Origin of the sequence: Brevundimonas variabilis (assembly GCF_014199945.1) — a bacterium.
GTDB lineage: Bacteria > Pseudomonadota > Alphaproteobacteria > Caulobacterales > Caulobacteraceae > Brevundimonas > Brevundimonas variabilis.
In genome coordinates this window covers 394,264-504,880 of record NZ_JACHOR010000003.1, presented here as the reverse complement: position 1 = coordinate 504,880, position 110,617 = coordinate 394,264, and the positions used below count along the sequence as shown (strand labels likewise).

Genomic DNA, 110,617 nt, shown 5'->3' with positions numbered 1-110,617 from the left:
GTTGATCGCGAGTCCGCACAGACCATCCGTTCGGCCCTGACCCGGTCACGTCTGCTGGAACTCCAGGGCCAGCTTACGGCGCAGCAGGCCGTGATCGCCCTGTCTCATGCATCGCTGTATGTCGGCTCCGACTCTGTCTGGACGCAGTTGTCCGTGGCATCCGGTGTGCCCACCATCGGGGTCTATGGACCTTCGGACGAGACGCGGGTCGGCCCCTGGCAAGGGGTTTCTGTCCGGGGGCCGCGCACAATGGCCGAATACCGCCGGATTGACCCGAAACTGAACCAGGCCATCGAACACATGATGGACCTGCCGGCGGAACGCGTCATAAAGGCCGCCAATCGCCTGCTGACGGCCGGTCGGGTGTCGAGCTGACGTCACCGGCGATGCCCGGGCTTGACCGGTCTGGCCTGCCGCCCCCAAACACAGAGACGAGGAGGCCGTCATGCCTGACACCTATGATCTGATCATCCGGGGCGGCGAGGTCGCCAATCACGCCGGGCGCGGTTTGGCCGATGTTGGCATCCGTGAGGGGCGCATCGCCCGCATTGGCGACCTGTCAAAGGCTTCCGCCGGGCAGGATGTGGACGCCGCCGGACTGACCGTGTTGCCAGGGGTCATCGACACCCAAGTCCATTTCCGCGAACCGGGACTGGAGTGGAAGGAAGACCTGGAAACCGGGTCCCGCGCGGCAGCGCTGGGCGGGGTCGTCGCCGTGTTCGAGATGCCGAACACCAATCCGAACACGACCGACCCGGCGACGCTAGAGGACAAGCTGGCCCGCGCGCGCGACCGGATGTGGACCGATCACGCCTTCTATATCGGCGGAACCCACGGCAATGCCGCGTTCCTGGGCGAGCTTGAGCGGTTGCCGGGCTGCTGCGGGGTCAAGGTCTTCATGGGGGCTTCCACCGGCGACCTGCTGATCGCCGACGACGATGGTGTCCGCGAAGTTCTGCGAAACGTGAACCGTCGCGCGACCTTCCACTCGGAAGACGAATATCGCCTGGCCGAGCGCCGCGATCTGGCCCGGCCGGGTGACTGGACCAGCCATACAGACGTCCGCGACGCCGAAAGCGCGATCCTTTCCACGCGTCGTCTGGTCCGCCTTGCCAGGGAGGTCGGTCGTCGCATCCATGTGCTGCATGTCTCGACCGCCGAGGAGATCACCTTCCTTGCCGACCACAAGGACGTGGCGACGGTCGAGGTGACACCGCAGCACCTGACGCTGGACGGCGACGAGGCCTATGTGCGGCTCAAGGGCTATGCCCAGATGAACCCGCCGATCCGCAATGCCCCGCACATCGCAGGACTCTGGCACGGGATCGCCCAGGGGGTCGTCGACGTGCTGGGGTCGGACCACGCGCCCCATACCATCGAGGAGAAATCGAAGCCTTATCCTGCCTCTCCGTCCGGCATGCCGGGGGTTCAGACCCTGGTGCCGGTCATGCTGACCCATGTCGCCAATGGACGGCTGTCGCTGGAGCGGTTCATCGACCTGACCTCGGCCGGGGCGCAGCGCATCTTCAACATCGCGGGCAAGGGGCGGATCGCCGAAGGCTACGATGCCGATCTGACCCTGGTCGATCTGAAGGCGAAGCGTGTCATCCGCCATGCCGACATGGCCAGCCGCTGCGGCTGGACCCCGTTCGACGGGTTCGAGGCGACAGGCTGGCCCATGATGACGATCGTGCGCGGCCGCGTCGTGATGTCCGACGGCGAGTTGATCGGAGCCGCGCATGGCCAGCCGGTGCGTTTTCAGGAGACCCTGGAGTTCGCATGACATCCACCCCTGAAACCTTGCTGGGCCAGGCGGTCGGGCACAAGGCCGCCGGACGCTGGGCCGAGGCTGCGGCAGCCTACAGTGACTTGCTGACCCTCATGCCCGACATGCCGGACACCTGGTTCAATCTGGGCCTCATGCAGCGTCGGGCCGGACGGCCCCAAGCCGCGCTCGAGGCCTACCGGCAGGCTCTGGAGCGCGGCGTGCTGGGTCCTGAAGAGGCGCATCTGAACCGGGCCGTGATCTTTTCCGACGACCTCGGCGACAGTGAAGCCGCTCTCGCCGAGCTGACCCGAGCCCTGGCCATTGCGCCCTATGACCTGGCGGCCCTGCTGAATCTCGGCAATCTGCGCGAGGACCGGGGCGAACGGGAGCAGGCCCGGACGGCCTATCGCCGCGCGCTTGAAGTGGCTCCGGGGCATCCCCTGGCCCTGTCGCGCCTGGCCAATGCCACGGTTTTCGAGAGCATCGACGACCCCCTGATCGACGCCCTTCGTCAGGGAATTGCCAGACCAGGAGCCGACGCTGCAGATCGTGCGGAACTGGGCTTTGCACTGACCCGGGCGCTCGATTCCGTGGGCGAGCACGAAGCGGCGTTTGCGGCAGCGATTGCCGCCAATGCCGACAGTCGAGCCTTCAGCGGCGCGACCTACGACCCCGCCGCTCATGACGCCCGGGTCGATCGGACCATGGCGGCCTTCAACAGGCCGTTGAAGACCGGCGATCGCAGCGACCCGGAGCCATCGGCACCGATCTTCATCCTCGGCCTGTTCCGCTCTGGATCGACCCTTGTCGAGCGGATCCTCGCGGCACACCCCCGGGTGACCTCGGGCGGCGAACTGGCGTTGATGCCGCGCCTCGTGCAGACGATCGGCGACGATCCCGCCACAGTCGCCGAGGCCTCGCCAGAGACCGTATCAGGCTGGCGCAAGACCTATCTGGATGCGCTTGCGACTGCCCGGCCCGGTGCGGCTCTGGTGACGGACAAACGCCCGGACAATTTCCTGCACATCGGACTGATCAAGGCGATGTTCCCCGATGCGCGCATCATCCACACGAACCGGGACCCGATGGATGTCGGCCTGTCGAACCTGTTCCTGCATCTGGACGGGTCGATGGCCTATGCCGGAGATCTGGCCGACACCGGCCACTGGATCAGGGCGCACGACCGGCTGATGGCGCACTGGAAGTCCGTTTATCCCGACGACATCCTGACGGTCGACTATGACGTCCTGGTCCGTGCACCCCGCCAGGCGATCGAGCAGGTCCTGGCCTTCTGCGGCCTGGAGTGGGACGACGCCTGCCTCGATTTCCACAAGGCCGGAGGGGCGGTCCGCACGGCCAGCGTCTGGCAGGTGCGTGAGCCTCTGTATCAACGATCCTCCGGTCGCTGGCGCGCCTACAAGCAGCACCTCGGCCCTCTGCGAGCGGCGCTCGACGCGGCATGACGCCGCCTGTCGTCATTCTGGACCGGCCGCAGATGGCCGAGAACATCGGCGCGGTGGCGCGGGTCATGGCCAATTTCGGCCTGACGGAACTTCGTCTGGTCAGCCCGCGCGATGGCTGGCCGCAGGAGCGGGCCTGGGCAATGGCGTCGGGGGCGGACTGGGTGCTGGATGGCGTTCAGGTCTTCGACAGCGTCGCTGCCGCCATGGCCGACCTCAACACCCTGTTCGCCACGACGGCTCGCCCGCGTGAGACGCGTCAGCCGGTTCGCACACCGCGCGAAGCGGCCCGCGCGCTGTATGACGACACGGGATCGCGACTGAAAGTCGGCCTGCTGTTCGGAGCCGAGCGGGCGGGACTCGAGACCTCCGACATCGCCTTGTGTCAGGGGATCGTCACCATCCCGATCGATCCGCGCCACCAGAGCCTGAACCTGGCCCAGGCGGTCGCCATCAATGCCTATGAATGGCGGACCCTGATCCTCGATGCGCCGCCACCCAATTTCCGGGAGGCCGAGCCGCCCGCCAGCGGCGCGCTTCAACTCGGAATGTATGAACACCTCGAGCGCGAGCTGGACGCCGCCGGCTTCTTCCACCCGCCGGAGAAATTCCGCTCCATGAGCCAGAACCTGCGGGTCATGCTGGGGCGCAGCGGCTTCACGACGCAGGAGGTCGCGACATTCCGGGGGGTGATCACGGCCCTGTCGAAGGGGAGGGGACGGGTTCTGGAACGGCTGGCTAAGGCGCAGAAAACAGACGGCTGAGTGTGACCGGATCTTTCGTCATTCCGGGCGAAGCGCAGCGAAGACCCGGAATCCAGCGGTGCCAAAGGCGACTGTCTCTGGCAATGTATTCGACGTCGGTTTCCTCAACAGTCTCGCGCTCTCGCGCGCCACTGGATTCCGGGTCTTGGGCGCATGCGCGCCTTCGCCCGGAATGACGAAAGATGGAGATTGTCTGGTTCGAGCCGATCGATGACGAGATTTGTGCTTGCGCCAACACAGACGGTTTCGGCTTGCGTAATCGAACGCTAGAACTGCCTAAGACCAACGAAAGCCCTCGATCATGAAAACCCGCGCCGCCGTCGCCTTTGAAGCCAAACGCCTTCTCGAGATCGTCGAGGTCGATCTGGAAGGTCCCCGCGCTGGCGAGGTGCTGATCGAGATCAAGGCGACCGGCATCTGTCACACGGACGCCTACACACTGGACGGCCTGGACTCGGAGGGCATCTTCCCCTCGATCCTGGGACACGAGGGGGCAGGGGTTGTCGTCGAGGTCGGGCCCGGCGTGACCAGCGTCGCGGTCGGCGACCATGTGATCCCGCTCTACACGCCGGAATGTCGCCAGTGTAAGTCCTGCCTCAGCCGCAAGACCAATCTGTGCACCGCGATCCGCGCCACCCAGGGCAAGGGGCTGATGCCCGACGGGACCAGCCGTTTCAGCTACAAGGGTCAGGCCATCGCCCACTATATGGGCTGTTCGACCTTCTCCAACTTCACCGTCCTGCCCGAGATCGCCCTGGCCAAGATTCGCAAGGACGCACCTTTCGAGAGTGCCTGTTACGTCGGCTGTGGCGTGACGACGGGTGTCGGCGCGGTGGTCAATACGGCCAAGGTCGAACCGGGCGCCAACGCCGTGGTCTTCGGTCTGGGCGGGATCGGACTGAACGTCATCCAGGGGCTGAAGATGGTCGGGGCCGACATGATCGTTGGCGTCGACCTGAACCCCGCCAAGGAGGAGTGGGGCCGTCGCTTCGGCATGACCCATTTCGTCAATCCGAAGGACGTATCGGACGTCGTCGCCCATCTGGTTGAGATCACCGGCGGGGGTGCCGACTATACCTTCGACTGCACCGGCAACACGACCGTAATGCGCCAGGCACTGGAGGCCTGCCACCGGGGCTGGGGCGAGAGCATCGTGATTGGCGTGGCCGAGGCCGGCAAGGAAATCTCCACCCGACCGTTCCAGCTGGTCACCGGCCGGGTCTGGAAGGGGTCGGCCTTTGGCGGCGCGCGCGGTCGTACCGATACGCCGCGTATTGTTGACTGGTACATGGACGGCAAGATCGAAATCGACCCCATGATTACCCACACCCTGCCGCTGGAACGCATCAACGAGGCCTTCGACCTGATGCATGCGGGCGAGAGCATTCGCAGCGTGGTGGTGTTCTAGGCTTGCAGTCGACGAAGTTCGTTGCTTAAAAAGACGCACAAATCAGGAAGGGCTCATCCATGTTCACCCATGTCACCGTCGGCGCCAATGACGTCGAGGCTTCACGTGCCTTCTATGACGCCGCACTTGGTGCCCTCGGGATCGACCCCGGTCAGGGACCGGATGCCAAGGGCCGTTACTGGTGGCGGACGCCGCGCGGGGCCTTTGCCGTCGGCAAGCCGATCGATGGCGAAGATGCCTGTCATGCCAACGGCGGCACCATCGGTTTCGCGGCGACCAAGCCCGAGATGATCCAGGCCTTCCATGATGCCGGCGTGGCGCATGGTGGCAAGGCGATCGAGGACCCTCCCGGCGAACGGGTCGGCGCGTTCGGCACGCTGAACCTCGCCTATCTGCGCGATCCCTCGGGCAACAAGATCTGCGCCATGTACCGGGTGGGGTAACAAGAGAGTTCGGGGAGCTCCCGGGCTTGTGGATTCTGACGCCGGAGATGCTTTGACCTTCAAGACCACCAAGACCCACGCCGTCCACGGCGGCACCCTGCGCTACCTGACGCACGACAGCACAGCGACGGGCACGCCCATGACCCTGTCGGTCTACATGCCGCCGGGGGAAGGGCCCTTTCCCGTGCTGATCTGGCTGTCGGGCCTGACCTGCACCGAGGACAATTTCACCACCAAGGCCGGGGCTTACTCGGCGGCCGCCGAGCACGGCGTCATCATCGTCGCTCCCGATACCTCACCGCGCGGAGAGGGCGTTGCCGACGACCCGGCCTATGATCTGGGGCAGGGGGCCGGCTTCTATGTCGATGCGACCCAGGAGCCCTGGGTCCCGCATTTCCGGATGGAAACCTACGTCACCGGCGAACTGATCGCCCTGATCGACGCGGAGTTCCCGACGACAGGCACCCGGTCAATCAGTGGCCATTCGATGGGCGGGCATGGCGCGCTGACGCTGGCCCTGCGGCACCCGGACCTGTTCCGCTCGGTCTCGGCCTTCGCCCCGATCGCCTCTCCCACCCGGTGCGCCTGGGGGGAAAAGGCTTTCACAGCCTATCTCGGCGACAACCGGTCCCTGTGGGCCGGGCATGATGCAGCCTTGCTCATCGAAAGCGGCGCGGCGCGGGGTCGCTTCGACGAGATCCTGATCGATCAGGGCGACGCCGACAGTTTTCTGACGGATCAACTGAAACCTGAGCTGCTGCAGGCAGCGGCAGATGCCGTTGGCCAGGGGCTCACGATCCGGATGCAGCCGGGCTATGACCATTCCTACTTCTTCATGGCCAGTTTCATGGCCGACCACGTCGCCTTCCATGCTGCGCGACTGAAAGACTGACCCGATGACGACGACCCCCGACCACGAGCCGATGTTCGCCGCCCTGTGCACCGAACTGGGCATCTGCCTGCATGCCAAGGGGCAGGCGAAGGTCGCAGCGGCCTTGCCGAACGGGCTGGACGCGGCGGTCAAGGCGGTGTTCGAGGCCGAGGGGATCGATCTCCTGAATGCGACCGGCGATCTGAAACGCCAGGTTCGCGATTGTCTGAAAAGCAATCTTCCGGCCTGACGTTCGGGCCGCTGAGACGGCGAGAAATGTGACTCCACAGCTCGCCGGGATCACTTCGGTCTTGCCAGAGATCGACCGGCGTCGTTCAAGCGGAGCGGGGGACGCGGTGCCGACCCGGGGAAAAGATCGAAACTCATGTTCAGCCTGCTGAATCTCCAGAGCCTGCTCGGTGTTCTTGCCGTCATTGCTGCCTGCTGGGCCCTGTCGGAGAACCGGCGGGCCTTTCCCTGGAAGCTGGCGCTGGGGGCGGTCGCGGTACAGGCGCTGCTGGTCCTCGCGCTGTTCGCCATACCGGGGTCTCAGGCCCTGCTGGCCGCCATCACCGGAGCGGTCGATGCGCTCAACGTCGCGACACAGAGGGGCACCCAGTTCGTGTTCGGCTATCTGGCGGGCGGCGATCAGCCCTATGTGGTCGGCAATGAGGGCGCCCTGTTCACCTTCGCCTTCAACGTGCTCCCGCTCATCCTCGTGATCTCGGCCCTTTCGGCCCTGCTGTGGCACTGGAAGGTGCTGAAATGGATCACGCTGGGCTTCGGCTTTCTGTTCCAGAAGACGATGGGACTGGGCGGGGCCTCGGCACTCGCCGTTGCGGCCAACATCTTCCTGGGCATGATCGAGAGCCCGATCGTGATCCGGGCCTATCTCGACAAGCTGACACGTTCCGAAATCTTCCTGATGATGGTCGTCGGCCTGGCCACGGTCGCAGGATCAACCATGGTGGCCTATGCCTCCATCCTTTCGGCGGTGCTGCCGAACGCAGCGGGCCATGTGCTGGTGGCCTCGATCGTTTCGGCCCCGGCCGGCATCCTGCTCGCCCGGATCATCATCCCCGAGACACCCGGACAGGGCGGCGAGACGGCCGACTATGGCTCGGCGCTTAAGTACGACTCGGCGATCGATGCCATCGTCAAGGGCACGGCAGACGGACTGATGGTCGTGCTGAATATCTCGGCCGTCCTGATCGTGTTCGTGGCCCTGGTGGCCCTGGTCAATGTCATGGTGGGCGGCTTCTGGCTGTTTGACGCGCCGGTGACGGTCGAGCGGCTGCTCGGCTGGCTGTTCATGCCGGTGGCCTGGCTCATGGGTGTCGAGTGGTCCGAGGCCGGCCGCGCCGGCTGGTTGCTGGGCGTCAAGCTGACCCTGACGGAGTTCGTCGCCTTCATCGAACTGGGCAAGGTCCCTGTCGCCGAGATGAGCGAGCGCACGCGGATGCTGATGACCTATGCCCTGTGCGGCTTCGCCAATATCGGATCGGTCGGCATCACGGTCACGGGGCTGAGCGTGCTGATCCCAGAACGGCGTGAAGAGGTCCTGGGCATGGTCTGGAAGGCCCTGTTCGCGGGTTTTCTGTCCACCCTGATGACCGCCGCCGTGGTGGGCCTGATGCCCGCCGCCATCTTCGCCTGACCCGGAGCAAGGTTATGAAACTGTATGACAGTCACCGCGCCCCCAACCCGCGCCGGGTGCGCTGGGTCATGGCCGAAAAAGGCATCGAGGATGTCGAGATCATCCAGGTCGACATCATGTCCGGAGAGCACAAGACCCGGGAGTATCGGGATCGCGTCGGTGTGCCCCATGTTCCATCGCTGGAACTGGATGACGGCGCCTGCATCTCGGAGTCAGTCGCGATCTGTCGCTATCTCGAGGCCCTCTATCCCGAACCCAACCTGTTCGGGCACGATCCGAAGGAACAGGCCATCATCGAGATGTGGACGCGGCGGTGCGAGTTCTATCTCGCAAATCCGATCATGCTGAACGTGCGCCATTCGCATCCGGCGCTGGCCGCCCTCGAGGCGGTCCAGGTGCCACAACTGGCCGACTACAACCGGGTCGCGGCCGAGCGGTTCATGAAGACGCTGGACCGACATCTGGCCGAACATGAGTTCATCGCCGCGGACCGGTTCACCATCGCCGATGTGGTCTCGGCCGTTGGTCTGGATTTCGCGAGGCTGATCAAATATCGGCCGCCCGAAGACCTGACGAACCTCGCCCGCTGGTTCGAAGCATGCCGCGCCCGACCTGCGGCGAAGGCCGGCGTCTGACCGGACGGTCTCCCGACGGGCTGATCAGGTGCGTGGTGTGAACTTCTTGATGACGCCCGAGAAAGTCATCAGCGTCCGCGTGCCTGTCGTGATCTGGCCGCGCACGAAGATCAGCGACCCGCCGGCGCGGACAACCTCACCCGTGCACTCGACGCGTTCGCCGACATAGGCTCCGTCGATGAAGGTGCTGTCGAGCTGGATCGTCACGCCGTTCTTGCCCTCCATCTCGTTGTAGGCAATCTGGAACATGCCGATGTCGGCAAAGGTCATCAGGCAGCCGCCATGCATCCGGTCGCCCGCGTTCATGTGCTTGGGTTCGGCCCGGAAGGCGCAGCGCATCTTGCCGTCGGGGTCCGGCTTGAAGAAGAAAGGCCCCACGACCTGATCGAAGGTGCCGTGCAGGTCGTAGGTCTGCCAGCCTGAAAACTCGCCATCGGCGACTGTGACTTTGGCTACCATCTGAAAACTCCGCCTTCTTATCGCTCCCGCAATGCAGCATAGTGATCCAATGAGCGACCCCATCGAAACTGCAATCTTCGAAAAACTGTCCGCGATCGACCCGAAGGGCGATAACGGCAAGAGCATCGAACCCGCCGAAGTGGCCAAGGCGCTGCAGCCGGAACAGTGGCAGCGGATGATGCCCAAGGTCCGGGGCATGGCGCTTGGCCTGATGCGTCAGGGCAGGCTGACCATCACCAAGAAGGGCAAGCCGGTTGATCCCAATGCCTTCAAGGGCGTGATCCGCCTGCGCTATCCGACCGCCGACGAAACGGCGGCCGCTCTGGCGGCGCGTCCTCCCGTCGTGACGGATGACGACGACTTCGCCTGAGACCGGTCTCGACAGGGTCCTGGCGGACATCCGGTCGTGCCGGGCCTGTCTCGGCGAGCTGCCGCACACACCGCGGCCGGTAGTCCGCGTGTTTCCGCAGACGCGTCTGCTGATCTGTGGTCAGGCTCCGGGGCGTCGGGTGCATGAGAGCGGCCTGCCATTCACCGACCCGTCCGGCGATCGTCTGCGGGACTGGATGGGCGTGGAGTACGACCGTTTCTATGCCGATCCCAGGATCGGGGTCGCGGCGCAGGCCTTCTGCTATCCGGGAACGGCTCCAAAGGGCGGTGACTATCCGCCCCCCCGCCGGTGTGCGGAGCTCTGGCGGGCACGGCTGCTGGCCGAACTGCCCCGAATGGAATTGACCCTGCTGGTCGGAGGCTATGCCCAGGCCTGGGCGCTGGGAGCGCGCGCCGGCCGGAACATGACCGAGACCGTGCAGGCCTGGCGTGATTTCGCGCCCGACATCCTGCCCATGCCTCACCCGTCCTGGCGGAACACGGCGTGGCTGCGGCGAAATCCGTGGTTCGAGCAAGAGGTCGTGCCTTGGCTGCGCGATCGGGTTCGGAGCATCCTGTCGACATGATGCGGATGCTTCTGATCCTGATGTCGGCGCTGGCGCTGTCCGGGTGCGCAACGCCTTTCGTTCAGCCAGCGATGGCGCCACCGCCCGGCTTTACAGGCCCCCGCATCGAGGACCCTGTCCTGCCCGGGACGCTCGGAGCCTTTATTGTCGATGACTCAGCGCGCCTGCCGTTCCTGCGCTGGGGCCCGGAGGAGGCCGAGGTCGTCATCGCGGCGCTGCACGGCATGAATGACTTCTCCGCCGCGTTTCATCTGGCGGGTCCGGCCTGGGCAGAGCGGGGCATCGCAACCTATGCCTATGACCAGAGAGGCTTTGGCCGCGCACCGGGGAGGGGCCTCTGGGCCGGCGAGGGGAGGATGACGCAGGACCTGCGAACGGTGGTGGACCTGATGCGGGCGCGACACCCGCGGGCCACCCTGGCCGTGGTCGGCGAGAGCATGGGCGGGGCGGTGGCCATTTCTGCCTTCGCTTCGGACAATCCGCCATCCGCCGATCGCGTGATCCTTCTGGCCCCGGCGGTCTGGGGCTGGTCGAGCCAGACCCTGCCGAACCGCTATTCGCTGCGGGTCGCTGCCGGGCTGTTCGGCGATCGCGCGGTCGAGCCTCCCGACTGGGCCGTGCGCGACATCCGCGCCACGGACAACCTCGTCCAGCTGGTGCGCAACGGCGCCGATCCTGCCTTCATCCGGAGCACGCGTTTCGACAGCCTGTCGGGGCTGGTCGATCTCATGGAAAGCGCGACACGCAAATTGGGCCAGACACAGGTTCCTACGCTTCTGATGTACGGGGCCCGCGACGACATCATCGAGACGCGGCCCATGCGTCGCGCCCTGGAACGCGCCGGCGCGTCGAAGTCGCTCCGGACCGCCTGGTATCCGCAGGGATATCATCTGCTGAACCGCGACCTCCAGGCCGCCACCGTCTATCGGGATGTGGAGGCCTGGCTGCGCCAGCCGGACGAACCCCTGCCGTCCGGGGCACCCCCGGTTCTGCCGAATCTGCCGGAATGACCGCTCCTTAACGCCGCCCCTTAACGCAGCGTTTACTACAAAGGCGGCAGTTTCTGCCTAGCGGGCGTGTCTGGACCTCCCGCCAGTATGGGGCGGGAACGCGTGGGCGGCTTTACGGCGGCGTTGCAGAGATTCGGGATCGGACGTCTGGCCGCCGTGCTGGGTATCGCCGCAGGCGTGGCTGCCGTGTTGGTGGCCGTCATGATGCGGGTCGGTCAGGCCCCGGACGCCCTGCTGTACTCCAATCTCGATCTCTCCGAAGCCTCGGAAATCACGGCCTCGCTGGAGCAGTCCGGCATCGAGTATTCGACCCGTGGCGATGGCTCGACCATCATGGTGAACCGGGATCAGGTCGGCGAGGCGCGGCTGATGCTGGCCGGCAAGGGGCTCGTGACCTCCGGCTCGGTCGGCTACGAGATCTTCGACACCCAGTCCGTTCTCGGCCAGACCGAGTTCCAGCAGAACATCAACGAGCAGCGTGCCCTGCAGGGTGAGCTGGCCCGCACCATCATGTCGATGAAGGGCATCAACTCCGCGCGTGTGCAGATCGCCATGCCAAGGCGCGAACTATTCCAGCAGGACGCCGCCGAGCCCACGGCATCGGTGATGGTCGGACTGGGTTCACGCCGCCTGACCGCCGACCAGGTCGACGCAATCCGCAACGTGGTCGCGTCTTCCGTTCCCAACCTGAAGCCGGCCAAGGTGACCGTTGCCGACGAAAGCGGCCAGACGCTCGCCGCCGGTTCCGATGATGCCGGGTTCTCGGCCGCCTCCGCCCAGGAAGCCAAGGGCGCGACAGAAGCCCAGCTCCAGGCACGGATCAAGGAAATCGTGGAAGGCGTCGTCGGCGTCGGCGCGGCCCGCGTCGTCGTGACCGCCGATATCGATCACACACGTTCCACCACCCAGGAGCAGACGTTCGATCCGGATGGTCAGGTGGTTCGGTCGACATCGACCAACGGCTCGGAATCGACCGACAGCTCGGGTCTGCCCAATGGCGGGGCGACCGCCACCAACAATATCCCCGGCGGCGAGGCCCCGGCGACGGGTGCCGGCGGTTCGACCAGCTCGGATACGACCGAGACCACCAACTACGAGATCTCGAACACCTCCACGACCACCATCAAGGAACCGGGCGAGGTCAAGAAGCTGTCGGTCTCGGTCGCCGTCGATGGCAAATGGACGCCGGGCGAGGGCGATGCCGCGCCGACCTATGCGGCCCGCACGCCGGCCGAGATCGAGCAGATCAAGGCCCTGGTGGCGGCGGCCGTTGGCATCGACGAGGCGCGCGGTGACAAGATCGAGGTTCTGAACGTCCCCTTCAATCGCGACGCCGGGATCACGGCGGGCGGGACGGACGCCGGGAATCCGCTGCTGAACTTTACCAAGGACGACCTGATGCGGGGCGTCGAGCTTCTGGTGCTGCTGATCACCGGACTGCTGCTGATCTTCTTCGTCCTGCGTCCCCTGTTGAAAACGGTCTCGACCAGTGGCGTTCCAGCCCTGGCAGGGGGGCCACAGGTTACGGCCCTGCAGACGACGCTGGTCGGCGGAGGCGGTGGCCCCATGGGACAGATCGCGCCGCCCACCGAGATGGACCAGCGGCTCGATATCGCTCGCATCGAGGGGCAGGTGAAGGCGTCTTCGGTGAAGAAGGTCGCGGATTTCGTCGAGAAGCACCCCGATGAATCGACGACCATCCTGCGTGGCTGGGTCCACGAAACCTGATGGCTGCCCGTCCCGCCAATCGATCGGCTTCCGTTGATGACGCCAAGAAGCTGACGGGGCCCGAAAAGGCGGCTGTCATCCTTCTGGCGCTTGGCCCAGAGCACACGCGGCTCTGGCAGGGACTGGACGACGAGGAGATCAAGGAAATCTCCCAGGCCATGGCAGGGCTGGGCACGGTGTCGTCCTCGGTCGTCGAGGAACTCATGGTCGAGTTCGTGTCCGGCATGTCCGGGTCCGGTGCCGTCATGGGGAGTTTCGAGCAGACCCAGCGGCTGCTCTCGTCCTTCATGCCGTCGGATCGCGTCGACAGCCTCATGGAGGAAATCCGTGGGCCTGCGGGTCGCACGATGTGGGACAAGCTCGGCAATGTGAACGAGGCTGTCCTCGCCAACTATCTGAAGAACGAATACCCCCAGACCGTTGCCGTGGTCCTGTCCAAGGTTAAGCCTGACCACGCCGCGCGCGTGCTCACCAGCCTGCCCGAGGATTTTGCGCTCGAGTGTGTGCAGCGCATGCTTCGGATGGAACCGGTGCAGCGCGAGATCCTCGACAAGATCGAACAGACCCTGCGAACCGAGTTCATGTCCAACCTGGCCCGGACGTCGAAACGCGACAGCCATGAGGCCATGGCCGACATCTTCAACTCGTTCGATCGCCAGACCGAAGCGCGCTTCATCGGCGCGCTCGAGGAGCGCAATCGCGAGTCCGCTGAACGCATCCGGGCCCTGATGTTCGTGTTCGAGGACCTGTCCAAGCTGGATCCGGGCGGCGTGCAGACCCTCCTGCGTGCTGTCGAGAAGGACAAGCTGGGTCTGGCGCTGAAGGGGGCGTCGGAATCTCTGCGCGAGATGTTCTTCACGAACATGAGCGAACGCGCGGCCAAGATCATGCGCGAGGACATGGAATCCATGGGTCCGGTGCGTCTGAAGGACGTCGACTCGGCCCAGATGATGATGGTCCAGATTGCCAAGGATCTGGCGGCCAAGGGCGAGATCATGCTGGCGGGTGCCGGCGGTGCCGACGACGAGCTGATCTACTGACATGACCCAGCCCTCCCCCGAAACCTACAAGGCCTTCCACTTCGACACCGAATTCGATGCCGGTGGATCCGTCCTGCGGCCCTCGACCTTTCAGCCCATGAAGCGGTCCTATGCCCCCGCAGAGGTCGAGGCGCTGGTGGCACAGGCCCGTCTGGAAGCCCGCGAGGCGGCGCTGGCCGAGGTCGCAAGCGTGGAGGCGATGGCCGTGGCTGCGATTGGCCAGGCGATTGCGGACGCCGCGCCATCACTGGCGCATGCAGCCCAGATGCATCGCGAACACTCTGCCGAGCTTGCACTGGCTGCGGGTCGTATAATCGCGCTCGCTGCCCTGAACCATTTCCCCGCTGGTCCCCTGCAGGCCGCGCTCGAGGCCCTGGGTCAGGAGATCGACGCATCGCCGCGTCTGGTCATCCGCGCAGCGGGTCTGGATGATGCGGTCCGGACCCGACTCCAGGCCGTCGCCATCGATGCCGGGTTCTCGGGACTGATCGCCTTTCGGGATGATCCGGCCCTGCCGATGGCCGCCTTCCAGCTGGAATGGGCCGACGGCCGCGCGGATTTCGACCCCGCCGAGGCTGCCGTCCGGATGGGCGAGGCGCTCACGGCAGCGCTCGCCGCCGAGGCCGGGCATGCCGAAAATCTCTCACATGGAAGTTCACACTGATGGCCGATGATCTGAGCCTTGAGGAGTTTCCGAGCTCCACTGCCATGACCCTGGGGGACGACGTCGGCGACAAATCGGCGACCGACCTCGCCCCTGTATTCGACGTCCCCGTCAACATATCGGCCGTGCTCGGCAAGGCGCACATGACCGTGGCGCAGCTGCTCAAGCTGAACCGCGGCAGCGTGCTCGAGCTGGATCGCAAGGTCGGCGAGGCCATCGACATCTTCGTGAACAACCGGCTGGTCGCCCGCGGCGAGGTCGTCGTCGTGGAAGACCGGCTGGGCGTGACCATGACGGAAATCATCAAGACAGAGGATCAGGGCGGCTGACCCCGCCCCGATCGCGATTAGAGACTTAACAGGAGAAGACCCATGCGGCTTCTGGTAGTTGGACGGCTTTCGGGCCAGCTGGCGTCGGCAGTGAAGATGGCCATGGCACACGGTGCCAAGGTCAATCATGTCGAACGCATCGACCAGGCGACGGAACAACTGCGTCGCGGGCAGGGTGCCGACCTGCTCATGGTCGACTACAATCTCGATATCGCGGCGCTGATCGCGGCCAACGAGGCGGAGCGGATCTACGTCCCGGTCGTGGCCTGCGGCATCGACAATGACGCCACCAAGGCCGCTGCAGCGATCCGCGCGGGCGCCAAGGAGTTCATTCCGCTCCCGCCGGAGGCCGATCTGATCGCCGCGGTGCTTTCGGCCGTTGCAGACGATGATCGTCCGCTGATCTCGGCCGATCCGTCGATGGCGGCGGTCATCAAGCTGGCCGACCAGGTCGCGCGCTCAGAGGCCTCGATCCTGATCACCGGCGAGAGCGGCGTCGGCAAGGAGGTGATGGCGCGCTATCTGCACAGCCATTCCAAACGGTCCGACCGCGCCTTCATCAGCGTGAACTGCGCCGCCATTCCGGACAATCTGCTGGAGTCCGAACTCTTCGGCCACGAGAAGGGCGCCTTCACCGGCGCTGTCGCCCGGCGCATCGGCAAGTTCGAGGAGGCCGATGGTGGCACCCTGCTCCTGGACGAAATCTCGGAGATGGATGCCCGGCTTCAGGCCAAGCTTTTGCGGGCAATCCAGGAACGCGTGATCGATCGTGTCGGCGGAACCAAGCCGGTACCCGTCAACATCCGGATCATCGCCACATCCAACCGGGATCTGGCACGCGCCGTCTCGGAAGGCACGTTCCGCGAAGACCTGCTCTACCGCCTGAACGTGGTGAACCTGCGACTGCCGGCCCTGCGCGAACGGCCCGGCGACATCAGCGTGCTGGCCGATCATTTCGTGAAGAAATACGCCGCCGCCAATGGCGTGCCGGTGCGGCCGATCGGTGCCGAGGCCAGGCGAGCCCTGATCGCTCATCGCTGGTCCGGCAATGTGCGGGAGCTCGAGAATGCCATGCACCGCGCGGTCCTGCTGGCCATCGGACCGGAAATCGACGTCGAAGCCATCCGGCTGCCTGACGGACAGCCCCTGAATGCGGGCACCTTTGATGCGGGCCAGGCCAATGTCGCTGCGCGCGCCGCCCAGACGGCCGACGCCGTGTCCCGGGCCTATGTCGGCCAGACTGTGGCGCAGATGGAAAAGACGCTGATCCTCGACACCCTGACCCATTGTCTGGGCAACCGGACCCACGCCGCCAACATCCTGGGCATCTCGATCCGGACCCTCCGCAACAAGCTGAACGAATATGCAGACGAGGGCACCCAGATCATCGCGCCGCAAACGGGTATTGCCGCGTCCGGCTACGCAGCCTGAGCATGACCTCGCCGGATCGCAGAAGCATCCTCACCGGCCTCGGCGCAGTGGGCATCGGCCTGTCCGGATGTGCGCGCCAGACCGAGACGGCTCGGTCCACCCCGGTTGCGGCAGAGGGCGGCCGTTCGCTTGACCTCGCTGCTCTGGAAGCCCGTCACGGGGGACGGCTGGGTTTCGCGCTGCGCAACACCGCTACCGGCGAGACCCTCGCCTGGCGGGGGGAAGAACGGTTTGTCTACTGCTCGACCTTCAAGATGTACCTCGCGGCGGCAACCCTTGTCCGGGTGCAGGGAGGCCAGGAGCGCCTCGACCGTGCCATAGCCGTGACGGCGGCGGACATGGTCACACACGCGCCGGTGACCCAGCCCGCGGTCGGACGGACACTGTCGATCGAGGCCCTGATGAAGGGAACGGTCGAGGTCAGCGACAACCCCGCTGCCAACCTCCTGATCCGCGAACTGGGCGGGCTCGCGCAGATGCAGGCCTTCTACCGGAGTCTCGGGGACATGCGCACGCGGGTCGATCGTCTGGAACCCGAGATGAACCGTCTGGACGGCGACAAGGACACGATCGCCCCGGCCCAGTCGGCGCTCAACATCGAGAACCTGTTCGTCGCCGCCAATACACCGCTGACGCCGACGTCGCGCGACCGACTGCTGGACTGGATGACGGCCTCGCCGACCGGCCAGGCACGCATCAAGGCCGGTGTCCCCGAGGGCTGGCGCGTTGCGCACAAGACCGGCACCGGGGGCTATGGTCCAACCAACGACATCGGCCTGATCTATCCGCCCTCGGCTCCGCCCGTCATTGTCGCTGCGTATTTCCACGCGACTGATGCATCCACGGAGGCCCAGCGCGATGCCGTTATCGCGGATGCGACCCGCATGGCACTGTCTGCGATCGGCCTGACCGCGTGACCGATGTTCCCGTCTCGCCCATGATGAAGGACGGCATGGCCCGTCCGACCGGCAAGGACATGCTGGGCTGGGCCCTTCGAGGCGAGGTCGGGATGGCGGTCGGCGTCATCGGCGTCATCCTGCTGCTGATCCTGCCGGTCCCCAAATTCCTGCTCGATCTCCTTCTGGCGATCAGTCTGGTGTCGTCCGTGCTGATCCTGATGACGGCGCTGATGATGAAGCGTCCGCTGGATTTCGCCATCTTCCCGACTGTCCTGCTGGTCTCGACCCTGTTCCGGCTTGGCCTGAACCTGGCCTCGACCCGACTGGTCCTGACGCACGGGCACGAGGGCCACGATTCTGCCGGTCAGGTGATCGCCGCCTTCGGCGAGCTGATGATGGGCGGCAATTTCATCATCGGGGTGATCATCTTTGCGATCATCCTGGTGGTCAATTTCGTCGTCATCACCAAGGGTTCGACCCGTATCGCCGAGGTCAGTGCCCGCTTCACCCTCGACTCCATGCCCGGCAAGCAGATGGCAATCGACGCCGATCTCTCCTCCGGGCTGATCACCGAGGATCAGGCCAAGCTGCGGCGCAAGGAACTGGAGCAGGAATCGACCTTCTTCGGGGCCATGGATGGTGCCTCGAAATTCGTTCGCGGAGACGCGGTCGCCGGGCTGATCATCGTCTTCATCAACGCCATTGGCGGCATCCTGATCGGCGTGATCTCGCACGGACTGCCGATCGGTGAGGCGGCCAACACCTATATCCAGCTGACGATCGGCGACGGTCTGGTGACCCAGGTCCCGGCCATCATCATCTCGATCGCCGCAGGCTTTCTGGTGTCGAAGGCGGGCGTCGAAGGCTCGGCCGACAAGGCCCTGGTGGCCCAGCTGGCGACCAATCCCGTCAGCCTCGGCATGGTCTCGGCCGCCGCCGGCCTGCTGGGCCTGATCCCGGGCATGCCGCTGATCCCGTTCGCAGCCCTGTCGATCGGTGCGGGCTATATGGCGTGGCGTCTGGGTCGCGCAAAGCTCAAGCCACAGCCCACGGAAGCCGAGCTGGCTGCCGCCACGGCCAAGCCCAAGGAGGACGTCGAGGAGCCTATCGGAACGGCGCTGTCCATCGACGAGGTCAAGATCGAGCTGGGCTACAGCCTGCTGACCCTCATCAATGATCTCGAAGGCCGCCGTCTGACCGATCAGATCCGCGCCCTGCGGCGAGCCCTCGCCCAGGAGTTCGGCTTTGTCATGCCGTCCGTGCGCATCCTCGACAACATGCGCCTTCCGACCCAGGGCTATGCGATCCGGATCAAGGAGATGGAGGCCGGCCAGGGCGAGGTTCGTCTGGGGTCGCTGATGGCCATGGACCCCGCAGGCCGTCAGGTGGAGCTTCCGGGAGAGCACACCAAGGAGCCCGCCTTCGGCCTGCCTGCGACCTGGATCGATGAAAGCCTGCGCGAGGAAGCGACCTTCCGGGGCTACACGATCGTCGATCCGTCGACCGTGCTGACGACCCATCTGACCGAGATCCTCAAGGAGAACATGGCCGATCTGCTGACCTATGCGGAGGTGCAGAAGCTGATCAAGGAACTGGGCGAGGAAGAGAAGAAGCTGGTCGACGAGCTGGTGCCGTCGGTCGTCACCGTCACCACCCTTCAGCGCGTCCTGCAGGCCCTGCTGCGCGAGAAGGTCTCGATCCGCGATCTTGCGGCCATCCTCGAAGGTCTGGCCGAGGCTGCGCCGCACACAACGTCGGTGACCAATCTGGTCGAGCACGTCCGCACCCGTCTGGCTCGCCAGCTGTGCTGGCAGTACAAGGGCGATGACGGGGCCCTCCCGATCGTCACCCTGTCCCCGGAATGGGAGGCTGCCTTCGCAGATGCCCTGATCGGCAATGGTGATGACAAGCAGCTGGCCATGGCACCGTCACGGCTTCAGGAATTCATCCGCAATGTCCGGGATGTGTTCGAGCGCGCGGCCATGGCCGGTGAAAGCGCTGTCCTGCTGACAGGGCCGCAGATCCGACCCTATGTGCGGTCCATCATCGAGCGGTTCCGGGGACAGACGGTCGTCATGAGCCAGAACGAAGTCCATCCCCGCGCCAGGCTGCGCACGATCGGCCAGGTGTGACTGGACTCTATCGGGAGCGATTGTGTCAGGCTATGGCTGCATCCGATGTCAGTGCCCGGTAAACCTTCGCTTTCGCTCCGTTCCGTTTCGCAGGTCCTGCGCACGCCAGGTCTTGCCCGATCCATTACGGTTCTGCTGTCCGGGGCGCTTCTCCTTTTGCTGGTTGTGAACGCCAGCACATTTCTGATGATCCAGCGAACCGCCACCCTGAACGAGCAGGTGGACAGCAGCTGGCTGGTCCGGCGGGCGGGGCGGACGCTCCTGATCAGCCTGCAGCAGGCCGAAAGCGCCCAGCGGGGCTTTCTCCTGACAGGTCAGGCCAGCTTTCTGGTCGATTATCAGACCGCCGAGCGCATGGCCTTCACGCGGCTGGATGAACTTGAGGACCGTATCGCCGGCGATACGGTCGGTGAAGCGGCCATTGAGGGCCTCGAAGCGAGTATCCGCGCCAAATTCACCGAAATGAATGCAACGCTGGACGCCTCACGCGCGGGACGCGTCGGTCAGGCCATCACTCGGGTGCGGTCGGGTCGAGGCAAGGCCTTGATGGATGACATCCGTCGGGACATCGACGCGATCGACGAGCTTCAGGGACAGCGCGTCACCAACTATACCAACGCATCCGCGCAGTCGGCGTCGACCACCCTGGCCGTCAACGCCATTGCAGGCCTGCTGATCCTGCTTCTGGCGGGAGTCGTGGCGATGCTGGTGCGTCGCTATTTCCACGACATGACCGAAGCCCGGGCGGTGATCGACCGCACCAATGCCGGCCTTGAGCAAAGAGTAAGGGATCGGACGGCGGCTCTGACGCGGGCCAATGAAGAGGTTCAGCGGTTCGCCTATATCGTCAGCCACGATCTTCGCTCACCGCTCGTCAATGTGATGGGATTCACGTCAGAGCTGGAAGCGGCCGGCCAGACGATCGACCGCCAGATCAGTCGCCTCGAAACCGTCGCGCCCGATCTGATCGAGACCGACGCCGTCACCGCCGTTCGCGAGGAGCTTCCGGAAGCGATCGGCTTCATCCGGGCATCGACGGCCAAGATGGACGGACTGATCAACGCAATCCTGAAACTGTCGCGCGAGGGCCGCCGCAATCTCGTCCCCGAGACGCTCGGCATGACGACCCTGGTGCAGGGCATCGCCGACAGCGTCCGGCATCAGGTTGACGCCACCGAGGGACAGATCGTGGTCGAGCCCCTGCCAGACTTCGAGAGCGACCGTCTGTCGATCGAGCAGATCCTCGGCAACCTGATCGACAACGCGGTCAAATACCTCGACCCGTCGCGTCCCGGTCAGATCGTCATCAGCGGAGAAGCGCTCGCGGGCGGCTGGGTGCGATTCAGCGTGGCCGACAATGGCCGGGGGATTGCTTTGCGGGACCACGAGCGCATCTTCGAACTGTTCCGTCGGGCTGGCCGCCAGGACACGCCGGGCGAGGGCCTTGGCCTTGCCTTTGTCCGAAACAGCGTGCGCCGCCTTGGTGGGTCGATCGAGATCGAGTCCGAACTGGGCAAGGGCTCGACTTTCCATCTGAAATTCCCCACACGCCTGATCCTCGAAAAGACCGGAGACACGCTTTGACCAACAGCAACCCCGTCAAGATCGTGATGGTCGAGGATGATCACGGTCATGCCAAGCTGATCGAGAAGAACATCCGTCGAGCCAATATCTCGAACGAGATCAAGCATTTCGACGCAGGCCAGCCCGCACTCGACTATCTGTTCAGTGCCGAGGTGCTGGCCAATGGTCCGTTGTTGATCCTGCTGGACCTGAACCTGCCCGACATGAGCGGCATCGACATTCTCGCCGAGGTCAAGCGCGATGACCGGCTGAAGCGTGCGCCCGTGGTCGTCCTGACCACGACGGACGACAAGACCGAGATCCAGCGCTGCTACGACCTGGGCTGCAACGTCTACATCACCAAGCCCGTGGACTATGAAAGCTTTGCAGCCGCCATCCGGCAGTTGGGGCTGTTCCTGTCGGTCATGCAGGCTCCGGAAATCGAATGAGCCCGATCCGGCTCCTCTACATTGACGACGACCGGGCCCTGTCGCGCCTGGTGCAGAAGGAGCTTGGCCGCCATGGCTATGCGGTCACCTGTGCGCCCGATGGTGACGCCGGTCTGCAGGCCCTGATCGATGGCGACTACGACGTCTGCGCGCTCGATCACTACATGCCCGGTCGCGACGGGCTGGAGGTGCTGCCTGACATCCTGGCCCTGCCGAGCCCGCCGCCCGTCGTCTACGTCACGGGCACCCAGGACGGGCGGGTTGCCGTGTCGGCCCTCCGTGCCGGGGCTGCAGACTATGTCATCAAGGACGTGTCGGAGGACTTTACAGCCCTGCTGCGCTCCGCCCTGGAGGATGCCCTTCTGAGGCGACGGCTGGAGCGAGAAAACGAACAGGCCCAGGAAGAGGTCCGTCTCGCCCGCGACCGGGCCGAGGCCATGTTGCGCGAGGTCAATCACCGCGTCGGCAATTCGCTGCAGCTGGTCTCGACGTTCATTTCGCTGCAGTTGCGCCAGATTGGCGACGACGGCGCGCGCAACGCCCTGAAGGAGGCTCAGGCCCGGATCGAGGCCGTCGCTCACGTCCATCGCCGACTCTACACCTCCGGTGACATGTCGACCGTCGCCATGGACGAATATCTGGAGGGACTGGTCCATGAACTCACCCAGTCGCTGTGCCCGAGCGAGACCTGCATCTATCTGACGGCAACGCCGATGCGGGTGTCGACGGACCAGGCCGTTTCGCTGGGTGTGGTGGTCACCGAACTGGTCACGAACGCCGTCAAATATGCCTATCCCGGTGGTCCGATGGGGCCGATCCGCGTGATCCTCGCGCCAGGCGGGATCGAGGGGCGCGCCATCCTGACCGTCGAGGACGACGGGCCCGGCATGGGCGATGGCGTGGCGAAGGGAACGGGTCTTGGCGGCAAGATCGTATCCGCCATGGCCAGCGGCCTGCGCTCCGTCGTCGAGATCGATCCGAACCACAAGGGTGTGCGCGCGCGGCTGGCGTTCGACCTCTGATGCGACCCGCCTTGCAGTTCGGACACGCCGATCCGGGTGTGGCCTATGTCGTTCGGCCGGCCACCTTTGGTCTGGTGTTCCGGGACGGCAAGGTCGCCTGCGTGCGGGTGACCCGTGATACGCCTTACCATGACCTGCCGGGCGGAGCCGTCGATGGCGAGGAGACGGAACCGGAAGCGCTGGTTCGTGAGTTTGTCGAGGAAACCGGCATGACGGTCCGGCCGCTGCAGCGTCTGGTCGAGGCCGGGCAATATTTCCGCAAGTCCGACGACAGTCCGGTCAACAACATCGGGGGGATCTGGACGGCCGAGCTGCTGTCGCTCGACCCGTCCACAAAGGTCGAGGATGACCACGAGCTCGTCTGGCTGGACCCTTTGACAGCTCTGTCCAGCCTGCGTCACGACGCTCACGCCTGGGCCCTGACGGTCTGGTTGCGCCGGCGCTGATCACGATCTTGTGGCCGGGAATAGTCTGCGGCAACGGAACCCCACGCATGGGTTGACGGTTTTCTCCCCGACGAGACGCAACCGTGCGTCTCAGTAAACCAGGGAGTTCGTCATGGCTGATCAAGACCAGTTCAAAGGTGCCGCCAAGGAAGTCGGCGGCAACATCAAGGAAGGCCTTGGCAAGCTGACCGGCAACGAGAAGCTTCAGGCCGAGGGCAAGCTGGACCAGGCCGAAGGGGCTGTTCAGAAGAAGGTCGGGGACGTGAAGTCCGACCTCAAGTCCTGATTACGGTTCGCTATCAAGCAACCAGACGCCGTCCGGTTTTCCGGGCGGCGTCTTTCGTTTGAGGCCTGCGATACATCAGTCGCGTCCGAACAGCTGCAGTTTGAGACCTTCACCGGTATCAGACGACCCGCCTGCAGGGCGGCAGGTCTCGACCCAGGAGACCACACCTTTGCCGGTGCGCTGGGGACGGTTTTCACACACGCGCTCCTGGGGGCAAACACGACGGCACGTTCGCGACGCTGGGGCGCACAACTCACTGCAAACCCCGTCGCTGCATTGTCTGTTGGCAGGCACTCGCCCTCCAGTCCGGTCGGCTTCAGCGCAGGGGGGAGGGCGTCGCCCAGGTTGGCGGCCAGTTCGGTACGCACCCGCGCCTGGCAGGCCCCGAGGCTGACGGCCCCGCGCACCAGGGAACTGCATTGCGAACGCTCCCAGGCGAAGGGATCGGCGATAGCCCAGTCGGGCAGGGTTGGGGCTGCTGCCCGGGGCGGTTCGGCATCAGGCCGAAGATCGGGTTGAGGGTCCCAGACGACCCCGCCGGACGTCTGCTGCAATACAAAGGCGACGAGGGCGACGACGAGCATGGCAAACTCCCGGCTGATGCCTTCAGTGTGACATGGATTTGAGCTCGCGTCTGCCGTAGGCCCGACGTCAGCGTGTCAGTGCCCGCATCGCCTTGTCGAGACCGTCCAGCGTCAGGGGATACATCCGCTCGTCCATCACCTCGCGCAGCAGGGAGACGGACGCCGTGTAGCTCCAGTATTTCTCCGCCACCGGGTTCAGCCACACGGACTTGTCCCACTGCAATCGTGCCCGGCGCATCCAGACCGCACCGGCTTCCTCGTTCCAGTGCTCGACCGAACCGCCCGGCATGGTGACCTCATAGGGCGACATGGTCGCGTCCCCGACGAAGATCGCCCGCCAGTCGCCGTTGAAGCGGTTCAGAAGATCCCAGGTCGGGATCCGTTCGGCATGCCGGCGGCGATTGTCCTTCCAGACCCCTTCGTAGAGGCAGTTGTGGAAGTAGTAGAATTCGAGGTTCTTGAACTCGGTCCGGGCGGCGCTGAACAGCTCCTCGCAGAGCTTGATATGCCCATCCATCGACCCGCCGACATCGAGAAACAGCAGGACCTTGATCGTGTTTCGGCGCTCCGGACGCATGCGGATGTCCAGCCAGCCCTGGCGCGCCGTCCCGTCGATTGTGCCATCAATATCCAGCTCCTCGACCGCGCCCTCGCGGGCGAACCGGCGCAGCCGCCGCAGGGCCACCTTGATATTCCGCGTGCCCAGTTCGACCGTGTCGTCCAGATTGCGGTATTCGCGCTTTTCCCAGACCTTGACCGCCCGGCCATGCTTGCCGGGGCCGCCGATGCGCACACCCTCCGGATTGTAGCCGCCGTGGCCGAACGGGCTGGTGCCGCCGGTGCCGATCCATTTGGATCCGCCCTCGTGCCGCTCCTTCTGTTCTTCCATCCGCTGCTTCAGCGTTTCCATCAGCTTTTCGAAGCCGCCCATGGCCTCGATCTCGGCCTTCTCCTCGTCGGTCAGGAATTTGTCGTTCAGCAGCTTCAGCCAGTCCTCGGGCACGTCCAGCGTCGGTGCCTCGCCCGGCCCGAAGGTCTCGATACCCTTGAAGACGGTGCCAAAGACCTGGTCGAACCGGTCGTAGTGTTTCTCGTCCTTGACCAGCACCGCCCGCGACAGGTGATAGAAGTCCTCGATCCGGCCGCCGGCCACGTCCTTGTCCATGGCCTCCATCAGATGGAGCCATTCCTTGGTGGAGACCGGAACCTTGGCCTTCCGCAGGGCGGTGAAAAAGGGCAGGAGCATAGGGGTTCTGTCTAACCTATCCGCGCCGCATGATGAACTCGTCATCCCGCCATCGGCCGACCGGATACTGGTAGGTGCCGACGGTCTCGAAGCCATGCGCCGCGTAGAGCTTCTGTGCCTTGGCATTTCCGCTCCAGACTCCGATCCACAGGGGGCCGTCGCTGTTGGCCTCCATCCAGTCCAGCGCCTCGGCCAGTAGCCGGGTCCCGAGCCCCAGGCCCTGGGCATTGCGGCCGACATAGAGCCGGCGCAGTTCGGTATGACTGGCGCGCGCTTCCGGGTGGGGCAGGGTGTTGGGGCCGGCATTGGCGAACGCCAGCAGCGACCCGTCGTCGCCCTCCGCGACCCACCATGCGGCTCCAGGCTCCTTGAGGCGGGTCGTGGTCGCCTCGGGACTGAAGCTGGCATCCAGAAAGAGGGCCAGGTCATCGGCCGGATAGGGAATGCCGAACCCGGTCACGAAGGTGTCCACGAAGGTCTGGCGGCCGAGGGCCCCCAGGGCGACAGCGTCGTCGGACCGGGCGGGGCGGATCTGGGCTGTGCTCATCTGCGCGGATTACACCCGGTTTTCGACGCCGTCATCCGCGACAAGCGCATTCCGGCCGCCTATCCTGCGGGCATGAGCGTTTCACTGTTCACCCACCCCGACATGATCGAGCACCGCACGGGTGCCGGACACCCCGAACGGCCCGAGCGTCTGGCTGCCGTGATGGCGGCCATAGAGGGGTCTGACCTTCGACTCGATCGTCATGCGGCGACAGAAGCCGCCGTTGCCGATCTGGAACGTGTTCATCCAGCGGACTATGTCGCGCGTATCCTCGACGCTTCACCGGCGACCGGATCGGTGCAGCTGGACGCCGATACCCTGCTGTCGCCGGGCAGCGTCCGGGCCGCACGGCTGGCGGCGGGCGCTGTGATCGATGCGGTCAAGGCTGTGGCTGATGGACGGACCCACCGCGCCTTTGCAGCCGTGCGGCCGCCTGGGCATCATGCGGAGCCGGACCGTGCCATGGGCTTCTGCCTGTTCTCCTCCGTCGCGGTGGCCGCGCGTGTGGCCCAGTCTCTTGGCATGGCCCGAGTCGCTGTGATCGATTTCGATGTCCACCATGGCAACGGCACACAGGCAGCATTCGAGCAAGACGCCAGCCTGTTCCTGGGCTCGATCCATCAGATGCCACTGTATCCGGGTACAGGCGCGGCGGCCGAGACCGGCGTCGGCAATATCGTCAACGTCCCGGTCGCCCCGCATGCCGCGCGCGAAGCCTGGCGTGCGACCTTCGCTGGCGGTCTGATGCCGGCGCTGGACGATTTCGCGCCGGACCTGATCCTGATCTCTGCCGGGTTCGACGCGCATCGCCGCGATCCGCTGGCGCATCAGTCCCTTGAGGCCGAGGATTTTGCCTGGGCAACCCGAGCCGTTCTCGAGGTTGCGCGCCGTCGATGCGGGGGCAAGGTTGTGTCCTCGCTTGAGGGCGGTTACGACCTTGAAGGTCTGGGCCGATCAACGGTCGCACATCTTCATGCCCTGGAGGAGGACTGAGGACGCAAAAGGCGCTGTAATCCACAAGGCCCCTGCGATTCCCTGTTATGCCCTCCACTGTCCTAGATATCGCGAAGACCGCCGTGACCCCATCGGTTGACTCGCACCTGCCGGTCGGCCGACCCGGGTCGATCACCCTTGCGCGCCATGGCGAGCCAGCCCTGTCGCGCAAATGTCTGCTGACGTCAGATCAGTATCGCGAATGGTGGGCGCGCTATGAAGTGGGCGGACTCCTGGCAGGCCAGACACCACCCGCCGATCTTCTGGCCACAGCCGCCGGAGCCGGGGCTATCTATGCTTCGACTCGTCCGCGGGCCCAGGAAACGGCGTCGGCGATCGCCGCTGGACGGGACGTCATGAACGATGCCCTGTTCATCGAGGCCCCCCTTCCGCCACCGCACTTTCCATCCTGGTTCAAGCTGCCGCCAAAGTACTGGGGAGCCGTTGCCCGCTTCTGGTGGCACGCCTTCGATCATCACGACGGACAGGAAAGCCGAGCCGAAGCCGAGGCTCGTGCGGAGAAGGCGGCACAGGTTCTGATTGCCAAGGCCCAGGGGGGGAACGACGTGCTGGTCCTCGCCCATGGCTATTTCAACCACATGGTCGGCCGCCGGCTTCAGGCTGACGGGTGGACCCTGGTTCACAATCAGGGCTTCAGATACTGGTCCCAGCGCCGGTTCGAGAAGCGTTGAGTGCTTCTGTCGGTTGATGCATCACGCGCGTCTCTCTAGGGTCGCGGTCATGACTGATACCGCCCCCGCCATTCCCGTCGACCTCTCGTTCGAAGATGCCCTTGCCCGGCTCGAAACGATCGTCTCCCGGCTGGAATCCGGTCAGGCCCCGCTGGAAGAATCGATCACCCTTTACGAAGAGGGCGCGCGACTGAAATCCCATTGCGAGGCCCGCCTGAAGGCCGCCCAACTCAGGGTCGAGAAGATCGTTGTCGGCTCCGACGGCAGCGCCAGGGGCATCGAGCCCGCCGAGTTCGGTTGACCGTGATGCCGACCACGCCCGTGGCCTTAACCATTCCGTTCGACGACTTCATGAAGGTCGACATCCGCGTCGGACAGGTGGTCAAGGCCGAGGTCTTTCCCGAAGCGCGCAAGCCGGCCTTCAAACTGACGATCGATTTTGGGTCCGAGATCGGTGTGAAGCGTTCATCTGCACAGATCACCCACCACTATTCACTGGCAGAGCTCACGGGTCGCAAGGTGGCTGCGGTCGTCAATTTCGCGCCGCGCCAGATCGGGCCCTTCATCAGCGAGGTCTTGACCTTGGGCTTTCCGGACGCCGAAGGTGAAGTCGTGCTGGTGGGGATCGACAGGGATGCGCCGCTCGGTGGGAGGCTGTTTTGAATCCGTTGCGTGCCGCTAACTCTCCGGAACAGTCGGTAATCGACCGGGTGGCCGAAGTGGCTGACCTTGTCACGGTCGCGCTCGATGAGCTTCTGCCGCGCGCGGATGGTCCGGAGTCCCGCCTGACCGAGGCCATGCGTTATGCTGCCCTGGGGCCGGGCAAGCGTCTCCGGCCCTATTTCGCGATGGAGGCCGCGCGGCTGTTCGATATCGAGGAACGTCCCGTGCTTCGCGCAGCCTGTGCGCTGGAGTGCGTCCATGCCTACAGCCTGGTGCACGACGACCTGCCGTGCATGGATGACGACGACATGCGTCGCGGCCGACCCACACTGCACAAGGCCTATGATGAGGCGACGGCCGTCCTCGCCGGGGATGCCCTTCAGACGGCAGCGTTCGATATCCTCCTGCACCCCGACACCCACGAGGATGCCGAGATCCGCTGCGAGCTCGCCGCCCGCCTGTCGCTGGCCAGCGGCGCGCGGGGCATGGCCGGAGGCCAGATGATCGATCTGCTCGGCGTCCGCGATGATCTGGGTGGCGTAGCCCGGATGCAGCGTCTCAAGACCGGTGCGCTGTTCACCTATGCCTTTGAGATCCCGTTGATCATCGCGAGTGCCCGCGAGGAGCATACGCATGCCCTGCTCAGCTTTGCCCATGACATCGGTCTGGCCTACCAGATCGTTGACGACCTGCTGGATTTTGACGGCGACGAGGACATCCTCGGCAAGGCTGCCCAGAAGGACGCTGCCCAGGGCAAGACCAATTTCGTCACCCTGCTGGGGGTCGATCAGGCGCGGCACAGGGTCGCCCATCTGGCGGATCAGGCCAGAAGCCATCTCGATGTGTTCGGACCGGATGCGGAAAACCTCAAGGCCAGCGTGGACTTTGTGCTAAACCGACGAAACTGAGAGGAAACGTCCGGCGTCAGATCGGACCCAAAAAACAGATCCAAGGTTCACGCGCTTCATGTCTCCTACCCCGCTACTCGATACCGTCCGCATTCCCGCCGATATGCGCCACTTCGATGCTGCGCAGCTGCGTCAGCTGGCCGACGAACTCCGCGCCGAGACGATCGATGCGGTCTCGACCACGGGCGGCCACCTGGGCGCCGGGCTCGGCGTGGTCGAGCTGACCACGGCCCTGCACCACGTCTTCAACACCCCGCAGGACATCCTGATCTGGGACGTCGGTCACCAGTGCTATCCGCACAAGATCCTGACCGGCCGACGCGACCGGATCCGTACGCTGCGCATGGGCGGAGGCCTGTCGGGCTTCACCAAGCGGTCCGAAAGTGAATACGATCCGTTCGGTGCGGCCCACGCCTCGACCTCGATCAGCGCAGCCCTCGGGTTCTGTGCCGCGCGTGACCAGAAGGGCGAGACCAACAAGGTCGTGGCAGTGATCGGCGACGGCTCGATGTCCGCCGGCATGGCGTATGAGGCCATGAACAATGCGGCCGAGACGACCGGCCAGCTCACGGTCATCCTCAACGACAACGACATGTCGATCGCCCCGCCGGTGGGCGGCATGAGCGCCTATCTGGCCAAACAGGTCTCGGGCGGTGCCTACCAGAATTTCCGGCGCTTCGGCAAAAAGGTCGCCGAGCACATGCCGCGCCCGTTCCGCGATGCGGCCCGCAAGGCCGAGGAGTATGCCCGCGGCATGGTTGTCGGCGGCACCTTCTTCGAGGAGCTTGGTTTCTACTACATCGGACCGGTCGACGGGCATGACCTCGACAATCTGGTGCCGATCCTCCGGAACGCCGCTGCCATCACCGATCGCCCGGTGGTCGTTCATGTCGTTACCCAGAAGGGCAAGGGGTACGCCCCAGCCGAGTCCAGCGCCGACAAGCTCCACGCCGTGGTGAAGTTCGATGTCGTCTCCGGCAAGCAGTCCAAGGCCATTTCGAACGCGCCCAGCTACACCAAGGTGTTCGGCACGGAACTGATCAAGCGTGCGAAGGTCGATCCGACCATTGTCGCCATCACGGCGGCCATGCCATCCGGCACGGGTCTGGATCTGTTTGGTCAGGCGTTCCCCGAGCGGACCTATGACGTCGGGATCGCCGAGCAGCACGCGGTAACGTTTGCAGCCGGTCTGGCGGCCGACGGAATGAAGCCGGTCTGCGCCATCTATTCGACCTTCCTTCAGCGTGGCTACGACCAGGTCGTGCATGATGTCGCGATCCAGAAACTGCCTGTCCGCTTCGCCATGGACCGTGCCGGACTGGTCGGCTCGGACGGTGCCACTCACGCCGGTTCGTTCGACATCGGCTACATGGGCGCTCTGCCCGGCATGGTCCTGATGGCGGCCGCCGACGAGGCGGATCTGGCGGCGATGATCGCAACCTCGCTCGAGATCGACGACCGCCCGTCTGCCTTCCGCTATCCGCGGGGCGATGGTGTCGGGGTCGAGATTCCCGAGCTGGCAGCCCCGCTCGAGATCGGGCGCGGCCGTATTGTCCGCGAAGGCACGGCCGTCGCGATCCTCAGCCTGGGGACGCGCCTGCAGGAATCGCTGAAGGCCGCCGACCTGCTGGCAGCCCATGGCATTTCCGCCACCGTCGCCGATGCGCGGTTCGCCAAGCCACTGGACGGAGAGATGATCCTGCGCCTCGCTCGCGAGCACGAGGCGGTCATCACGGTGGAAGAGGGGGCCATGGGCGGGTTCGGCGCCTTTGTCCTCCAGTTCCTGGCCGAGCAAGGCGCGCTGGATGCCGGTCTCAAGATCCGCACCCTGCATCTGCCCGATATCTTCCAGGACCAGGACAGCCCGGCGGCCATGTATGCCGAGGCTGGCCTTCAGGCCGATCAGATCGCTGCGGCCGCGATTTCGGCGCTCGGTCTCGCGGGCAGCCGGGGTGCGGCCCGGGCCTGAGCTGGGCCGCCCCGGGGTCAGGGGCCGCTTGCCCATGGCTTCGCTTGCCCGGCCCCTCTACAAGGCAGTCTCGATCGAGTCTGGAGGGTTGCCCATGTCCTGTTTCATCCGCCGCATGGCGGTTTCGGCGCTTGCGCTGGGGCTGATTGCGGGCCCTGTGCTCGCCCAGGATGCGGCCGCGATCCGCACGGCTGAGCAACTGCGGGACAAGGCCCTCTCGGGCTCGATCGCCTATCCGCTGGTGTCCGAGCTGACGACGCGGTTTGGACCCCGCCTCGCCGGCACGGCTTCGGAACAGGCGGCGGCCGCCTGGGGGGCGGAGACCTTCCGTCGCCTGGGCTTCGACAACGTGAAGGTCGAGACGTTTCCGCTGGCGGTCTGGAACCGGGGGATCAATTCGGTCCAGATCGTCGGCCCGTTTGCCCAGCCCCTGACCGCCGTTGCCCTTGGCGGGAGCTCGGCGACACCAGCTGACGGGATCGAGGCCGAGGCGGTCGTGTTCGAGACCTATCAATCCCTGCTGGATGCCCCGGAAGGCTCGCTTACCGGCAAGATCGCGGTCGTCCTTCAGGACACGGTCCAGGCGCAGGACGGGCGCGGCTATGGCGCGACCTCGCCCATTCGCGGGCTTGGCCCGACCGAGGCAGCCAGGCGAGGTGCCGTTGGCTATGTCCTGCGTTCGCTGGGCACTCATGACCACCGCTTTGCCCATGCGGGTGCAACGCGCGTCGGTGAGGGGACCATTCCGGCCTTTGCCATTTCGCCACCTGATGCGGACCAGCTGCGCCGGATCGCGGCCCTCGACGACACCCCGGTCCGGCTGCGCCTGTTCTCCACGGCCAGCTTCACCATGGACGGAAGGTCCCAGAACGTCGTCGGCGAAATCCGCGGCCGTGAAAAGCCGGATGAGGTCATCGTCATCGGTGGTCACCTGGACAGCTGGGACCTCGGGACCGGAGCCATCGACGACGGCGCAGGGGTGGCCATCACGGCCGCGGCCCTCAAGCTGATCGAGGACCTGCCGCGCAATCCACGCCGGACGATCCGCGTCGTCTGGTGGGGGGCCGAGGAAGTCAGCCAGCCACCGCCCGCGCAAGGACTGGCCGGAGCCCGATTCTATGCCGACAGCCGTCGCGACGAGATGGCCAACCATGTCGCGATCAGCGAAAGCGATTTCGGGGCCGAACGCATCTATAGTCTGGCCCTGCCAGCCAGTGCCGCCAACAGCGACCTTCAGAAGGCAGCCATGCGGGTGCTGACCCCGATCGGCGTGCTGTTCGATCCGGCCCCGGCGACGGGCGGCGGTCCCGACACAGGGCCGACGGTGGCCATGGGCGTGCCTGCCTTCCGCCTGAACCAGGATGGCAGCGACTATTTCGACACCCACCACACGGTTGATGACGTGCTGGACCGGATCGATCCAAAGGCCATGGATCAGAACGTGGCCGCCTGGGCGTCCTTCCTTTGGCTGCTTGCCGAGAGTGACGTGGAGTTGCGGCCCACTCCCGGCTCTTGACGCTCCGGTCGTTTTTCTCGCACAACGACATCATTCAGGTTGCAGGGAGTGTCTCGCGCGACTGAAGGAGGAATGAGCGATGTCGGAACAGAACCTGCACGGCCAGCCCGCGTCGACTGTCAATGTTTACGCGGTACCCGCGGCGGGCAATGGATTGGCAACGGCTTCACTGGTTCTGGGCATCCTCGCCATGGTGACGGTGTGGATCCCCTTGTTCGGTATGATCGCCTGGATTCTCGCACCCCTGGGTCTGGTCTTCGGACTGGTCGCGCTCGGCAAGCCCAATGGGCGGGGCGTGGCGATCGCGGGATCGGTCTGTTCGGCCCTCGGGCTGATCGGGTGCTTTGCCTGGGTCGCCCTGATCGGCCTCAGCGCCACGGTCGCCTAGGTCGCGGCCACCGGAGCGACCGTCAGAGTCACGAGGCACCTTTATGAGTCGTCGCGTCGCTGCTAGGCGTCCTGGCAGGCGAGCGTGGCGAAACTGGTAGACGCAACGGACTTAAAAGCGTGTTTTACGGCCTACCACCGTATGTTTACGTTGCAAAAACCGCTACTTAGGGCCCGCCGACCGAGTTACACATGTCTTACACACCCCACTTCGGGAAGTGCAGACATGGCGGAACAGAAACACACGCTTATGGACGGCAAGGTCCATGTCTACCGTCGGGAGAACAGCTCTCGCTGGCAGTGCGCCGTCTACCTGGACGGCTACAATTATCGGTCAACCACCGGGCACACCAACTTGGCGATGGCGTTCGAGTTTGCCACCGACTGGTACTTGGAGCGCCGGGTCGACGCGCGCCTCCGCCTCCGCGAAGAGTTCCCGACTGCCGGATCCGTGGCTCGTTTCACTGGGTCTGGCGCGAAAAGGCGAGGGGCGACAGCTCCCACCTTCCGCGACGCCGCCAAGGCGTTCGTTGCGGAATACGAGGTCATTACACTGGGCGAACGGAACGCCTCCTATGTGAAGCAGAAACCCCGGCAACTGAACCTGCACTTGCTGCCGTACTTCGGAGACAAGCCTGTGACCGAGGTCACCGCCGGCCTGATCCAGGACTACCGGGTTCACCGGATGACCTCCCGGTCAGACGGAGAGGGCAACGTGAAGCGGCCTTCGCGGAGCACGATGCACAGCGAGATCGTCACGCTGCGCCAGGTGCTGAAAACCGCGAACCGCAAGGGCTGGATCACCGGCCTTCCCGACATGTCGGCACCCTACAAGACCTCCGGCAAGATCAGCCACCGCGCCTGGTTTTCCCCGGATGAGTACCGGACGCTCTACGAGGCGACGCGCGCGCGCGCCAAGAAGCCGAAGAAGGAGCGATGGAGGGGCGAGAGCGAGAAGTTCCACGACTACGTGCTCTTCATGGCCAACACCGGCCTGCGACCCGACGAGGCCTCGCGCCTGGAGTTTCGCGACGTCACCGTCGTCGAGGACGAGGACATGAATGAGCGGATCCTTGAGATCGAGGTCCGGGGCAAGCGCGGCGTTGGCTACTGCAAGAGCATGGCAGGAGCCGTCTTGCCGTTCGAACGCCTTCGGGCGCGAGCGAATCCGAAGCCGACGGACCTGATTTTCGGGCCGGTACAGCGAGAGCTGATGAACGCGATCTTGGACGAACTGGGGCTCAAGAAGGACCGAGAGGGTAATCCGCGGACCGCTTATAGCCTGCGCCATACCTACATCAGTATGCGATTGATGGAGGGAGCCGACATCTATCAGGTGGCGAAAAACTGCCGGACCAGCGTCGAGATGATTGAGAAATACTATGCCTCCCACATCAAGAACACGCTTGACGCCTCGGCGATCAACGTCCGGAAACAGAAACCGAAGAAGACGTCAGACTAACCGCTAGACCAGATCGAGCAGTCCCAAGCGGATTAGCTCCTCATCGAGCTCCGAACCAGTTTTGACCTGGAAAGTGTAGACCGGCGACGTCGTCGGTGTCTCAGCCATCTTGTAGTACGGCGCGCCCGACGAGGTGATCGCGGAAAAGAGGATTGCTCGACCAGTTTCTGGGTCCCGCTCGATAACGAGGCTTGGATCCCGCACAAACATCACCTTTGTCTGGCCATTCCGATGCGGCGTGACATCGACCAGATTGCCGTCCAGGTCCTCCCAAACGCTATGAAACTCTGCTTGAGCAAAGCTTGGGTATTGCCAGATGGCCCATCCGTGTACCCGCCTTCCCCCGGGGGACATCGCTAGGTGCTTGGCGTTCATATGACAAGCGGCACCATGGTACCCGGCCCCGACATCGGCGAAGTCGAGAAATAAGGCGTCCTGCGGATTCGGCAGCCTGCCGAGGACTCGTCGGACTTCAGCCGAGTGCGGTACAGCCGGGGTGGTTGGACCCTTTGCGATTTTTTTGGCCGCCATCTTCTCGTTCAATGGCTTCATGAATCGCGTCTGGCCTTACCTGTTGAAATGACAGCGTCCCTTGGCCGCGTCGCGTAGGCTGTTATAGACTCGCGCAGCATGCGGGCGTGGCGAAACTGGTAGACGCAACGGACTTAAGCTGAGGATTGAGTGCGCCGGGGGAAATCCCGGACGTAGAACCGCTCAAAGTCGGGGAACCCTGTAGAATGGCGATCCCGAGCCAAGCCCGCCGCCAGGCGGGAAGGTGTAGAGACTAGACGGGCGGCGTCTAAGGCCTTCGGGCTATGACGAAGGGATAGTCCAGACCACGAACGCCCAACCTGGGTGGCGGCGAAAGTCGAAGTGGTATGAAAATCCGTCGGGCATTGCCCATGCCGGTTCGACCCCGGCCGCCCGCACCAACTCTACGAGCCGACCTGCCGGGAAGCCCGCTTTCAGTCTGAAGCATCCCCAGATGACATCGGCAGACGCTCTCCCGAAAGTCGCCGGTCGCTTGTCTTTGACGAGCCCGCCGTTCTGCGGATGGCCCGCCAGCGAGGACGCGAGGGCTGGATCGGCAATCTGCTCGGACGCAAGAAGCCGAAGGTCGCCGCCGTGGCCTTGGCCAACAAGACCGCCCGCATCGCTTGGACCCTGATGGCGCGACAGGAGGATTACGGGCCCTGACGGCATAGAGATCGGCCCGGTCTCCACCAAGGACCGACGCCGTTGACCAAGAGTGATGAGACGTGTTGACGAACCGGCCGCAGCCGAGGACGGAGAAACCTAGGGGTCAGAGCGCTTTGAGCGCGTGGGGGTGCTTCGGGAGCCGGTCCGCAGACTTCATCAAGGCCAGCAGCGCACACAGCTGCATCAACAGGCCGAACACATGACTGCACTCGACCGAGCGCCAACGTCGTTTCCACTCTTGCGTCTTGGAGGTCGTCCACACATGAGGTCCCTGATGAAGACACTCCAGAACAGCTGTTCAGGTGGAGGTCGTCCACACCATCACGTCACCCCCCTCGCCACCCTCCTTTGGGCTTGCCTACTTACTATCGCGTTGGTTAGCGCCAGCGATGCGTTCGTTCATGGACACGTTCGGAGTGGCTGATCACTAGAACGTCGAACGCAAGTCCTAGGGCGACAAAGCCTCGGTAGCACCGTTCCAAACGGACAGGTACGCTCAGGTTCCAAAGCTCAGCGATGGTACTCCAATCCGAAGGTCTGCCCGCGACACCGCATCAGCGCCGGAGATGAGGTCGGCATGGAGTCTGGCCATCGCCGAGAGATCCTCCGGATGGACCTTGTCCATGGTGTCGGCCTCGGTGTGGTACCAGAACGAGGGCTGCAGGATCATGACCGCCGGTGTCCCCAGTCGAGCGTGAACGTAATAGTCGGCCGTCCAGAAGGTCTGGACCGGTCGCAGGACCGGTACGCCGTGAGCCGCGACGCCGGCCTCGACCAGACGCAATAAGTCCGGGTTCTGGTTCGGGACGAACATTACATTGGGACCGGCCCGCTCTTGCAGACCCCCGCGACCGTCGGGCTCGCGCGATCCGACGTGTTCCAGGTTCACGATCAGCGCGCAGCGGCCGATCAGGTCCGGGTGGGCCGCGATGATATGCTTCTGACCACTGGACGGACCGTTGTGATGACCGCCGGTGGCGACGAAGACCAGGGTCCGCTCCGGAAGGGGGCGTGAGGCGAAATGTCGGGCCAGACCGAGGAGCAGGCTCACGCCGCTGGCATTGTCGGTCGCGCCCTCCCAACGGCTGTCGGTGTGGGCTGTGACCAGCGTCACCTCGTCGGATCTGCCGGGCACGACGCCCATGATGTTCTGCGACCGGCCGGGCGGCGTGAGGCGCCCCTCAACCCTGATCGTGGCTTTCAAACATGCCTTCCCAGGCGCCTGATCGATCAGCGTGCTCAGGGTGAGTGCGTCGGCCCCGGAGATGGTGATCCAAGGGGTCCTTGTGACCCGGAACCGGATCGGGCCGGGCTGGACCGCATAGCGCGTCTGTGGATCTCCGGGCTGGCGAATGGCTAGGATCAGGCCAGCGATTCCCTCCCGTTCGAGGTCCGGCACAAGAGCGCGGGCGGGATGATCGTAGGCGATGCCTTCGACCCGGCTGTGGACGAGAACGATCTTGCCGCTAAGGTCTCGTCTAGCCCGCGCCGCAGCGGAGCCGTCGCCGATGTCGATGATCTCTGCAGTCGTGCCTTCCGGCGGCGTCACCGGGGACTGATCGGGCGTGAAGGCCGAAGGCATCGACACCGTCCCCCGCCCGGTGTCGATGTCCAGAGAAACGCCGTCCAGCATCCATTCCGGGTCAGGCAAGTCGTACGGATCCTGCCTGACCTGGGAGAGTCCGGCCTCGCGAAAGCGTCGCTCCAGCCAGGAAGCGGTCAGTCCATCGTAGATCGTTCCGGGAACCCGGCCGTAGTCCAGCAATCCATCCGCCTTCGCCCGGCGCGACACCGCTGTCACCGCGGTCAGATCGGCCATCAGCGACGCAGGAGAAAGCGGGCCGGTAACGTCTTGCACGATGCGGGCGGGAAACAGGGAGACGGCTGTCAGGGACGCCGCGAACTGGCGTCTGGATTGCCGGTTCATCGCGATCAGTCGAGATTCAGCCGACACAGGGCGGCGCCGATGGCGTCCAGCGGGCGTCGGTCCCGTCCCTCGATTTCCGTCGGCGTGGGCGCGAAGACGAACCAGTTGTCTCGATCGCGATCATAGGGCGTCCAGCCTGCGCACAGCGGGGCGTCCGTTGGGCGTCCGGTCAGGGCCAGGCTGGTGAAACAGGCGTTGACGCCGGACGCATAGACCTGGTCCGCCGCCGACACGGGCGGCAATCCCGCGGCCTCGCGCGAGGTGTCGAAGACATAGGGAATCTCGGCGGCGTGGGCGACGCCAGTGACCTCGCCCCGTCGACCTTCGGCGACATAGTCGAACCAGTAGAGCCACACCGGCGCCCGGCGGCTGTGGGCGATGGCGACGGCTCGGGCAGGATAGGCGAAGACCACGTCGCCATAGAGCCTGCGTGCATACAGGGCGTCGTCCCCGTTGATCGCCGGGCCATAGGCGTCGAGCAGGGCGGGGAGCCGACCCCCGAACTGTGTGATGACCGCGTCTGGCTGCATCCCGTAGGACTGCATCAGGCTGGCTTCGTTGCTGTTGACGCCGATGATCAGCGGCACCGCCGCCGCCCGCCCGCCACGGATGGCGACGAGCGGCGCTTCGGGCAGGGCGGCGCCCCCGACGGCCGGACCGAATCCTGGAACGGCGGGGCGGACGCCGTCCTGCGTGAACCGGTCGGCGGGAAGAGCGCGCAGGGCCTCGGCGGTCGCGGCGTCTCCGGTCAGGTCCAGGGCCTGAACGGTGGCGCGGCCCTCGCGGGTCACTGCGGCGACGTCCCGGGGCAGCCGCAGGCCGCCGCCGGACTGGACGGCTGCCTTGGCGAACAGACCGCGCGCGTCGGGGGAGGCGAGCAGGTTCAGAACCGCCGCCCCGCCCGCACTTTCGCCGAAGACGGTGACGTCGGTAGGATCACCCCCGAACGCGCCGATGTTCTGCTGGACCCAGCGAAGCGCGGCGATCTGGTCCAGCAGGCCATAGTTGACGAGATTGCCGCCGCTCTCGGCCAGGGCTGGATGAGCGAAGAAGCCCAGATGGCCGACGCGGTAGTTGATTGTCACCAGGACCACGCCCCGACGCGCGAACGGCGTGCCGTCGTAGTAGACGTCCGATCCCGATCCGAAGCTGTTCGCGCCGCCGTGGATCCAGACCATGACCGGCGCGCCGTCAGCGTCGGCGGGTTTCCAGATGTTCAGGCTGAGGCAGTCCTCGCTCTGCGCGCGCGCACGCAGGGCCGGAGAGGACACACCGACGCGCTGGGTGCAGATCGGGCCGAACGCCGAGGCGTCCCGGTCCCCCTGCCAGGGCAGGGCGGGCTCGGGAGCTCTCCAGCGATTGTTCCCGCCCGTGTCGGCGGCAAATGGCAGTCCCCGGAAGACTTCGATGCTTCCGATGCGCTCGCCGAGGGCGAACCCCTGGGCGACCTCGGCTCTGGGTCGATCCTCTTGGGAGAATGCGGGCGTAGTGACGAGGCTCAGGGCCGCGACGGCGGACAGGATCAAGGCGCGCATCGCATCACACTCCCACAGGATCGGCCGGGGCGCGGCCGTAGTGACGGCCGGCCACCCAGTAGGCCCCGGCGGCCAGGACGTTGACCATGAAGATACCCGCCAGGGCGACGCCGAGCGACCGGATCCCGAGCGTCGGCGTAAGGGCGTCGCTTATGATCCCGACCAGCAGGGGGCCTAGGCCCAGGCCGATCAGGTTCTGGATGAAGATCATCAAGGCGGCCGCGCTGGCGCGCTCCGCAGGATCGGCGACGCTCTGGATCAGGGCATAGCTGGACGGCTGGTAGAGGGCGTTCAGGAAGACCGCGAGGGTTGCACCCGCGATGGCCCAGTTGAGGTCCCCGGTCAGGAAGGCTCCGGCTCCGACGAACGCCGCGACGAAGACCGTCACCGCCGGCCACCAGGCCAGCCACCGCCGGTCGACCCGGGCCAGTCGATCCCCGATCAGGCCGCCGCCGATGCTGCCCAGAACACCGGCGATGGCCGCCAGGCCGCCCAGCACCAGACCGGCCCTCGCCAGACCCATCTCATGAAAGCGGATGAACCAGGCGATGCCCCAGGCCCCGACCGCATAGGTCACCATCAGATGCAGGGCAGACGCTCCGACGCACCAGGTGAACGGCTTGCTGGACAAGAGGCGCCGATAGGTCGCCCAGGCGCTGCCGGTCTTGACCGCCACCCGCCGAGGCGGCTCGGGCACGGTCAGCATCACCAGCACCGCGACCAGTAAGCCCGGCACGCCCAGCGCCACGAAGGCCATGCGCCAGCCGTAGTGCTCGGACACATAGCCACCGGCGACCGTCGCCAGCAGGGCCCCGGCCGAAATGCCCGTGACCAGCACCGCGAAGGCCGAGGCCCGACGCTTTTCCGACACCCGGTCGGCGATCATGGAGTGGGTCGTGGGGGCATAGCCGGCCTCGCCGGCGGCGACCCCCGCGCGGGCGAGGGCCAGCCACCAGAAGCCGGTTACCAGCCCGCAGAGCATGGTCATGCCGCTCCAGAAGGCGAGGCATGCAGCCAGAATGTTGCGCCGGTTGAATCGGTCCGCCAGACGCGCGATCGGCAGGCCCAGAGGCGGATAGACCAGGGCGAAAGCCGTTCCGCCCAAAAGGCCGATCAGAGTGTCGGACAGGCCGAACTCACGCTTGATCGGCTCGGCGACGATGCCGATGATCTGGCGGTCGGCCATGTTCAGGGTCGAAACCAGGAACATGAGGAACAGGAACCAGACGACGGACGCCGCGCTGCCCGGCCGTTCGTTCGTCTCGCTCATGACCGCGGGGTCTCCGATGTCGGATGCGAACCTGGCTGCGTCATCGGTGAACTCCCTCGCCCCAGACCATGCCCGGGTGTCATCGTTGGCGACAGGATGATCTCAGTTGTAGATTATTTACAAGTGTGATCCCGGCGATCTTGACAGTTGTCGATAATCGACAAAGCATCTGCGCCATATGAAGCGCGGTTCGCGTGCTCAGGGGAGGATGAAATGCGTCACCAAATGAAGGGCGTCTGCGCTGCGGCCTTGTTGTCCGCGATGCCCGTCGTGGCGGAGGCCCAGAGCGCGGCGGCGCCGCAGCCTGGCCAGTCGACCGCCGTCGATGATGTCGTGGTGACCGCCCGACGTCGGGAGGAACGGCTGTCCGATGTGCCGGTGGCTGCATCGGTCCTGACCGACCAGATACTGTCGGATCGCGGCGGCGTGTCGTCGGCGCTTGAGCTTCTGTCAGGCCAGGCGGGCGTTCGCTTCTTCAACACCTCTTCGCCGGTGAACTCGGAAATTTCCATCCGCGCCTCGCCGACGGCGCGAGCCACCAGCGCTGACCCCAGCGTCGGCCTGTATCGTGACGGAGCCTACATCGGGGGCGGGGCCGTTGGTGGTCGCAGCTACAACCGCAACGATCTGTTCGATATCGGCCGGGTCGAGATCCTGCGGGGTACTCAGGGCGCGCTCTACGGTCGGAACGCCGTGGGCGGAGCCATCAACATCATCGCCCAGGAGCCCGTGTTCGCGGACACCGGTTTCATCGACTTCAAGTATGGGGCTGAAAACGAGAGCCCGCAGCTCCAGGCCGTGGCCAACTTCGTGGTCAATGACAACATCGCCGTGCGGGCCGGCGTGGACTACATCGACCAGCAGGGCGGCTTCTTCTACAATCCCCAGAACGACGTCTATTTCGACCGCCAGAACTCGATCGGCGTGCGGGGACAGTTCCGCTACCGCGACGACACGAACGACCTCACCTTCCTGGCGGAACGTCTCGAAGGCGACATTCCCGCCATCACCTATCGCGTCGTGATCGCGCCACAGCCCTCGTTCCCGCGCGGCGTCGCCCACCCCGAGTACGAATACCCCTGGGGCCTGCCGCCCTCAGCGACGCTGACTTTCAACGCCGCGACCCTGCGCTACAAGCGCGAGCTCGGCTGGGCGACCCTGTCGTCCACGACGGCCTGGCGTGAACGGATTTCATTCTACCAGTTCGATGCAGACGGCACCAACGTAGCGACCCTGGCCGCCGATCGGGCAGCGGGTCTGGTGACCATTCCGATCGACGCCGGGTCCGATGCCCTGGTCGGCGACAACAGCACCATCTTCAACCAGGATGTGCATCTGGCGGGATCGGGCGCCGAAGACCGTCTGACCTGGCTGCTGGGCGCCGAACTCTACAAGCTGGACAGTAGCAGCTATAACACCACCCTGCGCACCCCGACGCCGGCCAATGCATCTCAGGGAACGCGCTCTCCGGTCCAACTCGAATACAGGTCGTGGGCTGTCTATGGATCGGTCGGCTACGACCTGACCGAGGCGTTCAACCTCTCAGCCGAGGGTCGCTACACATCGGATGAGAAGTCCATCGAGGCCCGCCGCTTCGACGCCCGCAGTGGCGTGGCGATCGGGGGGAACCAGTTCTCGTTTGACGCGGAGACGTCACCGGACAACGTCTCCTACAACCTGATCGCGTCATACGACGTGACCGACGGACTTCTGGCCTATGCCAAGATCGGCTCCAGCTACCGGTCCGGTGGCTTCAACGCCAACCTCGGCGTACCGCAACAGCCGATCCAGGTCGTTCCCTCATACGAAGACGAGACCTCGGACGCGATCGAGCTGGGTCTGAAGGGGAGTCTGGGGCCCAACGTCACCTTCGGTCTGGCGGCCTACCGGAACCAGACCGAGAACCTGATCGTCCAGACCGACAACGGCTGCTTCATCGGCCTGGCGGTGTGCTCGCTGAACGCGGTGTCGTTCCTGACCAATGCGGGCGAGGCGGAAAGCACCGGTGTCGAGCTGGAGACCAACAGCCGGTTCGACTTCGCGGGCGGCACCCTGCGTCTGGGCGTCAACGTCTCGGCACAGGACGGCGAGATCACGGCGGGCGTCTATAACGGCCAGCCGCTGGCGCAGGTGCCGGACTGGATCTATGGCGCGGACCTCAACTGGACCCGGCCGCTGGCGGGCGACAGTCAGCTGCGCGTCAACCTGAACTACAACGGCCAGACGGGTGGTCTCCAGGAACTGGTGCGGCCCGGGTCGGTCACGCCGAACTACGCGCTGCCGGACATCGACATCCTGAACGCACGGGTCGCGCTTCAGGTGGGGGACATCGAGTATGCGGTGTTCGGCACGAACGTCACCGACAGCAAGTTCACCATCTTCGCCTCCCCGACGACCCAGCGTCTGAACCAGCCTCGCAACTACGGCTTCCAGGTCCGATATCGGTGGTGACGTCGCTCGACGGCCTTTGGCCCGGCCCGGCGTAATGAGCGGCCATACGCCTGCGCCTGCCCGGACCGGAACCGTCGGTGCCTTCGGTCGGGCGGAGGAAGCGCTGCTGCGCTTCTGCCGCCTCGGCGACAAGCGGACGGGCGGCTCGGGCGACGCGGCGGTCGGTGCATGGATCGAGGAGGATCTGTCGCGGCTGGGCTTTCGCGTGGCGAGGGAGACTTTCACGACCACCTGGTCGCAGGAGAGCACCGCCTCGCTCGCCTGGGCCGGTGGCGCGGTCCCTCTAGTCGGCCATCCGGCCTCACCGGCAGGAAAGGTCGTCGGCCCGATGGTGCGGCAGGCGGCCGAGGCGATGGCCCCGGGGTCGGCGGGTGCAATCGCGGTGCTCGACCTGCCCCACGCTCGCTGGTCATCGGCCCGGGACAGCCGCATTCAGGACTGTGTGCGATCCGCAGCCGATCGAGGGGCTGAGGCTGTGGTTCTGGTGACCCACGGCCCCAGCGGCCTTGCGGTTCCGCTGAACACCGGCCTTGTCGGCGACGATTTCACGGTTCCGGTCGCGGTTCTTTCGCCGCGCGAGGCGGTGAGCCTGCCGACGAAGGATGGCGCCGAGGCGACGTTTCACGTCGTGCGCGACGACGCGCCACGAGAGGTCTTCAATGTCGTGGGCCGCCTGGACCGCGGCGCGGGCCGGACCCTGATCCTGTCCACCCCCCGCTCGGGGTGGTCGATCTGCGCTGGAGAGCGAGGGTCCGGCCTGGCTGCGTGGCTGCTGCTCGTCGAAGAGGTGGCGCGCAGCGTTGCGGGTGTGGACATACTGGCCATCAGCACCACGGCCCATGAACTGGGCTATGCCGGGATGGGTGTGCATCTTTCAGGGGAGCCCACGCCGGTCGATCGAGCGGCGCTGTGGGTGCACATCGGAGCCAATGCCGCGACCCGGGACTGGCGTGAGGTTCCCGGTGGTCTGACCCCTCTCCCAAGCGCCGACCCGCAACGCTTTCTGGCCGTGTCTGCGTCCCTGCTTCCGGCCGCCCGGGCCGCGTTCGCCGGGTCTCCGGGTCTGGAGGTCCCCCATGACGTCTACCAGGGCGCGGGTGGCGAACTGGGCGATATCGCCGCGGCGGGTTACGGGCCGGTGGTCGGCGTCTTCGGCGCGCACCGGTTCCACCACACCGAGGCCGACGACCTTTCGTGCGTTTCGCCGGACCTCAGCGTCGACCTGGCCGACAGGATGCTGCAACTGATCCGGTCGGCCCTGTCACGCGCCGACTAGCCAGGGAGAGGCCGATGCTTGCGGGCCTGATGCAGCAGACCCCGCTGATGATCAGCGACATCCTGGTTCACGCGGCGCGGGGTCATGCCGACCGGGAAATCGTGTCGCGCCTGGTCGAGGAGCCGGTCTGGCGCTACGATCACGGGGGCCTGGCGAGCCGCGCAGCAAAGGCGGCGAATGCGTTGACCGCTCTGGGCGTCGCACCGGGAGACCGGGTCACGTCGCTGGCCTGGAACACCCATCGACACCTGGAACTGTTCTTCGCCGTGCCCGGCCTGGGAGCGGTCCTGCACACGGCCAACCCTCGACTGTCGGACGACCAGCTGGCCTTCACGATCACCCATGCGGGCAGTCGGGTGCTGCTCTATGACCGGTCATTCGCGGCGCTGGTGGATCGTCTGCGCGAGCGGCTGCCAACGATCGAGCGGTTTGTCATGCTGGCGGACGCGGAACGGACATCGGCGGGCGACGTCGGTGCCGAAAGCTATGAAACTCTGTTGGAGGAGTCCGATCCGGGCATCGTATGGCCGCGCTTCGACGAGAATGCGGGGGCCTTCCTCTGCTACACCTCGGGCACGACGGGCGACCCCAAGGGCGTTCTGTACAGTCACCGCTCTGTGGTTCTCCACGCCCTGGCGGCCGGTCTGGACGGTGCGCTCGGCTTCACCGCCTTCGACTGCATCATGCCGTGCCAGTCGCTCTATCACGCCACGGCCTGGGGCCTGCCGTTCGTGGCTCTGATCAATGGCTGCAAGATCGTTCTGCCCTGCGATCGGTTCGATGGGGCCAGCCTGCATGCGCTGATCCAGGACGAGGGCGTGACCTTCTCGGGCGGAGTCCCGACCATCTGGACCATGTACCTGGCCCATCTGAAAGCCACGGGCGGAACCACGGGGTCGCTGAAGCGGCTGGTGATCGGCGGGTCGGCCGTGCCGCGCGTCATGGCGGAGACCTTCGAGCGGACCTATGGCGTCACGGTGCGCCAGATCTGGGGGATGACCGAGACCAGCCCGCTGGGCGCGATCTCGACGCCGACGCCGCGCCTGGTGCAGCGGGGTCAGGACTCCTGCGACGAGGTCATCTGGACGCGCCAGGGCCGCGCGCCCTTCGGCATCGAGATGAGGATCGTCGACGAGGCCGGCGAACCGTGCCCGCACGATGGGGAGACCTCTGGGACGCTCGAGGTCCGGGGGCCGTGGGTTCTGGAACGCTACTACCGGGCGGACGCCAGCGCCGTCGATTTGGACGGATGGTTCGACACCGGCGACATCGCCACGATCGACGCCGACGGCTTCATGCGGATCACCGACCGGACCAAGGACGTCATCAAGTCAGGCGGCGAATGGATCAGCTCCATCGACATCGAGAACGCGGCCGCCGGGTGCCCGGGCGTGAGGATCGCCGCAGTCGTGGGCGTGTTTCATCCCAAGTGGGAGGAGCGGCCAATCCTGGTCATCGAGACGCATGCGGATGCGGCTCTGACCGAGCAGGCCGTGCGGGACCACCTGCGGCCGTTGATCGTCGGCTGGTGGATGCCCGATGAGGTAGTCTTCGACACCGTGCCCCTGACGGCCACCGGCAAGATCAACAAGATGGCCTTGCGCGACCGCTATCGCGACCGCCTCGCCCACTGACGAAGCGGTCGCGGCCGGATCAGAACTTGCCGGTCAGCGATACCAGCCAGGTCCGTGGTCGGCTGGCGCGGATAGCCGTCGCCGAGGTGCGTTGCGGATTGTAGAACTCATCGGTCAGGTTCTGGATATCCAAGGACACGCGCAAGCGCGCGGTTTCCGCCCCGATGGTCAGGTTGTGCAGATGCAGGTCATCGAGCCTTCGGTTCGTGGGCTGGTCCTGCCAGCCGCGCCAGGCCCCAGTGAAGGTGTGATTCACAAAGACCTTCATATCCCCAGAGCCGACAGGCGTCTGATAGGTTGTGCTCAAACTGGCCTGATAGGGACGCACATAGGGAATCTCGAACCCGTTCAGGGTACCGCTTACGAACTCGGCCTGGCTCCAACTGGCGGCGCCGTCGAAGGTGAGGGTGGCGCCGGTATCACCCAGGTTCAGCACCAGGGTGGTGTCCAGTTCGATGCCGAACTGTTCCGCCTCGCCGCCGTTCCGGGCGAAGTTGATGAAGGTCGCCCCGACCGGGACGCGGTCGGTCAGCAGGATGTCGTTGGTGTCGGCGCGGTAGGCGGTCAGGTCCAGCCGCAGACGGCGATCGAACAGTTCAGTCTTGACCCCCGCTTCATAGGACACCGTGGTTTCCGCCTCGTACGAGATCGAGAAGCGCTGCGGCGTGACCCCGTCAGGGATCGGGTTGAAGCCGCCGGCGCGGTAGGCCGTGGCCACTCGGGCGTAGGCGCTCGTTCTGGGCGCCAACTTGTAGGTCACGGAGGCGGACGGCGACAGATTGTCGAAGGTCTCGGAGAAATCGCCCGTGATGATCGTCGGGACGTTGGTCGCGGAGAAAATCGTCGACCGTTGCTCGGCGTTCTTTTTGTCGATGCTGTAGCGGATGTCGCCCGACAGGGTCAGGTCTGACGAGAGGTCATAGTCGACACTGCCGAAGACGGCATAGGCATCGTCCTCGGAAATCACAGCCACGGTGTTGTTCGACGCCGCAACAGGCGCCGGGAGCCCCAGGCTCTGTTCATAGTAGTCGTCGACCGACCGGAGATATTCCGCGCCGACCAGCCATCTGAATCGCCCCGCGCCGGAAGAGGCGAGGTGGGCCGACTGCCCGAAGCGATAGAAGTCATCGGTCGCGTCGCGGCGGTAGTTTACGAACAGGGGAGACGTGATGTTCAGGAAGCCGTCAAGATCGTCGACCGTCGAGCCGTCGCGCGCGACGTAGTAGGTATTGGTGCTGAACCGACCAAACGACAGGTCTGTGTTCGTCTCCAGGATGGTCGAGAACTGGCTCTGCTCGAAGCGGCTGTCCAGGTTGTCGTTGGCGACGTAGGGGGCGGATGTGACGGCTGGGTTGTAGTTGCCGACGGCGAAGCTGGGTCCGTCCTCGCTGAAGACATCTGCGGTCAGGATGGCCTCGAAATTCGTTCCCGGACGATAGCTCAGAACACCCCGGACACCCTCGAAGCTTTCGCGATCCTGAAAACGGCCGTCGAAGGTGTTGGTGAAGGCGCCCTCGCTCTGGTCGATATAGATGCCGCTGACGCGCAGGCCGACCGCCTCGTTGATGGGAAGATTGACGACCCCCTCGACCTCATATCGCTCAAAGCGTCCATAACGAGCCGTGAGCTTTCCGCCAGGATCATCGGTCGGCGTCGCGCTGATGACGTTGATGGCGCCGCCGACTGCGTTGCGCCCGAACAGTCCCCCCTGCGGCCCGCGGAACACCTCGATGCGCTCGGCGTCGAACAGGTCGAGCCGGTTGAAATTGCGACCGCCGACGTTGCCCCCGATCGTGTAGGCTCCATTGCGGTACAGGCCAGAGGCGACTTCGGAGTTGATGACGCGGCCCGAGCCCTGTCCCCGGATGATGACCTCGCTGCTGAACGTCGTGCCCAGATAGGCGGTCACGGCGCCAGGCGTCCTGCGCAACAGGTCGGGCAGATTGTCGATGTGCTCACGTTCCAGGCGTTCGGCGTCGAAGGTGGTGGCCGCGGCCGGAACATCCAGCAGCCGCTCCGGGCGCTTTCGCCCCGTGACGATGATTTCCTCAAGGTCGGCGGCGGGCTCTGCAGCGGATTGCCCGCTTTGGGCCTGAGCGGCGTCGGGCGACAAGCCGCAGGAAAGGCTCGCGACGGCGACGCCGGCCAGCCAGATTCGCCTTGTGCGATATCCAGTCATTCGAAGATCTCCCCCTTGCGACCTGTGTCGATCGCTCCCCCACGGATCGTTGGATCGTCCGAGGATTTGCAGTAATGTTTACAATTCGCGTTATGTCAATAATCGACAACTCGTGATCTCCAGATGATCGATCAGGCGGGACGACAGATGGCCGCTGAGGGGTTAGGCAGTGCGGATGATGAGATGTCCTGAGAGCTGGGACCCACTGTCTTGACCCGGATTTCGTCCGCCCGGCGCATCGCCATGGATATCGTCGGCAAGATTCAGACGGGAGAAATCCGGCCCGGAGAGCGTCTGCGCGAACAATCGCTGGCCGCCGAATACGAGGTCAGCCGTGGGCCGATACGCGAAGCGTTGCACAGTCTGGCGGCCGAGTACTGGGTGACGCTCGATCCCGGCAAGGGCGCGCGCGTCACCCAAAGCCCCGCGGACCTGGACGGGGATTTTGTCTTCATCGCCTTGCGGCTCAGCGGACTGGCGTCAAGGTTCGCGGCGGTTCGGGCCACCCCCGAAGAGCGCGATGAGATCGAGCGGTTGGCCCGCGAGATCGCAGATGCGTCCATGGACGCGGCCATGACGCCGGAAGCGTTCTCTCGCCTGACCTGGGGTTTGGGCGGCTATATTCTGACCGTGGCGCGGAGCCGCAGCCTGGAAGAACAGATCAGACCGCTGATGCGCGGCGGGCTGGTTCAAATGGCGCGGCACGGCGTGCTGACGCCTCCCCGAAGGCGGGCGGTCGCCCGCCATTGGATCGATGTCGCTCTGGCGATCCGCGCGCGCGACGGAGACAGAGCGGAAACGGCGCATGTAGCGCTCATGCAGAGTTCGGTTAAGGCGGCTGACCGAGCCTCCCTGCACGCCGATCTCTGGCAGGTGGACGAGTAGGGGGCTGCTAGCCCTGTCCATCGGTCAGCGGAGAACAGGTGTCGCCGGCGCGTGCCATTGCGGCCTCGCCGAACCGGTCGGCTGTCGGCGCCAGTCTGCGCTGCAGAACGATGCCCTTTCGACTGGGGGACTCGACCACCAGATCGGCGCCCGACGGACGGGGCGTGCCGCGAAGATAGATGATCATGTCGACCCCGCCCGGCGCGTTTCGATCGTTCACCACGAAGATGTTGTCGCTGTTGGCGCTGTAGACGGATACCGACATGTAGCCGTCCCACGGGGCGGCCGTGACGCGAACCGGACCAGCGGCCAGATCGTAGACGCAGCTGGAGTTGGCCAGATCCGGCGAGGGCCGCACGATCCGGCGCGACCTGCCAGTGGCGCGCTGACCGTGACGCCACTGGTTCACGGCCGCGCCATCCTGGCTGATCCGGTCCATCGCAGAGTTCATGGCCCAATAGGGATAGGCCGCCACGACAGTCATATGGCCGAGTGCGAAAGCAGCGAGGCTCAAGGCCGCGAGCGCCAGCCCCTTGAACGTCAGCGGCTTCACGCATCGTCTCCCTGGCAAGACAGGCGGGTGACCGCCGGAAAGGGAATCGCAGTCTCGTCGGCCAGTGCCTCCGGCGACGGATTGTAGAGCCGAAGCGAGAGATCGAAGCCGTCTGCGGCACGGCTCGAAATCCAGTTTGGCGCACCGTCGCGCGTCATGGCGATGCGCGCCCGCCAGCGACCGGAGGCGTCGCGGATCGTTCGGGTCGCGTCGATGCTGAAGGCGCCGTCGTCGTTCGGCGGCAGGAAGTCGTCCTCGCCATAAAGGGTTACGGACCACCAGCGGGCCGGCAGGTCGGCGCCGGATAGTTCGTAGATACAGTCAGCTCGAAAAGCTCGCCCCTGGTCGTCTCTATAGCGGGTGAAATAGATCGTCTCGGATCGGTTCAGCGCCAGCAGGCCGATGCGGGCGATGATGGCCCTGGTCCAGGGATCGGCTCGCGTCGATCCGACGCCGCGATTGCCCAGCCAGTGGTCGTGGCTGGATTGACCGATCTGTTCGCCTTTCATGACGACGAGCAAGCCGGAAGCGGCCCCGAGCGCCAGCGCCAGGACAAGCGCCACGAGGGGCGCCAGCCATCGTAACCGTCTGTTCGGCGTCATCCTGGTCTCCTCAGTCGCCATGAAAGGCCGGAGGCCGCTTCTGAGTGAATGCTTCCACGCCCTCGCGGAGATCGTCGGTGGTCAGGGTCAGCAGGAACTGATCCCTGTCCATGAAGGCGGTGGCTGAATGCAGGGCTGTGGCGCAGGCGTTGACCGCCTGTTTGGTCATTCGGACGGGTAGGGGAGGAAGGGCGGCGATCCGCGACGCCCAGGCGCGGGCGGCGTCCGGAGCCTGGCCGTCGTCGACCACCTCGTCGGCGAGGCCCCAGGCGAGGCAGGTCTCGGCCGTCGTCGGTGCGCCTTCGATGATGAACCGCTTGGCGCGGGCGGGTCCGATCAGGGCCGTGACGCGGGGCACGGCGCCCCAGCTCATGTTCATGCCCAGCGCCACCTCCGGCAGCCGCATCATCGCGCCCGATCCCATGACCCTGAAATCGCAGGCGAGGGCGAGAGCGCAGGCACCGCCGACGCAGTAGCCCTCTATGGCGACGATCGTGACGGCTTCGATCTCCTCCCAGGCGCGGCACAGGTCCGGTCCCACCAGGGCGCGCACGCGGCGCTCTGACAGCGTGCCGCCGTCGGGCTCGCCCTTGAGGTCGATGCCGGCTGAGAAGAAGGTGTCGGTCCCGGTCAGGACGACGGCGCGAACGTCCGCGCGTCGCCGCAGATCCTGGGCGGTTCGGGTCAGGGCCTCGATCAGGGGCGGGTTCAGAGTGTTCCTGGCCTCGGGCCGGTTCAGCCTCACGACGACGACGCCGTCGGCCTCCTCGATGCTCAGAACAGGGGCGTCGGTCATCCTCAGAACCAGGCGTCGCGCATGGCCAGCGGGGTGTCGTCCAGGCTGTCCAGCAGGTCGAAGCCCACGTCGATACGCGGCATTTCCCAGCGGAAGAAGTAACGCGCCGCCTGTCGCTTTCCGTCCTCGAAATCGCCGGTCGCATTGCCGACCGTCAGCCGCTGTTCCAGCCAGATCCAGCCGACGACGAGGTGCCCCACCGCCTCCAGATAGGTCCAGGCGTTGGCCAGAGTGCGTTCCGGATCGCCCAGCCCATGCAGTCGCGCCGTGGTGGCCTCCATTCGGGCGATGCCGCTTTCGACCTGGCTTGCGAAGATTGCCGGTTCGCCGCCGATATGGGTGGCCCGCGCGCAGGTCTGGCGCATTACGTCCGCCAACAAACGCAGCCCCGCGCCGCCCTGCATCACCGCCTTGCGGCCCAGCAGGTCGATGGCCTGAATGCCGTGGGTGCCTTCGTGGATGGGGTTCAGCCGGTTGTCGCGATAGAACTGCTCGACCGGATAGTCGCGGGTGTAGCCGTAGCCGCCCATCACCTGGATCGCGAGGCTGTTGGCCTCTACGCACCACTGCGCCGGCCAGGATTTGGCGATGGGCGTCAGCATGTCCAACAGCAGGGTCGCGCGGGCGCGATCGGCCGGATCCTCGGCCGTCCGTTCGTCGTCCAGCAGGCGACCGCAGTACAGGTTCAGCGCCAGCGAGCCCTCGACGTAGGACTTTTGGGCCAGCAGCATCCGCCGGATGTCGGCGTGTTCGATCAGGGCGACCTGGGGCGAGGTCGGATCCTTGTTCACGGGGCTGCGTCCCTGCGGCCGCGTGCGGGCGTAGTCCAGCGCATGCAGATAGCCGGTATAGCCCAAGGCGGTGGACCCCAGTCCGACCCCGACCCGGGCCTCGTTCATCATGTGGAACATGCAAGCCAGGCCCCGATGACGCTCCCCGACCAGCCAGCCGATGGCGCCGGCCTTTTCGCCCGGACGATGCGCGCCCTCGCCGAAGTTCAGGATGGTGCTGGTGACGCCGCGATAGCCCATCTTGTGGATCAGGCCGGCGAGGGCGACGTCGTTGCGGGCGCCGCACGATCCGTCGTCCTCGACCAGGCGTTTGGGCACGACGAACAGGGAGATGCCCTTGACCCCGGGGGGCGCATCCGGCGTCCGTGCCAGGACCAGGTGGACGATGTTCTCGCTGAGATCGTGCTCGCCGCCCGAGATGTAGCATTTGGAGCCGAACAGGCGCCACGACCCGTCGGGCTGAGGCTCCGCGCGGGTCCGGACATCCGACAGGGACGACCCCGCCTGCGGCTCGGTCAGGCACATGGTGCCGAAGAAACGGCCGGTCATCATCGGCCGGACATAGCGGTCGATCTGTGCCGGAGAGCCATGCGCGATCAGCAGGTTGGCGGCGGCGATGGTCAGGAAGGGATAGGCGGCGGTGCCGACGTTCGCGGCCTGAAACCAGGCCAGGCCAGCCTGGACAATGGTCTGGGGCAGCTGCATCCCGCCCAGGTCGAAATCGGCGCCGGCGGCGATCAGACCCGCCTCGGAAAACAGATCGGTCGCCGCCTTGACCTCGGGAATGATGCGGGCGCGGCCGTTCTCGAACACCGGCTCGTTCTCGTCGCCCAGGCGGTTGTGCGGCGCGAAGTGATCGGTCGCCAGCGTCTCGCACAGCGCCAGCGCCGCCGTGAAGGTCTCGCGCGAGTGCTCGGCATAGCGCGGCCGGGCTGTCAGGCCATCGATCTTAAGCCAGTCGTAGAGCAGGAACTCCAGATCGCGACGGGACAGCAGAAGTGACATTCAGAAGGTCTCGCGGGGCAGGGGAGAAGCGTGGGAATCAGACCGGGCGGTCGCCCTTGACGGTGACGCGATGGCCGAACCGGCGAGCCGGCCAGTAGTCCCACACGGCATGATGCTGGGTGCAGCGATTGTCCCAGAAGGCCACGGCGTCGGGGGTCCAGCGGAACCGGCACTGAAAGGCCGGGTGCTGAAGGTGCTGGAACAGATACTTCAGCAGGGCGTCGCTCTCGTCCGGAGCCAGTCCCACGATGCGGGTGGTGAAGCCCGAGTTGACGAACAAGGCGGTTCTGCCCGTCACGGGGTGCACCCGCGCGATGGGATGGATCGATACTGGGTACTTCGGCCGGTCCGCGACGCCCTGGTCGGCGTACAGGCCGCGATAGACATGTTCGCCGTCGTGAACGGCGCTGAGACCCGCCAGGCGGGCCTTCATTCCGTCTGACAGGGCGTCCCAGGCCGCGTACATGCTGGCGAACAGTGTATCGCCACCCACCGTCGGAGAGGTCCGGATGTGCAGGATGCTGCCCATCGGGGGTTCGGGATCGCACGACACGTCGGTGTGCCACGCTTCGCCGTTGGCACGGCTCGAATGTTCGTCCGCGGCCACGATCATCAGTTCCGGATGGCCCGGCGCGCTAGGTGCCGCCGGATGGATGGCGAGGTCGCCGAAGCGTTTGCCAAAGGCCAGGTGCTGGTCCGGCGTCATCGGCTGATTGCGGAAGAAAAGGACCAGATTCTCGGCGAAGGCCCGCTCGACCTCGGCGAAGACGGCGTCGGACAGGTCGGTGGTCAGGTCGACGCCCTCGATCTCAGCCCCGATCGCGGGTGTCAGCGGGCGGACCAGAATATGGCTGTAGGCGAGGCGGGGGCGGTCAGCGACGAATGGCGCGGTGGCGGGTTTGGTCATGCAGCCCTCCTTGCGGCCGACCGCACTATGCCATCATGTAGATTATTGACAATAGGCCAGGTGAGGCGTTCTTGGCCTTACGAACAATCGGATGATGCCATGCGGACCACTCCCGTCGTCGGCCCCCCTCTATGGACCGCCGCCCAGCTTCAGGCCGATCCTTCCTGGATTCACACGCTCGACGCCACCCAGAGAGCGGAGTGTCTGGCGGCGCTGGAACATACGCGGGTCCGGAGGCTGACGATTGAGGAGATCGAACCGCATCAATTTCCTCTCCCGACCCTAGGCCCAGTACTGGACGGCATCATCGACCAGATCGAGGGGGGGCGGGGCGTGACCCTGCTACGCGGTGTTCCGATCGAGGGACTGTCGATGCCGGACATCGAACGCCTGTTCTGGGGTCTGGCGTCCCACATGGGGTATCCGGAACCGCAGGACGCCTCGGGAAAGAGACTGCATCACGTTCGCGCGGCGCATGTCTTCGCCGACGAGGCCAGCGCCACCGCCGCCTTTCTGGGCGGAACCCTTCGCGGATACCAGACCAACGTCGAGCTGGATTTCCACGGAGACGGCTCCGACGCCCTGTTTTTCCTGTGCGTCCAGGACGCCATGTCGGGGGGGCTCAGCCGGGTCGTCAGCGTGGGTCAGGCGTTCAACACCCTGCTGGCCACCGATCCCGAGCTGGCGATGGTGTTGCAGCAGGACTTTCATTTCGACGCGCGTGGCGAACTCGGCCCGGAGCGGCCGTTCCAGACCGCGCCCGTCCTGACCGATCATGCGGGGCGGCTGAACATCCTGTACAAGCGGGGTTATATCGAACTGGCGCAGCGGCTGGACGGGGTCGCGCCGCTGACCCCCTTGCAGCGACGCGCGCTCGATGCGCTCGACGCCGCCCTCAACGACCCGAACCATGTGCATACCTTCCGAATGCAGCCCGGAGACATCCAGATCGCCAGCAATCATGCCGTGCTGCACGCACGCACGACCTACGAGGAATGGCCGGAGCCGGAGCGCAAGCGCCACATGCTGCGCATCTGGTCGACCCTGCGACGGAACCGCCGTCCGTTGCCGCCCGCCTATCGAACCACCCGCGAGTTCGCCGCGAGCCACGCTCGCCGACTGGCCCTGGGGGATCCCGGTTGATGGTCAGTCCGGCTATCCAGGCTGCCGCCGATCTACTTCGTCATCGCAGGGCGAGGGCAGAGGCGCTTCATCTCACCCTGCCTCAGCGTCGGGCTGCTTTCGAGGCGAATGCCGAACTCTTGCTCGCGGCGACGGATATCGATGTCGAGGCGGGCGTGTTTGCCGGTGTGGCGGGCGAGCGGCTCAACGGGGCGGCAACCGGAGGGACGCTCCTTTACCTGCACGGCGGCGGCTACTGCGTCGGTTCGCCACGAACCCACCGCGAGCTCGCCGGGCGACTGGCGCGTTCGGCGAACCGCGTGGGAGTCGTGCCGGACTATCGTCTGGCTCCGGAACATCCCTTTCCGGCAGGACTGGACGATGCTTTCGCCGTGTACCGGTCGCTCTGCGAGACCGAGGGCGCGCCTCCGACGCTGGCCGGAGACTCCGCCGGGGGCGGCCTGGCGCTCGCTCTGCTGTTGCGGCTCCGTGAGGACGGCTTGCCCCTGCCGCCCCGGGTAGCTGTGCTCTCGCCCTGGACGGACCTGACCCTGGGCGGGGCGTCGATCCGTGACCGCGCGGGGCGTGATCCCTATATGAGCGAAGCGGTGCTCACCGCCTTCGCCGATGCCTATGCGCCCGTCGGGGACCGCCGTCGGCCGCTGGTGTCGCCGCTTCACGCCGACCTGTCGGGTTTCCCCCTGTTGTGGATCGAGGTCGGCAGCGAGGAGGTGTTGTTCGACGACGCCGCCCGGCTTCATGATCGTGCGCGGGCGGACGGCGTGGAGGCGACACTCTTCGTGGGCGAGGGCCTGTTCCACGTCTGGCAGGCCGTGCCGGGCGCCCCCGAAGCTCTCGCCGCAAGCGACCGGATCGGGTCGTTCCTGTCCGGGTCGCAAACCTAAAGCGGCGATACGATCCCCTTTTCAGGTCTCAGCAGTTCGCTCAGGGAATCCAGGACGATCGCGCGGCCTTCGCGTTCGGCATCGTCCGGGCGGCGTTCGATGATGGCGTCGGCGATGCGCAGCCAGGCGCGCGAGGACTGATGCTGTCTCGCCTTGCCCATCATCGCCGCCCAGTGCAGCGCGATCTCCAGTTCGAGTTCGAGCCCCAGCCGGTTCAGGTAGGGTGAGTCCGCCACCAGATTGATCACCGTCGACAGTCGCCGCCGTACGCGGATGTAGTCGGACACCGGCGCGTCTCGGTCCACGGCCAGGGCGACCAGCGCGGCGGCGCCGTCTCGAATGGCGTCCAGGTGCCGGGGATTGCGCCGCTCACGCTCCGCCGCCGTCCGCATGGTCAGGGCGGTGATCTCCGCGCGGATGCGAAAGATGGACAACAACTCAGCGGAGGACTGCGTCCGCACGACCGCACCGCTGCGACCGCCCAGGTCGATCAGACGTTCGCGGTCCAGCATCTTCAGCGCGTCTCGGACCGGCCCCCGGCTGACCCCGAAATGTTCGGCGAGCGGGGTCTCGCGCACCGGGTCGCCGGGCTTGATGTGTCCGAACTGGATTTGGTCGCGAATCCAGGCGGCGATCTGATCTGCGACGGACGCCGTCCGCGCCACGCCGACGACCAGATCCTCGGTCCCTTCGAGATAGCCCCGGACCGGATCCATCAGGCGGACACCGAGACGATGGCCCGATGCAGCGCCAGCCGCTTGAGCAGAACCGTCAGTTTCAGGTCGCCTGCGAGCGCCCCCAGGCGGTCCAGTTGCGCTGTCTCCGCGGCGAACCGTGCGCGGGCGTCGAGGTCTGAGTTCGATGCCGACAACCGCTCTCCGGCCAGGGTCTCAAGCAGGGACAGCAGTCGCGCCCAGACCGCCTCGATTTCCTGGGGCGGAGCATCCTCCGCGCTCAGCACGACCGCGCCTCGATGCCGGAACATCCGGACGGCGCCCGCCTTCTCGAGGTGATGCAGGGCCTCGCGGGCGCGTGCGTGCGTGCATCCGGCGACCGAGGCGATCTCGCGTTCCGTCAACCTGGAACCCGGTGCATTCAAGCCTTCGAGTATCCGATCGACGAACAGGTCGGCGATGGCGTCGCCCGCCATGCTTTCATCTTCGTGCGTCTCGGGACCGGTTGAAGGCTGGGGGGGCGGCAACGGCGCTGGTCTCCTTCGGCGGGCAGGAATCGGTCTTCCGATGCAGGCTCGATCCTACATCGGAAATGCGGCCTGCATTCTCATCCTCCGCCCAACGCCCGATAAATCAAGGGTCTGAGGATATCGCGCAGCGGGACGGATCCCGAAGGGAGCCTCTGGGTCATGACAACGACCGACAGACCAATCTCGGGCGCGGCCCAGAAGGTGGTGCTGGCCGCTCCGCCCCAGCTGTATTCGCCGCGAGAGCCCGCGCCGGCGGCGTCCGACAGGGTGGCGACGCCCCCGAGCGCCTGGCCCAGCCCCGTGCCGGAGCCCCCCAGGCCGATGGCCGCGAACCGGCTCAGGCCCTCTGCGACCCTGTCCTGGGGACCGTAAGGGGACGTCATCAAAGCGACCGAAGCGGGCGACATGACCCGGACGCCGCCGACAGAACCACCGCAGGCCAGCATGTCGGCGAACCGGCCGTAGTCCCGCAGGCTGGAGACGAGGCCGGCGCTGCCCGATTGAGCGGCGGGCGGCCTCAGCAAGGCCGAGTTCGCTCCGCGTTCGACGACCTGCGCCGCGCCGTCCCGGACCGTCCACAGATCGGTCATCCGTGCGGCGCCGTCTGTCGGCGCCTGGAACCCCGTGTCGCTCATACCGAGCGGATCGAACAGATGCGCCTTCATGTAGTCGCCGAGACTCAGGCCGGACACGCGCTGGATCACGAGACCGGCGATATCCAGCGAGTAGCCGTACAGCCAGCCCTCTCCGGGCTGGAAGCGCAGCGGAACGGCGGCGATTTTCTCGGCGAACCCGTCCAGCCCGCCTATGGCGGGATTGAACATCCAGGCGCCAGCGTCGAGGCCCGCTGCGCGATAGGCCGCCGAGGCCGCGTCTCCGTTCCAGCTGTTGCTGATCCCCGATGCATGGGTCAGCAGATGAGCCACCGTCATCGTTCGCGCCGGTTCGGTCGCGCCTGTCGCATCGGTGGCGACGGTCAGGCTCCTGAAAGCCGGGATCACGTCGCCGACCGGGGTATCGAGGGTCAATCGCCCTTCCTCGCAAATCAGCAGGGTCGCCGCCGCCACCACCGGCTTCGTCATGGAGTAGATGCGGAACAGACTGTCGACAGACACCGGACCCGCGCCGCTGTGAAAGGCGTCCAGCAGGATCTCGCCGTTCCTTGCGATGCGCATCGACGCGAAGGGCAGGGCGCCGCCATCGACGAACGCCTTCAACGCCTGGCTGGCGCTTTCCAGCCCTTGCGTCGATCGGGCGGCCGCTGCGGGTCCCGGCGACAGGATCAGGCCGGCCCCGGCGGCCAGGAATTCGCGACGACAGATAGCGGAAGGGCGCGCGGGAAGAGGAAATCGGTTCATGGGTCTCGACCTCAGACAAGATTGTCGATTATTGACATATTGTCGCGATGTCGTCGATCTCTGGAGACACCCTTGCCCCACATCGCATCGCAGGATGGAACATCGTCATGGCCGGCCATGAGCCTGGCCGAGGCGACCGCGCGGGTCATCGCGCCGGGGATGCCCTGTGAGACCGCTGATGCGGTCATCGACGGTCGAACAGTCCGGGTCTGGAAGCACGCGCCCGTGTCGCTCGGGGCCGTTCTCGCCCATTCCAGAATCTACGGCGATCGCATCGCCTTCGTATACGAGGACGAGCGGATCACCTTCGAAGCGCATTGGCGCGCGGCAACGAATTTCGCTGCGGCCCTCAGCGAGGCCGGCGTGGTCAAGGGCGATCGGGTCGCCATCGTCATGCGCAACCTTCCGGAATGGCCGGTCGCCTTTTATGCGGCGGCATCGCTCGGCGCCGTGGTGACGCCGCTGAACGCCTGGTGGACCGGCCCGGAGCTGGCCTTCGCCGTTCGCGACAGCGGCAGCAAGGTGATCATCCTCGATGGGGAACGATACGCCCGACACGGGCCCGACCTGCTGGCCTTGCCAAGTGTAACCCATGCCTTCGTATCCCGGCCAGTCGACCCCCTGATCGACGCAGGCGTGGTCGATATTGAGGCGATCATTGGCCGCCCAGCCTCATGGAGCGACCTGCCGGATCACGCCGGTATCGTGCCAGACTTAGGACCCGAAGACGACGCGACGCTGTTCTACACATCCGGCACCACCGGCCAGCCCAAAGGCGTCCTGTCCACGCAGCGCGCGGTCAACAGCAACATCATCACCGCCCTTGCCACTCAGCAGCGCGCCTTCATTCGTCGAGGAGAAACGCCGCCGCCGACCGGGCTGGCCGCACCCCAGTATTCGGGGCTGATCTCCGTGCCCTTCTTCCATGTCACCGGCTGCGTCGCGATCCTCAATCTGGCGATGTTCGGCGGATCCAAGCTGGCGATGATGCGGAAATGGGATCCGGTCCAGGCGTTCGCCCTGATCGAGCGCGAGCGGCTGGCGTCGGCCGGGGGCGTGCCGACCATCGCCTGGCAGTTGCTCGAACACCCCGCGCGTGACGACCACGACCTGTCGTCGCTGGTCGCCCTAGGGTGGGGTGGGGCACCGTCCGCACCGGAACTGGTGCGGCGCATCCGCGAGGTCTTCCCCCAGACCCGCGCGGGTCAGGGCTGGGGCATGTCGGAGACCTCTGGCACTTTCACCAGCCACAACGACGAGGACTATGAGGCGCGACCGACCAGCTGCGGACCGTCGCCCGCCGTGGGGCAAATCCGCATCGTCGATCCGGTGGACGGCAAGACCGAGCTGCCGATCGGGGACGTGGGCGAACTCTGGGTATCGGGACCGATGACGGCCCGCGGCTACTGGAACAATCCGGAGGCCACGGCCCGGACCTTCGTCGACGGTTGGGTACGCACGGGCGATCTCGCGCGGGTCGATGACGAGGGCTTCTGCTACGTCGTCGATCGGCTGAAGGACATGCTGATCCGGGGCGGGGAGAACATCTTCTGCAGCGAGATCGAGAACGTGCTCTACGAGTACCCGGCGATCATGGATGTCGCCGCGTTCGGTCTGCCCCATCCCACGCTCGGAGAGGAACCCGCCGCCGCCGTTACATTGAAGCTGGGTATGGTTGTGTCCGAGGCTGACCTAAAGATCTTCCTCCACGGGCGGCTCGCCGCCTACAAATGCCCGGTTCGCATCCTGGTCCTGGCGGAACCGCTCCCGCGAAATCCGAACGGAAAGATCCTGAAGGACACATTGCGGGCTATTGCCGCATTAACTCCCGCGCGGTGATCACCCGCATGATCTCGTTGGTGCCCTCCAGGATGCGGTGGACCCGCAGATCGCGCACGATCCGTTCCAGCGGATAGTCCCTCAGATAGCCGTAGCCACCGTGCAGCTGCAGCGCCTCGTCGGCGATGTCGAAACAGGCGTCGGTGGCCATCCGCTTGGCCATGGCGCACCATTTGGTCGCTTCCGGATGACGCGTGTCCAGCGCCCAGGCCCCGCGCAGCACCATCAGCCGCGCGGCCTCCAGCGCCGTGGCCATGTCGGCCAGCTTGAACTGCGTATTCTGGAACTCCGCCAGCGCCTTGCCGAACTGTTTTCGCGTGGCGACGTAGGCCTGGGCCGTCTCAAGCGCCAGCCTCGCCCCGCCCAGCGAACAGGCCGCGATGTTCAACCGCCCGCCGTCCAGCCCCATCATCGCATAGCGGAACCCGTCGCCCTCCTTGCCCAGGAGGTTGGCGGCCGGCACCCTACAGTCGTCGAACGCCACGATGGCCGTGGGTTGGGAGTTCCAGCCCATCTTCTTCTCCTGCGCCCCGAAGCTGAGGCCCGGCGTGCCCTTCTCGACCACGAACGCGCTGATGCCCTTGGGCCCTGCCTCCCCCGTCCGCGCCATGACGACATAGACGTCCGAGGTCCCGGCGCCCGAGATGAAGGCCTTGGACCCGTTCAGGACGAAATCGTCGCCGTCTCGCGTCGCGGTCGTCCGCATCGCCGCCGCGTCCGATCCCGAGCCCGGTTCGGTCAGGCAGTAGCTCGCGATCCGCTCCATCGTCGCCAGACGCGGCACATAGCGGGCGCGCAGATCCTCTGACCCGAACCTGTCGATCATCCAGGTCGCCATGTTGTGGATCGAGATGAAGGCCGCCGTCGACACGTCGCCCCGCGCCAGCTCCTCGAAGATCACCGCCGCCTCGACCCGGCCGAGCGCCATGCCGCCATGCTCTTCGCCGGCATAGATGGCCGCGAAGCCCGTCTCGGCGGCACGACGCATGACGTCGACGGGAAAGTGTTTCGTCTCGTCCCACTCGGCCGAATGAGGCGCCAGTTCCGCGTCGGCGAACGCGCGCGCCGCGTCCTGAATGGCGCGCTGATCCTCGGTGAGGGAGAAATCCATGGGGTCTCCTTGGAATGACGCCCGGGGAGCGCCTCCGCGTTCGACCCGGGCGATAGACGAGGCTCAGGGGAGTGAGGTGCGCCGTTCGATCATGTCACCCCATTGTCGGAATGACGAAGCTGGAATCGGCGTGCTCCAGCTCCGAGTCCGGCCAGCGGGCGGTGATAGTCTTGACCTTGGTCCAGAACTTCACGCCCTCCATGCCGTGCTGATTGGTGTCGCCGAAGGCCGAACGCTTCCAGCCGCCGAAGGTGTGATAGGCGACCGGCACCGGTATGGGCACGTTGATCCCGACCATGCCGACGTTGACGCGGGCGGCGAAGTCGCGGGCCGCGCGGCCGTTCTGGGTGAAGATGGCGACGCCGTTGCCGTACTGGTGCTTGCTGGGCAGGCTCAGCGCCTCCTCGAAGCTGGCGGCGCGGACGATCTGCAGGACCGGGCCGAAGATCTCCTCCTTGTAGGATTCCATCTCGGGCGTGACGTGGTCGAACAGGGACGGGCCGATGAAATAGCCCTTCTCGTGCCCCTGCAGGCTGAAGCCGCGGCCGTCGACGACCAGCTCTGCGCCGTCCTTGACCCCCTGCTCGATCCAGCCCTCGACGCGGGCCTTGTGCTGGGCGGTGACGACCGGGCCGTAGTGGGCCCCCGCGTCGGTCGAGACGCCGACCCGCATTGTCGGAATCTCGGCGACCATGCGCTCGCGAAGTTCGTCGGCGGTCTTCTTGCCCACCGGCACCACGACCGGCAGGGCCATGCAGCGCTCGCCGGCCGAGGCGGCTGCAGGCCCCAATGCTTGATCGCCCGCAGTTGGCGCAGGAAGGCGCTGGAGGTGATCGGTTTGTCCCGGTCGCTGACGCGTTCCTTCAACCGATCGAGGAAGGCGTTCGCCGCCCTTCGACTGGTCTCGCTGGCAGTGAAGAACAGGTAGAATTTGGGATCGCGGCGGGTGACGACCGCCTTGGCGATCAGGGGCCAGGACACCGGTCCGACGAGGCGGATGCCGGGGCCGCCGGCCGGGCCGGTGCCGGAAAGGATCACCTTCCGGACCAGAGCAGGGGCCTGACGCAGGATGTCCTGGGCGACGAAACCGCCGAGCGAAAAGCCCAGCAGATCGACGGTCGTCAGGTCGAGCGCCTCGATCGCGGCGATCATGTCGGCGGACATCTCTGCGATGGTCGTGGGAGCTCGTCCGCCCGATCCGCCGACGCCGCGATAGTCGAGCGCATAGACTGTGCGACCCTGGGCCAGCCCGTCGACGATCCGGGGATCGAAATTGTCCAGGGTCGCTCCCCAGTGATTCAGCATCACCAGCGGCATGCCGCCCTCCGGGCCCAGGCGCCGGTAGGCGAAGGTCACGCCCGCCGCCTCGACCTGGAGATTAGGCGTGTCGCGCCAGACGACGGACGTATGGATGCTCACTGTTGTGCCGCCTTGAGCGAGACGACGACCTTGCCCTTGGCGCGACCGGTTTCGACGTATGCCAGCGCCTCGTTCAGGGCCTCGAAGGGGAAGGTCCGGTCGTTGACGGTGCGGATGTCGCCCGCTTCGATCCGTTCGGCGATGCGGCCGAGCTGGGCGCCCTCTGCCTTCATGAACAGGAAGCTGTACTGGACGCCCCGCGCCCTGGCCTTGCTGCGGATCTTGCGGCTGCCGAGACCAATAATTTGACGCACGATCCAGTTCAGGCCCTGCGCCTCGGCGAAAGCGGGATCGGGCGGGCCGGAGATCGAGATCAGCTTGCCGCCCGGCTTCAGAACGTCGAGCGATCGCTCCAGTGTCTCGCCATCCAGGCTGTTCAGCACCACGTCGTAGCCGGACAGGACCTTGGTGAAATCCTCGGTGCGATAGTCGATGACGACGTCGGCCCCCAGGCTGCGGACCAGGTCGGCGCCCGATACCCCGGCTGTGGTGGCCACGGTCGCGCCGAGATGTTTGGCCAGCTGGATTGCGAAGATGCCGACGCCGCCGGAGCCGGCATGGATCAGGACCTTGTCGCCCGGCGTTACGCCCGTGCGGTCGACAAGCACCTGCCAGGCAGTAAGGGCGGTCAGCGGAACGCCCGCCGCGTCCTCCATCGACAGGTTGGCAGGCTTCAGCGCGACGTCGTCCTGATGGATGGCGATGCGTTCGGCGAAGGCGCCGATCCGCCCATCGCGCGGTCGGGCATAGACATCGTCGCCAGTCTTGAAGCGTGTGACGTTCGCGCCGACGGCGGTGACGCGACCGGCGACATCGTGACCCAGAACCAGCGGCGTCCTGTAGGGTAGGATCGGCTTGAACGCTCCGTCCCGGATCTTGGCGTCCAGTTGGTTCAGTCCAGCGGCGTGGACCTCGACCAGAACGTCGTCATTTCCCACCTCCGGCTCCGGCAGGTCGGTGAGGCGAAGCGGGGTGCCCTTGCCATAAGCGTCAAGTACGAACCCCTTCATTACGACGCCGTCTTGTAGCGCGGGGCCGCGGTTGTCTGACCGAAGCCCGGCAGCATCTGATGACGGGCGGCCTGGAAGGCGTCCCAGTGCGATGCATCGTGCAACGGCGGGATCGTCACGCCCTCGCGCCGGTCGAACCCGACGAAGGCGGCATCGACCATCTCGCCGACCTCCATCATGGGCGGCAGCTGCGACCGATCGGCTCCGGCGCGGGTCCAGATCTCGGTGCAGGTAGCGGCCGGCAGGACCGCTTGGACATAGACCCCCTTGGGCCCCAGCTCGAACGCCAGCCCCTGCGAGAGATAGAGGACGAACGCCTTGGTCGCGCCGTATACGGTCTGGCCAAACTCGGGGATAAGGCTGACCGCCGAGCCGACGTTGATGATCGCGCCTTGGCCGGTCTCGACAAACCGGGGTGAGACGGCATGGGCCAACCGCAGAACGGCCGTCGTGTTTACCGCCAACAACTGCGCGATGTCCGACGCGGCCTGTTTTTCGAAGCGACCAGCGAAGGACAGACCCGCGTTGTTGACCAGCACACCGATGCGGTCGTCGTCGCGCAGTCGGGCTTCGACGACGGCCAGGTCGGCCCCGTCCGTCAGATCGGCCTGGATCACGTCGATCGCGACGCCGGTCTCGGAGCGGAGCCGCTCCGCCAAGGCATCGAGCCGCGCCTTATCGCGCGCGACGATCACCAGATCGTGGCCCCGTCTGGCGAAGCGATCAGCGTATGTCGCTCCGATACCGCTGGAGGCGCCGGTGATGAGAACTGCGGGAAGGTCGGACATGGAGGCTCCAATGCGATCAGCATAATCATGACAAGCGTCATCTATCTTGCCAAATATGATCGCCATCATGTACGTGTCAACGGCGAAATGGAGATTGGGCGTGAAAGTCAGCCGCGAGCAGATGAAGGCGAACCGCGAGCGTATCCTGACGGAGGCGGGCCGCCTGTTCCGCGAAAAGGGTTTCGACAGTGTCGGCGTGGCGGAGGTGATGAATGCCGCCGGGCTGACTCACGGGGGCTTCTATGGCCATTTCGCATCCAAGGACGACCTGATCGCGCAGACCGTGGCTCACATGTTCAAGCCTGCCGACGACCAGGCGAACGGTCTCGAGGATATTGCCGGTTTCGTCGATGCCTACCTTTCGCCCCGGCATCGGGCGGGGGTTGCGAGGGGGTGTCCCACCGCGGCGCTCGTCGCCGACATCCGTCGGCAGGGACCGGAAACACGCAGCGCGCTCACCGCGGGCGTCCGGTGCCAGATCGACCGCATTGCTGCCGAGATGTTAAACGCTTCACCATTAGAGGTGCGCCGCAATGCGACCGGGGTTTGGGCGACCATGGTTGGAGCTGTGATCATGGCACGGACAATCAACGACGAAGCGCTGTCCGATCAAATCCTGAGTGACGCCCGAGACTGGATCAAAAGCCGGACGTCAAATCACGAAGCATGATAGCTTACGCTTCTTGGACTTCGTAAGCCTCGGCCGGTTGGTTGAAGTGCTGAATGCCAAAATCCGAGGGGTGACTTGCCCCAATCGTCCCGCGATCACAACGGGAGCCCGCAGGCTTCACAGCTGATGTGAAGCACCCGTAAGACCAGCCGACCGGCAGCGGCGTTCAGCCGCAACGTCGCAAACGCAAGGCCGTCCTGGGCGGACTGGGGTCGGAATTGGTTTTAGCTGTCTTGCCACTGGCCGATCGTGGCCCGAGTTCCTCAGATCTCTAGCTCCATGATAATCTCGGCGGACTGAGCAAGATGAGAGCCAGGTGGAACACGTCCTGGACATCGCATGGTGACTGAAGCTCTCTTCTCGCTGAGGTTTCCCGAGCCTTCTCGGTGCTATGATCTGCGCCAACCCATCATCGTGCAGCCTGAGTGATACTGAGCCATCAGACAGCCGAAGGCGTCCAGTCCGCCAAAGCGACGGCACGCGGGACCAGAGCTTTACCCCAAGCCGCTCAAGGCTGCCGCGCTTGCGCCATTCAAGGCCAGTAACTGCGATCCATGTCCTCCAACAATGATGCGATCAAACGTTTCACTAAGGCCCTCGGCTCGGCCGATGCTGATGAACTTGGGCTCCATCTGGCCCCTTCGGTAGAATGGATCGTCGAAGGCCTTCCGACATTGCACGGCCGAGAGTCCATCCTGCGCTACTGGCGACGACTGCTGCTTCGCTATCGAGCGATCCGTGTCTCGTTGAACCGTCTGGTGATCGATGGCGATACCCGCATCGCTGAGCAAACCCATATGCTTGATCGGGGCGAGGCTGGCTCGCTGCTGTTCGCCAACATCGCGGTCTATCGTCTACAGGATGGTCGAATCTGTCACTGGACCGACCACATCGACCTCAGTGATGCGCCCCCGGCGGAAGTCGCTCTCTGGCGCCGGCTGCGCGAGCTGGCCTGACCGTCACTCAGGCGATGCATGGAGTGGCGAGGCATGTTTGCTTCGAGCGACCCGATCCAGCAATGAGCAATGACGAACGAGCATGGTCTTCCGCAGCGCCAGCCCGACCGAAACGCCCGGAGCCTGCAGACCGCCGTCATGGAAGGCAGTCCTTCCGGCATGCCCGCGAGCCGGATGTGCGGGACCGCTTCAGCAAGAGATCGCCTTCCGCAGCGAGCCTTTTAAGTTTCTCGCCAACCGCGCGCCCGGCGTCTATTCGCGACCTTTCGTTCGGGGGATGACATGGCGGTACAGGTGCTGAAACGGGGCGACGGTCGGCGCCGCGGTCTAATCGCCGACTGGGATCTGTGGCTCCACCATGCGGACGAGCTCTATCTTCGCTTCGTCGAGCGGGTCGGCGAGTCGCCGTTCAGCTATCACGAGGTCGCGTGCACGGGGTTCCTCGCGTCCGCCGCGGCCATGGCCGGGTTCATCCCGCTGGCGGAATACGAGATCATCAAACGCGCGAAAGCGGACCGGCGCACCAAGGCCGACGGACGGGCCGACCTGTGGTTCGCCTCTCCGGAACGCGCCTATTCGTTCGAGGTGAAGCGTGCCTGGCTGGCGGCGACACCCGGCAATCTAAAGGAGCGGCTGGCGGCCGCCGCCGACGACATCGCCTGCATCCCCAGGGACGAGTACCATCACGCGGCGGGTCTCCTGATCGCCAAGGTCAGGGATGTGCACCGTCAATACACCTACGAGATGGTGGCGCAGGATGGCGACGTCGATCTGGCCTACAGGATCGGACCCGAGGGAGAAGAGGGGGCTTACCTCTATTTCAAACTCACGTGCTGAGAGGGCGTCTCGGAGATCGGCGAGGGCGCGACTCCGTCTAGGTTCGCCCGATGACCCGTGAAGACCTCGACCTCGCCCTGGACCGCATGATGAACAATGCGCCGGACCAGCAGCCCGGGGTGATCATGGTCGAGGCCAATCACTGGTGCGCCGACCTCTCTGCGGTTCGGGCGACCTGCGCCTCGCTCACCGACGGCATGCGCTATCGCAACATCAAGATCCTGGTCTCCTCCGCCTTCACGACGGAGGTATTGTCGCGCGCCGACGCCGGCGAGCGCGGGGAACCCTATCGGGACCTCACGGCGGGGCCTGAGACCGCATAGCCGGCAAGGCTTGCAGCGCTGACGTGAGAGCCGCGACGTATCGCGACCCCTCGAACACTGGAGTTCGGCTGGGCTATTCGCGAACCGCGTGTATCCTCTCGTCCCGGTCGCTAGCCTGATGACGGGCTCCGCTTCTCGAGCACAGGATGCCGTTGATTGTCGATGATCCGAAACAACTCTGGTCTCGCCGTCGGCATTGAGCGGCCGGGTGTCTTTAGATGAGCGTCTATCGTCCCGTTGATCGGGTCTTCGCCCCGGTCGACGGGGACAAGGAGATCACGCCCGACCTCATTCAAGCCTGGGGGCGTCAGGTGACCGGGTCGAAAACCTGGTCCGAACTCCTCGAAATTCCGCGCGTCGTCATTCTGGCTGAAGCCGGCAGCGGCAAGACACGCGAGTTCGAAGAACAGGTCAAACGTCTGCGAGGGGACGGCGCATTCGCCTTCTTTGGCCCGATAGAGGTGATCGCTGATCGAGGCCTCAAGGACATCCTCTCCCACCAAGATCACGAGCAGTTCGAAGCCTGGGTCCGGTCGAGCGCGCCAGCCTGGTTCTTTCTGGACTCGGTCGATGAGGCCAAGCTCACACGCAAGAGTCTGGATTTCGCGCTGAACAAATTCTCTCGCGAACTCGCGACCGCTCATGACCGGGCGAATGTTCTGATCTCTTGCCGAGGAAGCGATTGGGAAGTCGGAGATCTTGATCGGATCGATCAGGCTTTGCCGGCGCCCATTCCGACCCCCGCGATATCGGTCCATGTCGGACCCGACGAGGTTCTGCTTTCGGTTCTAAACCACAGCGCATCGACCTCGATCGCCCAAGCGACTGGACCCGCACGACGCGCGAAGCCGACGATCGTGCGTCTCGTGGATCTGTCGACCGCGCAGCGCAGGGGGTTCGTCGCGGCGGAGGGAGTTTCGGATTCTGAGGCTTTCGATGACGCGATTGATCGCAACGGCCTGTCCGATCTGGCTTCCCGCCCGGCCGACCTCCGGCTCCTGATCGACTATTGGAAAAAGAACGGCCGCTTCGGCACCTTGGCCGAGATGATGGATGTCGCCATCGACGCCCGTCTGCAGGAGCGGGGCGATCGGCCCGACGCGTCCTTCCTGACCGACGAACAAGCCCGCCTCGGGGCGGAGCGAATGGCGGCCGCCATGACGCTCGGTCGATCCGTCACAGCCATGTCCGGCGATCCCGACCACCCCGCCGGCATCGGCACCGACCCCGCAAAGGTATTGCCGGAATGGACGCTTCAGCAGCGAGCGGCCCTTCTCAGGCGCGGGGTGTTCGCCATCGCCACCTATGGCCTGGTGCGGTTCCACCATCGGACGGTGCAGGAGTATCTATGCGGCGCCTGGTTCAGGAGAATCCTTCGCGAACCCGGAACTGAACCCGCCGTTCGAGGCGTGATCTTCGCGGAGAAGTACAACGTCCACACCGTTCCGCCTTCGCTGCGGCCGGCGGCGGCATGGCTGTCCCAGCAGAGCGACGGGCTGGCCCGTGCCCTGATCGAGTGCGAGCCGATCGTCCTTCTGGCATGGGGAGACCCGGCGGCCTTGTCGTTAAGAGACCGAGCCCGCCTGCTTGAGGTCTATGCCGAGCGCGACGTGGTGGGCAATCTATCAGACCACCACATCGATCAGCGCGCTCTGTGGATGTTCGCCGAGCCGGGACTGGCGGACGCCATTCGCGCTGTCTGGTCGGGGGCCGGAGACAGTTTTCAGCTCGAGCTCCTTCGAATTATCGAGCTGGGCAACATCGCCGCATGCCTGGATCTCGTGCGCGAGGTCGCGTTGAATATGACGGCGGCGAGGTACAATCGAATCTACGCTGCGCGTGCCCTCGAGGCCTGCGCCGATGAAGTGGGCCTTCGAACTCTCGGGGCCGACCTGGTCGCGAACGCCGCGGACACAGGACCAGCCCTTGCGCCGTCGTTAGCGCTGGCCTGTTTTCCGCGTGGACTGTCCGTGGCCCAACTGATCACGGTCATGGACCTGAGCCGCCCCGCCCGCGAATATCAGGTCGAGGGTTTCGGCTACGCCCTCGAAGAGCTCTGGGAGAAGTGCGCGGACGCCGCGATGCGCGAATCCTTCATGGCCAGCGTCGCCGACCTTTGTTTTCAACTTCCCCATCAGGACTACGATCCCGTCTCAGCACGTCATCGGATTCTCGCGAACCACCTCAGCGGAATGTGTCGACGTGCGGTCCTGGCCTCGGATGTCGATGGCGTAACGCCGGCCCTCATTCGTCTCTTACAGGCCAGTGAGCGGTCTCGCGATGACGACAGATCGGACGACGAGCCCAATGTCTACGCGCTTGTTCAAGCTCGACCGGAGTTGAAGCACCGCCTGTTCTGGGCGGACGTCGTTTTCGAGCGCGAGCACGCAAGCGACGACCACCCGGTGGTTCATTTCTGGCAGCTCTGGTGGCATGGACGCCGCTACTGCCAGCCCACGATCGCCGACCAGGCTTATTTTGAAGGCCGTCTTATCGTCGGCGATGTCGGCGACCGACGCATGGCGTTGAGCGTCCTTTGGGTCCTCGCCCGGGAGCGTGAGGACGCTGAAACGGCGCTGGATGCGCTCGCCTTTCAGATCCAGGACCAACCGGTCATCGCCGCCGACCTCGCCGAGCACCGGGCGCCGCGTCCACGTCGGGAGAAGGAACTGGAGTTTGAAGCCAAGCAGGTCGAACGCGAGGAAAAGCGCGCCCAGCGTCAAACCCGTGATCAGAAGACCCTGCTCGACCGCCGCGCCAGGCTCCAGGCCGATCCCAGTCTGCTGACGGAGCCGAAGCGGCTCGCTCGGTGGCCCGGCCCGCTGGAGCTCGACCAGCTCACGGAATGGCTGGCCCAGGCCACCAAGAGCGACCGGATGACGGTGGCGGACCGATGGAGGGACCTGGAGGCGGCTTTCGGCCTGCCTGTTGCCGAAGCCTATCGCGATGGCATGAAGGCCATCTGGCGGATCACTCCGCCTGAACGTCCCGTCTGGAACGGCGGCACGCGTACCGTCAAGCGAACCACATTGCTGGCGGCGGCGGGATTGGCGCTCGAGGCATCTGAAGACCCTCGTTGGGTGGAACACCTCAGCCTCCCGGAAGTGGAGCGGGCGTCACGGCATGGCGTTTGGGGCGACCATGGCTATCCCGAATACCTGACCGATCTGCTGCGGGTTCACCCGGACATCGCCGCGCCTCTGGTGCTTGAAGAGCTTGGTCGTGAATGGCGTAGAACAGCCAACAGCTACACGCCGTTTCTCTATCAAGCGGAAGCCGGTGGCTTGCCGATCAGTCCGACGCTGCGCGCCGGCCTCCTGGCCTTTATCCTGGGCCCAGACTCTAAGTTCCGGGACCGCTCAGGATCCGCCCAACAGATCATGCGTCGGATGGAGGTCCTCAGCGAAGGCGAGCGAACGGCCTTTGTCCGTCTCGCCAAGCGTCGCTTCGCCAGGGCCGAAGCGACCGAGGACCTGGACCGGACGATCGGCAATCTCGCTATCCTGATGGAATTCGACGCCCGGGTCGGCGTTCCTGCTCTTGAAGCTTACCTAGAACGGACGGCGGACATCGCCGGCCACGCCGAACTGGTCTGGGCGCGTCTTTTCGGAATGTCTCAAGGGCTGGTCCCACGCATCGCCCCCATGACGGTTTCCCTGCTGAGCGCCTTGACCCGCTTGGCCTACCTCTATGTTCAACCCGACAAAGACGTCTGGCGCGACGGCGAGCTCACACGCCGTGACGACGCCCAGACGGCGAGGAACGCGGTCTTGACGCGCCTGATCGATCAAACCGGGCTCGCCGCACACCAGGCGGTCTCGACAATGGCGGACGCCATGCCGTCTCCACACCGTTCCGTGCGATTTCGGCAGCTGGCCCGCAGAATGGCCGAGAGGGATTCAGAACCGCCGGCCTGGACAGAAGCCCAGGTCAGAACCTTCGAGGTGGACCACATCGCGCCGGTCGCATCCGGGGCTGACCTGCTGCGCCTCGTGCTCGCTCTGTTGGACGAGATCGCGCTGCGTTTCGTCGAAGCCGACACCTCGTCCGCCGCCGTTGTCCGATCCGCCGTCGACGAAAAAGCGGTCCAGCAATGGCTGGCCGAGGCCCTGGAGCTGAGAGCGGGCGGCCGGTTCAGAGTGCATCTCGAGAAGGAAATCGTGCACGGCGACCTTCCTGACATCACGGTGAGCTCGACGACCTCAGAAGCCGAAGTCGCCATCGAGGTGAAGCACGCCGGTAAAGGATGGTCGCTTCCCAAGCTCGAGTTCGCCTTGCGAGATCAACTCGCGGAGCGCTATCTCAAGCCCGCCTACCGCCGCCACGGCGTTCTGGTGATCAGCAACCATGCGCCGCGCCAGTGGATCGACAAGCCGAGTGCGCGCCGCCTGTCGTTCGCCGAGGTCATCGCGCATCTTCAGACCCAGGCGGCCGCCATCCGGGAAAACGCCGCCGGTCCGATCGTGGCGACGGTCCGCGGCCTTGACGCCTGGCTGAGCGAAACCGCCAAGCCGGTGGTCGCGGACGTCTCTGGCCCCGATCCGTCAGTCGACTAGGCCTGGCGTTAGCTCGCGACGACGAAGGTCGCCAAGAGGGACAGAAACGCAAGGAAACCGCCGAGCATGGTCCAGACGTGGGAGCGGTTGATGGCGTTCCAGCCGCTGTCGGTCAGCTTGTAGGTGTGGCCGACGCTGTCGAACATCGGACCCTTGGGAAGACTTCCGTCGGGCGCGAGCCTGCCTCTGGGCACGGCTCTCTCCATGATTTCCACCCAGCCCCGCATCTCGCAGGTGAGCAGAATCGCGTCCGTTCTGTCGGAATCCATCAAGGCGCGTTCGATCACCCTCACGTCGCCAGGTTGGAGGATGAGGGCCACGCGCTGACGAGCCAGTCCCTTCAGCACCTCGCGGATTTCCCGTTCTTCTCGCCAGTCGTTCAGCACGGCGTCCCCTTTTCGTGTCGGCTCAGCATACCCCTTGATGCGTCAATATTGGTCGTGTGCTTGAGATCCACACCTTGCGCGTCGGCCCGGTTTGGCTACCGCTCGAAAGCATCGGTCCGGGATCGGCCGCGCGGGACACGGTATGCTGATCAATTCCAGGCTGGTGACGATCGACAGCTCGCATTGGATCAACCTGACCAAGGCGGCTCGTTCTGCCTCCTCAGCGATGCGGGAGAAGGCCTACGCCTTCCCGCAACGCCTGCTCGATCGGGGCTACCTGCTGACGCTCAGCTGGCACCATCTCGAGGAACTGCTCTCGATAGAGGACGACGCGATCGCAGAAGCTCGGCTGGCCTTTATCGCCGATTTGCCGCACGTGGCCTGGATTCGCAGCCTCGATCCGGCGCAGGCCCTCGGCAGCATCCTGGATATCGTCGCCGCCGAAGTTCAGGCCATCGCGGCCGGGGCGGCCACGCTCTCTGACGTGCGAGATTGCGCCAAGACGACCCTGATCCGGTACGGATCCGGTCTCGACGCGCTTGAGCCGGGGCTGTGGGTCTGGCGGGCCCTGCGGCCCGAGTTCATCAGACGCAATCACGCCGCGCGGCGGCTGACCGCCATCGCGCCGGCCAAGTTCACCGACGGCGCGGCGACCATGGCCGACCTGCTTGAAGGCCGGATGCGATCACCGGAAGACTCCCGGTCGATGCTGGCCGCCATGGCCAAGGCGCTCGGCCAGGAGATTTCCGACAAGGGCGATCTTCGAATCCAGGATCCCCAAGGGGTCGCTGATGAGTTCTTCGAAGAGGTCGCCGACATGGCGCCTTGGCGCGCGTCCTCGGTGTGGGATTTCATCGTCCAGACCTCAGCCATGCGAGGTCTCGACGCGGATGAAATCAAGCCGGACATGACGATCGACCAGATCGGTGAGATCTGCGTGTTTCGGAGCACGCTGCGGACCGTCGCGGAAAAACTTGATCGGCCCTGGGACGACTTCCGCAGGTCCATACGCATGGAGCAGTGCCCGCACTGGGTCATCGAAGACAGCCTCGCCCGCCATCGTCAACAAGAGCTGAGGCGTGAAGGCGGGGATCTCAACGACGGCTATCTCGCCGTCTTGGCCGCCTACGTCGATCGCCTGTACGTCGACAAGCGCAAGGCCGAGAACTTCAGGCGAGCGAACGCAAAGGTGGCGGCGTTGAAGCCCCTGATCGGCGGCGTTCGGAAGGCCGCCAATTACTTCGATATCCCTGACCAATTAGATGCCGACTAGGGCCAGCTAATCACTGTCCTCGACGGTATCGATCAAGCGCTAAGGGCTCCGCCCTCGCGCGGGCCAGGGTGAAGCGGCTGCGCCGCCGTCCCGGCCGGTCTCCCCGACCTTCCGCGCCTGCCATGGATCGAACGTTTCTCTGGAGGGGCAGGCTTGTGCAGGTCGGGCGATCCCCCTCCGGCCGGTCCGCCCTGGCCCTTGCTACCCCGGTCTCGCCGACGGGCAGGGTTTCAGGCGCGCAGTTCGCGTGCCTGCAACCCATGCCCAAAGGAGGCAGACATGACTGCTCAATCCATCCAGACCGCCGCGACGGAGCCGCAGCACGGCGAAGAGATCACCGTGCCGCTTAACCGGCTCAAGGCCTCGCCGAAGAACGCGAGGAAGACCCCGCACAGTCCGGTGACCATCGAGGCCTTCGCCGCCTCCATCAAGGCCAAGGGGGTGTTGCAACCGCCCGTGGTCGAGGTCGAGCGGAACGGGGAGGGCGCCCCGACCGGAAACTATCTCGTCACCATCGGCGAAGGGCGGCGTCAGGGTCTGAGGCTGCTGGCCAAGCGCAAGACGATCAAGCGGACCCATCCGGTTCGGGTTGTCGTGGACGCGGAGAACGACGCCCACGAGATCAGCCTCGACGAGAACATGACCCGCGAGGCCATGCATCCCGCCGACCAGTTCGAGGCCTTCAAGCGTCTGGCCGAGGAGAAGGGCTACGGCCCCGAGGAGATCGGCGCCCGGTTCGGGGTGTCGGCCCATGTGGTGCGTCAGCGGCTCAGGCTCGGGTCGGCGGCGCCGGAGCTGATGGCGGCCTATCGGGGCGAGACGCTGGCGCTCGACCAGCTGACGGCCTTCTGCGTCAGCGACGATCAGGACCGGCAGCGTCAGGTGCTGGAGCAGATCGGCCCGCACACCCCGGCCTACGCCATCCGCCGCGCCATGACCGAGGCCAAGGTGCGCGTCGATGATCGGCGGGTCCGCTTCGTGGGCGTCGAGGCCTATGAGGCGGCGGAGGGCGCCGTGCTTCGCGACCTGTTCACCGAGGACGGCGGCGGCTGGCTGGAGGACGTGGTTCTGCTGGACCGGCTGGTCGGCGCGAAACTGGCTGGCTTGGCCGAAGAGGCGCGCGAGCGAGAGGGCTGGAAATGGGCCGAGGCCAGCCTCGACCATCCGGGCGTCTCGGAGTTCGGGCGCGTCTATCCGGTCGCGGTCGAACGGTCGGAGGCGGACGCCGCCGAGATCACGGCCTTGTCGGAGGAGTACGACGGGATCGTCACCGAGGCGGGCGTGGATGGGCTGTCGCCCGAGGCGGACGCGCGGCTGGAGGAGATCGACAAGGCGTTGCAGGCCTTCGGCCCGGACTTCGACTACCTCGCCGACGCCAAGGCGCGGGCCGGGGTCATGGTCACGCTCGGACACGACGGCCTCGCCCGCTTCGAACGTGGACTGGTCCGCGCGGAAGACGTGGTCGCGGACCCGCCCTCGCCGTGGGAAGCGGAAGGGACGCGAGAGGAAGAGGCGCCGGACGGTGGTCAAGGCGGCAGGTCGGGTCCCGACGCCGATGCGTCCGACGACGATGGCGGACGAGCGCTGTCGGATCGGCTGGTCATCGACCTCACGGCCCATAAGACCATGGGCCTTCGCGACGCCGTACAGGCCGATGTGGGAGCCGCCTTGGCGACCGTGGTCCACGCCCTCGCCCTGCAGGTCTTCTATCCGACCTATGGCGTCTGGACGCCGCTGCAGCTTCGGCTGACGGCCAGCGGACTGGAACGGCAGGCGCCAGGGGTGGACGACGGCCCCGCCGGTCGCCGGGTCCGGGAGCGGTGTGAAGCGTGGGGCGCGCGCCTTCCCGAGCAGCCGGAAGACCTCTGGGGCGTGGTGGCCGGGCTGGCGCCGTCAGACCAGTTGGACCTGATGGCCTGCTGCGCCGGCGTCGGCCTCTACGCCGTGCGCGATCCGCACGACCGGAGGCCCGGCGCCTGGGCGCAGGCCGAGACGCTGGCGACGGCGGTCGGCCTCGACATGACCGGCACGTGGTCTGCTACGGCGGCCAGCTACTTCTCGCGCGTGTCCAAGGCGCGGGTGCTTGAGGCGGTGACCGAAGCCGTCAATCCTGAGGAAGCAGGCCGGATCGCCGGGTTCAGGAAGGGCGACATGGCCGAGGCCGCCGAACGGCTGGTCGAAGGCAAGGGCTGGCTGCCGTCGGTGCTGCGGACGGTGTCGGACGCGGCGGAGCCGGAAGACGGAGGCGTCGAAGGGCCCCGTGATGACGAGGCCTATTCGTTCGCCGCCGAATAGCCCCCCGGATGCGAAAACTCGCCGCGCGCCCTTTAGGGGCGCGCGGCTTTTTCTTGCGCAGCCGAGCCGTGGGTCGGCTGGAAAAGGTGCTTTCGACGATCAGCACAAACTGACTAGTCTGGCGGCAGGCGACTGCCGTCGCGAGCCAGTTACGAAAGACATCACTCTCTTGCAAAAAGTCAGCACGGACATGTTGCTGAAGCCGATGAGTTACATCGGTGCTGCCATTTCGGAGTGGCGTCTACTTCAGCAGCTAGAGGGCCATATGGTCCCGAAGATTATATCATTCGACGTCCGAGTGGGATTTCTCAAAAGCGTCGAGATGCTGAAAGAGGTCTCGGCGCTCCTGTCGATGCACGCGAGCCTTCGCGTCATAGAGGCGGGTTGGGAGGAGGCGGTCGCACAGATCGCACCGAACCGCCCCCTGAGCCGACAGGAACTGCAGAACCTGATCGTCTACGCCGACAAGGTCGTGAGCGTCTTTGTTGCCGATGCGACGGCGCTGTCTCTGATGGCATTGGCCCCTGGACATGCGGACTACAGCGGTTCGGAGACACCGCTTTTTGGAAAGGCCGTCGATGACGCCTTTCCGAGCGCAGCGCCGAGATTGTTGATGCTGGGCGTTGCCGTGCGGCGGGTCTGTGGACCGCGAGCGTCATGCATCTGATGCGGGCGCTCGAACCAGCACTTCAGGCGCTGGCGCTATCGGTCGAAGTTCAACCAGATCAGAACTGGAACAGCGCGTTAAACCAGATCGAGACGAAGCTGCGCGCTATGCAGAAGTCCACACACGGCCCCGAGGATGAGCATTGGGCCTCGGAGGCTGTCCTCCAGCTACGAGCGATCAAGAATGCGTGGAGGAACCGCGCCATGCATGGTGTGGTCCGCTACGGTGAAGACGACGCCGTCCGGATATTTGAGTCGGTGAAATTCTTCATGCAGACCTTGGCGCTTCGCTTGACCGAATAGCGCCTCCGTCGCCGGAGGCGGCACTCATATGGCGAACCTGAACTACCGGGACAGAGCCCGAAAGCATGTTGCGGAAGCTCGCGCGCGGCTCGCGGAAAGCGGCGAGGCCGCCGCGCGTCAGGCCTGTCTGGCCCTGCGCATGGCGATTGAAGCTCTGACCTACCAGAACCTTCAAGCCTATCTCGCTGAGACGCCCAACAGCGTCATGACGCAATGGACGCCGAAGAAGGTGATGGATGAGCTGTTGGCGGCGGACCCGCACGCCGACCAGACGGTCACAGTGTTCTTTGGGATCGAAGAAACCCCGGGCGTACCGTCGAAGGACATGCAGTTGCTCGGCGAAGACCGGCGTTTCACCCAAGCTTGGGGCAACAAGGCGCACAACGCGCTGGGCAGCTTCCTGCACGAGCCGACCATCCGCCAAACGGAGACGGGCAAACCTACTGAGCAGCAGGCTCGGACCAAGGCCGTCGAGATCGCCGATGAGCTGGACCGCATCCTCGCCACGTCGCTGTTCGGCGTGAACATGGGCGAGTACATTTCGTTTGACTGTGACTGCGGCTTTCACGTCAAGCGCCGCGCCTCGGTCCTCTCACACGACGACAAAGTCATATGTGGCGGCTGCGGCCGGCACTGGATCTATAAGAAGCTCGAAGGCGACCCGGCCTACGGCTTCATTCTGGACGGCTGTTCGTTCGATTGCCTGAGTTGCCAAGAAATCTGCCAGGTGCCGGCGCATGAGATTGGCGACGGCAAGATCGTCACCTGCGCCGCATGCGGGGCGAAGGCGGAGGTCTTTACGCAATTCGCGGTCCGGCCCGCCCCGGCAGAGACCGGTGACGCGGGCGCTGAAGGCGGGGCGTCCCCAACCTCTTGACGATCAGCATCATCTCAACTCGTGCGTGCCGGGCGTTCTCGCTTGATCCCGCCCAGCTTGTCTTCCAGGGAAGGGATGGTCCGGTGCGATCGTCGGGCGCCTTCGGATCGGCGGCATGGCAGTTCAAGAAATCGAGGAGAGACGCTTCAACGCGTTGGCGGGATACACCCGCAATCCTCGAACGGTGGCGTCAGTCCAGGAATTCGCCTGGTTCGAAAGTGATGACGGCCGTGTCCTCGGGGTTCAGTTCTGGGACCGGTTCGATCGCGATTTCGCTTGGATCGTCCTCGGACGGGACGAACGCGCCCAGTTTCGGATGGTTGACGTAGATTCCAGCCTCGCCTCGGCCGACGAGGCCCGGGTCGACCTTCTCAACGCCATGGCGCGGTGGCAGGCGGGCCCTGATGAAGACATGCATCAAGGTTGGGACGGAGAAGGCGAGGAGCCCGTCGAACCGCCTCCGCCGGTCGATTTCTTCGCCCCGATCACCCCCGAACAGGATCAGCATCCGACGTTCAAGGTGCTGGTGAATGATCCGCGCTACTCGCCCGCCCGCGAGCTGATCGCGGCCATGATGCGCTATCACAAGGATGTCGATGGCAACTTCGTCCAGCAATTCCAGACCGTCGGCTTCGACGCCCGGCTGTGGGAGCTCTACCTCTTCGCGGCGTTCACCGAGCTCGGGTTTGTCCAGACTGGCGATGGTGTCGCGCCGGATTTCGTAATGGCCAGCCTACGTGGCTCGCTGGGCGTCGAGGCCACGACGGCCAATCCCCCCCAGGGCGTGCCTGTTCCGCCAGCTCCGACGGCGGACACGCTCCAAGACTACCTGGAAAACTATGTGCCGATTAAGCTTGCCCGGACGCTGAAGAAGAAACTCCGCAAGCCAGAGCCCTATTGGCAAGCGGAGGGGATGGAAAACGTCCCCTTCGCCATTGCGGTCCAGGATTTTCACGCACCCGGCGCCATGACGATGATCGTCCCTGCCGCGACGGAATATGCCTTCGGTGTTCGCCATTCGATGCGTGAGGGCGTCCGGCAGGTTGAGTGGATCGCCGACCATCGCCGGGGCGACGTCGTCGAACCGAGCGGCTTTTTCCGCCTCCCGGCCGGCGAGAACGTCAGTGCCGTTATCGTCAATCCGCAGGGCACGTTGGTAAAATTCAATCGCCTCGGCTTCATCGCGGGCTTTGGCGACCGTCGTGTCCGAATGGTTCGTCATGGTGTCCGACGCCATGATGGCGCCGCTGACCCACGGCCCCGTCCGTTTGTCGATCAGGTCCATGAGCCCGGCTATGCGGAGACGTGGGTCGAAGGCATGGTCGTGCTTCACAACCCCGGCGCAAGAATCCCGCTTGATCCCGACCTGCTGCCCGGCGCCACACATGAATTCTTGGAGCCGGACGGGCGGATCATGTCGCGGCTGCCAAACGAACCGCCTCCCTATTTCTCTCGCACAGCGGTCTTCATCGAAGGCGACGCCGAGGGAGACGCCGATGTGCAGGAAGACTAATCGAGCCTTGCCGGGGCGGCCCTCATCGGGGAGACTCCCCCGATGAAGACGAGCCTCGAACATCTGCCATCGGGCAAGCGCCGGGAGCTAGAACACGTCGCGCATATCCTGCGGTCGTCGTTCGACGAGGCGATCTCGACTCGCAAGGCTCCTCGCCTGAAGGACGGCAGGCTGCTGAAGATCATCCTGTTCGGCTCGCATGCGCGAGGCGACTGGGTAGAGGACCCGATCGGGCGCTACTTTTCGGATTTCGACCTCCTAGTCGTCGTCGATCACGAAGACCTGGCCGAAGACGAGTTCTGGAGCGGCGCGGTCGACCGCATCCTTGAGGACACTTCATCGGGCGAGCATCTGCGGACGCCGGTCACGTTCATCGTTCACAGCCTCAGCGAGGTGAACGAGCAACTGAGCCTCGGTCGTTACTTCTTTGCCGACATCGTTCGTGATGGCGTCGTGCTTTTTGATAGTGCGGGCGCAAAGTTCGAGAAGCCCGGCGCCATTGCTGCCGGCGTGGCCCTGACCGAGGCGGCTGCGCACTTCGAAAAATGGTTCAAGGACGGCGAGTATTCGATCGAACGCGCTCGAAACAGCCTGCATGATCGAAAGCTGAACTGGGCCGCTTTTGACTTTCATCAAGCCGCAGAGCGCTTCTACCATTGCACTCTTCTGGTGCTGACCCTCTACAGCCCGAAGTCCCACAACATCGTCTTCCTGCGCCGACGTTGCGAGGATCTGGATGCGCGCCTCGCCGAGGCTTGGCCGCAGGAGGACAAGTTCCAGCGCCGCTGCTTCGAGCTGTTGCGAGCGGCCTACGTCAAGGCGCGCTATTCGCCCCACTACCGGATCACGGACGCTGAACTGACCTGGCTGGACACGCGGATCGTCGTCTTGCGAGATCTCGTGAAGACGGTGTGCGACGAGCGCCTGGCCGAACTGTCGCGGCAGTCGGGCTAATGCTGCCGACCTTTCCTCGCATTCAGCAGCACCGGATGGAGGACAACTTCCTCACCGTGAACATGCTCGCCGCACAGATGTCTCCGATGCTCGGGATGGTCTCGCACAACATCCAGTTCGAAGGGGCCGGGCACGCGATCGAGCGCCACGACGACACCGTCAGCGAGACGGCGATGACCACTGTCACGGCGGAGCTGACCTTCTCGATGGACATGCCGCTCGATGATTTCACCCCGGCCGAGCTGCTACGTCGGCTTGGCGAACTGGCGGAGCAGAAGGCGCGGGGGACATCGAAGTATTTCTACGCAGAGATCAACAAGGCCACCGAGGCAGTCGGCAATGTGGTTGACGGCGGCGGTCAGCCGCCCTCCGAGGACCTGCTGATCGACGCCTATTCCAGGATGGAGCATACCTTCGACGCCGATGGCCGTTGGAAACCGCCGACCTTGTTCACCGGCGGCAATGCCCAGCTCATCAACGACATCCACGCATCCGCCTCGTTCCAACGAAGGCTCGGCGACGTCCTGAGGCAGAAAAGAGATGACTACCGTCGTCGAGAGGCTGATCGAGTCCTGGCTGGATAGCCAGACCGAGCGCCGCTACCAGCCCGCCTTCATCCAGCTTCTCGTTTCGGAGGGGTGGACGGTCCTCCATAATACACGTCACTCGCCGATCGAGCTCGGCAAGGACGTAATCGCTCGCGATCCCGTTGGTGTCCTTCATTGCTTCCAGCTCAAGGGCAATCCCGGTACTCGCGTGACGAAGAGCGAAGCCCAGACGCTTCTGCCGCAGGTCATCGAGCTGGTCGAACTTCCGCCGTCCGACTTCTACCGGACCTCGAAGGATGAACGGCATGTGGCGGTGTTCGTCACCAACGGGACGATCGACGAAGAGGCCGAGATCGTTTTCGCCAAGGCGGCGGAGAGGACCGCCAAGGACACCTGCGCAGCCTCCTCGCTGGAGCTCCTTGGTCGCGGCGAACTGCTAGCCCGGTTCGTTAAGGCCGCAGGCCAAGTGTGGCCGACGACCATCGAAGGTACGCGCCAGCTGCTCAACCTGATGGCGCAGGACGGGCGTGCGATGCCTGATCCCAAGGTCATCGCCGAGGTCCTGACGGCGACGGCTCCGCCGCCCGCACCTGGGACGTCCCAGCCCGAGCGCTCCGCCCACCTGAACGCGATGTTGTTGGTCGCGGAGATCGCCAAGGCTCCGTGGTATGCGACCTCGAACCACTATGCGCTGCACGCCATCACCGTGCTTGCGGCTATGCATGGTCTGCGGTTCGCCGACCAGCCGGCGCGCAAGACCGCGGTGGTGAATTACGCGAGCCTCGCGCTGGAGCATGGTCACGACCTCCTGTCGGAAGCGCGTGCCGCGCGCTTCGATCCCGCCACGATCTGGTCCGAACAGGACACGCTGAGCGAATTTGACATCATGCGGGAGCGGGGGCGTCTCGTGGGCGATGTCGCCGCGACGTTGCTTCTCGCTGACGCCACAACGGATTCCGGTGAGCGGACGTATGCGGCCGATGTCGTCAGAAAGACCTTCGAAGCGCCGATGATGTGGGGCTTCGCCTGCGTTCCCGCCTTCATCATTCGATGGTGGGCAATGGCCCGGATCGATGCGACGCAGCAGCCCGATCGCCAGTTCGCCCAGGTCTTGGGCGCGATCATCGACGCCAGTCTCGGTCAGGCCGGACGGTCGCCCTTGCCGGGGCCGTATTACGGCTTCCTCGACGTCTGGGCGTGGATGAGTGACATCCGTTACGTCGGCGACGACGCGATTTTCGAAGACAACTTTTCGCGCAGAGTCTGGTTCGGGCGGGCCATGCTGCAGATGATCGCCAAGAGGAATTGGAAGCAGACGAGCAAGGGGCTTTGGTCGTCGTATTCAAAGCCCATCCATGAGGAGCCTGACCTGCCTGCGTCGCAGTTCAACGACGCCCGGTTGGTCAGGGGGCAAGGTCGGCTCCGATCCTTCACCTTCCAGCGAAAAGAGTGGGTGGAGCTCATCGCCGAAGCCGTCGACGAGCACGAGGGCGCGTTTCTCCAACCGCACGCGGACCTCGCCTGGCTGATCGCGGCCTACGTCGCTCTGGTGCCCTATCGCGCCTGGACCGGTGTCCTCATGTGGCTCGACCACAGGCTGAACGCGACCTGGTACGCGCCGGGCCGGGTTGCGAGTTGACGAGGCGCCTTTAGAGCATCGCGACAATCCCCGGGGCCACGTGGGTCGGCCAGTATTTGACGAGCGGCAGGCAGGCGAGGCGGTAAACAAGCCAGCAGGCGTAGACGGCGTCGGGGTGGAAACAACCGCCAGCCGGCAGCATGCCGTGCGCTACCTGGTGACGCAGCGCGGGCCCGGGTTGATGAATGAACAGCATCTCGACCTCGAACATCAGATCGACTCCGAAGATGCGATCCATGTCGGGTCTGAGTTCAGAGGACAGGAGCCCGCTGAGCGCCCGATCCTGCTGCAGCAGGTTTGGCTTCATCTTCGACGTATCGACGTCGGCGTTGAGCATGACGTGCCGAATGCCGTGTTCGATGAGCGGGGTGAGTAGATAGGTCGCTGAGGCGAAATCGCCTTGCCAGAAGCGTGCGAAGCCCAATGCGAACAAATATTCGTGGCCCCGAGGTATGAAGGGGCTGAGCTCGGCGATCGCTGCAAAATGCCGCTGTTCCAGAGGGAACCGATCGAAGATCGCTTGGCGCGCTGGCTCGATGTGCCCGCCGACCATGAACGAGCGGTGGATCCCGAGCGACAGCAACGCCTCTTCCTTGAACCAAGCCTCCGTCGGTTGGTCTGACGCAGCGCCCGTCTCGGACGTCGTCTTGCCTTCGGCGTCGGCATAGCTGCCGCCGAACAGCTTTTTCGAGACAAATTTATCGAGGTTTTCGAGGGCCTCTTTGCGTAGGTCGTCCCGCTTCGGAGAGTCGACAATCAAAGCGAATTGCAGAAGGGCTTGGGGGAGATCGAAGTTGTCGTAGAGGTCGAAAGTCTCCGCCCGCTCATCGGCCACATCGATCGGGATCGTCTGACTCACGTAGTCGTCCAGAGACTCATCCTGGAGGTCACGGAGCTCACCTCTGAGCCGCTGGATGCGTGCCTTGTCGTTGCCGCCTGAACGAAGTTCCCCGATCGCAACTCTCGTCCAATAGGCTTTCGTGTGCGCTGACGAAACTTCGTCTCTCAGCACCAAGGTCAGATCGACCATTCGCCCGACACACCGCGCAGCTGCCGCCTTGTCGCCAGACCGATTGTAGGCTTCAGCCGCTAGGCTCCACGCCATCTTGCGAGCCATGGCCCAAGTCCGAGGCCCGGGTGCATCAGCCAGCGCTTCGGCCTTCGGTGCGATCTCAGCATGAGAAAAGACGCCGTACTCGACACCCAGATGGGCGAGCCGAACGTAGGCGCTGAAGTCTGTCCGGTGTCGCGCTGCTTCTAGCACGCGCCGGAAGGCCTGATCGACGGACGAGGGCATCTTGCGCCGGCCGTGGAGCCGTGCGGAGATTTGCATCGCTCGGTGCGCGTAGGCTAGCGAAAGGCGCTCGCCGAGGTCCTCGTCGGCGTTCGGTCTCGTCATCCGCTCGTCGATGCATGTCACATAGGCATCGACCGCGGTTCGGCCCGCCAAGGTCAGGGTGTGGTCGTTCTCCCAGGCGACGTCCGCGAGACGAGCGCGGAGAGCCGAGTTGCCGATTTCCGGCGCGATCGCCGACAACACGGCGCTTTGCGCGCCCCTGAAATCGCTCGCGATATGGCTTCGCGCATCCATGCCGACGCGCCGGGCACCGAACGGCCCGGCTGGATCGTCGGGCCGGAGGGGAAGACCTACGAGATGAGAGATCAGGTCGAGGGCGCGTCCGTGGCCGTCAGCGCCGGTCGACCTCGCGGCTTCCGCCGCATCATAGAAGGCGCGCCTGAGCAGCCATTCGTCCGGGGCGATGCCAGCGACGACGCTATCGATATCCAGACCTTCGAAATCGCCCAGCTCTGCGACCAGGACAGGTTCGTGAGGGGGGGCGGCGGTTTCAGACTCGGACATGATCAGACGGGGTCCTTGGACGAGTAGCCGATCGCGTGTGACGTCCAGGGCATGCGAAAGCGCTGCGCGCGTCACCTCGACTCGCATTGCCAGCGTAGGAGCCGTCTTTCCACAGCGCAAGAACAAAGGCGGAACAAAGCGATTGCCGTCATTCAACGTGGCGCCTAGAGCCCGCTTGGGTCGGTTGGCTGGACTGGAGCGAACCGTGAGAGAACAGGGTGTACGACGCGTGCCGCGCGAAGACATTGTCCCGGCAGTCGGGGTTCGGCTGATTGTGTGTTGCGACAGCCCGGTCTGCAATCACGCAGTCCTGATGGATCCTCGCCCGGTCTTCGGTGCGTCGCGCTATTGGCCGGCGGTCGGTCAGTCCTATCGGTTCCGATGCCAATGCGGGCATCGGGTGGCGCAGGTGTCCTACACGGACAACGCCGATCAGGCTGAAGGGCCGATCTCGGCCGCAGCGCTCAAGCTCTGGTTCTAGGGTGCACAGGCCTTTTGGGCCGCCGGCGCCCCCGCGGCTCGTCACGGTGCAGTCCGCCCGGCGCCACGGGCTGTTGTTGCGGATCGCCTATGAGCCTTGCGGCAGGAACGAGTCTATCGAGGGCGCCGCCTTACCCGTGATCCCGCGCGCCATAGCTGTCGGTGAGCTGTGGTTCGCTGGGCGATTTCGGTGTGCGACCTGCCGGCGGCCTGCGTCCCGGCTTGAGCTGATCGAACGCGGACAGCTGCAGAAGACGTTGGAGCGGTGGAGTCTCGGCGAACCTTTCGTGGCGGAACGTCTGCGCCGACATTGGAGGCATGATCCCTACGACCGGCGTGACTGGCCCGCGTGGTTCAGGCGGCAGTGACCATCCGTCTCTCCTGCAACCGGCCAGCCTTGCGCGGCCTCTCAATGGCCTGATCTGACCGAAGGCCGTCCGGCTTCCGCAACCGCTCGTTCGACTTTCTTCCCCGGCCTGCGGCCTTCCTCGCGAGACAAGAAAGTCGCTCTCCCGGTCCTTCGCTGCGCTGCGGGGCCTCGAAGCGCTCGACCTGCGGGCCGTCCGGTCTCCGGTCCGTCGATCGCCATCGAGGCCGCGGCAGGCGTGGCCCGACATCAGCAAGGAGAGACTTCAATGGCCACCATCGGCACCTTCACCCAACAAGCGGACGGCAACTACAACGGTTCGATCAAGACGCTCACCCTCAACGTCAAGACGGCCCAACTGCGGGCCAACGAAAAGACCGACGAGAAGGCGCCGGACTTCCGCATCTTTTCCGGCCAGACCGAGTTCGGCGCGGCCTGGAAGAAGACCAGCCAGCAGAACCGCGAGTACCTCTCGGTCAAGCTCGATGACCCCAGCTTCCCGGCGCCGATCTACGCCTCGCTGGTCGAGGTGGAAGGCGGACACAGTCTGATCTGGTCCCGCTAAGCAGTCGCGGCGGCGCTCCCCAGCGCCGCCGCCTCTTCGAGGCACTGCGATGGAGAGCCTGAGGTCGCCGGAACCGACCCAGAATCGTCACATCGCGCCGAGGGTGTAAGACGGAGACTGAAAGGGCGGACATGTCGGACGCATCAAACCATTCAATCGAACGCGCGCGTCACGCCTACGACGCGCTGGCAGCGGCCGAGACCTATGCGGCGGCGAAGGATGCCTGGGAGGATTTTCTGATCCATTGGCATCGAGGGATCAATCGGTGTGACGCACTCCGCCCTCGAAACGGCGCCCACGGCCGGTCCTACGATCGGGTCACAGCGGACCCTGCGCTCGCCTATCTGCGGGCGGCGCGAAACGCCGACGAGCATGGCCTCGCGCCTGTAGCGACACTGCAGGAAAGTGCGATCGCCATCGGTGCATTTGGCGGATACGAGCCCGGGATCAGAACCGGTGCGTCGGGTGAGGTGATCTACACCTTCACACCGACCAGCGATGACCCTCCGCCGTTCATCGCCTTCGTGCCGGAACATCTACGCCTGGACGCCATCGTAGACCGCGCCGGCACTTTTCCCGTGCCGCCAGAGTACGACTATGAGGTCGGTGAAATTTTGCCCGCCGTCGCCCTGGCCCAACATGGGCTCGACTTCCTGATGAGTGAGGTCAAGAACCTCAGCGGATGATGGCGGTCTGCCAATCGTTTCCGATCTTCAGGCACGCACCGCCGTGAGAGAGTTCCGCCTTTCGCTGGGCGGAGATCAGCCTATCTCTCTGTCGAAGAGTGCAATGAAAGGGCCGGTCATGAGCGAGACTACCGAGCGCGCGGTCCTCGCTGGGGGCTGCTTCTGGGGCATGCAGGATCTCCTGCGTCGATACAAAGGGGTGGTCTCCACCCGGGTCGGCTACAGCGGCGGGGACGTTCCCAACGCCACCTACCGGAACCACGGGACCCATGCGGAGGCCATCGAGATCATCTTCGATCCGAAGGAGATCAGCTACCGCCAACTGCTCGAGTTCTTCTTCCAGATCCACGATCCAACGACGGTGAACCGTCAAGGCAACGACAGGGGCCTCAGCTACCGGTCGGCGATCTACTACGTCGACGAGGAGCAGAAACGCCTGGCCGAAGAGACCATCTCGGAGGTCGACGCGTCCGGCAAATGGCCCGCCAAAGTGGTCACGGAAGTGGAACCCGTCGGACCTTTCTGGGAGGCCGAGGACGAGCACCAGGACTATCTGGAGAAGTATCCGGAGGGATACACCTGCCACTTCGTCCGGCCGGATTGGGCGCTGAAGCCGGCCGTCTAGGAGCTGAGGCTGAACAGCCGAAGCGACACTTCCCGCCTGGTTGGGGCACCCTTCAGGGCGGCGGGCGAGCGGCCGGGACCGGCGGCCGAGGGGAGGGCGGGGAGCCCCGTAAGCCTGCGGGGCGAAGGGGATCAGTGTCTAGGGCAGGATAGGCTTTGCGCCGGCAATGTCTGACAGACCCGCTCCCCGATGGATCGCCTCACCCTTCGCGTTTCGCCCGACCTGCTCCGACGGTTCGACGCCGCGGCGGCCGACCAGGGCGGCCGTTCCCGTCTGCTCCGTCGGCTCATGGAGCAGGCGGCTCAAGCGCCGTTTCCCGAGCCCGTGCGGTCGCCGCCGGCTGCCGGCTCGGGTAAGCTGACCCTCAGGTTCGGTCAGCCAGACTTGGCCCTGCTGGAGGCCGAGGCGGCGTCGACGGGGCTGTCGCGAACCCAATGGACCGTCGCCCTTGTTCGTCGGCGCCTGCACGACCGACCCCAGCTCACCCGCCACGAAGCGTTGGCCCTGATCGAGATGCGGCGCGAGCTCCGCCGGATCGGCGTGAACGTCAACCAGATCGCCAGAGCCCTGAACACGGCGGTGCTCGACGGCCGGGTCCTCGATCTGGAGGTCGCCCAGCTGGCCGCCTTCCGGGACGAGATCGCGGTCTGGATCGACAGTCTCGGCGAAGCCTTTCAGGGCAATCTCGCCTACTGGTCCGCCAGGGTATGAGCGACTTTCGCCCAGCCCGGGGCTTCGAGGAGGCGGTCCGCCCGCCGGTCGATATCCGACGCGCCAGACTGACGCCGGCGGTCCTTAAGCCGTCGCGCTCGACCGAAGACGACAGCCCTGCGGCCCGGTTCGCGCGGGTCGCCCGCGGCGCGCCCGAGGTGATGGTCAAGATCACCGGACGGACCCGCGACGGCGGTCATCTCGGCGCCCATCTCGACTACATCAGCCGCAACGGCGCCCTGTCGCTTGAGGGCCCCGACGGCGAACGTCTGTCGGGCCGCGCCGACGTCCGCGATCTGGCACGGGAGTGGAGCGCCGAGCTGGCGATGGAGCCGGGTCGTCGTCGCGACGCCCCGGTGTCCCTGTCCATCGTGTTGAGCATGCCCAGGGGCGTCGATCCGCTTCGCCTGGAGGATAGCGCGCGAGCGTTCGCGACCGACCTGTTCCGCGACCGCTTCCCCTACGTCTTCGTCCTCCATGACGAGGGGAAACATCCCCACGTCCATCTCACGGTGCGAATGCTCGGCCGCGACGGCGAGCGTCTCAATCCGCGCAAAGCCGATCTGCAGGTTTGGCGAGAGCAGTTCGCCCGACGCCTTCGCGAACGGGACGTGCCGGCGGAGGCGACGCCGCGACGGGCGCGCGGGATCGCGCGCAAGGCGGAGACGACGCCGGTGCGCAAGATGAGGGAGCGCTACGTCTCCGGACGAGGTCCGCTGCCCCGCGTGCTAGAGGCGGCCTATCGTTCGGCCTTGGGAGGTCGATCGGATCAGAAACCCTGGCTCGAAGCGATACGCGCGCGCGAGCAAAAGGTGCGGCGCGCCTTGGTGGCCGAAGCGCTCCGTCTCTCCGGCGGGGGAGCGAGTGATCGCGCCTTAGCCGCGCTCGTGGAGCGCTTCGTCAGGGCGCGACCGAATCCGGAGACGCGAGACGAGCAATTGCAGCGCCGCACGCGTGAGCGGTCGGGACCCGACAAGGGGGAGCGCTAGGCGCTATGTCCCCATACGCCTGTGCAAGGCGCGCCTATTCGGCAGGCTCAAAAGCGGCTTGGCGGGCGGCCTTTGGAGCCGCCTCTCTAGGCCGCCTGGGGGCGGGCGCTGGCGCTGGGGCAGGCGCGGCTGCTGAGGCTAAACGCTCTTCAAAGGTCTGGCCTGCATAGGCTCCAATCCCATCGCGAATGATGGTTCGGATCAATTCGTTCTTGGTTATGCCCAGTGCGAAGCCGAGATCCTTGAGGCGTCTGTCGATATCCACCGGAAGGTAGACCGTCCTCAGCACCATGTTTTCGGTCGATTCTGTCATCACCATCTCCTACGCGTTCATATGTACATATGAATGCGTCAACTTCAAGAGAGATGCCGGAATATCTAGCGCTCAACGGGTCCGAGTCTGGGCGTCGAGGTGAGCCTTCACATAGGGTCGGAGGATGGCGTCGGCCATGTCGCCGAGCGACATCAGGGACGAATAACCCGGATGAACGATCCGGGAGTGACCCGGGGCATGCAGGTTCGGCGCGCCTCTGCCGAGGGGCAGCGACAGGTCCTCCGCCATGCCTTCCTCCATCCCGGCCGGGTTGGCGCCGATCCGGTCGCGTAGTGAAGGAACCAGCCAGTCGCGGAACCACCAGCCGTCGAACCCGCGGGCGTCGATCACCACGAAGGCCGAAACGGGAGGCCCTGGGATCGCCGTCTTGGACGGCGGGGTGGGGTCCTTGGAGATGTCATAGGTGACGACCAGCGCGCCGTTCGAATCGCCAGCATCTTCCAGCTGAACGCCCGTCGCCGTGCCGGGCGTGTAGAGGACATTGTCCGCCCGCGTCAGATCCTCGATCACCGCCTGCCACACGGCGCCCCGGGTCAGACGATCGCAGAACTCCCGACGCTTGGCGAACGACAGGGTACGCCAGACCTCGATGTTCTCGAACATGCGGTTCTCGAAGGCGCTATCCGCACGGGCATACAGCGTCGGCTGAGACCCGATGATGCGTATGGTCTTGCGCACCCCGGCCTTGACGAGCCAGCCGGCGATCGCCGCGGCTGTTCCACCCGCTCCGATTATCACCAGGTCCTCGTCCGCCTCGTCCGCCTCGGCCCTGCGGGCGATGTCCCGGATCTCCTCCCGGAAAGTCCAGAAGCTCGCGCCGTCGTAGACGCGTCGGCTGTTCGCGCCGTCGCCCATGACCGCGAGGGGAGGACCAGAACCGGTGATGACGACCCCATCGAAGCCGGAGAAGCCGTCGCGCTGTCCGTCGTCGTTCACGAAGCCGACGGTCCAGGCCCCGTCTTCTCGACGGAGGGAGGTCACATCCTCGCGGTGAATGTCGCCGGCGGTTTGCCGGATGGTCCCGGCCACATAGTCGGCGAAAAGACCATGCGAGGGCCGGCGTCGCCCGTCCGAAACCCAGCGTCCATAGTCTCCGGCCTGAACCAGGTGAGCCGCCCAGGAATGGTCCGCGAACATGCGCGACGCGACGGCCGTGCCGAAGACTCCGCCATAAGGGAAGCCGAGGTCACGCTCCGCCGGCGTGCACAGGAGCTGGACACCGTCCGTATAGCCGGCGTCGCCGCGCCAATGTGCGCCGAGCTCCTCCTTCTCGAAGACGACGGTGGTGATCGGAGCCTGGTACAAGGCGCGCAGGCAGGCGACCTTGGCGCAGATCGCCGCAGCCTTGGGGCCGCCGCCGACGATTGCGAGCATCTTGTCGGTCATCCGGCGTCTTCACCGTCTTGTTTGCCGCCGCGTTGGACGATCGTCAGGACGCCCGAGGGAAGCGGCTGCTGAAGCGCCTTGGCCTCATCCCAAGGCGCCCGCATCCAAACGTCGCGCTCTTCCGCGGTTCGCAGGATCACCGGCATTGCCTTGGGGTGGAAGGGCGCGACATCGGCGTTGGCGTCCGTCGTGAGGAAGCCGTAGGCGTCGAACTCTTCCCAGCCCTTGCTGATCATCCGCACGCAGGCATGCGGGGTCCAGACGCCAGCGAAGAAGGCGAGCGGCAGATCCTCGTTCAGGGCGAACCAGACGCTGTCGCCTCGGTTGACCTGATCGGGCTCGTTGAAGGCCGTGAACGGAACCAGACATCGGTTCTCCGGCGCGAGCCAGGGCCACCAGTGTCGGCTTTCGGTGCGCCGGACGTTGGTCGTGCCCTTGTCGGGCTCCATCCGCAGCAGTTCGTCGAAGTCGAAAGGCTTGCCCTTGGCGCGCAGCTTGTCCGCTCGCTTGGTGGCGGCCTCGAAGAGCGCCTTCTTGCTACTCGGCATGCCCCAGCGCGCCCTGGCGAGCAGCAGGGAGCCGTCCGCCTGACCGCGCAGGATCGGTCCCGAATAGTCGGGAAAGACCGCCGGCATCGGGCCGAAATTGCCGATGTCCTTGGTCATTGCGGCGACCATCTGGAGGATGGCCGAGATATGCTTGGACAGGCTGTAAAGATTGCACATGCAGACAGCGTGGCACAGCTAAGCCTGCGAGTGGAAGCGCCAAGGGCCTGGGCCCTCAGGGTTGATCGACCCGCTCGACCGCAACCCAGTAGCTGCCGCGCTTCTCGACAACGAACCAGGCCTGCGGTTCGTCGAAATGCGGCACATGGCCGTCCTTGAACCAGATCCACGGCCTCGACCGAGATCCGGGACGGACGAAGTAGGAGCGGCGCGGTCCCGCCGTCTGCCACTCGACCAGGACTTCCTTTCGGATCGGCATGGGGTGAACAAAAAGAGAACAAGAGGCCGGAGTCAAGGTTGGTGGCCGAACCGTCAACAGGCTTTAGCCAGCTGGGTCGCGCCGTCACCGCGACCTCTGCCTTTGATCGCGCGGGGCCGAGCGTTCGGGGTCGCGTTCCGAGGCTCGGGTCAAGGCGCGCGCCATAAGACGGGCCTGGGCGGCAGGGTCGGCGATCAGGGCGCGGACAACGACCGCAGCGCGGTCGAGACGCTCGCTCAGGTCGCGACCGTCACGGCGCGGCCGGTCACGGGGACCGCCGGCGGCCTGTCGGTCCCGATCGGTCGGCTTGTGGCCTCGCACATCAAGACCGAGCGTCTGCCCCTGGAGCCAGACCTCCCGGCGAAAAACCACGTCCCCGGTCACCTTGAGCTGATCCCACCCGCGGTGTTTGGCGATCTGAAGCATGTCCCGAACGGCGTCCGGGTAGGCGTTGGCCGAACGGAGGGAGCGGCCCGCGTCGACGAAGCGGGGCTCCGTCTCGCGATGATCCCGAAAGAGGCTGGCGTTCCGTCCGCCTTTGTCCCTCTCGATGAGGTAGCGGCCCAGCACCGTTTCGGGCGCATCGCCTGCGGTCATAGACCGCTTCACGCGACCCGCGCGGGTCGGCGCCAGGCGATTGCCGTCGTCGGCCGATGCAGCGCTCATGATCTCAGCTCCGAAGTGTCGGCGTCGACGACCCGGTCGAGCCAGGCGGCGACGGTCTCCTCGTCCGATCCGGCTGGAGGCGGCGGCAGCCCTTCAGCGGCGAAGCTGCGGGCGATGACGTCGAAATCCATGGGATCATCCTCAAGGAAGGGAGGCGTTGGGACCAGCTCGGTTGTCGGCGCTCGTTCCGGAGTCGGCGCGGGGCGAAGGCGGCTTCGAAAAAGCCTCTCGCGATAGAAGACGACTTTGCGCCCCCGAACGGCGGGAACTCCGGCCTTGAGAATGATCAACGCTTCGCTGGGCATCTGCATCAGCTCCTGCGGCAGCATCAGTGCGCGCCTCTGGTCGGAGGTGGTGATGCTGCGCCGGCCGGAGCCCAGACCCATCGGACGACTGCGGCTGCGACCCGGCGTCGTATAGAAGCCGAGCCGGTCGCTGAGCTCCTGCGCGATGCGTAGTTCCTTCGGGGCGAAGACGACTTCGACGCCGCAGTTGGTCATGATCTCGTCGGCCAGGTCCGGTCCGTACAGGCCGCGAAGCTGCGAGGGACTCTGTAGAACCGCGAGGATGCGAAAGCCGTAACCGGCGACCCAGGCAAACCCGTGCGCAAGGACGGGCGCAGGTCCGAGCCGTGCGAACTCGTCGAGAACCACCAATGTCGGCTTGTCGTCGGGGCCGGGCAGGCTACGGCTGTTGAGGTCCGCGAGCTGCTGGAACAACAGCGCATAGAGGGGTTGAACCCGCAGCATATTGTCCGGCGTGGCGCCAAGATAGAGCGACAGGCGGCCGCCCCGCAGATCGCGGAGATCGAAGTCCGAGACGGCGGTGGCCGCATCGACGCGCGGATTGAGCCATAGCCCCATGCGCGAGGTGATCGACTGTCGAATGGAAGCGAAGGTATTTTCGCTTCCGCCGGTGAAATCCAGAATGGCGGCGGCGACCGGAGCAGCGAGCGGACGACCATCGCGGCTTAAGCTTTCGACGACGCGCGGCAGGCGGGTTCGCGCGTCGCCGGCGGTCAGTTGGCGGTAGATCTCGCCCAAGGTGAAAGGGCGGTCGGGGCTGGCGGCGACGAGACCTCCGACGCCGATGAACCCGGTCCGCGCGGATTCCGCCCAGAATGGATCGGCCTGATCGTGGGCCGGAAACAGCATCAGGGCCAGGCGCTGCAGTTCATCGACGACCGATACCGGTTCGGTGCGGTCTACGTGGCTCAGAGGATTGAACCGCGCGGTTCGACTGTCGGTCGCCAGCGGGTCAAACAACAGGACCCGCTGGCCCCCTTCGCCGCGATAGCCGGCGCTGGCGAGCCAGTTCTCCCGCTTGATGTCGAGAACGACCACCGAATGAGGCCAGGTCAGGAGGTTGGGAATGACCACCCCAACGCCCTTTCCGGTTCGTGTCGGGGCATAGAGCATCACATGGTCCGGACCTTCAGCGACGAGCAGGCCGCCGTGACCTCGCCCGAGGACGATGCCCTCTGACCCCTTCAAACCCGCGCGACCCGCGTCGGCGCCTGACGCCCAGCGGGCCTCTCCGTGCAAGGGTCGACGGCGGTTGAGAACCACGGCCGCGATGAGGATCAGTCCAAACAGCCCCGCAATCGAAAGGCCGATCACAAGCCAGCGGCGAACCTCCGGATCCTGCCGGTAGTACCAGAACCAGCTCGGAACGCGTTCGAGATGGATTTCGCCAGTCAACTGGCCGAGGCCGGCAAGGGCGATCAGCGCTGCAGCGAGCAGCAGCAGCGAAAGGGCGCAGGCGACCGCCAGGACGACGGCCGCAGCCTTAGCGGCTGGGCCTGCGTTTGCCAGACGGGTCATGCCAGACCTCCGTGACGCGGAAGCGCCCGTCGACCTTCTTCATCTGGATGACGACGTCGACGAGCAGATGGAGCAAGGCTCGGATATCCTCACGCGGCAGATCTCGTCCCCCTTCGGATTCGCGGACGAGCAGGGTGAGTTGCTCGAACGCCAGGGCGGCCGAGTCCGCATGCACCGTGGTGATCGAGCCCGGATGCCCGGAGTTGACGTTGCGCAGGTAGAAGAACGCCGTCCCATCGCGGAGTTCCTGCAGCAGGATGCGATCCGGCCGCATCCGCAGGGCGCTCTCCAAAAGCTGTTTGGGGCCGACCTTGGCCAACCCCTGACCGTCCTTGGAATAGACGAGATGGACGACATTGCGGTGAGGCACCACAAACTCCCGGGTGTCCTCGATCGTCAGCAGACGCTCATGGTCAGGGATCAGTTCAATCAGCCCCTTGGCCAGTGTGGTCTTGCCCGATCCCGTCGCTCCCGAGATCAGGATGTTGCGACGAGCCGTGACGGCGAGTGTCAGGAAACCCGGCCAGTCCCCAGCTTCCCGCAGGCGAACCAGCTCCGTGTCGGCGCTGTCAGCCATGTGTGCTCGGGCGTCCGCAACGTGATCGAACAGGCCGGCGGCCGCGAAGTCGCCAAGACCCATGCGCCGACGGGACGGCTTTCTCAGGGTCAGCGAAAGGCCTCCGTCCGCCGCGACCGGCGGCAGCACGATCTGGCAGCGTATGTCGCCCGGCAAGGTGGTCGAGCAGATCGGATTTTCCGGCCCGACGTCCTGTTTGGTGTAGGCCGCCGCAGCAACGGCCAACGTCCGAAGCCAAGCCTCACTCAGGTCAGGCGCCTCGGTCCAACGCCAGGTTCCGTTGGCCTCGACACCGACCTCGCCTGGTCGGTTGATCACCACCTCCGTCACATCGGCCGGATCCAGGAAGGGACGAAGCGGCGCGAGGTAGTGGTCAAGAACGGAGGTGTCGTCCATCAGCGCGGACGCAGCTGGTAGACGCCCGAGAAGTCCAGATCCTGGGCTACGAAGATTGAGACTTCTCCGCCTTGGCCCTTGCGCAGGGTTGGCGGGATATCGACGGAACCCTGGAGGGCGACACCCGCCGCGTCGGACGGCAGGCGCGCCGTGGATGTGGCTCCGTCGCTCTGACCCAAGGCGGCATAGACGCCGTCATCGACGACGGAGAGCAGGAGCGCGCCGCCGAACCGGTCCCAGAAGTGAGTGTCGACGACCCCATCGAAACCGGCTCTGCCGAGCGCATCGGCGGCGGGCGAGGCGAGGGCGACTGCGACCCCGGTCGGGGTCACCGCGCGCGTCCACAACACGAACAGACGCCGCCGTCCTTGCTGGAGACCGCCGCTATACTCCCCCAGCACGCGCGTGCCCCGTTCCATCAGGATCACCGCCCCGTTGTCCGAATAGACGTCGCGGGGGAGGACGCAGCTCACATACCCAGGCGTGGTGCTGTCCATGGCGGTCTGAAGCACGCAGGGCACGCTCGTTCCCGCCGTGACCAGCAGGTTGCGATCCGGGAGGCGACCGGCGCGCGCCTGACCGACCGGGCTGACCTGACGCAGTCGGTCGAGCGAGGTCTGGGCGTCGGCGACCGACGAGGGGCCCACGATGGGCGTCAGGCGGTCTTGCGCGCTGACCCCGCCCGACCGGCTATAGGCGAGGACCGGCGCCCGCCGGGCGCTTTCCGCCAGGGCACGACGTTGCTCGGCCGGCGACGGGCCGGAGGCGCCGGACGCGGCCTCGCGAGGCGTTCCTTCAAGCGGAGGCAGGGGTTCCTCGTCGCTCAATACTGGCGCGTCGGGATCCACGCCGGGATCGGTCAGCAACGGAGCCGTATCGCGGCGAGCGGGCTCAAACGGCGTCGTCTGCCGGGCGGGTTCGTCACGCCGTCGCGCCTGCGGATCCTCCGCCTCGCCCCGGTCCCAGCTCGCGGCAAGGAAAACGGCGCACCCCAGGCCGAGGGCGGCCAAGGTGATGATCTTGCCCTGTGGCCCGCCGAGCCGGCCCGAGATCGGTGAAATGCCGCGGTCGGCCGCGGGCGGCGGGTTATGAGGCGCCTCTTTCGCCGGTGTCGGATCCTCGGCGCTCATGACCGGTCTCCGACGGGCGTCCGGTCCACCGCGGGCGAAGCCGTGCCGGTTACGAGCCCGACGCCGCGCGCGTCATACGCGTCGTTGAACAGGCAAAGGACCGAGCCTCCGCGCCTCAGACGCAGGCTGCGGACGACCCCGTGAACGACCACGAACTCGCCACGGACGTCATACGGGACCAGGCGCTCCGTTCCGTCATCTCCGACTTCGAAGAGCGCCGGAAGCGCCTGTACGCCGGGGAAGCGAAGGACCGTAAAGCGGCCGTTGTCGCTCACTTCGCTCGGCTGGAGCGCAACATCCCCTTGCGCCGACCACGCCAGATTGCGGACGCCTTCGACGACGCCTCGCTCCAGTTCCAGGCCGATCAGGCGCTGTTCCACAGCCTGGGTCTCGGCAGCCAGCGCGTGCGCGGCCAGGACCTGTTCATCTCCGGGGTATCGGAAGCGAACCTGATAGGCGATCGCGCTCCTGTCGCCGGGATCGCTAGCGACGAGCTCGAAGGCGTAGTGCCGGACGCTGCCACCGCGTTCGGTGACGACCAGGAGATTCGTCGCCTGATGCCGTTCCCGGGGCTTCAGAAACAGGACCGATCCCTCGGCCGCCACTTCCCAGGCGACGCTGTCGCCGATCGCCGCGTGCCGGATTGTTTCGTCCGGAGAAAAGACGATCTGGGTCGCCGTTCGGAACGCCCCTGCGATGCGGTACACGGCGCCCGGATCATAGGTGAGCTCGCGGATCCTCGGATCGAGCGGCGTTTGCGCTGCGACCGGCCAGGCCAGGGCAAGGCCAGCGATGATCGTCAGGAGAGGCAGGGGGTGTTTCATCGGATGACCTCCGGATCGGCGCGATAGGACGTCACCTGGAATCCGAGCGGATTTCTCAGCCGGTCAGGCTCCGACATCGGCGCGCGCGTGTAGGTGAAGGCGATGGTGGCGATCCAGTCGCTTTCGATGGTCTGCTGGGCCTGACGCACCGTGCGGTGGAAACGAACATTGGCCACGCCGTCGTTGATGAAGCCGATAGCGCGTATCGAGACGATGGCTTCTCCATCGCGTCCGTAGAGGTTCTGCGGGCTGGCGGGATTCGAGCCGCGGAACAGGTCCGCCCAGCGGCGCTGCTCCGCCGGCGCCGACAGGATCGAGACCAGACGGAAGGCGTCTTCCGCTGCCGGGTCGAGGTAGCCCTCGCGCTGCCGGACATACTGGCCGAGGAAGTATTTGCTGATCGCTTCCTCGTAACGGACGGGCCCGCCCTCGGCCGAAAGACCCCGCACGACATCCACCGCGCCCGTCGCCTGATCCACACGGATCACGAAGGGCTCCGTCGATTTGAGCGGCGTGAGCATGACGACCGCGCCGGTCGCGACGACGGCCAGACCGGTCGCTAGGGCGGCGGCTGACCAGGCCAGACGTCGCGATCTGAGCGCGGAGGCCAGGCGGTCCTGATCCCAGCGTCGCGCTTCGTCGAAATAGCGCTTCAGCTCTGAGGAGGGCACGCCGGTCACAGGCAACCTCCCGCCGCGCCGGGCATCAGCACGGGTGAGGCAGGGCGCGGCTCCGCCTGCGGCGCCAGCACCGAGCCGTGCGGGTTGGCGGGGCGCCGGGCCGAGCCGTCGCAAGTCGGCAAGTCGGAGCCGCCTCGGTGAACGCAGCCGGACACGAGGATGAGGCCGGCGATAAGGATCAGGCGAGCGATCATGTCAGGCGCCTCCAGGGCGGATGGAGCCGCCGCCCCGTGGAGGCTGACGGCTGGACTCGAGGGGGCCCTGAGCGCGCCCTGATCCGCTCGTCCCGAGCGACGCGGCGTTGGCGAAGTCGGCGAGACCCGCGCTTGCGCCGCCCGCTATGCCCGCAGCGATGGCGGGCGTTTGCAGGAAGAAGATCGCGCCGAGCAGGCACAGGGCGATGAAGATCAGACCGCCGATCATCGGGTCGTTGCCCTGGATGGCGCCCCATTGGTCCCGAACCAGAGACAGGACCAGCTGGAAGATAACGATGATCAGGGCGAACAGGACGAGGTAGTTCACCGCCTGGCTGAGCCAGCCGAAGAAGAACCGGCGGGTCGCGTCAAACAGGGCGCAGGCAATGAAAATAGGGCCCAGCGTCACCAGCAACGCCAAGGCCAGCTTGGCCACAAGCACCACGCCGAAACCGAGCGCCGCAGCCAGGGCGCCGATGATGAAGACGGCCGCCGAAACCACGTAGGGACCGGGATTGAAGGCGGAGGCGTCGCGCGAGATGTCCTCGCCAAGCCAGGCGGCGTAGGCAAAAAACTGGTCGAAGGCGGCGCCGACGCTCGGCGTCTCCGCTCCGCTGACCGCCCGGGTCAAGGCGTTGGGGAGACCGGTGAACAGCGGTTCGGTGACGAAGGTGGAATAGGCGGCCGTGGTCGCCAATAGATAGAGGAAGGTCAGCTTCAGCGAGCGAACGGCGAAGTCCATCACCGGTTCGCTGATCGCACCCCTCAGGATGGCTATGCCGTATAGGACGACGTAGAGGACCAGAGCGATGCGCAGCGGCCCTTCCACCTCGGCGATCACCGAGGACAGGCGATCACCGAGGAAGACATTCAGTCTCTCGTCGATGAAATCATAGCTGGGCTCGAAGACGCGAAAGCTCATTGTCGGGGTCCTCAGAAGGTCCGCTCATAGGTCCGCATTCGGGATTGGCGGCGTGCCTCTGCGAGGCCGCGCCGCGCCGCCTCGCACTCGCCCTCGGCCTGGCCCGCGTCGCATTCGGCGACGACCTTGGCCGCAGCGTCGGGGTTGGCGACGAAATCCTCGACGGTGCGATCAGGTGCGCCGCATGCGACCAGGCTGATGAGCAGGAGCAGGGCGCACCGGTTCACTGGAAGGCTCGTTGGTAGACATCCATTCGAGCGGCCCGCGCGGCTTCAGCGCGCTCTCGCACCCGTTGTTCTTCCAGTCGGGCTTCCGCGGACTGGGTCAGCGCGAGACCCTGGAGCCGGACCTGTTCGTTCTGAATGAGCGCCTGTTCCGCGGCGAGACGGGCCTGTAGGTCCATCACGGCGCGGGCGTTGGGCGCCGTGTCGAGCGCCGCGCGGAGCGTTTCCAGGCCCTGCAGGCGTCGATCCGCAGCGTCGGCCACCACCTCACCGACCGCCAGGTCGCGCGCTGTCCGCGCCCCGGCGCGCTCGAGGCTGTCGCGATAGTAGGACTCGGCTGGATCAAGCTCTCCAGTCGGCGGGGTGTAGAGCCGGCTGTCGCGACGGATTGCGTCGGCACGGTCGGCCAGGTCGCCGAGCGCCGAGAGGTCGCCGGTGGCGGCGGCCCTCAGGGAACGCATATCCGGCAGAGGATTGCGGACGGTCGGCAGGCCCAGCTCACTGGCGAGGGCGTTGACGCCCGACAGGTCGTTCAGACTGTTGAAGAGTTGCTGGCCTTGCTCGATCTGAGCCTGGAGCGCCCGCAGTTGTTCGAGCGATGTTCTCGCGTCCTCGATCGCCTGAACGAGCGCCCGGGGATCATGGACGAGCTGCTGCGCGTGTGATGTCGGCGCCGAAATCAGAACGAGAGCAGCTCCGGCCGCGGCGAACAGGTTACGGGTCTTCACAGGAACCTCCTTTGGTCATGGAAAGGGTCGCGCCACAGGGCGTAGTCATCACCCACCTCGGCTCGCAGGCGGTCCAGCAGAGTGACGGTCTCGGTGCGCCCGGACAGGATCGACAGGGCGTCGTCCATGCCGGTCAGATCCAGTTCGACCACCACGCTGTCGTGACCTTGCTTGACGAGAAACCGGTGGGACTCGGGTGTCAGCACTTCGCGGACCAGTCGAAACTCCTCCTGGGTCAGACCGAACCCGTCGACGTAGTCACGCGCCTGGCCGTGGGCGTTGGGCAGAAAGATCTTCGTGGCGCACTGTTCGAGGATGGCGTGGGCGATCGGAGACCGCAGGGCATCAGCCGGTGACTGGGTGCCGAAGACCATCAGGGCGTTCTGCTTGCGCCAGGTCTTCAACCCGTCCTGGGCCAGATCGGTGAACGCCGGGTCGCCGAGCGCCTTCCAGAACTCGTCGATGTCGAGGACCAGGCGGCGACCATCGACCAGCGCCGTGATGCGGTGGAACAGGTAGAGCATGGCCGGGGTGCGAACCTCGTCATGGTCCAGCACTTGGGTCATGTCGAAGCCCACGAACCGGCCAGCCAGGCTCAAGGCGTCTTCATCGTTGTCGAGCACCCAGCCAAGCGGACCGCCCCGAGACCAGCGTTCGAGTCGGGCGCCGACCCCTCCGGCGTCGCCCTGACCCAGAAGACTCCGGAGGGCCGCGATGGACCGCCGCTCAGCGGGCAGCGCCTCAAGCGCCGCGACGCCCTGATCGATGGCGCGCGCTTCTGGAACCGTCAGCGTTTCAGCGGGGCGTGCGACGAGGGTCCGCACCAGCCGGACCAGAAACGCCCGGTTGGCCGGTGACGGCGGCAAGGCCTTGAACGGGGCGAAGCCGGTCGGCTCACCGTTCCGAAGAGCGAGGTAAGTGCCGCCGCATGCGCGCACAAAGACCTCTGCGCCCCGGTCCTTGTCGATGAACAGTTGCTGGGCGCCGAAGCGCTCGAGCTGGGCCAGCATGAAGTTCTGGACGACCGTCTTGCCCGATCCGGATGGGCCGCAGATGAAGGTATGGCCCAGATCGCCGACATGGAAATTGAAGTAGAAGGGCGACCCTGCCGTTGTGCGCAGCAGCGCCACGGCGTCACCCCAGTGATTGCCGGATGGTTTTCCAACGGGATGAGCGTGGAACGGGGCAAGGGCGGCGAAATTGCGTGAAGTGATCGCTGCAGGCCGGGTTCGCCGGGCAAAGGCGCCGGGAAACTGAGCCCAGAAGGCGGCTTCCAGGCCGAGATCCTCGCGCGCCACAACCAGACCGGAATCCGCCAGGATGGCGCGCGCCTTGGACAAATGGTCGGCCAAGGCGGCCGGTGTATCGCCGTGAATGAGGAGCGACGCCTGATGTTCTCCCATCACGAACCGATTGCTGGCCAAGTCGTCCAGGGCGTCAGACAGTCCGACAATCTGCGAGGCCGCCCGATCTCGTGCGGAGACCATCTGGTTCTGTTTGCGCTCAAGGACCGTCCGGGCCGAAGCCTTCGACAGAAAGGAAAAGGACTGGCTCGCCACAAACCCGAAACGGACGCTCAGCAAAGCGTCCCAAAGCCCCGGACGGGTCGCGGCGGGATATTCCTTTATGGCGAGAATGCCGGCGTAGCGGGCGTCCGCCACGTCCCGAAGCTCGATGATCTCGCGACCAAAGATGGCCCGGACCGTGTAGATCGCGCCGCCCAGATGCCCATAGACAATCGGGACTGACGAACGGCGCCCGGTCAAAACCAGGCGCATGACTTCCATCGATTCCGAGAACCACAGGCCGGCCCGTTCATAGAGGCCGAGCATCCGCGGCGCGTAGCGGGCCAGATACTGGATCAGGTCCCGAGCGGCCTCCTCGATACGGGTAATCTGGGTCTGCTGAACCTCCGCTTCGTCCCGACGCGCCGCCTTCAGCCTTCGGGCCAAGGCGGCGACACGGTCGCCGGGGTCTCGACCCGGGTGCAGGACGAGCGTGACGAAGAGCTCGTTGACCCACAGCTGTCGTCCCGACACGCGGTCGTCGTAGGCCTCGCCGAGCTCGCCCGCGAACTGGGAGCGATAGCCGGTGGTGCGGCTGATCTCCACCGGGCGACGCACGAGATGGTGCCAGACCGCGAGACGGTCGTCAGCGAGGTTTCGCCACGCCTGGTTCAGCTTGACGTGCCAGTCGTTGAGATCGCGTGCGTCGGCGGTTTCAAAGCTGGCTCCGTCTATCTGGATCACCACCATCAGGGCGCCGCTGTCGAGGGCGACGACTTGATCCGATACATGCCGCGCATAGGGGAGGTTGGGCCGGGCGTCGGCTTCCCGCCTCAGTCTGCCGGGTGTTGCCGCGCCCTCAGCCACGGGAAAGCTCCGCAGCCGCATAGCGACGCACCAGCGGAAGCGGCGTCGCCGAACTCCCGCCCCACAGGGCCGCGTTTCGCGATCGGCCCTTGGTGTCGACGTAAACGAAGAGCAGCCGGAAGGCGTTGTGATCGGCGCGGCAGACCGCCCGGAAGACCAGGTGCAAGGCCGGAGCGACCAATAGGTAAAGCAGGCTGCCGCCTACCAGGAAGACGATGCCGCTCAGGATGACATTGACGCCCATCGCCTCCATGGGCACGCCCAGAACCATCGCCGGTCGCGTGCAAGCCAGGAAGAGCGGGTCCTCGATCAGCGGCTCGTCAGCCATGATGGCCACCGGCGGATAGGCGTGAAAGGGCAAGCCCGATCGCGAGGCCGGTCCCGATGCCGGCGAGAATTTGTGCGAAGCGCTTGGGCGAAATGAGCTTCAGGCCGAGCATCAGGCAAAGGGCCATCAGTCCGGACACCGCGCAGATGATCATCCAGGGATCCGCGGCCGACATCACGAGCCGCCGGTGATCAGGTTGACAATCTCGGCCGCACCGAACACCACCACGATCCCGAGCACCACGATGGCGGCGCGGCGCAAATCGAACAGGCCGAACATCCAGAGAATGCCGACAATGACGACGGCCAGCACGGCAAGGAGGCGTGCGGTGTTGCCGGTCAGCATGTCGACGACGTTCTGAAGGAGGCCTTCGACATTGGCCGACGCGGCGGCGGGCTGCGCCAGAATCAGGGTCGTGGCCAAGGCGATGGCGCCTGTCGCCGCCAGCCTGTGGGTGCACGTTGCGCGAGCGGTCATGTCAGAACTCCATGTGGACAGCGGAGGGCGGGAAGGTGAGCACCGCACTGGACGGGGCCAGGGCGAAGACATCCCAGCGTCCGATCGGGGCGACCGGCTCGGGCGCGGCGGGCTGGGGTTCGAGATCGGTCGGGGCCGGGCGGTCCGGCGCGAGCGCAAGGACGCCGAGCGTCGCCGCCGCCTGCTCCACGCGGGCCACATAGCCGTTCCGGAATCCGCGATCCGGGTGCCCGGTGTTGTAGCGGGAGAGGGCGACCCTCAGCGCCACCTGCCGGTCCTCGCCGACAGACCAGCGATAGCCGCTACGGAGAACGACCCCGGCCGCCGTGAGGTTTTTGCAGGGGTCGAAAACATCCTCGATCGAGAGGTTCAGCCACTCAAGATTGGCGCTGTTGATCTGGCCCAGGCCGAGGTCGAGGTTCGCGCCGCGAGCCAGGAGAGAACGCGTAGTTCGAATGGCCTCTTCCCGGCTTCTCGGGGTTCGAACCGGCCGGGGACCGCTGTTCACACCGATCGCCACCGGATTGAAGCGGCTTTCGGCATAAGCCACCGCCGCGATCGTCTGCGGCGCGACTTGAGGTGCGCAGCGTTCGGCCAAGGCGAGGATCAGACTGAGGTCGAGCAATGCGGTCTCCTTTCGGGAGACAGCAGAAACCCGGAGCCGGTGTCGCGCGACCCGCGACCTCACCGCCGGGGATCTACGGTAGGAAACTCCGCGGCTCGGGAGGCCGGCGCTCTTCCATCGCCAGCCGCGCCACGGCCTGAACCCGGGTGCGGACGCCCAGGACGCGACAGGCGGTCAGCAGGTGCTCATCGACAGTGCGCGATGAAACGCCGAGCCGGCGGCCGATCTCGGCCGAGGTCAATCCGGTCGCTGCGAGTTCAAGACACTCGACTTGACGCGGCGACAGATCGGCGGAGGGACGTTCGCCAGGCTCAGGGTAAGCATACTGGGTCATGCGCCAAGGAAACGAGGGCTGCGCTTTTGCGGCTAGCCCGTAACCCTCTGACGGAGAGTCTACGGTGGGGTCTCGTCCGCAGAGTCGCCATCCGACGCCTTGACGGGCGAAACAAGCTTGCCGAGCCGCTCCTGCAACCAGGCGTTTGCCGCGCTGTCGTGGCGAACCGACTGGAGAGCCAGATCCTGGAGAGTCTTGGTGAAGGCGTTGATGATCGTCCGGGCGTCCAGGTCGGTGATCGCATCACCCACGTCTTCATCAAACTCCTGGAGCGCCACCGTGAGGATGGTCATCAGTTTATTGTCGGCGCAACGCAACGCATAGGCGGGCGAGCCCAGGGCCAACGCCGCTTGAATGGCGAAGGGGTCGGAATTGGTCACTTCGGCAAAGCGATGAATTCGTTCGAGATTGACCCGACCTCCGCCGGCCTCGAAATGCTCGTATGACCGCAGCGCCATATGCATTCCGGCCGCGACCTCGGCGGCCTTCATACGCCGGTGCGTTCGAATGAGACGCAGCGCTGCAGACAGGATTTCGCTTTGCGCGTCACGGTCGGCGCTGTCCATCCGTCGGGTAATCCCTGAAATCATGGCGCACCGGGGAAAGACCCCTCGCACCCCTACTGGTTGAAAAATGAGCCAAACGCGTCCCAAATGAAAGACGTAAGTGGTTGTTTGAGCGCAAACTTGCGGTTCCTGCGCAAATAACTTGCGGAACACAGTGTAGCGCCGCCGGTGTGGAGTTCATGAGGTGAAGGTTACGGTTGGGGACCTGTCGGTGGTGCAGAGGGCGGAGCAAACGTCGCTGACGTCACTTGGCCCATCGCCCGTAAACGGTGGGTTGTGAGAACGCGTGATCCCTTTGGACAGGCGCTCACCGCCCTTCGTCGGGCCGTTAGGGATGGCATGGCGCCCGGACAGCATCTGCCGATTGCCGACATCGCCGGTCATCTTCGCCTGAGTACGAGTCCGGTTCGGGAGGCCTTGTCGCGACTATGCGGCGAGGGCCTCATCGAAGACCGCCGGGGCCTCGGCTATTTCACCCGCGCCGCTCCGACCGAGGAGATCATCGGCTTGATCCAGCTCGAAGAGGCCTATGTCAGGCTCGCCGCGAACCTCAATCGCGTCTCAACCCCTCTGAGCGGGACTGACGCTGACTTCGAATCCTGGATCTCCGCTCTGATTTCGGACTGCGACAGCGACCCGCTGAAGGAAAGCTTTGAACGGGTCGCCAGCCGGCTTGCGCCGATCCGTGCCTTAGGCCGGGAAGAGGAAGTCGACGCCGCCGTCCGCCATGGCTCCATTGAGGCTTATTACGCCCGTTGGATCTCTGCGGCGCCTGGCTTGGCGCGACGCATGCGGCGGCTCGAACCCGCCGACGTCGAATACACGAACAATGCAGTTTGAATCGATTTGAGTTCGAGCGCTGATGGTTCGTCGTCGACCTTTTGTCGACCTTCAGATGAGGAGACGACCATGACCACCAAGAGCACCACGCGACTCGTTCGCCTCGGCGCGGCCCGCAAGCTGACGCGCGCCGTTACCGAAGGCGACTACGCGGAGCTGAACACCTCCAAGCTCTACGACATCCCGCCGGGCGAGTGATCGCGACGGGTCGCCCTCCGGGGCGGCCCGGACGCCCGGCCCGGCCTCGACCGGCGCGTCCCCACCAGAGGCCGACACTCAAACAACGGAGCCTGGCCATGAAGGTCCAGACCAAGAGCCGCATCTTGCGGTTCGGCGCCGCGCGTCTCCTGACCCGCGCCGTCACCGACGGCGATTTCGTCGAGATGAACGCCCATTTCCGGTGGGACATGCCGACCGAATAGCATCGGCAGGGCCGCCGACCCCGGCGGCCCAAGCCGGCCCCCCAAGCGATTGCCCAGACCTTCATTATTCCAGGGAGCACCCATCGTGCGCTTGCTGACGATCAAACACAGTCTCGTTCTGGGGTCCGCCCGCCGCCTGACCCGCGGCGCAGACGGTGAGTTCGTAGAACTGCAGACAACGCAGAGATTTGACCTTCCGTTCGAATGACCTGCGTCGCACCCACACTGTCACTCTCCGCCGAGTACGGACAGCTGGCTCCTCACGTCCATGCCGCACGCTGCGGCAGCGATCTGGTCCTGCTCGACATGAGCGCCGATGACTATCTGCTGCTGCCGGACTGCGGCGATCTGGTGGTCGACGGCAACGAACTGCACGGGCCCGTTGAAACACTCGTGCGGCTCGCGGCCGACGAACTCCTGCAATCGGGCGGTCGTGTCCTGCCGCGACAGGGGCCGCCTTCGCTGCCGGTCGAGACGTTGCCGATTGTGATGGCAGCGCCAAGCATCAAGGATACGGCGATCTTCGCCGCGATCTGGATCGACGCCATTCGCGGACAACCGACGCTTCAAGGCCTTGAAGCGCGTGTCGCCGGCCGCACAGGAAAGCGTGACGATCTTCAGGCGGTAGCTGCCCGCGTAGAGATATTCCGACAGCTCCTGCCTTGGGCGCCACGCACCGGGGCGTGTCTTCTGCAGACTGAGCTTCTACTGCGCTTCATCAACGCCGCCGGCTTCGACGCTGACTGGGTGTTCGGTGTGCGCACCTGGCCGTTCCTGGCGCACTGCTGGCTGCAGATCGGCGACGTCTCAGTGAGCCAGGCACCGGAAACACTGACCATGTACCGACCCATACTGGCGATTTGAGCATGAGCGCCGAGTCGTTTCTTATCCTTGTCGGCGACGATCCTGCGGCAATCAGCTCCCTGGCTTCCCTGGCGCAGGACCGATTGACGAATGAGGGCTGGATCCAGCGTTTGGCCTTCCCTTTCCTTCAGGTCTTTACCCCGGCGGACGGGCGGCTTGAGGTCACCGGCGGCCTCGATGGACACGGCGTGCTGATCGGCGAGATGTTCGATCGTGAGGGTCGGCCGCTGACCGCGCAGGAACGGGCCGTCTGTGGATGTCGTCCACTGGACACCGCGAGAGCCCAAGCGGTCGTCTCCGAACTCTGGGGCCGCTACGTGTTGGTCCGGAGGACATCGGGTGACGTCGCTGTGCTGCGAGATCCTTCCGGTGCGCTCGAGGCGGTCTCCTGGAGGCGGGATGGGGTCACCATCACTACGTCGCATCCTGAGGCAGCCTTTGATCCCCTGCTGCCCGAAGATCTTGAGATCGATTGGCTGGCGGTTGCCAACCTGGTGCGCCGAGCTGGCGAATATCGGCACTCCCTGCCGTTGAAAGGCCTGACGCCGATCGCAGCTGGAGAACTTCGAACGCTTGGAGCGCGCGGTTCAGTTGTCGAACAGATCTGGCGGCCGGCCGAAATCTATCGGGCCGCGAGGCAAAGGGAGCGACCGGACCTGCGTGTTGTCGTCGAGCGGGCTGTTCGCGCCCTGGCGGGAGATCGCATCTGGGTGGCTGAAGTCAGCGGCGGTCTGGACTCTGCCATTATTGCGGGCGCGCTTAAGCAGAGCCAGCGTGAGCAGGTCAGCGCTTGGGTCAATCACTATGTAGAGCAGCCAGAAGGCGATGAGCGCCAATATGCCCGTCCCGTTGTCGAACAGTTCGGGTTCACCTTGAGCGAAGTGCGACGTGAAAAGCTCGGCCTTTCCGCGGACCGCCTTGCGCAGTCCGCCGGCGGCTTCAGGCCCGCCATCAACGATATTGATCCGGACTACAACGACGACATTGCGATGCGGATCGCAAAGACGGGAGCTTGGGGTTCGCTCACGGGGCAGGGCGGTGACGCGGTTTTCTTCCAGATGCCCAGCCCGCTTATCGCCTTCGACGAAATTCGTGAGCGTGGGATCGGCGCCCGCCTGGCAGTGCTTCACCGGATCGCCCGTTGGACCCGTCGGTCGTTATGGCCTCGTGCCTGGGTCAGCGCATGGCGCCAACACCGGCGCAGTCGAGATGCCTGGGATCATCCATGGCTCGAGGATCTTCGCGGTGTCCCACCGGCCAAGGCGCTCCAAATATCGGTCCTTTCCTTCTGCCAGACTTTTCAGGGCCAAGCCGTGCGCAGCCGACATGGCGCCTGCGTAAACCCCCTTCTCAGCCAGCCGGTTCTGGAAGCGGGCCTTGCATGGTCTACGGTCGATCTGACCTGGGGCGGCCGTGATCGCGCCGCCGCGCGCTCCGCCTTCCAGAACCTGTTGCCGCCGGCTCTGTACGCGCGGCGGTCCAAGGGAGAACTTGGAGCCTACTATGGTGAGGCGGTCGCCGATCAACTCCCCTTCCTTCGGTCCTACCTACTGGACGGGGCGCTGGCCAAAGCCGGATTGCTCGATCCGGCGATGGAGGAGCGTCTGACCCGGGAGGCATTGCTCTGGCGCGGCGGGTACACAACGATTCTCAGTCTGGCGTTGACGGAAGCCTGGGTGAGACACTGGCAGGATCGCTTGGCGCGCCGACAGGCATGAGATATCGGTCAAACCAAGCCAAGACTTGCCGATAGTAGACCCGGGCGTTTCCGGGGTTGTGGATACTGTGGTCCTCGCCAAACAGATAAGTCAGGGCTGCGGGACTGTGCAGCCGGACTAGGGCCCCGTACATCTGTTCCGCTTGACCGGTCGCGAAATCCATCTCTCCATGGATCAGGAGCACCGGGGCGGTGATTGCATCGGCGCCCTCGAAGGCGCTTCCTCGCCGGTAGCGCTCTGGATCCGCCCAGTAGGACCGCCGCATTCCGACTTGGCCCGCCTCCAGCCATCTAGCAGTCCCCATGACATCGGAATCGTTGAGTCCTGCGAGACGGTGGTGCGGTGACATTCCGCCAAGGGATGCTGGCAGGTTGTAAGAACCGTTGAGGGCGACGACGGCTTTGAACCGGGAAGACTGGGTTGCGCTGAGGACGGACGCCCATGCTCCGAAGCTGTGTCCCCACAAGCCGATACGCTCCGCGTCGATCAGGCCCTCAGAAGCTGCGGCGTCGACTACGATCAAAATCCTGTCGGCCAATCTCGCTGACGGTTCGTCGTTGGTCGGTAGGTCCGGGTAGAGAACGGCGTAGCCTGCAGCGACAAGCAGTTGCCCGTTCAGGGTCAGTTGAACGCCTTCGGGCCGCATGGTCGGCGGCGGTGTTGGATGAGTCTTGCCGGGATAGGGGATCACGATCACCGGGGGGCGGACGCCGGCCTCGCCCACCGGCAGATACAGCCAGCCCCGGGCTCCGGCGGGGCCCGTGATGAGCCGGGGAGGCGCCACGTCAACCTGATCCAGTTCGGGGTTCAGCCGCCAGGCGATCTCTGCCGAGCGGTCGGTTTGAACCTGAAGACGATTGAAATCTCTCCCCTCAGGTCCACGGCTGACGCTGACTTTCCCGGCCCAGCTGACAGCAGCGCCGGGAGCGCCCGGCACGCAGGTCGTCGGGCCGATCTCGGCCGTGACACGACAAAGCCGTCTCTCATCGTCAAGCACGACCGCACTGTCGGCTTTCATGGGATCGACCAGCGCACGTTGGCCGAAAGGACCATCCGCGCGGTTTGCCGTCGATGCGGCTCCGAGATCCTCAAGGCGTCGATCGGAGGTCAATCGGACGATCCGGCCTCTGCTGACGAAAAGCAACGCATCCCGACCTTGCACGGCGAGGCGTGCGTCTTCAGCCAGACCTTCGATCGTCAAAACTTCCGCTTCATCCTGCAGGTGCCAACCGAGCCGTCCGTCCTGCACGCCCCGGACGATCGGCATGCCGCGCAGCCAGCCGGCCTGGGCCGTGGGATTAAGCTGGGAATCGATTACTACGCTCGGTGAAATGCCAGCGGGCGTGACATCGCGGACGGAGCCAGCAGGCGTGATTGCGAGGAGCCTGGGTAATTCTGTATCGACGGTCGCCGTCAGCAGGGCGTCGGATAAGGGCGACCAGGCCAGGAGGCTCGTCGAAATATCTCGCGCTTCCGGCGGATCGATCGAGACTCCTGAAGCAACATCAACGAGCCGCAGGGATCGGGCGCGCCGGGCTTCGGTCGTGCTTTCAGGGTCGGGGAGCGGATATAGCGCACCATCCAGCACCAGCGCGATGTGCCTGCCGTCCGGCGATGCCTCAAAATCGAGAAACGGGCCTTCCGAAAGAACGGTGGAGCGGCCGCTTCCTACATCAACCCGCCAGAGCCGTCGAACCGGACGAGGTCCTTCAGGAATGCCCACGCCGACGGACACATAGGCCGCATCGCCGCGAGCGGCCTTCGCCCACAGGTCGGGCAAGCGAACCTGGGTGGCGTTCATGCTCGACAGGCGGGGCGGAAGCTCGCCATCCGGTATGCCGAGGACGATGAACGCGTCGTTCGAAAGCCACTCGACCGAGCGACCCCACGCCCCGCTTTCTGGAGACAGATCGGTCCAGGTGACATCCCCGCTTGCAAGTTCGACGATCCCTAACCGGAAGGTCAGCCCTTGAAGCCGGAAGACGACGAGGCGTGCGCCATTGGGCGAGAAGGGCCCCATCGTGTAGCCGGCATCCGATTCCATCGACAGGAGTGGTCGGACTCCGGAGGGCGTCCCCAAATCGAACCGATAAAGCCGCGCGTATCGCAGCGCGCCTTCTGGCTGGAGATCGTAGCGGGGCAAGTCCCCTCTCGCTCGCCTCTCTTCGAATACGGCGACACTGCCGGACGGGTCGATCGCGATCCGTCCGAAGGTCTCGAGTCCGAGAAGGGTGTCGAGCGTGAGGGGCTCTGACGCAGCCGCGAGCGGCCACGACAAAGCGATCGCGCCGAGTGCGCGGACAAGCGTCCTTCGCATGATGGCCTACCAGCGCTTGACGAGTTGCAAGGACAGCTGGCGACCCAGGGCGTTGGTGTTAGCGGGATCGTAGGCGATCCCGCTGGTCGCGTCGTAGAATGGCGGTTCAGCGTTTGCGAGATTGAGGACGTTGAACGTAAGGGAAAGACCTTCTCCCCAACCGTCCGCGAAGTCATAGCGAACCTGGCCATCGAACGTCGTCCAGTCGTCAATCCGCCGTCCGCCGAGCGGGTCACGCCCCCCGCTGACATAGTTGGCGATCAGACCGAAGGTCAGGGGACCACTCACCCACTGACTGCCGATCCGACCGCGCCACCGGGCCGGAAAATTCGGATCGCCGAGCAGATCTTCCGTCGGCGAGGCAGCCGTGATTGTACGCTCATTCGTCAACAGATGGGTGATCGTTCCGTCGAGGAGGGCTTGCCCCGACCCAAGATCGAACCGGTAGCGTGCGGACAGGTCGAAACCTTCGACCTCGACGCCCGACGCGTTCACGAAGCGGTTGTCGACGACAGCGCCATAGGACGTCGCTGGGAAGACGGCGGGGTTGAAGTTGCCCGGATGATCCAGGAGCGCCTGGACCAACGCGCGATCATCGGCGTTGGTGTTTGGTGAGACGTAACGGATGAAAGGAGCGAGCGCGGGCTCGTTG

General features: G+C 65.4%; 113 protein-coding genes and 2 pseudogenes (2 of these 115 running past the window's edge). 67 read left to right on the top strand and 48 right to left on the bottom strand.

The features are described 5' to 3' along the window. From GGR13_RS11140 to GGR13_RS11095, 10 genes are all read left to right on the top strand, one after another. Positions 1-375, top strand: partial view of a glycosyltransferase family 9 protein gene (locus GGR13_RS11140; protein ID WP_183213588.1) — the final stretch only. The gene continues 588 nt to the left of window position 1, outside the view; only the last 375 of its 963 coding nucleotides appear in the window; the start codon falls outside the window, past its left edge; the stop codon is at positions 373-375. A 70-nt stretch (positions 376-445) separates the two neighbouring features. Beyond that, positions 446-1,783, top strand: coding sequence for a dihydroorotase (locus GGR13_RS11135; RefSeq protein ID WP_183213587.1), 1,338 nt, complete (start codon positions 446-448; stop codon positions 1,781-1,783). Further along, positions 1,780-3,231 carry a tetratricopeptide repeat-containing sulfotransferase family protein gene (locus GGR13_RS11130; protein WP_183213586.1) on the top strand — a complete coding sequence of 484 codons (1,452 nt, stop codon included), beginning with the start codon at positions 1,780-1,782 and terminating at the stop codon, positions 3,229-3,231. The genes GGR13_RS11135 and GGR13_RS11130 overlap by 4 nt, the downstream gene beginning before the upstream one ends. Further along, positions 3,228-3,992, top strand: coding sequence for an RNA methyltransferase (locus GGR13_RS11125; protein ID WP_183213585.1), 765 nt, complete (start codon positions 3,228-3,230; stop codon positions 3,990-3,992). Before GGR13_RS11130 ends, GGR13_RS11125 begins: the two co-directional genes overlap by 4 nt. A 301-nt stretch (positions 3,993-4,293) precedes the next feature. Beyond that, positions 4,294-5,400: an S-(hydroxymethyl)glutathione dehydrogenase/class III alcohol dehydrogenase gene (locus GGR13_RS11120; RefSeq protein WP_183213584.1), complete on the top strand. Its 1,107-nt coding sequence runs from the start codon at positions 4,294-4,296 to the stop codon at positions 5,398-5,400. 59 nt (positions 5,401-5,459) lie between these two features. Further along, a complete protein-coding gene (locus GGR13_RS11115) occupies positions 5,460-5,843 on the top strand; it encodes a VOC family protein (RefSeq protein ID WP_183213583.1) in 384 nt (127 codons plus the stop codon). Positions 5,844-5,895: 52 nt separating this feature from the next. Next, positions 5,896-6,735 (top strand): S-formylglutathione hydrolase, encoded by an 840-nt coding sequence (fghA, locus tag GGR13_RS11110; RefSeq protein ID WP_183213582.1) that lies wholly within the window; start codon positions 5,896-5,898, stop codon positions 6,733-6,735. Between the two features lie 4 nt (positions 6,736-6,739). Continuing rightward, complete coding sequence (locus GGR13_RS11105) at positions 6,740-6,964, top strand: hypothetical protein (RefSeq protein ID WP_183213581.1); 225 nt, start codon at positions 6,740-6,742, stop codon at positions 6,962-6,964. 135 nt (positions 6,965-7,099) lie between these two features. Next, positions 7,100-8,371 (top strand): NupC/NupG family nucleoside CNT transporter, encoded by a 1,272-nt coding sequence (locus tag GGR13_RS11100; protein WP_183213580.1) that lies wholly within the window; start codon positions 7,100-7,102, stop codon positions 8,369-8,371. A gap of 14 nt (positions 8,372-8,385) precedes the next feature. Then, positions 8,386-9,006, top strand: coding sequence for a glutathione S-transferase family protein (locus GGR13_RS11095; RefSeq protein ID WP_183213579.1), 621 nt, complete (start codon positions 8,386-8,388; stop codon positions 9,004-9,006). Between the two features lie 24 nt (positions 9,007-9,030). On the opposite strand, the gene GGR13_RS11090 is transcribed toward GGR13_RS11095, so the two are convergent. Further along, the gene (locus GGR13_RS11090) at positions 9,031-9,465 is read right to left on the bottom strand and encodes a PaaI family thioesterase (RefSeq protein ID WP_183213578.1); all 435 of its coding nucleotides are present in this window, start codon (positions 9,463-9,465) and stop codon (positions 9,031-9,033) included. 49 nt (positions 9,466-9,514) lie between these two features. On the opposite strand from GGR13_RS11090, the gene GGR13_RS11085 reads away from it, so the two are divergent. The 15 genes from GGR13_RS11085 to GGR13_RS11015 all read left to right on the top strand — a co-directional run bounded on the left by GGR13_RS11085 (position 9,515) and on the right by GGR13_RS11015 (position 23,420). Then, complete coding sequence (locus GGR13_RS11085; protein WP_183213577.1) at positions 9,515-9,835, top strand: DUF3253 domain-containing protein; 321 nt, start codon at positions 9,515-9,517, stop codon at positions 9,833-9,835. Further along, the gene (locus tag GGR13_RS11080) at positions 9,816-10,421 is read left to right on the top strand and encodes a uracil-DNA glycosylase family protein (RefSeq protein ID WP_183213576.1); all 606 of its coding nucleotides are present in this window, start codon (positions 9,816-9,818) and stop codon (positions 10,419-10,421) included. The genes GGR13_RS11085 and GGR13_RS11080 overlap by 20 nt, the downstream gene beginning before the upstream one ends. Positions 10,422-10,426: 5 nt before the next feature. Further along, complete coding sequence (locus tag GGR13_RS11075; RefSeq protein WP_246347800.1) at positions 10,427-11,431, top strand: alpha/beta fold hydrolase; 1,005 nt, start codon at positions 10,427-10,429, stop codon at positions 11,429-11,431. A gap of 102 nt (positions 11,432-11,533) precedes the next feature. Further along, the gene (fliF, locus tag GGR13_RS11070) at positions 11,534-13,159 is read left to right on the top strand and encodes a flagellar basal-body MS-ring/collar protein FliF (RefSeq protein WP_183213665.1); all 1,626 of its coding nucleotides are present in this window, start codon (positions 11,534-11,536) and stop codon (positions 13,157-13,159) included. Next, positions 13,159-14,199: a flagellar motor switch protein FliG gene (fliG, locus tag GGR13_RS11065; protein ID WP_183213574.1), complete on the top strand. Its 1,041-nt coding sequence runs from the start codon at positions 13,159-13,161 to the stop codon at positions 14,197-14,199. The genes fliF and fliG overlap by 1 nt, the downstream gene beginning before the upstream one ends. A gap of 1 nt (position 14,200) precedes the next feature. After that, the gene (locus GGR13_RS11060; RefSeq protein ID WP_183213573.1) at positions 14,201-14,863 is read left to right on the top strand and encodes a FliH/SctL family protein; all 663 of its coding nucleotides are present in this window, start codon (positions 14,201-14,203) and stop codon (positions 14,861-14,863) included. After that, positions 14,860-15,192: a flagellar motor switch protein FliN gene (gene fliN, locus GGR13_RS11055; RefSeq protein ID WP_183213664.1), complete on the top strand. Its 333-nt coding sequence runs from the start codon at positions 14,860-14,862 to the stop codon at positions 15,190-15,192. The genes GGR13_RS11060 and fliN overlap by 4 nt, the downstream gene beginning before the upstream one ends. A 42-nt stretch (positions 15,193-15,234) precedes the next feature. Then, positions 15,235-16,623 (top strand): sigma-54-dependent transcriptional regulator FlbD, encoded by a 1,389-nt coding sequence (gene flbD, locus GGR13_RS11050; RefSeq protein ID WP_183213572.1) that lies wholly within the window; start codon positions 15,235-15,237, stop codon positions 16,621-16,623. Between the two features lie 2 nt (positions 16,624-16,625). Continuing rightward, complete coding sequence (gene bla / locus GGR13_RS11045; protein ID WP_183213571.1) at positions 16,626-17,540, top strand: class A beta-lactamase; 915 nt, start codon at positions 16,626-16,628, stop codon at positions 17,538-17,540. A 20-nt stretch (positions 17,541-17,560) separates the two neighbouring features. Beyond that, on the top strand, positions 17,561-19,654 hold the full coding sequence (gene flhA / locus GGR13_RS11040; RefSeq protein ID WP_183213663.1) for a flagellar biosynthesis protein FlhA: 2,094 nt from the start codon (positions 17,561-17,563) through the stop codon (positions 19,652-19,654). A 186-nt stretch (positions 19,655-19,840) separates the two neighbouring features. Beyond that, positions 19,841-21,238 (top strand): sensor histidine kinase, encoded by a 1,398-nt coding sequence (locus GGR13_RS11035; protein WP_246347799.1) that lies wholly within the window; start codon positions 19,841-19,843, stop codon positions 21,236-21,238. Between the two features lie 26 nt (positions 21,239-21,264). Next, positions 21,265-21,666, top strand: coding sequence for a response regulator (locus GGR13_RS11030; protein WP_183213662.1), 402 nt, complete (start codon positions 21,265-21,267; stop codon positions 21,664-21,666). After that, entirely contained in the window at positions 21,663-22,688 is a 1,026-nt protein-coding gene (locus tag GGR13_RS11025) for a sensor histidine kinase (protein WP_183213569.1), read from the top strand. The genes GGR13_RS11030 and GGR13_RS11025 overlap by 4 nt, the downstream gene beginning before the upstream one ends. After that, positions 22,688-23,134 carry an NUDIX domain-containing protein gene (locus GGR13_RS11020; protein ID WP_183213568.1) on the top strand — a complete coding sequence of 149 codons (447 nt, stop codon included), beginning with the start codon at positions 22,688-22,690 and terminating at the stop codon, positions 23,132-23,134. The genes GGR13_RS11025 and GGR13_RS11020 overlap by 1 nt, the downstream gene beginning before the upstream one ends. 112 nt (positions 23,135-23,246) lie before the next feature. After that, positions 23,247-23,420 (top strand): CsbD family protein, encoded by a 174-nt coding sequence (locus GGR13_RS11015; RefSeq protein WP_183213567.1) that lies wholly within the window; start codon positions 23,247-23,249, stop codon positions 23,418-23,420. 651 nt (positions 23,421-24,071) lie between these two features. Here GGR13_RS11015 and GGR13_RS11010 read toward each other — a convergent pair. Continuing rightward, on the bottom strand, positions 24,072-25,250 hold the full coding sequence (locus GGR13_RS11010; protein ID WP_183213566.1) for a vWA domain-containing protein: 1,179 nt from the start codon (positions 25,248-25,250) through the stop codon (positions 24,072-24,074). Positions 25,251-25,266: 16 nt separating this feature from the next. After that, positions 25,267-25,797, bottom strand: coding sequence for a GNAT family N-acetyltransferase (locus GGR13_RS11005; RefSeq protein ID WP_183213565.1), 531 nt, complete (start codon positions 25,795-25,797; stop codon positions 25,267-25,269). 72 nt (positions 25,798-25,869) lie between these two features. Between GGR13_RS11005 and GGR13_RS11000 the strand changes: the two genes are divergently transcribed. The 9 genes from GGR13_RS11000 to GGR13_RS10960 all read left to right on the top strand — a co-directional run bounded on the left by GGR13_RS11000 (position 25,870) and on the right by GGR13_RS10960 (position 34,387). Next, a complete protein-coding gene (locus GGR13_RS11000) occupies positions 25,870-26,790 on the top strand; it encodes a histone deacetylase family protein (protein WP_183213564.1) in 921 nt (306 codons plus the stop codon). Positions 26,791-26,873: 83 nt separating this feature from the next. Continuing rightward, positions 26,874-27,482, top strand: coding sequence for a histidine phosphatase family protein (locus GGR13_RS10995; protein WP_343060359.1), 609 nt, complete (start codon positions 26,874-26,876; stop codon positions 27,480-27,482). Positions 27,483-27,531: 49 nt separating this feature from the next. After that, on the top strand, positions 27,532-27,783 hold the full coding sequence (locus GGR13_RS10990; protein WP_183213562.1) for an exodeoxyribonuclease VII small subunit: 252 nt from the start codon (positions 27,532-27,534) through the stop codon (positions 27,781-27,783). Positions 27,784-27,788: 5 nt separating this feature from the next. Then, positions 27,789-28,145, top strand: coding sequence for a tRNA-binding protein (locus GGR13_RS10985; protein ID WP_183213561.1), 357 nt, complete (start codon positions 27,789-27,791; stop codon positions 28,143-28,145). A 38-nt stretch (positions 28,146-28,183) separates the two neighbouring features. Then, positions 28,184-29,053: a farnesyl diphosphate synthase gene (locus GGR13_RS10980; protein WP_183213661.1), complete on the top strand. Its 870-nt coding sequence runs from the start codon at positions 28,184-28,186 to the stop codon at positions 29,051-29,053. Between the two features lie 58 nt (positions 29,054-29,111). Then, positions 29,112-31,022 carry a 1-deoxy-D-xylulose-5-phosphate synthase gene (gene dxs / locus GGR13_RS10975; RefSeq protein WP_183213560.1) on the top strand — a complete coding sequence of 637 codons (1,911 nt, stop codon included), beginning with the start codon at positions 29,112-29,114 and terminating at the stop codon, positions 31,020-31,022. Positions 31,023-31,116: 94 nt separating this feature from the next. Continuing rightward, positions 31,117-32,538, top strand: coding sequence for a M20/M25/M40 family metallo-hydrolase (locus GGR13_RS10970; RefSeq protein WP_246347798.1), 1,422 nt, complete (start codon positions 31,117-31,119; stop codon positions 32,536-32,538). 79 nt (positions 32,539-32,617) lie between these two features. Further along, the gene (locus GGR13_RS10965; RefSeq protein WP_183213559.1) at positions 32,618-32,926 is read left to right on the top strand and encodes a hypothetical protein; all 309 of its coding nucleotides are present in this window, start codon (positions 32,618-32,620) and stop codon (positions 32,924-32,926) included. Between the two features lie 249 nt (positions 32,927-33,175). After that, a complete protein-coding gene (locus tag GGR13_RS10960; RefSeq protein WP_246347797.1) occupies positions 33,176-34,387 on the top strand; it encodes a tyrosine-type recombinase/integrase in 1,212 nt (403 codons plus the stop codon). 3 nt (positions 34,388-34,390) lie between these two features. Here the strand turns inward: GGR13_RS10960 and GGR13_RS10955 are convergent, their stop codons facing one another. Beyond that, positions 34,391-34,939 (bottom strand): hypothetical protein, encoded by a 549-nt coding sequence (locus GGR13_RS10955; RefSeq protein WP_183213557.1) that lies wholly within the window; start codon positions 34,937-34,939, stop codon positions 34,391-34,393. A 501-nt stretch (positions 34,940-35,440) separates the two neighbouring features. On the opposite strand from GGR13_RS10955, the gene GGR13_RS10950 reads away from it, so the two are divergent. After that, entirely contained in the window at positions 35,441-35,584 is a 144-nt protein-coding gene (locus GGR13_RS10950) for a hypothetical protein (RefSeq protein WP_425486086.1), read from the top strand. Between the two features lie 499 nt (positions 35,585-36,083). Here GGR13_RS10950 and GGR13_RS10945 read toward each other — a convergent pair whose 3' ends face one another. Genes GGR13_RS10945 through GGR13_RS10935 form a run of 3 tightly spaced genes read right to left on the bottom strand, consistent with a single transcriptional unit; the run spans position 36,084 to position 40,319 of the window. Next, on the bottom strand, positions 36,084-37,514 hold the full coding sequence (locus GGR13_RS10945) for a M28 family metallopeptidase (RefSeq protein ID WP_183213556.1): 1,431 nt from the start codon (positions 37,512-37,514) through the stop codon (positions 36,084-36,086). Between the two features lie 5 nt (positions 37,515-37,519). Further along, positions 37,520-39,049 carry a carboxylesterase/lipase family protein gene (locus GGR13_RS10940; protein WP_183213555.1) on the bottom strand — a complete coding sequence of 510 codons (1,530 nt, stop codon included), beginning with the start codon at positions 39,047-39,049 and terminating at the stop codon, positions 37,520-37,522. Between the two features lie 4 nt (positions 39,050-39,053). Continuing rightward, on the bottom strand, positions 39,054-40,319 hold the full coding sequence (locus GGR13_RS10935; RefSeq protein ID WP_183213554.1) for a spinster family MFS transporter: 1,266 nt from the start codon (positions 40,317-40,319) through the stop codon (positions 39,054-39,056). 213 nt (positions 40,320-40,532) lie between these two features. Here GGR13_RS10935 and GGR13_RS10930 point away from each other — a divergent pair, with 213 nt between their 5' ends. The 3 genes from GGR13_RS10930 to GGR13_RS10920 are packed head-to-tail and all read left to right on the top strand — an operon-like array spanning position 40,533 to position 45,680. After that, positions 40,533-42,770 (top strand): TonB-dependent receptor, encoded by a 2,238-nt coding sequence (locus GGR13_RS10930; protein ID WP_183213553.1) that lies wholly within the window; start codon positions 40,533-40,535, stop codon positions 42,768-42,770. Positions 42,771-42,804: 34 nt separating this feature from the next. Next, positions 42,805-44,046, top strand: coding sequence for a hypothetical protein (locus GGR13_RS10925; RefSeq protein WP_183213552.1), 1,242 nt, complete (start codon positions 42,805-42,807; stop codon positions 44,044-44,046). Between the two features lie 14 nt (positions 44,047-44,060). Further along, positions 44,061-45,680 carry a long-chain fatty acid--CoA ligase gene (locus GGR13_RS10920; protein WP_221230616.1) on the top strand — a complete coding sequence of 540 codons (1,620 nt, stop codon included), beginning with the start codon at positions 44,061-44,063 and terminating at the stop codon, positions 45,678-45,680. Positions 45,681-45,699: 19 nt separating this feature from the next. Here the strand turns inward: GGR13_RS10920 and GGR13_RS10915 are convergent, their stop codons facing one another. Continuing rightward, positions 45,700-47,859, bottom strand: a complete 2,160-nt coding sequence (locus GGR13_RS10915; protein WP_183213551.1) for a TonB-dependent receptor — start codon at positions 47,857-47,859, stop codon at positions 45,700-45,702. A gap of 210 nt (positions 47,860-48,069) precedes the next feature. Here GGR13_RS10915 and GGR13_RS10910 point away from each other — a divergent pair, with 210 nt between their 5' ends. Next, positions 48,070-48,744, top strand: coding sequence for a GntR family transcriptional regulator (locus tag GGR13_RS10910; protein WP_183213550.1), 675 nt, complete (start codon positions 48,070-48,072; stop codon positions 48,742-48,744). 7 nt (positions 48,745-48,751) lie between these two features. Here GGR13_RS10910 and GGR13_RS10905 read toward each other — a convergent pair whose 3' ends face one another. Genes GGR13_RS10905 through GGR13_RS10885 form a run of 5 tightly spaced genes read right to left on the bottom strand, consistent with a single transcriptional unit; the run spans position 48,752 to position 53,398 of the window. Continuing rightward, entirely contained in the window at positions 48,752-49,297 is a 546-nt protein-coding gene (locus GGR13_RS10905; protein ID WP_183213549.1) for a DUF1254 domain-containing protein, read from the bottom strand. After that, the gene (locus GGR13_RS10900; protein WP_183213548.1) at positions 49,294-49,899 is read right to left on the bottom strand and encodes a DUF1214 domain-containing protein; all 606 of its coding nucleotides are present in this window, start codon (positions 49,897-49,899) and stop codon (positions 49,294-49,296) included. The genes GGR13_RS10905 and GGR13_RS10900 overlap by 4 nt, the downstream gene beginning before the upstream one ends. Before the next feature lie 10 nt (positions 49,900-49,909). Continuing rightward, on the bottom strand, positions 49,910-50,695 hold the full coding sequence (locus tag GGR13_RS10895; protein ID WP_183213547.1) for an enoyl-CoA hydratase/isomerase family protein: 786 nt from the start codon (positions 50,693-50,695) through the stop codon (positions 49,910-49,912). Positions 50,696-50,697: 2 nt separating this feature from the next. Beyond that, on the bottom strand, positions 50,698-52,491 hold the full coding sequence (locus GGR13_RS10890) for an acyl-CoA dehydrogenase (RefSeq protein ID WP_183213546.1): 1,794 nt from the start codon (positions 52,489-52,491) through the stop codon (positions 50,698-50,700). Between the two features lie 37 nt (positions 52,492-52,528). Then, positions 52,529-53,398: a TauD/TfdA dioxygenase family protein gene (locus GGR13_RS10885; protein ID WP_183213545.1), complete on the bottom strand. Its 870-nt coding sequence runs from the start codon at positions 53,396-53,398 to the stop codon at positions 52,529-52,531. A 99-nt stretch (positions 53,399-53,497) separates the two neighbouring features. Between GGR13_RS10885 and GGR13_RS10880 the strand changes: the two genes are divergently transcribed. Further along, the gene (locus GGR13_RS10880; protein ID WP_183213544.1) at positions 53,498-54,541 is read left to right on the top strand and encodes a TauD/TfdA family dioxygenase; all 1,044 of its coding nucleotides are present in this window, start codon (positions 53,498-53,500) and stop codon (positions 54,539-54,541) included. Beyond that, positions 54,541-55,425, top strand: a complete 885-nt coding sequence (locus tag GGR13_RS10875) for an alpha/beta hydrolase (RefSeq protein ID WP_183213543.1) — start codon at positions 54,541-54,543, stop codon at positions 55,423-55,425. The genes GGR13_RS10880 and GGR13_RS10875 overlap by 1 nt, the downstream gene beginning before the upstream one ends. Here GGR13_RS10875 and GGR13_RS10870 read toward each other — a convergent pair. The 3 genes from GGR13_RS10870 to GGR13_RS10860 all read right to left on the bottom strand — a co-directional run bounded on the left by GGR13_RS10870 (position 55,422) and on the right by GGR13_RS10860 (position 57,987). Beyond that, entirely contained in the window at positions 55,422-56,141 is a 720-nt protein-coding gene (locus tag GGR13_RS10870; RefSeq protein ID WP_183213542.1) for a GntR family transcriptional regulator, read from the bottom strand. The two genes, GGR13_RS10875 and GGR13_RS10870, sit on opposite strands and share 4 nt — an antisense overlap. Then, positions 56,141-56,575, bottom strand: a complete 435-nt coding sequence (locus tag GGR13_RS10865) for a GntR family transcriptional regulator (protein ID WP_183213541.1) — start codon at positions 56,573-56,575, stop codon at positions 56,141-56,143. Before GGR13_RS10865 ends, GGR13_RS10870 begins: the two co-directional genes overlap by 1 nt. A 131-nt stretch (positions 56,576-56,706) precedes the next feature. Then, entirely contained in the window at positions 56,707-57,987 is a 1,281-nt protein-coding gene (locus tag GGR13_RS10860) for a serine hydrolase domain-containing protein (protein ID WP_183213540.1), read from the bottom strand. 72 nt (positions 57,988-58,059) lie between these two features. On the opposite strand from GGR13_RS10860, the gene GGR13_RS10855 reads away from it, so the two are divergent. After that, on the top strand, positions 58,060-59,826 hold the full coding sequence (locus tag GGR13_RS10855) for a class I adenylate-forming enzyme family protein (protein ID WP_343060354.1): 1,767 nt from the start codon (positions 58,060-58,062) through the stop codon (positions 59,824-59,826). Here GGR13_RS10855 and GGR13_RS10850 read toward each other — a convergent pair. From GGR13_RS10850 to GGR13_RS10830, 5 genes and pseudogenes are all read right to left on the bottom strand, one after another. Continuing rightward, on the bottom strand, positions 59,798-60,937 hold the full coding sequence (locus GGR13_RS10850; protein WP_183213539.1) for an isobutyryl-CoA dehydrogenase: 1,140 nt from the start codon (positions 60,935-60,937) through the stop codon (positions 59,798-59,800). The two genes, GGR13_RS10855 and GGR13_RS10850, sit on opposite strands and share 29 nt — an antisense overlap. A gap of 94 nt (positions 60,938-61,031) precedes the next feature. Continuing rightward, a pseudogene (locus GGR13_RS16645) lies at positions 61,032-61,724 on the bottom strand (aldehyde dehydrogenase family protein); the annotation flags it as partial. Continuing rightward, a pseudogene (locus GGR13_RS16640) lies at positions 61,709-62,242 on the bottom strand (alpha/beta fold hydrolase); the annotation flags it as partial. The pseudogenes GGR13_RS16645 and GGR13_RS16640, both read right to left, overlap by 16 nt. A 110-nt stretch (positions 62,243-62,352) precedes the next feature. Then, the gene (locus tag GGR13_RS10835) at positions 62,353-63,366 is read right to left on the bottom strand and encodes an NADP-dependent oxidoreductase (protein WP_183213537.1); all 1,014 of its coding nucleotides are present in this window, start codon (positions 63,364-63,366) and stop codon (positions 62,353-62,355) included. Next, complete coding sequence (locus GGR13_RS10830) at positions 63,366-64,154, bottom strand: SDR family NAD(P)-dependent oxidoreductase (RefSeq protein WP_183213536.1); 789 nt, start codon at positions 64,152-64,154, stop codon at positions 63,366-63,368. Before GGR13_RS10830 ends, GGR13_RS10835 begins: the two co-directional genes overlap by 1 nt. Positions 64,155-64,209: 55 nt before the next feature. Here GGR13_RS10830 and GGR13_RS10825 point away from each other — a divergent pair, with 55 nt between their 5' ends. The 4 genes from GGR13_RS10825 to GGR13_RS10810 all read left to right on the top strand — a co-directional run bounded on the left by GGR13_RS10825 (position 64,210) and on the right by GGR13_RS10810 (position 66,940). Continuing rightward, complete coding sequence (locus GGR13_RS10825; protein ID WP_246347796.1) at positions 64,210-64,824, top strand: TetR/AcrR family transcriptional regulator; 615 nt, start codon at positions 64,210-64,212, stop codon at positions 64,822-64,824. Positions 64,825-65,378: 554 nt separating this feature from the next. Further along, positions 65,379-65,780 (top strand): nuclear transport factor 2 family protein, encoded by a 402-nt coding sequence (locus GGR13_RS10820; protein WP_183213535.1) that lies wholly within the window; start codon positions 65,379-65,381, stop codon positions 65,778-65,780. Between the two features lie 282 nt (positions 65,781-66,062). Continuing rightward, positions 66,063-66,617: a hypothetical protein gene (locus tag GGR13_RS10815; protein ID WP_183213534.1), complete on the top strand. Its 555-nt coding sequence runs from the start codon at positions 66,063-66,065 to the stop codon at positions 66,615-66,617. Between the two features lie 50 nt (positions 66,618-66,667). Next, a complete protein-coding gene (locus GGR13_RS10810; RefSeq protein ID WP_183213533.1) occupies positions 66,668-66,940 on the top strand; it encodes a hypothetical protein in 273 nt (90 codons plus the stop codon). 110 nt (positions 66,941-67,050) lie between these two features. Here the strand turns inward: GGR13_RS10810 and GGR13_RS10805 are convergent, their stop codons facing one another. Together GGR13_RS10805 and GGR13_RS10800 are read right to left on the bottom strand one after the other, a co-directional pair. Next, positions 67,051-67,698: a hypothetical protein gene (locus GGR13_RS10805; RefSeq protein WP_183213532.1), complete on the bottom strand. Its 648-nt coding sequence runs from the start codon at positions 67,696-67,698 to the stop codon at positions 67,051-67,053. Positions 67,699-67,728: 30 nt separating this feature from the next. Beyond that, positions 67,729-68,268: a hypothetical protein gene (locus tag GGR13_RS10800; RefSeq protein WP_183213531.1), complete on the bottom strand. Its 540-nt coding sequence runs from the start codon at positions 68,266-68,268 to the stop codon at positions 67,729-67,731. A gap of 330 nt (positions 68,269-68,598) precedes the next feature. On the opposite strand from GGR13_RS10800, the gene GGR13_RS10795 reads away from it, so the two are divergent. Then, the gene (locus GGR13_RS10795) at positions 68,599-71,496 is read left to right on the top strand and encodes a hypothetical protein (RefSeq protein WP_183213530.1); all 2,898 of its coding nucleotides are present in this window, start codon (positions 68,599-68,601) and stop codon (positions 71,494-71,496) included. An 8-nt stretch (positions 71,497-71,504) separates the two neighbouring features. Here the strand turns inward: GGR13_RS10795 and GGR13_RS10790 are convergent, their stop codons facing one another. Beyond that, on the bottom strand, positions 71,505-71,882 hold the full coding sequence (locus tag GGR13_RS10790; RefSeq protein ID WP_183213529.1) for a hypothetical protein: 378 nt from the start codon (positions 71,880-71,882) through the stop codon (positions 71,505-71,507). A gap of 142 nt (positions 71,883-72,024) precedes the next feature. Here GGR13_RS10790 and GGR13_RS10785 point away from each other — a divergent pair, with 142 nt between their 5' ends. The 9 genes from GGR13_RS10785 to GGR13_RS10750 all read left to right on the top strand — a co-directional run bounded on the left by GGR13_RS10785 (position 72,025) and on the right by GGR13_RS10750 (position 81,950). Beyond that, a complete protein-coding gene (locus tag GGR13_RS10785) occupies positions 72,025-73,155 on the top strand; it encodes a hypothetical protein (RefSeq protein ID WP_183213528.1) in 1,131 nt (376 codons plus the stop codon). A 279-nt stretch (positions 73,156-73,434) separates the two neighbouring features. Beyond that, complete coding sequence (locus GGR13_RS10780) at positions 73,435-75,450, top strand: ParB/RepB/Spo0J family partition protein (RefSeq protein ID WP_183213527.1); 2,016 nt, start codon at positions 73,435-73,437, stop codon at positions 75,448-75,450. Continuing rightward, complete coding sequence (locus tag GGR13_RS16525) at positions 75,419-76,117, top strand: hypothetical protein (RefSeq protein WP_221230613.1); 699 nt, start codon at positions 75,419-75,421, stop codon at positions 76,115-76,117. Before GGR13_RS10780 ends, GGR13_RS16525 begins: the two co-directional genes overlap by 32 nt. After that, positions 76,117-76,419 (top strand): hypothetical protein, encoded by a 303-nt coding sequence (locus tag GGR13_RS16520; protein WP_221230611.1) that lies wholly within the window; start codon positions 76,117-76,119, stop codon positions 76,417-76,419. Before GGR13_RS16525 ends, GGR13_RS16520 begins: the two co-directional genes overlap by 1 nt. Before the next feature lie 28 nt (positions 76,420-76,447). After that, entirely contained in the window at positions 76,448-77,296 is an 849-nt protein-coding gene (locus GGR13_RS10770; RefSeq protein WP_183213526.1) for a hypothetical protein, read from the top strand. A gap of 379 nt (positions 77,297-77,675) precedes the next feature. Next, a complete protein-coding gene (locus tag GGR13_RS10765; protein ID WP_221230609.1) occupies positions 77,676-78,809 on the top strand; it encodes a hypothetical protein in 1,134 nt (377 codons plus the stop codon). Positions 78,810-78,851: 42 nt separating this feature from the next. After that, positions 78,852-79,763: a HEPN domain-containing protein gene (locus GGR13_RS10760; RefSeq protein ID WP_183213524.1), complete on the top strand. Its 912-nt coding sequence runs from the start codon at positions 78,852-78,854 to the stop codon at positions 79,761-79,763. After that, positions 79,763-80,347, top strand: coding sequence for a hypothetical protein (locus GGR13_RS10755; RefSeq protein WP_183213523.1), 585 nt, complete (start codon positions 79,763-79,765; stop codon positions 80,345-80,347). The genes GGR13_RS10760 and GGR13_RS10755 overlap by 1 nt, the downstream gene beginning before the upstream one ends. Before the next feature lie 271 nt (positions 80,348-80,618). Further along, on the top strand, positions 80,619-81,950 hold the full coding sequence (locus GGR13_RS10750) for a hypothetical protein (protein WP_183213522.1): 1,332 nt from the start codon (positions 80,619-80,621) through the stop codon (positions 81,948-81,950). Between the two features lie 10 nt (positions 81,951-81,960). On the opposite strand, the gene GGR13_RS10745 is transcribed toward GGR13_RS10750, so the two are convergent. Beyond that, positions 81,961-83,811 (bottom strand): DUF4209 domain-containing protein, encoded by a 1,851-nt coding sequence (locus GGR13_RS10745; protein WP_183213521.1) that lies wholly within the window; start codon positions 83,809-83,811, stop codon positions 81,961-81,963. Between the two features lie 313 nt (positions 83,812-84,124). Between GGR13_RS10745 and GGR13_RS10740 the strand changes: the two genes are divergently transcribed. The 6 genes from GGR13_RS10740 (at position 84,125) to GGR13_RS10715 (ending at position 88,234) form a co-directional block, all read left to right on the top strand. Continuing rightward, on the top strand, positions 84,125-84,292 hold the full coding sequence (locus GGR13_RS10740; protein ID WP_183213520.1) for a hypothetical protein: 168 nt from the start codon (positions 84,125-84,127) through the stop codon (positions 84,290-84,292). A 634-nt stretch (positions 84,293-84,926) separates the two neighbouring features. Further along, the gene (locus GGR13_RS10735; RefSeq protein WP_183213519.1) at positions 84,927-85,223 is read left to right on the top strand and encodes a DUF736 domain-containing protein; all 297 of its coding nucleotides are present in this window, start codon (positions 84,927-84,929) and stop codon (positions 85,221-85,223) included. A gap of 131 nt (positions 85,224-85,354) precedes the next feature. Continuing rightward, positions 85,355-85,909, top strand: a complete 555-nt coding sequence (locus GGR13_RS10730) for a hypothetical protein (protein WP_183213518.1) — start codon at positions 85,355-85,357, stop codon at positions 85,907-85,909. Between the two features lie 118 nt (positions 85,910-86,027). Continuing rightward, complete coding sequence (msrA, locus tag GGR13_RS10725) at positions 86,028-86,534, top strand: peptide-methionine (S)-S-oxide reductase MsrA (RefSeq protein WP_183213517.1); 507 nt, start codon at positions 86,028-86,030, stop codon at positions 86,532-86,534. Between the two features lie 189 nt (positions 86,535-86,723). Beyond that, a complete protein-coding gene (locus GGR13_RS10720) occupies positions 86,724-87,245 on the top strand; it encodes a MobC family plasmid mobilization relaxosome protein (protein ID WP_183213516.1) in 522 nt (173 codons plus the stop codon). Beyond that, positions 87,242-88,234, top strand: a complete 993-nt coding sequence (locus tag GGR13_RS10715; RefSeq protein WP_183213515.1) for a relaxase/mobilization nuclease domain-containing protein — start codon at positions 87,242-87,244, stop codon at positions 88,232-88,234. The genes GGR13_RS10720 and GGR13_RS10715 overlap by 4 nt, the downstream gene beginning before the upstream one ends. Positions 88,235-88,268: 34 nt before the next feature. Here GGR13_RS10715 and GGR13_RS10710 read toward each other — a convergent pair whose 3' ends face one another. From GGR13_RS10710 to GGR13_RS10610, 21 genes are all read right to left on the bottom strand, one after another. Next, positions 88,269-88,547 (bottom strand): hypothetical protein, encoded by a 279-nt coding sequence (locus GGR13_RS10710; protein ID WP_183213514.1) that lies wholly within the window; start codon positions 88,545-88,547, stop codon positions 88,269-88,271. Between the two features lie 72 nt (positions 88,548-88,619). Next, positions 88,620-89,954 carry a SidA/IucD/PvdA family monooxygenase gene (locus GGR13_RS10705; RefSeq protein WP_183213513.1) on the bottom strand — a complete coding sequence of 445 codons (1,335 nt, stop codon included), beginning with the start codon at positions 89,952-89,954 and terminating at the stop codon, positions 88,620-88,622. Continuing rightward, positions 89,951-90,679 (bottom strand): SOS response-associated peptidase family protein, encoded by a 729-nt coding sequence (locus GGR13_RS10700; protein ID WP_183213512.1) that lies wholly within the window; start codon positions 90,677-90,679, stop codon positions 89,951-89,953. The genes GGR13_RS10705 and GGR13_RS10700 overlap by 4 nt, the downstream gene beginning before the upstream one ends. A gap of 55 nt (positions 90,680-90,734) precedes the next feature. Beyond that, positions 90,735-90,938: a hypothetical protein gene (locus GGR13_RS10695; RefSeq protein ID WP_183213511.1), complete on the bottom strand. Its 204-nt coding sequence runs from the start codon at positions 90,936-90,938 to the stop codon at positions 90,735-90,737. A gap of 84 nt (positions 90,939-91,022) precedes the next feature. Then, the gene (locus GGR13_RS10690) at positions 91,023-91,604 is read right to left on the bottom strand and encodes an LPD7 domain-containing protein (protein WP_183213510.1); all 582 of its coding nucleotides are present in this window, start codon (positions 91,602-91,604) and stop codon (positions 91,023-91,025) included. Continuing rightward, on the bottom strand, positions 91,601-93,427 hold the full coding sequence (locus tag GGR13_RS10685) for a type IV secretory system conjugative DNA transfer family protein (protein WP_183213509.1): 1,827 nt from the start codon (positions 93,425-93,427) through the stop codon (positions 91,601-91,603). Before GGR13_RS10685 ends, GGR13_RS10690 begins: the two co-directional genes overlap by 4 nt. Continuing rightward, a complete protein-coding gene (gene virB11 / locus GGR13_RS10680; protein ID WP_183213508.1) occupies positions 93,393-94,400 on the bottom strand; it encodes a P-type DNA transfer ATPase VirB11 in 1,008 nt (335 codons plus the stop codon). Before virB11 ends, GGR13_RS10685 begins: the two co-directional genes overlap by 35 nt. Next, entirely contained in the window at positions 94,400-95,530 is a 1,131-nt protein-coding gene (gene virB10 / locus GGR13_RS10675; protein WP_183213507.1) for a type IV secretion system protein VirB10, read from the bottom strand. The genes virB11 and virB10 overlap by 1 nt, the downstream gene beginning before the upstream one ends. Further along, positions 95,527-96,354 (bottom strand): TrbG/VirB9 family P-type conjugative transfer protein, encoded by an 828-nt coding sequence (locus tag GGR13_RS10670; RefSeq protein ID WP_183213506.1) that lies wholly within the window; start codon positions 96,352-96,354, stop codon positions 95,527-95,529. The genes virB10 and GGR13_RS10670 overlap by 4 nt, the downstream gene beginning before the upstream one ends. Next, entirely contained in the window at positions 96,351-97,034 is a 684-nt protein-coding gene (locus GGR13_RS10665) for a VirB8/TrbF family protein (protein WP_183213505.1), read from the bottom strand. The genes GGR13_RS10670 and GGR13_RS10665 overlap by 4 nt, the downstream gene beginning before the upstream one ends. After that, positions 97,031-97,228, bottom strand: a complete 198-nt coding sequence (locus tag GGR13_RS10660) for a hypothetical protein (RefSeq protein WP_183213504.1) — start codon at positions 97,226-97,228, stop codon at positions 97,031-97,033. Before GGR13_RS10660 ends, GGR13_RS10665 begins: the two co-directional genes overlap by 4 nt. 1 nt (position 97,229) lies before the next feature. Further along, positions 97,230-98,150: a TrbL/VirB6 family protein gene (locus tag GGR13_RS10655; protein WP_183213503.1), complete on the bottom strand. Its 921-nt coding sequence runs from the start codon at positions 98,148-98,150 to the stop codon at positions 97,230-97,232. A gap of 11 nt (positions 98,151-98,161) precedes the next feature. Beyond that, positions 98,162-98,377, bottom strand: coding sequence for an EexN family lipoprotein (locus GGR13_RS10650; RefSeq protein WP_183213502.1), 216 nt, complete (start codon positions 98,375-98,377; stop codon positions 98,162-98,164). Continuing rightward, positions 98,374-99,102: a type IV secretion system protein gene (locus GGR13_RS10645; RefSeq protein WP_183213501.1), complete on the bottom strand. Its 729-nt coding sequence runs from the start codon at positions 99,100-99,102 to the stop codon at positions 98,374-98,376. Before GGR13_RS10645 ends, GGR13_RS10650 begins: the two co-directional genes overlap by 4 nt. Further along, complete coding sequence (locus GGR13_RS10640) at positions 99,099-101,474, bottom strand: VirB4 family type IV secretion/conjugal transfer ATPase (protein WP_343060351.1); 2,376 nt, start codon at positions 101,472-101,474, stop codon at positions 99,099-99,101. The genes GGR13_RS10645 and GGR13_RS10640 overlap by 4 nt, the downstream gene beginning before the upstream one ends. Further along, positions 101,467-101,802 (bottom strand): VirB3 family type IV secretion system protein, encoded by a 336-nt coding sequence (locus GGR13_RS10635; protein WP_183213499.1) that lies wholly within the window; start codon positions 101,800-101,802, stop codon positions 101,467-101,469. The genes GGR13_RS10640 and GGR13_RS10635 overlap by 8 nt, the downstream gene beginning before the upstream one ends. Further along, positions 101,795-101,977 carry a hypothetical protein gene (locus tag GGR13_RS10630; RefSeq protein ID WP_183213498.1) on the bottom strand — a complete coding sequence of 61 codons (183 nt, stop codon included), beginning with the start codon at positions 101,975-101,977 and terminating at the stop codon, positions 101,795-101,797. Before GGR13_RS10630 ends, GGR13_RS10635 begins: the two co-directional genes overlap by 8 nt. Further along, the gene (locus GGR13_RS10625) at positions 101,977-102,279 is read right to left on the bottom strand and encodes a TrbC/VirB2 family protein (protein ID WP_183213497.1); all 303 of its coding nucleotides are present in this window, start codon (positions 102,277-102,279) and stop codon (positions 101,977-101,979) included. The genes GGR13_RS10630 and GGR13_RS10625 overlap by 1 nt, the downstream gene beginning before the upstream one ends. Position 102,280: 1 nt before the next feature. Beyond that, positions 102,281-102,904 carry a lytic transglycosylase domain-containing protein gene (locus GGR13_RS10620; RefSeq protein ID WP_183213496.1) on the bottom strand — a complete coding sequence of 208 codons (624 nt, stop codon included), beginning with the start codon at positions 102,902-102,904 and terminating at the stop codon, positions 102,281-102,283. 73 nt (positions 102,905-102,977) lie between these two features. Further along, a complete protein-coding gene (locus GGR13_RS10615) occupies positions 102,978-103,238 on the bottom strand; it encodes a helix-turn-helix domain-containing protein (protein ID WP_183213495.1) in 261 nt (86 codons plus the stop codon). 59 nt (positions 103,239-103,297) lie between these two features. Then, positions 103,298-103,804, bottom strand: coding sequence for a helix-turn-helix domain-containing protein (locus tag GGR13_RS10610; protein ID WP_221230605.1), 507 nt, complete (start codon positions 103,802-103,804; stop codon positions 103,298-103,300). 276 nt (positions 103,805-104,080) lie between these two features. Between GGR13_RS10610 and GGR13_RS10605 the strand changes: the two genes are divergently transcribed. From GGR13_RS10605 to GGR13_RS10595, 5 genes are all read left to right on the top strand, one after another. Then, positions 104,081-104,644, top strand: coding sequence for a GntR family transcriptional regulator (locus tag GGR13_RS10605; protein WP_343060350.1), 564 nt, complete (start codon positions 104,081-104,083; stop codon positions 104,642-104,644). Between the two features lie 69 nt (positions 104,645-104,713). Continuing rightward, the gene (locus tag GGR13_RS16765) at positions 104,714-104,842 is read left to right on the top strand and encodes a hypothetical protein (protein ID WP_281380576.1); all 129 of its coding nucleotides are present in this window, start codon (positions 104,714-104,716) and stop codon (positions 104,840-104,842) included. Positions 104,843-104,940: 98 nt separating this feature from the next. After that, positions 104,941-105,066, top strand: coding sequence for a hypothetical protein (locus GGR13_RS16760; protein WP_281380575.1), 126 nt, complete (start codon positions 104,941-104,943; stop codon positions 105,064-105,066). Positions 105,067-105,270: 204 nt separating this feature from the next. Continuing rightward, entirely contained in the window at positions 105,271-105,930 is a 660-nt protein-coding gene (locus GGR13_RS10600; RefSeq protein ID WP_183213493.1) for a lasso peptide biosynthesis B2 protein, read from the top strand. A 2-nt stretch (positions 105,931-105,932) separates the two neighbouring features. Then, positions 105,933-107,648, top strand: a complete 1,716-nt coding sequence (locus GGR13_RS10595) for an asparagine synthase-related protein (RefSeq protein ID WP_183213492.1) — start codon at positions 105,933-105,935, stop codon at positions 107,646-107,648. On the opposite strand, the gene GGR13_RS10590 is transcribed toward GGR13_RS10595, so the two are convergent. Together GGR13_RS10590 and GGR13_RS10585 are read right to left on the bottom strand one after the other, a co-directional pair. Further along, positions 107,581-109,692: an alpha/beta hydrolase family protein gene (locus GGR13_RS10590; protein ID WP_183213491.1), complete on the bottom strand. Its 2,112-nt coding sequence runs from the start codon at positions 109,690-109,692 to the stop codon at positions 107,581-107,583. The two genes, GGR13_RS10595 and GGR13_RS10590, sit on opposite strands and share 68 nt — an antisense overlap. Positions 109,693-109,971: 279 nt before the next feature. Next, positions 109,972-110,617: the 3' end of a TonB-dependent receptor gene (locus tag GGR13_RS10585; RefSeq protein WP_183213490.1), read on the bottom strand. 2,306 nt of this gene lie beyond the right edge of the window; only the last 646 of its 2,952 coding nucleotides appear in the window; its start codon lies beyond the right edge, outside the window — the gene reads right to left on this strand; its stop codon occupies positions 109,972-109,974.

Excerpts from the sequence above, each read along its gene's own strand:
- GGR13_RS11135 (WP_183213587.1), top strand. The coding sequence starts at position 446 with ATGCCTGACACCTATGATCTGATCATCCGGGGCGGCGAGGTCGCCAAT.
- GGR13_RS11130 (WP_183213586.1), top strand. The coding sequence starts at position 1,780 with ATGACATCCACCCCTGAAACCTTGCTGGGCCAGGCGGTCGGGCACAAG.
- GGR13_RS11125 (WP_183213585.1), top strand. The coding sequence starts at position 3,228 with ATGACGCCGCCTGTCGTCATTCTGGACCGGCCGCAGATGGCCGAGAAC.
- GGR13_RS11120 (WP_183213584.1), top strand. The coding sequence starts at position 4,294 with ATGAAAACCCGCGCCGCCGTCGCCTTTGAAGCCAAACGCCTTCTCGAG.
- GGR13_RS11115 (WP_183213583.1), top strand. The coding sequence starts at position 5,460 with ATGTTCACCCATGTCACCGTCGGCGCCAATGACGTCGAGGCTTCACGT.
- GGR13_RS11105 (WP_183213581.1), top strand. The coding sequence starts at position 6,740 with ATGACGACGACCCCCGACCACGAGCCGATGTTCGCCGCCCTGTGCACC.
- GGR13_RS11100 (WP_183213580.1), top strand. The coding sequence starts at position 7,100 with ATGTTCAGCCTGCTGAATCTCCAGAGCCTGCTCGGTGTTCTTGCCGTC.
- GGR13_RS11095 (WP_183213579.1), top strand. The coding sequence starts at position 8,386 with ATGAAACTGTATGACAGTCACCGCGCCCCCAACCCGCGCCGGGTGCGC.
- GGR13_RS11090 (WP_183213578.1), bottom strand. The coding sequence starts at position 9,465 with ATGGTAGCCAAAGTCACAGTCGCCGATGGCGAGTTTTCAGGCTGGCAG.
- GGR13_RS11085 (WP_183213577.1), top strand. The coding sequence starts at position 9,515 with ATGAGCGACCCCATCGAAACTGCAATCTTCGAAAAACTGTCCGCGATC.
- GGR13_RS11080 (WP_183213576.1), top strand. The coding sequence starts at position 9,816 with ATGACGACGACTTCGCCTGAGACCGGTCTCGACAGGGTCCTGGCGGAC.
- GGR13_RS11075 (WP_246347800.1), top strand. The coding sequence starts at position 10,427 with ATGCTTCTGATCCTGATGTCGGCGCTGGCGCTGTCCGGGTGCGCAACG.
- fliG (WP_183213574.1), top strand. The coding sequence starts at position 13,159 with ATGGCTGCCCGTCCCGCCAATCGATCGGCTTCCGTTGATGACGCCAAG.
- GGR13_RS11060 (WP_183213573.1), top strand. The coding sequence starts at position 14,201 with ATGACCCAGCCCTCCCCCGAAACCTACAAGGCCTTCCACTTCGACACC.
- flbD (WP_183213572.1), top strand. The coding sequence starts at position 15,235 with ATGCGGCTTCTGGTAGTTGGACGGCTTTCGGGCCAGCTGGCGTCGGCA.
- bla (WP_183213571.1), top strand. The coding sequence starts at position 16,626 with ATGACCTCGCCGGATCGCAGAAGCATCCTCACCGGCCTCGGCGCAGTG.
- flhA (WP_183213663.1), top strand. The coding sequence starts at position 17,561 with ATGATGAAGGACGGCATGGCCCGTCCGACCGGCAAGGACATGCTGGGC.
- GGR13_RS11035 (WP_246347799.1), top strand. The coding sequence starts at position 19,841 with ATGATCCAGCGAACCGCCACCCTGAACGAGCAGGTGGACAGCAGCTGG.
- GGR13_RS11030 (WP_183213662.1), top strand. The coding sequence starts at position 21,265 with ATGGTCGAGGATGATCACGGTCATGCCAAGCTGATCGAGAAGAACATC.
- GGR13_RS11025 (WP_183213569.1), top strand. The coding sequence starts at position 21,663 with ATGAGCCCGATCCGGCTCCTCTACATTGACGACGACCGGGCCCTGTCG.
- GGR13_RS11020 (WP_183213568.1), top strand. The coding sequence starts at position 22,688 with ATGCGACCCGCCTTGCAGTTCGGACACGCCGATCCGGGTGTGGCCTAT.
- GGR13_RS11015 (WP_183213567.1), top strand. The coding sequence starts at position 23,247 with ATGGCTGATCAAGACCAGTTCAAAGGTGCCGCCAAGGAAGTCGGCGGC.
- GGR13_RS11010 (WP_183213566.1), bottom strand. The coding sequence starts at position 25,250 with ATGCTCCTGCCCTTTTTCACCGCCCTGCGGAAGGCCAAGGTTCCGGTC.
- GGR13_RS11005 (WP_183213565.1), bottom strand. The coding sequence starts at position 25,797 with ATGAGCACAGCCCAGATCCGCCCCGCCCGGTCCGACGACGCTGTCGCC.
- GGR13_RS11000 (WP_183213564.1), top strand. The coding sequence starts at position 25,870 with ATGAGCGTTTCACTGTTCACCCACCCCGACATGATCGAGCACCGCACG.
- GGR13_RS10990 (WP_183213562.1), top strand. The coding sequence starts at position 27,532 with ATGACTGATACCGCCCCCGCCATTCCCGTCGACCTCTCGTTCGAAGAT.
- GGR13_RS10985 (WP_183213561.1), top strand. The coding sequence starts at position 27,789 with ATGCCGACCACGCCCGTGGCCTTAACCATTCCGTTCGACGACTTCATG.
- dxs (WP_183213560.1), top strand. The coding sequence starts at position 29,112 with ATGTCTCCTACCCCGCTACTCGATACCGTCCGCATTCCCGCCGATATG.
- GGR13_RS10970 (WP_246347798.1), top strand. The coding sequence starts at position 31,117 with ATGTCCTGTTTCATCCGCCGCATGGCGGTTTCGGCGCTTGCGCTGGGG.
- GGR13_RS10965 (WP_183213559.1), top strand. The coding sequence starts at position 32,618 with ATGTCGGAACAGAACCTGCACGGCCAGCCCGCGTCGACTGTCAATGTT.
- GGR13_RS10960 (WP_246347797.1), top strand. The coding sequence starts at position 33,176 with ATGGACGGCAAGGTCCATGTCTACCGTCGGGAGAACAGCTCTCGCTGG.
- GGR13_RS10955 (WP_183213557.1), bottom strand. The coding sequence starts at position 34,939 with ATGAAGCCATTGAACGAGAAGATGGCGGCCAAAAAAATCGCAAAGGGT.
- GGR13_RS10950 (WP_425486086.1), top strand. The coding sequence starts at position 35,441 with ATGGCCCGCCAGCGAGGACGCGAGGGCTGGATCGGCAATCTGCTCGGA.
- GGR13_RS10945 (WP_183213556.1), bottom strand. The coding sequence starts at position 37,514 with ATGAACCGGCAATCCAGACGCCAGTTCGCGGCGTCCCTGACAGCCGTC.
- GGR13_RS10940 (WP_183213555.1), bottom strand. The coding sequence starts at position 39,049 with ATGCGCGCCTTGATCCTGTCCGCCGTCGCGGCCCTGAGCCTCGTCACT.
- GGR13_RS10935 (WP_183213554.1), bottom strand. The coding sequence starts at position 40,319 with ATGAGCGAGACGAACGAACGGCCGGGCAGCGCGGCGTCCGTCGTCTGG.
- GGR13_RS10930 (WP_183213553.1), top strand. The coding sequence starts at position 40,533 with ATGCGTCACCAAATGAAGGGCGTCTGCGCTGCGGCCTTGTTGTCCGCG.
- GGR13_RS10925 (WP_183213552.1), top strand. The coding sequence starts at position 42,805 with ATGAGCGGCCATACGCCTGCGCCTGCCCGGACCGGAACCGTCGGTGCC.
- GGR13_RS10920 (WP_221230616.1), top strand. The coding sequence starts at position 44,061 with ATGCTTGCGGGCCTGATGCAGCAGACCCCGCTGATGATCAGCGACATC.
- GGR13_RS10915 (WP_183213551.1), bottom strand. The coding sequence starts at position 47,859 with ATGACTGGATATCGCACAAGGCGAATCTGGCTGGCCGGCGTCGCCGTC.
- GGR13_RS10900 (WP_183213548.1), bottom strand. The coding sequence starts at position 49,899 with ATGACGCCGAACAGACGGTTACGATGGCTGGCGCCCCTCGTGGCGCTT.
- GGR13_RS10895 (WP_183213547.1), bottom strand. The coding sequence starts at position 50,695 with ATGACCGACGCCCCTGTTCTGAGCATCGAGGAGGCCGACGGCGTCGTC.
- GGR13_RS10890 (WP_183213546.1), bottom strand. The coding sequence starts at position 52,491 with ATGTCACTTCTGCTGTCCCGTCGCGATCTGGAGTTCCTGCTCTACGAC.
- GGR13_RS10885 (WP_183213545.1), bottom strand. The coding sequence starts at position 53,398 with ATGACCAAACCCGCCACCGCGCCATTCGTCGCTGACCGCCCCCGCCTC.
- GGR13_RS10880 (WP_183213544.1), top strand. The coding sequence starts at position 53,498 with ATGCGGACCACTCCCGTCGTCGGCCCCCCTCTATGGACCGCCGCCCAG.
- GGR13_RS10875 (WP_183213543.1), top strand. The coding sequence starts at position 54,541 with ATGGTCAGTCCGGCTATCCAGGCTGCCGCCGATCTACTTCGTCATCGC.
- GGR13_RS10870 (WP_183213542.1), bottom strand. The coding sequence starts at position 56,141 with ATGGATCCGGTCCGGGGCTATCTCGAAGGGACCGAGGATCTGGTCGTC.
- GGR13_RS10865 (WP_183213541.1), bottom strand. The coding sequence starts at position 56,575 with ATGGCGGGCGACGCCATCGCCGACCTGTTCGTCGATCGGATACTCGAA.
- GGR13_RS10860 (WP_183213540.1), bottom strand. The coding sequence starts at position 57,987 with ATGAACCGATTTCCTCTTCCCGCGCGCCCTTCCGCTATCTGTCGTCGC.
- GGR13_RS10850 (WP_183213539.1), bottom strand. The coding sequence starts at position 60,937 with ATGGATTTCTCCCTCACCGAGGATCAGCGCGCCATTCAGGACGCGGCG.
- GGR13_RS10835 (WP_183213537.1), bottom strand. The coding sequence starts at position 63,366 with ATGAAGGGGTTCGTACTTGACGCTTATGGCAAGGGCACCCCGCTTCGC.
- GGR13_RS10830 (WP_183213536.1), bottom strand. The coding sequence starts at position 64,154 with ATGTCCGACCTTCCCGCAGTTCTCATCACCGGCGCCTCCAGCGGTATC.
- GGR13_RS10825 (WP_246347796.1), top strand. The coding sequence starts at position 64,210 with ATGATCGCCATCATGTACGTGTCAACGGCGAAATGGAGATTGGGCGTG.
- GGR13_RS10820 (WP_183213535.1), top strand. The coding sequence starts at position 65,379 with ATGTCCTCCAACAATGATGCGATCAAACGTTTCACTAAGGCCCTCGGC.
- GGR13_RS10815 (WP_183213534.1), top strand. The coding sequence starts at position 66,063 with ATGGCGGTACAGGTGCTGAAACGGGGCGACGGTCGGCGCCGCGGTCTA.
- GGR13_RS10810 (WP_183213533.1), top strand. The coding sequence starts at position 66,668 with ATGACCCGTGAAGACCTCGACCTCGCCCTGGACCGCATGATGAACAAT.
- GGR13_RS10805 (WP_183213532.1), bottom strand. The coding sequence starts at position 67,698 with ATGGACCGATATCGCGGGGGTCGGAATGGGCGCCGGCAAAGCCTGATC.
- GGR13_RS10800 (WP_183213531.1), bottom strand. The coding sequence starts at position 68,268 with ATGGTGGAACCGCACCAGGCCATAGGTGGCGATGGCGAACACCCCGCG.
- GGR13_RS10795 (WP_183213530.1), top strand. The coding sequence starts at position 68,599 with ATGTTCGCCGAGCCGGGACTGGCGGACGCCATTCGCGCTGTCTGGTCG.
- GGR13_RS10785 (WP_183213528.1), top strand. The coding sequence starts at position 72,025 with ATGCTGATCAATTCCAGGCTGGTGACGATCGACAGCTCGCATTGGATC.
- GGR13_RS10780 (WP_183213527.1), top strand. The coding sequence starts at position 73,435 with ATGACTGCTCAATCCATCCAGACCGCCGCGACGGAGCCGCAGCACGGC.
- GGR13_RS16525 (WP_221230613.1), top strand. The coding sequence starts at position 75,419 with ATGACGAGGCCTATTCGTTCGCCGCCGAATAGCCCCCCGGATGCGAAA.
- GGR13_RS16520 (WP_221230611.1), top strand. The coding sequence starts at position 76,117 with ATGCGGGCGCTCGAACCAGCACTTCAGGCGCTGGCGCTATCGGTCGAA.
- GGR13_RS10770 (WP_183213526.1), top strand. The coding sequence starts at position 76,448 with ATGGCGAACCTGAACTACCGGGACAGAGCCCGAAAGCATGTTGCGGAA.
- GGR13_RS10765 (WP_221230609.1), top strand. The coding sequence starts at position 77,676 with ATGGCGCGGTGGCAGGCGGGCCCTGATGAAGACATGCATCAAGGTTGG.
- GGR13_RS10760 (WP_183213524.1), top strand. The coding sequence starts at position 78,852 with ATGAAGACGAGCCTCGAACATCTGCCATCGGGCAAGCGCCGGGAGCTA.
- GGR13_RS10755 (WP_183213523.1), top strand. The coding sequence starts at position 79,763 with ATGCTGCCGACCTTTCCTCGCATTCAGCAGCACCGGATGGAGGACAAC.
- GGR13_RS10745 (WP_183213521.1), bottom strand. The coding sequence starts at position 83,811 with ATGTCCGAGTCTGAAACCGCCGCCCCCCCTCACGAACCTGTCCTGGTC.
- GGR13_RS10740 (WP_183213520.1), top strand. The coding sequence starts at position 84,125 with ATGGATCCTCGCCCGGTCTTCGGTGCGTCGCGCTATTGGCCGGCGGTC.
- GGR13_RS10735 (WP_183213519.1), top strand. The coding sequence starts at position 84,927 with ATGGCCACCATCGGCACCTTCACCCAACAAGCGGACGGCAACTACAAC.
- GGR13_RS10730 (WP_183213518.1), top strand. The coding sequence starts at position 85,355 with ATGTCGGACGCATCAAACCATTCAATCGAACGCGCGCGTCACGCCTAC.
- msrA (WP_183213517.1), top strand. The coding sequence starts at position 86,028 with ATGAGCGAGACTACCGAGCGCGCGGTCCTCGCTGGGGGCTGCTTCTGG.
- GGR13_RS10720 (WP_183213516.1), top strand. The coding sequence starts at position 86,724 with ATGGATCGCCTCACCCTTCGCGTTTCGCCCGACCTGCTCCGACGGTTC.
- GGR13_RS10715 (WP_183213515.1), top strand. The coding sequence starts at position 87,242 with ATGAGCGACTTTCGCCCAGCCCGGGGCTTCGAGGAGGCGGTCCGCCCG.
- GGR13_RS10710 (WP_183213514.1), bottom strand. The coding sequence starts at position 88,547 with ATGACAGAATCGACCGAAAACATGGTGCTGAGGACGGTCTACCTTCCG.
- GGR13_RS10705 (WP_183213513.1), bottom strand. The coding sequence starts at position 89,954 with ATGACCGACAAGATGCTCGCAATCGTCGGCGGCGGCCCCAAGGCTGCG.
- GGR13_RS10700 (WP_183213512.1), bottom strand. The coding sequence starts at position 90,679 with ATGTGCAATCTTTACAGCCTGTCCAAGCATATCTCGGCCATCCTCCAG.
- GGR13_RS10695 (WP_183213511.1), bottom strand. The coding sequence starts at position 90,938 with ATGCCGATCCGAAAGGAAGTCCTGGTCGAGTGGCAGACGGCGGGACCG.
- GGR13_RS10690 (WP_183213510.1), bottom strand. The coding sequence starts at position 91,604 with ATGAGCGCTGCATCGGCCGACGACGGCAATCGCCTGGCGCCGACCCGC.
- GGR13_RS10685 (WP_183213509.1), bottom strand. The coding sequence starts at position 93,427 with ATGACCCGTCTGGCAAACGCAGGCCCAGCCGCTAAGGCTGCGGCCGTC.
- virB11 (WP_183213508.1), bottom strand. The coding sequence starts at position 94,400 with ATGGACGACACCTCCGTTCTTGACCACTACCTCGCGCCGCTTCGTCCC.
- virB10 (WP_183213507.1), bottom strand. The coding sequence starts at position 95,530 with ATGAGCGCCGAGGATCCGACACCGGCGAAAGAGGCGCCTCATAACCCG.
- GGR13_RS10670 (WP_183213506.1), bottom strand. The coding sequence starts at position 96,354 with ATGAAACACCCCCTGCCTCTCCTGACGATCATCGCTGGCCTTGCCCTG.
- GGR13_RS10660 (WP_183213504.1), bottom strand. The coding sequence starts at position 97,228 with ATGATCGCTCGCCTGATCCTTATCGCCGGCCTCATCCTCGTGTCCGGC.
- GGR13_RS10655 (WP_183213503.1), bottom strand. The coding sequence starts at position 98,150 with ATGAGCTTTCGCGTCTTCGAGCCCAGCTATGATTTCATCGACGAGAGA.
- GGR13_RS10635 (WP_183213499.1), bottom strand. The coding sequence starts at position 101,802 with ATGGCTGACGAGCCGCTGATCGAGGACCCGCTCTTCCTGGCTTGCACG.
- GGR13_RS10630 (WP_183213498.1), bottom strand. The coding sequence starts at position 101,977 with ATGTCGGCCGCGGATCCCTGGATGATCATCTGCGCGGTGTCCGGACTG.
- GGR13_RS10625 (WP_183213497.1), bottom strand. The coding sequence starts at position 102,279 with ATGACCGCTCGCGCAACGTGCACCCACAGGCTGGCGGCGACAGGCGCC.
- GGR13_RS10615 (WP_183213495.1), bottom strand. The coding sequence starts at position 103,238 with ATGACCCAGTATGCTTACCCTGAGCCTGGCGAACGTCCCTCCGCCGAT.
- GGR13_RS10610 (WP_221230605.1), bottom strand. The coding sequence starts at position 103,804 with ATGGACAGCGCCGACCGTGACGCGCAAAGCGAAATCCTGTCTGCAGCG.
- GGR13_RS16765 (WP_281380576.1), top strand. The coding sequence starts at position 104,714 with ATGACCACCAAGAGCACCACGCGACTCGTTCGCCTCGGCGCGGCCCGC.
- GGR13_RS16760 (WP_281380575.1), top strand. The coding sequence starts at position 104,941 with ATGAAGGTCCAGACCAAGAGCCGCATCTTGCGGTTCGGCGCCGCGCGT.
- GGR13_RS10600 (WP_183213493.1), top strand. The coding sequence starts at position 105,271 with ATGACCTGCGTCGCACCCACACTGTCACTCTCCGCCGAGTACGGACAG.
- GGR13_RS10595 (WP_183213492.1), top strand. The coding sequence starts at position 105,933 with ATGAGCGCCGAGTCGTTTCTTATCCTTGTCGGCGACGATCCTGCGGCA.
- GGR13_RS10590 (WP_183213491.1), bottom strand. The coding sequence starts at position 109,692 with ATGGAATCGGATGCCGGCTACACGATGGGGCCCTTCTCGCCCAATGGC.